Source organism: Pimelobacter simplex, assembly GCF_900114845.1.
GTDB classification, from domain to species: Bacteria; Actinomycetota; Actinomycetes; order Propionibacteriales; family Nocardioidaceae; genus Nocardioides; species Nocardioides simplex.
The window spans coordinates 57,672-166,317 of record NZ_FOUK01000004.1; the positions used below are offsets into that span (position 1 = coordinate 57,672).

Below are 108,646 nucleotides of genomic sequence, written 5' to 3' on the forward strand. Positions count from 1 at the left end.
CGCTCGCCCAGCGCGAAGTGCGTGCCCGGCCAGTTCCAGGGCTACCTCTACATCTACGAGAAGAAGAACGGGAAGTACCGGGTGGTGCACACGATGGTCACCCGGAACCTCGACGGCACGGCAGGGTGCCCGACCTCCGGCAGGACGCCGCTCAAGAAGGCCTGACGCCGGGCACCGGCCGGGCGGATCGACTCAGATCCGCTCGGCCAGCCTGCGCGCCGCGATCTGCAGCGCGTCCCACACGGTCGCGAACGGCGGCGCGTAGGCGAGGTCCATGCCGGCCAGGTCGTCGACGTCGAGGCCGCCCCACAGGGCGGCGGCCGCGGCGTCGATCCGCTTGCCGGCGCCGGGACCGCCGACGATCTGGATCCCCAGCAGGCGTCGGGTACGGCGGTCGGCGAGCACCTTGGTCGCGATCGGCTCGGCCTCGGGCATGTAGCCGCTGGCGGTGGTGCCCTCGGTGACGAGCGAGGTGACGTCGTACCCGGCGGCGGTGGCCTCGGCCGTGCTGAGCCCGGTCCGGGAGATCTCCAGGTGGACGTCGCCCGCGACGAAGCGGGTGATCGCGGTGCCGGTGGCGCCACCGAAGCGGCGGTCGCCGCCGAGGAGGTTGTCGCCGACGATCCGGCCGAGCTTGTTGGCGTGGGTGCCCAGGGGGAGGAAGGCGCGGGCGCCGGAGATCCGGTGCTCGACCTCGCAGCAGTCGCCGGCCGCCCAGAGGTGGGGGCCGATCCGGCCGCCCGGGTCGGGGAGGTAGCCGCCCGCCTCGCCGAGCGGGAGACCCGCGGCCGCACCGAGGGCGGTGGCGGGCTCGACGCCGAGGGCGAGCACGACGAGGGCCGCGTCGAGGCGTTCGCCCGAGTCGAGGACGACGCCGCGGACCCGGCCGTCGCCGCCGCCCTCCGTGACGAGCCGGTCGACCGTGTGCCTCGTGCGCAGCGTGACGCCGGCCGCCGTCATCGCCTTCTCGATCCGCTCGCCCTGGTCGGGGTCGAGCGAGCCCATCACCCCGCTCCGGGTGACCAGCGTCGTGCGGAACCCGCGTCGGACGAGGGCCTCGGCCATCTCGACGCCGATGTAGCCGCCGCCCACGACGACCGCGGGCCCGTCGGCCGCGACGAGCAGGTCGAGCCAGACCGCGCCGTCGTCGAGGTTCTTCACCGGGTGCACGCCGGGGACCAGACCGCCCTCCGGCGGCCGCGCCCAGACCGGCACGATGGGCATCGCGCCGGTGGCGAGCACCAGCTCGTCGTAGGGCACCTCGCCGGGGCCGGTCACCCCGTCGTACCGGACGACGCGGTCGTCGGTGTCGATCGCGACCGCTCGTGCGCCGAGGCGCAGGTCGAGGCCCGCGGCGCGGTGCTCGACGGCGGTCCGGGCGACGAGGTCGTCGCCGCTCGCGACGTCGCCGGCGATCCAGTACGGGATCCCGCACGCCGAGTACGACGTGTGCCCGGTCGCCTCCAGCACGGTGATCGTCACGTCCCGGCCGGCCGCCCGGGCCGCCCGCAGCGCCGTGTGGGCGGCGCTCATCCCCGCGGCGTCACCGCCGACGACCACGATCCGCATGATCAGGCCGTGGCCGGCTCGCGCTCGGTGCCGGTGTAGACCGGGAGCGCCTCGACGCCGTACACGGCGGAGAGCTTGCGGAAGTCGAGCGCGGAGATGTCGCTGGCCATGGCCAGGTCCGGGAAGCGCTCGGCGAGCATCCGGAGGGCGGTGCGCAGCTCCATCCGGGCCAGCTCGGCGCCGACGCAGCGGTGCATGCCCCAGCCGAACGCCAGGTGCCGCGTGGGCTCGCGCGAGGGGTCGAAGGTGTCGAGGCCGGGGGCCAGGCGCGGGTCGCGGTTGGCCGCGAGCAGCGAGACGCCGACCGCGTCGCCCTCCTTGATCTGCACGCCGCCGATCTCGACGTCCTGCTTGGCGAACCGCAGGAACGCCAGCTGGACGACGCACAGGTGGCGCAGCAGCTCCTCGACGACCTGGTTGACCTGCTCGCCGTCGTCGGAGCGCAGCATCTCGCCGGCCTTCGGGGTGGTGGCGATCAGGTAGGCGCCGAGCGCGAGCATGCTCGCCGACGTCTCGTAGCCACCGAGGAAGACGCCGTCGGCGATGCCGCCGAGCGTGACGTCGTCGAGCTCGTCGCCGTGCTCCTTGAGGAGCGCGCCGATCAGGCCGTCGCCGGGGTTCGCGCGCTGCTCGCGCACCGCGTTGATGAGGAACTCACGGGTGTGCGCGGCGGCACCGAAGGCACCCGCGCCGCCCTCGGTGAGGTCGAAGCGCGCGACGCCGAGCTCGAGGAACCGCGCCCGGTCGTCGACCGGCAGGCCGAGCAGGTCGCAGATGACGTCGAAGGGCACCGCGAACGCGAACTCCTCGACCATGTCGACGGGCTTGCCGTCGCGACCGGCCTCCGCCATCGCGTCGAGGCGCTGGCCGACGATCTGCTCGATGCCGGGCTGCAGCCGGGCCAGCCGGCGCATCGTGAACTCAGGGGTGAGGTAGCGGCGCAGTGCCGTGTGCAGCGGCGGGTCGGTCATGCCGAGGCCGCCGATCTGCTCCTCGTCGGAGCGGCCCTCCTGGGAGACGAACTGGCCCAGGTCGTTGGACCAGACCTCCGCACCCCCGGCGAGCACCTCGCGCGACTCGTCGTACCCGCTGACCAGCCAGACGCCCTTGCCGAAGAGGTCGGCCAGCTTCTTGACCGGCTCCTCGCCCTGGACCTTCATCATCGCGGGCAGCGGGTCGAGACCGTCGCGCTTGAGCGGCAGCGTCACGGACTCCGGAAGGAAGCGCAGCTTGCGGAGGTCGATGCCGTTGCGCATCGTCCGGTTGAGCAGCCAGACGCCGACGCGCTGCTTGACAGGGCCGAGCACCGGGCTGAGGAGGGGGAGCCGCATGGACGTTATTCCACCAGACGTGACGGCCCGATACATCGGGAGTGACCCGGATGAGTCCCTGGTGTGACCCGGATCGCCCCCCGACGCACCGCCGGTGTCAGCCGAGCAGGAGGCGGATGTCGCGCACCAGTGCGGCGCGGGCGTCCGTCGTCGCGGGGCGCGGGTCGTCGAGGGCGAGCAGGACGACGCGCCCGTCCCCGATGGTCAGGGCCGCGGGAAGGTCCTCGTGCTCCTGGAGCCGGGCGCGCACTGCGGGGAGCCAGTCCGGCTCCCGCGCACCCGCCTCCCGGGCCCAGGCCGGCGCCACGAGCATCGAGTCTGCCGACGTGCGGAGCGGGACCCAGGCGCGCGCCGTGCCCGTGGGCACGTCCGTGGCGACCACCTCGCGCCGACGGGGAGCGCGGCGCGAGCCACCCGCGGCCCGCAGCACCCAGGTCTCGGCCCGCACCGGCACGTCGTGGACGACGAGACGCAGCCGGCCGCACGCCTCCTCGACGCGCCACCCGCGCGGCAGTGCGAGCGCGACGTCCTGGGGGGACGCGGGCCCGTCCGGGTCGAGCACCGCGCCCGGGTGCGCGCGCACCCAGTCGGCCCGTGCCGCGCCGACCCGGACCTGTGCGGCCGCGGGTCCCCAGCGCCAGGTCAGCAGCAGGCCGGCCGCCACGCCGGCCACGAGCACGGCCAGCACGCCCGTCGGGCCCGCACCGACGGCCGCGGCGACGCTGCAGCCCGCGATCGTCGCCACACCGGCACCGGGCACGATGCCCGCCGCCCGTGTCCAGGTACGACGCGGCGGCGACGGGGTGGTGCCGGTTGTCATGTGCCCTAGCCTGAACCACGTGGCTCGGACGACAGTCGACTGGCAGGCCTGGGACGCGGTGCTCTTCGACCTCGACGGTGTGGTGACCCCCACAGCCGAGGTGCACATGCACGCCTGGGAGAAGATGTTCACGACGTACCTCACGGCGAGATCGACTGCCGACGGGGTCGCCTACGCGCCGTACACGGAGCAGGACTACTACTCCTACGTCGACGGCAAGCCCCGCTACGACGGGGTCCGGTCGCTCCTGGCCTCGCGCGGCATCGAGCTGCCCGAGGGGACGCCGGACGACCCGCCGACGGCCGAGACGATCTGCGGGCTGGGCAACCGCAAGAACGACGCGTTCAGCGAGATCCTCGCCGCCGAGGGGGTCACGGCGTACCCGGGCTCGAAGCGGCTCGTCGAGGAGCTGCACCGGCTCGGCATCCCGCTCGCCGTCGTGTCGTCGTCCCGCAACGCCCCGGCGGTGATCGAGGCCGCCGGGATGACCGACGACTTCGCGTTCGTCATGCACGGCGGCCTGGCCGCCGAGCTGCACCTGCCCGGGAAGCCGGCGCCGGACACCTTCGCTCACGCCGCCACCGTCCTCGGTACGACGAACGCGCGGGCCGTCGTCCTCGAGGACGCGATCAACGGCGTCGCGGCCGGGCACGCCGGCGACTTCGGACTGGTGATCGGCGTCGACCGCGGCGCCGGGGCCGACGCCCTCACCGAGGCCGGCGCCGACCTCGTCGTCACCGACCTGGCCCAGCTGCTCGGCGCCGACGGCGCACCCGAGGAGGACCGATGAACGCACCCGAGGGTCCCGGCCCGTCCCACGTCGCGCCGTCCGTCGCGGACCCGCTCGACCGCACCCGCTTCCCGGTCGACGAGTGGCGCCTGGTCGAGACCCGCTTCGACGGCTCGGACCTCGGCACAACCGAGTCGCTGTTCAGCGTCGGCAACGGCTACCTGGGCCTGCGGGGCAACTACTCCGAGAGCCGGGACGCCTACCAGGACGGCACGTTCATCAACGGCTTCCACGAGACCTGGCCGATCTCGCACGCCGAGGAGGCCTACGGCTTCGCGCGGATCGGGCAGACGATCGTCAACGTCCCCGACCCGAAGGTGATCCGGCTCTACGTCGACGACGAGCCGCTGCAGGTCTCGGTCGCCGACCTGATCGAGTACGAGCGCGCGCTCGACTTCCGCGACGGCGTCCTGTCGCGCGAGCTGCTGTGGCGCACGCCGGGGGGCAAGCGGGTCAGTGTGCGCAGCACCCGGATGGTGCCGCTGGAGCAGCGCCACCTCGCCGTCCTCACGTTCGAGGTGACCCTGCTCGACCAGCACGCCTCGCTCGCCATCTCGTCCCAGCTGGTCAACCGGCAGGACGAGGAGGTCGAGCAGCCCACCCCCGAGGCGGAGCTGGCCGGCGCGGCCGCGGGCGGGGGTGCCGACCCGCGCAAGGCCGAGGCGTTCGACCGGCGGGTGCTGCTGCCCCGGCTCCACGGCGCCGACCCCGAGACCGCGCGGATCAAGCTCGGCTACCGCACCGTGCAGAGCGGGATGACGGTCGGCGTCGTCGCGGACCACGCGCTCGAGACGACGTCGTCGTACTCGATGAGCGTGCACTCCGAGGACGACCTGGCCAAGGTGATCTACCGGATCGCCGCCGAGCCCGGCGTCCCCGTCCGGCTGACCAAGACCGTCGCCTTCCACACCGCGCAGACCGTGCCGCCGCGCGAGCTGATCGACCGCTGCGAGCGGACGCTCGACCGCACCCGCGAAGAGGGGATCGCCCGCCAGTACGCCGCGCAGCGCGCCTGGCTCGACGACTTCTGGAGCCGCGCCGACGTCGAGGTGCCCGGACAGCCCGCGCTGCAGCAGGCGATCCGGTGGAACCTCTTCGCCGTCCTGCAGGCCTCGGCGCGCGCCGAGGGCCAGGGCATCGCCGCCAAGGGGGTGAGCGGCTCGGGCTACGGCGGCCACTACTTCTGGGACACCGAGATCTACGTGATGCCGTTCCTCACCTACACGATGCCGTGGGCCGCCCGGAACGCCCTGCGCTTCCGGTACTCGCTGCTCGGCAACGCCCGGCACCGCGCCCGCGAGCTGTCCCAGAAGGGCGCGCTCTTCCCGTGGCGCACGATCAACGGGCACGAGGCATCGGCCTACTACGCGGCCGGCACTGCGCAGTACCACATCGACGCGGACATCGCCTACGCCCTCAGCCAGTACGTCGGCGCCACCGGCGACGAGGAGTTCCTGGCACGCGAGGCGGTCGACATCTTCGTCGAGACCGCCCGGCTGTGGGCCGATCTGGGGTTCTGGCGCGACGAGTCACGTCGTACGTTCCACATCCACGGCGTCACCGGGCCCGACGAGTACACGACCGTCGTCAACGACAACCTCTACACGAACGTCCTCGCCCGCTTCAACCTGCGCCGCGCGGCCCGCGCCGTGTGGGAATTGCAGCGCGACGACCCCGACGCCTACGAGGCCCTGGTGCGTCGTACGGGACTGTCGGTGGAGGAGCCCGACGAGTGGGCCGAGGCCGCCCAGGCGATGTCGATCCCGTTCGACGAGTTCCTCGGCATCCACCCCCAGGACGCCCACTTCCTCGAGCGCGAGATGTGGGACCTCGAGAACACGCCGCTCGAGAAGCGCCCCCTCCTCCTGCACTACCACCCGCTGGTGATCTACCGCTTCCAGGTGCTCAAGCAGGCGGACGTCGTCCTGGCGCTCTACCTGCAGGGCGAGGAGTTCACGGCCGAGCAGAAGAAGGCCGACTTCGACTACTACGACCCCATCACCACCGGCGACTCCACCCTCTCGGCCGTCATGCAGTCCGTGATGGCCGCCGAGGTCGGCTACCACGAGCTCGCCCTCCGCTACTTCATGTCGGCGCTCTTCGTCGACCTCGCCGACCGCCACAACAACACCGCCGACGGCGTCCACGTCGCGTCGACCGGCGGCGTCTGGAGCGCCCTCGTCTCCGGCTTCGGCGGCTTCCGCGACATCGGCTCGGCCGCCGGCGACCAGCAGTGGCAGATCGACCCCCGCCTCCCCGACGGCTGGGAGTCGCTGACCTACCGGGTCACCCTCCACGGCACCCGGGTCCGGGTCACCGTCCGGCCCACCGAGCTCGAGCTCGCCGTCGAGCACGGCACCGACCCGGTTCCGCTCTGCGTGCGCGGCGAGGTCGTCAAGCTCGCGCCGGGGGCACCGGTGGTGCTGCCGCTGGAGCACCAGGGGCCACGGCTCGAGGGCGAGCCGCCGTACCCGGCCGGCATCCAGCGGGCCGACGGCACGGTGATCTCGGCGATCATCCCCACCGGCGACTGAGCCGCCCCTGCCTGCCCCGCGAAGTGCGTGGGTTGCGGGCGCGAAGTGCGTGGGTTGCGGGTCCGAGATGCCGCGGACGTTGCCGCGTCAACCACCTCGCGCCCGCAACCGGCCTACTTCGGACCCGCAACCGGCGCACTTCGCGGGGAAGGATCACCCAGCAGCGGTGGGGGGTGGGGTGAACGGGGGGTCGCCGGCGGCGAGCTCGAGGCCGCGGCCGACCTCCAGGAGCAGTTGCTCGTGGCGGTAGGGGCCGACCAGCTGCATGCCGACCGGCAGGCCGCTGTCGGTGAAGCCGGCAGGGACCGACAGGGCGGGCAGGCCGATGGCGCTGACGTAGTACGACGACGCCATCCAGTCGAGGTAGGTCGGCTGGGCGACGCCCTCGATCACGGTGGGGTACTCGATGTCGGCGTCGAAGGGCAGCACCTGGCTGACCGGGAGCACGAGGACGTCGTACTCGTCGGCGAAGGCCGCGGCGAAGCGCTGGAAGAGCTCGCCCTGCATCTTCGACGCCCGGGCGACGTCGGCGGCGGTGACCTCGGCGCCCTCGCGGATGTTGGCCTCCAGGCTGGGCTTCAGCTGCCCCGGGTACGCCGCCAGCAGGTCCCCGAACGTCGCCTGGAACTGCCACGCACGCAAGGTGCGGAAGCAGCGGTCGGCGCCGGAGAAGTCGGGCTGGACCTCGATGACGTCGCAGCCGAGGTCCTCGAACAGGTGGAGCCGCTTCCGGATCACGTCGACCACCTCGCGCTCCACGGGCAGCGCCCCGCCGAGGTCGGGCGACCAGCCGATCCGCAGCCCGGTGAGGTCGCGCTCCAGCGAACCCCCGAACACCGCAGGGTCCTCGGTGATCGAGAGCGGCACCCGGTCGTCCGGGCCCGCGATGACGCCGAGCATGAGCGCGAGGTCGCCGACGTTGCGCGCCATCGGCCCCTGGACGGCGAGCGTCTGCCACGGCAGTGGGTTGGGGTGTATCGGCACCCGGCCCGGTGAGGGGCGCAGCCCGACCACGTTGCAGAAGGACGCCGGGTTGCGCAGCGATCCGCCCATGTCGGAGCCGTCGGCGAGCGGCTGCATGCCACTGGCCAGGCTGGCGGCGGCACCGCCGCTCGAGCCACCCGCCGACCGGGTCAGGTCGTAGGGGTTGCGGGTGGTGCCGAAGAGCCGGTTGAAGGTGTGCGAGCCCGACGCGAACTCGGGCACGTTCGTCTTCCCCAGCCGTACGACGCCCGCGGCGCGCAGCCGCGCGACCAGCAGCTCGCTCTCGGCGGGCCGGTTCTGCGCATGGATCGGCGACCCGTACGTCGTGGGGAACCCCGCGGCGTCGTGGGTGTCCTTGAACGCGACGGGCAGCCCGTGCAGCGGCCCGAGCAGCCGCCCCGAACGACGAGCGTCGTCCGCGGCCCGGGCGTCGGCGAGGGTGATCTCGGGGTCGAGCGAGACCACCGCGTTGACGGCCGGGTTCACCCGGTCCACCTGGTCGAGGTGGGCCTGGGCGACCTCGACCGCCGACACCTCGCCGGCCTCCATGAGGGCGACGAGCTCGCGGGCGGTGCGGAAGCAGAGCTCGCTCATCGCGACCGCGCCTCGCGGACGGCGTCGTGGAGCACGCTCGGGTTGAGCGGCACGTGCCACAGCGGGCCGATCCCCTCGGGCGCGAGCGCGTCCTGGATGCCGGAGGCGATGACGGCGGCGACCGGGATGGTGCCGGCCTCGCCGGCGCCCTTCGCGCCGATCGGGTTGAGCGGCGTGGGCGTCTCGAGGTGGTGCATCTCCATGTGCGGCACCTCGGTCGCGTACGGCATCAGGAACTCCATGAAGCTGGCGTTGCGCAGGTTGCCGTTGGCCTCGTACTCGAGCTTCTCGTAGAACGCGCCGCCCATCCCGGACGCGACGCCGCCGGCGATCTGGCCCTCGACGATCATCGGGTTGATCATCTTCCCGCAGTCGTGGACGATCACGTACCGCTTGACCTGCAGGTCGTAGCTGACCGGGTCGACCTCGACGATCGCCGCGTGGACGCCGTACGCCCAGGTGGCGTGGGGCGGGCTGTAGTACTCCTCGGTCTGGATGCCGGGGCGCGACTCCTCGGGCAGCGGCGGACCGTCGCCCTTGTTGGCCGGCGCGAACTGGGTGGCGATCTGCGCGGCGTCGTTGAAGGCGTAGCGCAGGGGGTTGGAGACCGTCGCGATCGCGGCGAGCGGGACCGACGTGCCGGTGCCGCGCACGGTGGCCGCGCCGTTCTCGAGCACGATGTCGGCCTGGTCGACCTCCAGCATGTTGGCGGCGATCTCGAGCACCCGCTCGCGCGCCTTGACGGCGGCCTTGTGGATCGCGCTGCCGCTGACCACCATCGCCCGGCTGGCGAACGTCGCGACGCCCCAGTCGAAGACCCCGGTGTCGCCCTCGACGACGATCACGTCGTCGACCGCGACACCGAGCTGGTCCGCCACGAGCTGGGCCATGGACGTCGCGTGGCCCTGGCCCTGCGTGGTCAGGCCGGTGTTGACGTAGACCTTGCCGGTGATCGGGTGGATGCGCACCCGGCCGCCCTCGTAGGGCCCGAGCCCGGTGCCCTCGACGTAGAACGACAGCCCGAGCCCGAGCCAGCGCCCCTCCGCCCGCGCCTGCTCCTGCTCGGCGCGGAACGCGGGGAGGTCGAGCTCCTCCTCCAGCAGGGCCAGCGCGGCGCCGTACTGACCGGAGTCGTAGGTGACCGGCAGCCCGTCGGCGAAGATCAGGCCCTCGCGCTTGTAGGGGAACTCGTCGTCGGCGATGAGGTTGCGCCGGCGGATCTCGAAGCGGTCGAGGCCGAGCTCCTCGGCGAGCTGGTCCATCGCCCGCTCCAGCGCGAAGTTGGCCTGGGGCCGCCCGCAGCCGCGGTACGGCGTCACCGGGACCGTCGGCGTGTAGACGCAGCGGAACTCCACCTCGATGTTCGGGATCCGGTAGGGCCCCGCGATCGCGGTCGAGGCGACCTGCGCGACGGCGATGCCGTAGGGGATGAACGCGCCCGTGTCGTGCAGGAAGACGTCGCGCAGGCCGATCACCTCGCCGTCCTTGGTGGCGGCGAGCTCGATCTCGTGGATCTGGGTGCGCTCGTGCGACATGTGCACGAAGTTCTCGGAGCGGTCCTCGATGTACTTGACCGGCCGGCCGAGCTCCATCGCCGCGAGCGGCACCAGCACCTCGTTGGCGTACGGGAAGTGGATCTTCGGGCCGAAGCCGCCGCCGACGTCGGGCGCGATCACCCGGACCTTGTCCTCGTCGAGCTCGAACAGCGACGCGAGCGCGCCGCGCAGCCCGATCGGCGCCTGCGTCCCGTCCCAGACGACGAGCTCGCCGGAGACCGGGTCCCAGCGGGCGGCCGTCGCCAGGCACTCCATCGGCGCACCGGTGCTGCGGTCGACCTGCACCCGGATCTTCGTGCGGTGCTCGGCCCGGGCGAACGCCGCGTCGGCGTCGCCGCAGTTCTGGACGAGCGCCGCGGCGATGTTGCCGGGGACGTCGGGGTGGACGAGCGGTGCGCCGTCGTCGACGGCCCGCTCCATGTCGACCTCGACCGGCAGCGGCTCGATGTCGACCGAGATCCGGCTGACGGCGTCCTCGGCGACGTAGCGGTCGACGGCGACGACGAACGCGATCGCCTGCCCGACGTAGTAGACGTCGTCGCGGGCCAGCGGTCGCTGGGTGCGGCCGTGGCTGATGCAGGGGTGCGGGATCAGCAGCGGCATCTCGCGGTCGAGCCCGCCGATGTTCTCGCAGGTGTAGACCGCGAGGACGCCGGGCAGCTGCTCGGCCTCGGTGGTGTCGAGCGCGACGATCCGGCCGCGGGCGACCGTGCTGCGCAGGAACGCACCGTGGACGCAGCCCTCCAGCGGGATGTCGTCGACGTAGCGGCCACGGCCGCGCAGCAGCCGCGGGTCCTCGTTGCGGCGCACCCGGGCGCCGGTGTGCACCATCGGCGGCGCGGACTGCTCAGGCTGTTCAGCCTTGGGTCGTGCCATCGGCCTGCTCCTTCGCGTCGCGGAGGGTCTCGGCGGCCTGCCGGGTCGCGGCGACGATCCCCTGGTAGCCCGTGCAGCGGCACAGGTTGCCGGCGATCCGCTCGCGGATCTCGGCGTCGGAGGCGTCGGCGACGTCGGGGTCCTCGTCGAGGAGCGCCGTCACCGACATCAGGAAGCCGGGCGTGCAGAAGCCGCACTGCAGGCCGTGGCAGTCGCGGAACGCGGCCTGCACGGGGCTCAGCGATCCGTCGGGACCCTCCAGGTCCTCGACGGTGCGCACCGTGGCGCCGTCGAGCTGGACGGCGAGGGTCAGGCAGCTGCGCGCGGCCCGGCCGTCGATGTGGACGGTGCACGCGCCGCACACGCCGTGCTCGCAGCCGACGTGGGTGCCGGTCAGCCCGAGGTGGTGGCGCAGGAAGTCGCTCAGCAGCAGGCGCGGGCTGACCGAGGCCTCGACCGGCCGGCCGTTGACGACCAGCGAGATGTCGAGGGTGGGGTCGTCGTTGACCGGCGACCGGTACGTCGAGGACGTCATGAGGTGACCTCTCGTGAGGTTCGTGCGGTGGCTCGTTCGGTGGCTCGTTGCCAGGAGGTGCGGAGCGCGCGCTCGACCAGGCCGACCAGCAGGTCGCGCCGGTAGGCGCTGGAGCAGGACTCGTCGTCGGGCACGGTGACGACGTCGGCCGCCAGGGCGGCGATCTCGCGGAACCGCGACGGATCGGCGGCGTCGTCGAGGAGCGCGTCCTCGACGGCGACCAGCCGGACCGGCGTCGTCGTGACGCCGCACGCGGCGAGCTGGCCCCACGCGATCGTGCCGTCGTCGGCCAGGGTGAGCGTGGCCGCGACCCCGGCGAGGGCGAAGTCCCCGTGCCGGCGGGCGAACTCGGTGAAGCACCAGCCGGTCCGCTCGGGCAGGACGGGGAACCGCACCTCGGTGAGGATCTCGTCGGGCTCCAGCGTCGTGGACAGGATGAACTCGAAGAGGTCCTGCGCGTCGATCGTCCGGGCCCCCGACGGACCGTGCGCGACGACCTCGCCGTCGAGGCACAGCAGCAGGCACGGCAGCTCGGCCGACGGGTCGGCGTGGGCGATGCTGCCGCCGACCGTGCCCCGGTTGCGGATCACCGGGTGGGCGACGTGGTGCAGGGTCTCCCGGATCAGCGGGTTGGCCGCGTGCACCGCGTCGTCCAGCTCGAGGTCGCGCTGCCGGGTCCGGCCGCCGACGTGGATCCACTCCCCCTCGACCCGGACGTCGTCCAGCCCCGGGACGAGCCGCAGGTCGATGACCGCCTCCGGGTTGGACAGCCGGAAGTTCAGCGTCGGGACCAGGCTCTGCCCGCCCGACAGCACCACCGTGTCCGCGTGCTCGACCCGGGCGGCGACCGCCTCCTCGATCGAGCGCGGCAGGACGTACTCGAACCGTGACGGCTTCATGCGCGCTCTCCTGCTCCGGCCGGACCGGCGCCGCGGCTCAGCCCCGCTGGACCACCTTGGCGTGCCGCAGCGGCTGCCAACCCAGTCCGAGCGAGAGCGTCTGCGCCACGCGCTGCACCAGCTCGACGATCTGCTCCTGCTTGTCGCCGGTCAGGCTGGACCGGCGCGAGACCGCGCAGATGCAGGCCTCGACCTGACCCTCGTCGTTGAAGACCGGCGCCGCCACCGAGCCCGTGAAGGACTGGACGTCGCCGACCGTCACGGCATAGCCCTGCTCGCGCACCTCGGCCAGCCGCTCGCGCAGCTCGTCGGGGTCGGTGACCGTCGCCGGGGTGAGCGAGATCAGCGGCTCGGAGAGGTAGCGGTCGATGAACTCCGGCTCGGCGTTGGCCAGGAAGACCCAGCCCTTCGAGCCGCAGTGGAGCGGGAAGTGGTGACCGTACGTCGTCCGGGTGATGACCTCCTTGGAGGCCGCCTCGCGCGAGAACAGCACCACCGTGGTGTCGCCGCTGCGCTCGACCAGCTGGAGCACCGAGGTGGGCACCAGGCTGGACTCGCGGGTCAGCAGCGGAACCGCGAGCTCCATCAGCCGGTGCCCCACCAGGTAGGTGCTGCCCAGCAGCCAGGTCTTGCGCCCGATGTGGAAGTTGCCCCGCTCGTCGCGGGAGATGAACTCGTCGGCCTCGAGCTGCGCCAGCGTCCGCTGCAGCGTCGCCCACGAGATACCCAGCTCCTCGGACAGCTCGGTCGTCCGCATCGGTCGCTGGGCGACCACGTCGAGCACCCGGAGCGCCCGGGAGACGCCCTGCAGCGTCGGCGAGGAGGCCTCGGCCGGCGCGGCCGCGCTGCTGCCGGTCCGGCCCTTCTTGTCGGCCACGACCACCCTCCCTTCGTAGCTCGTGAGGCAGATCCCACACTACCCAGGTCACGTCGTTCATCGGCACCTCCTCCGGCGCAGTCGGTCCCATGCTCCTCAGGACCGCCCGGCGAGGCAGTCGTCGGGGTCGCTCCAGCCGTCCGGCCAGCGCACACCGCCGTCGGCCTTGATCCGCTCGAAGTGCTCACCACGGTCGAACATCGCGACGTCGCCGCGCTCGGCGACGAGCTTGGCGCGCAGCTCCTCGGTGCCGGCCGCGTCGACGCTCAGGCCGGGGCCCTCGCCGACCAGCCGGACGCCGTAGTAGCCCTCGGCCGCCGCCAGCGAGACGTTGCCGCACAGGACGTCGTACCGGACCGACTCGACGTCGCGGCGCAGCGGGTCGCCCCAGCCGCCCCCGCCGGTCGTGCACAGCCGGACGACGTCGCCCTCGCGCACGGGGACGTTGTCGACCATGCCGTCGAGCACCTCCTCGGTGCCGTCGGCGCGGTGCAGCACGATCGAGTAGTTGCCACCGGCCTGGCCGCCGTTGACGCCGTAGGGGTTGAGGTCGGTGCGGTCGGCGTTCGACAGGAGCATGCAGTCCTTGAGCGCCCGGATCCGCTTGTCGTACCCGAGCCCGCCGCGGTGCTTGCCGGCGCCGCCGGAGTCCGGCCGCAGGGCGAGCTGCTCGACCAGCACCGGGTAGCGCTGCTCGGAGAACTCGGCCGGCAGGTTGCGGGAGTTCGGCACGATGTGGACGACGTCGCTGCCGTCGGCCCACGGCCGGCCGGGACCGCCGCCGCCGAGCACCTCGCGGAAGAGGCTGAGCTTCCCCTGCTGGTCGCGGCTGTGCATGCCCCAGATCCGGATCGTCTCGTGGTCGGCCGGCATCTGGCCGCCGGTCGCCTTCGCGAGCGCGCCGGCGAAGATGCCGAGCGAGCGGAGCAGGATGAAGAACCGCAGGCCGGTCGGGCGCCCGAAGTGCGGTGTCACCAGCGTGCCCTTCTCCGGGAACACGACGTCGATGACGTCGAGCGCGCCCTCGTTGATGTCGATCTCGGCGGCCCGCTCCGGCGAGCTCGCCAGGCAGCGCAGCACCGGCGCCATCCACTTGCGGACGAAGCGGCCCTCGCAGTAGTCGATCGCCCAGTTGATCGGGCCCTCGGCCTCCGGGTCGGTGCCGCTGAAGTCGAGCGTGATCTTGTCGGCGGTCTTGGTCATCGTGACCCGCATCGCGAAGAGCTGGCGGGTGAAGCCGTCGCACTCGATGTAGTCCTCGAACGTGTAGACGCCGTCCTCGATCTTCGGGAACAGCTCCTCGCGGATGGTCCGCGCGCAGTTCTCGATGATGCCGTCGAAGCCGGCCTCGAGGGTCTCGATGCCGTAGCGCTCGGCGAGCTCGACCAGGCGGCGCGAGCCCAGCTGGCAGGCGCCGATCTCGGAGTCGATGTCGCCACGCAGGTGCTCGGAGAGCCGGGAGTTGCGCTCGATGATCCGGAAGCCGGTCTCGTTGAGCACGCCCCGGTCGTACAGCTTGATCGGCGGGACGACGAGGCCCTCGCCCCACTGGTCGTGCACCTGCACGGGGAGGCTGCCGGGCACGCAGCCGCCGACGTCGTCGTGGTGGCCGAAGACCTGGCTGAACCCGATCAGCCGGTCGCCGACGAAGATCGGCACGGTCGTGCAGAGGTCGGGGACGTGACCGCAGGAGCCCGCGCTGTTGTAGGGGTCGTTCCAGAAGAAGACGTCGCCCGGGTTGATGTCGTCGCCGAAGAACTCGAAGACCGGCTCGATCAGGCTGCCGTAGGAGCGGCCGGTGAGCTTGCGCCCGCGGGCGTCGTACAGGCCGACGCGGTAGTCGTGCTGGTCGCGGATCATCGGCGAGCGCGCGGCGCGCTCGACGGCGGCCTCGATCTCGACCTCGGCCGAGCGGATCGTCCCGGTGATGACCTCGAGCTCGATCGGCCCCAGCTTCCTGGTGGTGTTCACGCGTCCTTCCTTTCACTGAGGATGTTGCCGAAGTGGTCGACGGTCGCGTCCCAGCCGACGGGGACGACGTAGGTGGAGCCGTACTCCTCGACGATCGCGGGGCCGGCGACCGCGTCGCCGTCGCCGAGCGTCGCCCGGTCGTACGTCGGGCAGTCGATCCAGCCGGTGGAGCGCCAGTAGACCGAGCGGGTGCCGGTCGGCTGGGGAGTGCCGCCGCCGCTGCGCGGCGCCGTCGCGAGCGACGGTCGGTGCAGCTCGCCGAGGGCCTGGACGCGCAGCGCGACCACCTCGACCTGCTGCTCACCGGCGTAGGAGAACCCGTAGACCCGGTTGTGCTCCTCGTGGAACGCGGCCTCGACGGCGCGGACGGCGTCGTCGCCGGTGAGGTCGTCGATCACGACGGAGACCTCGTAGCCCTCGCCGACGTAGCGCAGGTCGGCGCCGCGGACGAGCGAGACCTGCTCGGTCGGGACGCCCTCGGCGCGCAGCTCGCCGCGGCCGGCGGCCTCCAGCTCGAGCCACACCTTCTCGATCTCGTCGACGACGGTGGCGTCGTTGCCGGCGTCGAGGTCGCGGACCAGGGTGCGCACGTAGTCGCGCTTGACGTCGGAGACCTGCAGGCCGAACGCCGACAGGTTGCCCGGCGTCGGCGGCACCAGGACCCGGCGCATGCCGAGCGCCTCGGCGACCTCGTTGGCCAGCAGCGGGCCGGCGCCGCCGAAGGCGACCAGGGCGTAGGCGCTCGGGTCGCGGCCCTTGAGCGTGGAGACCTGGCGGATGCCGGCCACCTGGCCGATCACCGCCACCTCGAGCACGCCGGCCGCCGCCTCCTCGGCGCTGAGGCCGAACTGGGTGCCGAACTCCGCGAAGGCGCTGCGGGCGGCGTCCTTGGCCAGGTTCAGCTCGCCGCCGACGAGGGCGTCGGGGAGCCGGCCGAGGATGGCGGCCGCGTCGGTCACGGTCGGCGCGGTGCCGCCGCGCCCGTACGAGATCGGGCCGGGGTAGGCGCCCGCGCTCTTCGGGCCGACCTTGAGCGACTCGCCCGGCCCCTGCCAGGCGATCGAGCCGCCGCCGGTGCCGACGGTGGCGATGTCGATCATCGGCACCTTGACCGGGTAGTTCTCGATCACGGTCTCGCTGGTGAGCCGGATCCGGAGGTCCTCGATGAGGGCGACGTCGGTCGACGTCCCGCCGACGTCGAGGGTGATCAGGTCGCGCACGCCGGCGCTGCGGGCGGCCTCGATCGCGCCCAGGACGCCGCCGGCCGGGCCGGAGAGCAGCATGGTGACCGGCTTGTCGCCGGCCGTCTCGGCCGAGACGACGCCGCCGTTGGACTGCATGATCAGGAACGGCCGGCCGCCGGTGACCTCGTTGAGGTCGCGCTGGGCGGCACCGAGGTAGGTCTTGCAGTAGGGCTTGACCATCACGTCGATGAGGGTGGTCATCGCCCGCTCGTACTCGCGGTACTCGGGCAGCACCACCGACGAGAGCGACACGAAGAGGTCGGGGAACTCCTCGGCGAGCATCTGGCCGATCTCGCGCTCGTGCTTGTCGTTGGCGTACGCGTGCAGCAGGCACACGCCGAGCCGGTTGACGCCGGCCTCGACGAGCTCGGCGGCGGCGGCGCGCACGGCGTCGAGGTCGAGCGGCTCGAGCACCGAGCCGTCGTACGCGAGGCGCTCGGGGACCTCGCGCACCAGGTGCAGCGGGACGATCCGGGGCGGCTTCACCCAGAAGTACGAGTTGCCGTAGCCGTCGGGCACCGACTGGCGCGCGATCTCGACGAGGTGCCGGAAGCCGGTCGTGACCAGCAGCCCGATGCCGTCGAACTCGTGCTCCAGGACGGCGTTCGTCGCCGTCGTCGTGCCGTGGATGACGAGCTCGATCTCCTCCGGCGCCTTGCCCGCCGCCTCGAGCACCTTCGAGACGCCCTCCAGCAGCGCGCGACTCGGGTCCTCGCGGTTGCTCGGGGTCTTCACGGCGAACAGCTCCCCGGAGGAGGCGTCGACCCCGATCACGTCAGTGAAGGTCCCACCGGTGTCCACCGAGACCCTGAACGAACCTGCCATGTCTCCTGCTCCTATCCGCTGAGCGAATGTTGATTTCGCTGAATGAAGTAGAGCCCTCGGTTCCGAAGGCTGTCAAGGGGTCGAGCCTGCGGAGAATTCTTTTGCCTCGGGACTCTTGACAACCCGACCAGGGCAGGGACTTACTTGGCGAATATTCGTAGGCCGTATCCGGTGAACGGATACACATCCGAGGAGCCTCCATGGCACTGCTCAGTTGGTCCCTGCACGGGGACGGCAAGAAGGTCATCCCGGGACGCGTGGTCACGCCGGACGAGCGGCTGGCCTGGCCGCGCATGGCGGGACTCGGCGCCCAGCACGTCATCGCGATGTTCAGCGCGACGACGTTGGTCCCCGTCCTCACCGGCTTCCCGGTGAGCACCACCCTGTTCTTCAGCGGCGTCGGCACGCTGCTGTTCCTGGTGATCACCCGGAACAAGGTGCCGTCGTACACCGGCTCGGCGTTCGCGTTCATCGCGCCGGTGCTCGCGGCCCAGGCGCAGGGCGGCTACGCGGCCGCGCTGTGCGGCCTGGTCGCGACCGGCGTCGCCCTCATCATCACCGGCCTGATCATCAACCAGGTCGGCTACCAGATCATCGACCGCGTCGCGCCACCCGTGGTGACCGGCACGATCGTCACGATGGTCGGCCTCAACCTCGCCCCCGTGGCGTGGACCAACTACCAGGACGACGGCCTGCTCGCCTCGGTCACGCTCGCCGTCGTCGTCCTGGTCAGCGTGCTGCTGCGCGGGTTCATCAGCCGGCTCGCCGTCTTCATCGGCGTCGCGGTGGGCTACCTGCTCGCGGCCGGCCTCGGCCGGGTCGAGCTCGACCCGGTCCGCGACGCGTCCTGGCTGGGCTGGCCGGACTTCACGGCGCCGACGTTCAGCCTGCAGGCGATCCTGCTGATCGTCCCGGCGGTGCTGCTCGTGCTCGTCGTCGAGAACGCCGCTCACGTCAAGGCGGTCAGCGCCATGTGCGAGCGCAACCTCGACTCCAGCATCGGCAACGCGGTCATCGGCGACGGCGTCGCGACCACCGTCTCCGGCATGTTCGGCGGCTCGGGCCAGATCACGTACGCCGAGAACATCGGCGTCATGGCGCTGACCCGGATCTACTCCACCGCGGCCTACATGATCGCCGCCGGCATCGCCATCGCGCTCAGCATCTGCCCGAAGTTCGGCGCCCTGGTGGGCGCCGTACCGCTGGGGGTCCTGGGCGGCGTCTCCACCATCCTCTTCGGCATGATCGCCTGCATGGGCCTGCGGATGTACGTCGCGGCCGAGGTCGACTTCCGCGACCCGGTCAACCTGACGACGGCCGCCCTCGGCCTCATCGTCGGGGCCGCCAACTACACCCTCACGCTCGGCGACTACGTCTTCGCGGGCATCGCCCTCAGCGGCGTCGGGACGATCGTCGTCTACCACCTGCTGCGCTTCGCGGCCGACCGCGCCGAGCCCGGCGACCCGGGCCAGCACGCCGCCACCCCCGCTTCCCCCGCCCTCGACGTCCCCAAGGAGTTCTGAGATGCAGCTCGACCACACGTTCACCGTCCCGGTGACCACCGACCGGGCCTGGGAGGCCCTCCTGGACTTCGAGCGCGTGGCCCCCTGCCTGCCCGGTGCGACCCTGGCCGGGATGGACGGCGACGTCCTCGAGGGCGCGGTGAAGGTCAAGCTCGGCCCGGTGATGCTCAACTACCTCGGCACCGCCACCATCCTCGAGCGCGACGCCGGCCGCCGCGTGATGGTGATGGACGGCCGCGCCAAGGACGCCCGCGGCAACGGCACCGCCGCCGCCCGGATCACCGCCCGCCTCGAGGAGGTCGACCGCGACAGCACCGCCGTCCACGTGACGACCGAGCTGGACGTCACCGGACGGCCCGCGCAGTTCGGCCGCGGCCTGATGCAGGACGTGAGCAACAAGATCGTCGGCCAGTTCGCCACCCGGCTCGCCGACGAGCTGACCCAGCCGCGGGCCGCCGCGGTCGCGGCCCCCGCCACTCCCTCGGCTGCCGCGTCCACCGCCGCCCCGCTCCGCCCGGTCGCGCCCGCGGAGAACCCGCCCCTCGACCTGGGCAGCGTCCTCCCACAGCCGACCCCGCTCCAGGCCGCCGTCCTCGGGGCGATCGCGGCGCTGACCGGCCTCGCCGTCCTGCGCAAGCTGCTCGGCCGCTGACCCCGCACCCTCCCGGCGCCCGGGGGGTCGGCAACCGAGAGGCCGAAGGCGAACGCGAAACCGAGGTGGCGGCCGGCTAAGCGCGGCCGCCACCGCAACCGAGCTCACCCAGCGCCCAACCCTGCACCCTCGAGGGTCAAACCCTGCTACTTCGCGCCCGCAACCCACCCACTTCGCCGGGCCACCCACCCACCACCCCGATGCCGGGTTTCTCACACCCCCTCTTATGAGATGCGGCGGCCCCGGACCAGCCACCAGGCGTCTACTGGGTCCATGACGACGACCGCTCCGCGCCCGACCCCGGAGGCGGGGCCGGCGACGGTCTCGGCCGCGCGGCGGTGGGCGATGCTGGCGGCGGGCACCGGCGCTCAGGCGGCGACGTCCGCGATGATCACCGCACCGAGCTTCCTGATCCCCGAGCTGCACCGGCCGGTCGCCGAGGGTGGGTACGGCATGAGCCTCGCCGAGGCCGGGGTGGTCGCGGCGGCGTCGATGACCGGGATGATGTTCACCCTGGTGCTCTGGGGGCTGGTCGTCGACCGGCGCGGGGAGCGGTTCGCGCTGCTCGCCGGGCTGCTCGTGACCGCGGTCGGCGGGGGCGTGGCCGCCGTCCTCGCCTCGCCGTGGCCGATGGCCGCGGCCCTGTGCTTCGCCGGGATCGGCGCGGCCGCGACGAACTCCGCGTCGGGCCGGGTGGTGGTCGGCTGGTTCCCGCCCGAGCGGCGGGGGATCGCGATGGGGATCCGGCAGACGGGGCAGCCGCTCGGCGTCGGGCTCGCGGCCGGCACGGTCGCCGTCATCGCCCACCACCACGGCATCGGCCCGGCCCTGTGGGTGCCGACCGCCGCCGCCGTGCTGATGGCGGGACTCGTCGCGCTGGTCGTCCTCGACCCGCCCCGGCCGGCCACGGCCGCCGGGGTCCGCGCGGCCAACCCCTACCGGGCGGACGGCTACCTCACCCGGATCCACGCCGCGTCGGTGCTGCTCGTCGTCCCCCAGTTCCTGGTGTGGACCTTCGGCCTGACCTGGCTGGTCGACGACCTCGGCTGGTCGCCGGGCGTCGCCGGCCTGGTCGTCGCCGGCACCCAGGCCGCCGGCGCCGCCGCCCGGATCGGCGCCGGCTGGGCCTCCGACCTCGTCGGCAGCCGGATGCGGCCGATGCGCGCCGTCGCCTTCCTGGCCGCGGCCACCATGCTCCTGCTCGGCCTCGCCGCGACCGGCGCCGCCGGCTCGACCTCGATGACGGCGCTCGCCGTCGGGCTGCTCGTCGTCGCGTCCGCGGTCACCGTCGCCGACAACGGCCTCGCCTTCACCGCCGTCGCCGAGCGGGCGGGTCCGTTCTGGTCGGGACGCGCCCTCGGCCTGCAGAACACCGCCCAGCACCTCGCCGCCGTCGCCGTCCCGCCCGTCGCGGGACTGACCATCGCCGCCTGGGGGTACGGCGCGGCGTACGCCCTCGCGGCGGCGCTGCCGCTGCTGGCGGTCGCGGTCGTGCCCGTCGCCGGCGAGCGCCGGATCGACCGTTGAGGAGATTTGCGCCGAACCCTCGCCTCACCGACCGCGTCCCACTACTCTGACGCCGACCTCGGTGCGGCCGGCCGACCCGCCGTCCCGGACCGAGGACAGCACTGCTCCCTGCTGTCCGGAACCGCCTCTGCCGCGTGGCGAGCTCGTGCCGAACCGACCCTGTCGAGGCATCAGCGCATGCGGAGCGAGGAGCAGCGATGGCCAGCGTGGGAGCAGCACCGTCCGAGCGCCGGCGCACCCGGTTCCGGTGGCGGCGGACCGCCGTCGGCGCCGTCGTCGCGACCCTGGCGCTGGGCCTCCTGGTGGCACCGGCCCCCGGGGCCCCGGCGGCCGAGGCGCGCGCGGTCCCCGTGCTGAAGCGCCCCGCCTACCAAGGGACCTCGGTGACCTTCCGCGGACTCGCCCGGCCCCGGACCGCCGTCCGCCTGCAGGTGCGCAAGAGCGGTCGGTGGGACACGGTCGCCGTCCACCGGTCCTCGTCGTCCGGCCGGTTCTCGATCACGCTGCCGGCCCCCGGTCGTCCCCGCGTGTTCCGTGCCCACGCCGCTGGCCGGGCGAGCAAGTCGCGCCGCGTGCGTCCCGTCTCCGTCCCGGCCGCCTCGGCGCCTGCCGATGCCTGCGGTCCCCGCCCGAAGCGCGCCGACGGCACGTACTACTCCTGCAGCTTCCACGACGAGTTCGACGGCGCCGCGCTCGACCGCACCCGCTGGACGTCGCAGAACACCGCGCAGACGGGCGTGCTCACCGGGCAGGGTGGGTGCTACCGCGACAACGCCCGCACCATCGCCGTCGCGGGCGGGACCCTGCGCCTGACGGCGACCATCCACCCCCAGATGTTCCTGTGCCGCAGCCCCTTCACCCCGGTGACCACCCGCTCCGAGGTCGCGACCGTCACGACCACCTCCCGGTTCACGCAGACCTACGGGCGGTTCTCGGCCCGGCTCCGCTTCTCCGACGCCACCGGCGGCCATGCCGCGTTCTGGCTCTCTCCCGAGGACCACGCGTACGGCAAGTGGCCGCTCTCCGGCGAGATCGACGTCGCCGAGTGGTTCGGCAACGACCAGACCCACGTGTACCCGTCGGTCCACTACGTCGGCGAGGGCCGCCAGGAGAGCACCGGACGCGACTGCCCGGTGCCCACGGCGACCACCGGGTTCCACACCTACACCGTCGAGTGGTCGCCGACGGAGATGAGGTTCTTCTACGACGACCGGTTCTGCTGGTCCCACCGCTGGGTGCCGACCAACGTCCGCGCGCCCGCACCGTTCGACAAGCCGTTCAACCTGGTCCTCGCGCAGATCTGGGGCTCCGGCTGGGCCGCGCGACGGCTGTCGTCGCCGACCACCTCGACCCTCACCGTCGACTGGGTCCGCGTCTGGAAGTGACCGGAACCCCGGCACCCGATCTCTCGCCGACGGGCGGAGGCTCCCCAATCCTTGGGAAAAGACCGACCTGCCCGGATCGGCGGTTCCGCGCGGCCCTAACCTGAGATCACTCTCGGTGCCCGACCCCCCTCACCCTTCGATGCTCCCGAGGAGAGGGTCATGAACAGCATGGGGAAGCACTTCAGCGCGCGCCGGATCGCCGCCGTCGCAGCCCTGGCGGCGGCACTCGCCGCAAGCCTGCAGCTCGCGCCCGCGGCACCCGCCGCGCAGGCACAGGGCGGGACGAGCGCCGTCCGCCAGCTGGTCGACCCGGTCGACGCCTGCGGCACCCGACCGCAGCGCCCCGACGGGTCGTACTTCTCCTGCACCTTCCACGACGAGTTCGACGGCACGGCGCTGGACCGGACCCGCTGGATGGCTCAGGACACCGCACTGACCGGGGTGTTCACCGGGCAGGGCGGGTGCTACCGCGACAACAAGCGGACCATCAGCGTGGGTGACGGGACGCTGCGCCTGACCTCGTCCATCCTCGACCAGGTGTTCGTGTGCCAGAGCCCCTACGCACCGTTCCCGACCAGCTCGGAGGTGTCGACGGTCGCCACCATCTCCCGGTTCACCCAGGCCTACGGGCGCTTCTCCGCGCGGGTGCGCTTCTCGGCCGCCACCGGAGGTCACGCGGCGTTCTGGCTCTACCCCCAGGTGCAGACCTACGGCCGGTGGCCGCTCTCCGGTGAGGTCGACATCGCCGAGTGGATGGGCAACGACCCGAGCCACGTCTACCCGTCGGTCCACTACTTCGGCGAGGACAAGTCGAAGAGCACCGGCCACACCTGCCCCGGGCCCGCCGCGAGCACCGGCTTCCACACCTACACCCTCGACTGGACACCGACGGTCATGAGGTTCAGCTACGACGGCCGGCTGTGCTGGTCCCACTCCTGGACGCCGACGAACGTCCGCCCGCCGGCGCCGTTCGACAAGCCGTTCTACGTCGTCCTCACGCAGATCTGGGGCACCGGCTCGGCCGCCCGTACGTCGACCTCTCCCAAGACCGCGACCATGGACATCGACTGGGTCCGGGCCTGGAAGTAGCCGCTCAGCCGAACGCGTAGTCGACGACCACCGGCGCGTGGTCGCTGAGCCGGACGCCGGCGTGCTCGCGGTCGACCACCGCGGCCTGCGCCGTCCGGGCCAGGCCCGGCGTCGCCAGGTGGTAGTCGATGCGCCACCCGGCGTCCTTGGCGTAGGCCTGCCCGAGCCAGCTCCACCAGGAGTAGGGGCCGTCGACGTCCGGGTGCAGCCGGCGGACCACGTCGACCAGTGTGCGCGGGGTGAGCTGGGCGTCGAGCCACGCCCGCTCCTCGGGGAGGAAGCCCTCGACCTGGTTGCTGCGCCGCCAGTTCGCGACGTCCGCCTTCGTGTGCGCGACGTTGAGGTCGCCGGTCAGCAGGAACTCCCGGCCGCTCGCCGCGGCGGCCTTGCGGGAGGTCGCGAGGTGGCGCGCGAAGCCCGCCAGGAACGCCATCTTGCGCTCGTACTTCGCGCCGCCGTCGGGCGCCTCGCGCATCCGCTTCGGGTCCTGCAGGTGCGCCGGCAGGCCACCCTTGGGCAGGTAGAGGCTCGCCACGGTCAGCGGGACGTCGGCCAGGTCGACCTCGACGTAGCGCCCCTCGGTGGCGTGCTTGCGCAGCGCGCGGTGCAGCGGCCGGTCCGGGTCGGGCACCGACCAGGTGCGGACGGCGGCCGGCGGGGTCCGGGTGAGCACCGCGACCCCGTTGCGCCCGGCGATCTCGCCGGCGTCGTAGGCGACCTCGTAGTCGCCGAACGCGCCCTCGGGCAGCGCCTCGACCGGGCAGCGCACCTCCTGGAGGGTGACCACGTCGCAGTCGCGCGTCGCCAGCCAGTCGCCGAAGCCTCGTCGGTGGGCGGCGCGGATGCCGTTGATGTTGGCGGTGGCGATGCGGAACACCCGCTGGATGCTAGGGGGCGGCGCGCTAGAACCCCTGGCTGCCCCACCTGCTCAGCAGGTCGGCCTCGCGCTCGGCCGTGATCCCTCCGATCCGGGCGGCCGGGTCGGCGTCGAGCCAGGCCCGGGTGTCGCGGGTGGTCTCGGCGAGGGGGCGCGGGGTGAGCCCCGCTGCGAGGGCCGGCCCGGCGTCGTGGGCCAGCATGCCGTCGTAGGCGGGGCGCGGGAGCCAGAGGGGGATGCTGTCCGGCCCCGCCCAGGGCTGGACGCCGTCGGCCTCGAGGAACTCCTGGTCGACCCACACCAGGTTGGCGTCGGGCAGGCACTCGCCGAGCAGGTCGGCGATCGGCAGCGGGGCGCCGACCGCGTCGTACACGCCGCCGGTCCCGTCCTCGGCGAGGGTCACCAGCCAGGCGGCGAGGTCGCGGACGTCGATCACCTGCACCACGTCGCTCGGGCGCCCCGGCGCGAGCACGTCACCGGTCGCGGTGGACCGGCGCGCCCAGTACGCGAACCGCCCGCTCGGGTCGCCCGGGCCGACGACGAGGCCGGGCCGGACCACCGCCGCCCCCGGGAGCTCGTCGAGCACGAGCCGCTCGCACGCGACCTTCATGCCGCCATAGGCATCGACGCTCTCGGCGGCGTCGACGTCGTCGGTGATCGCGGGGCGCAGCGCGCCCTTGCCCGGGCCGGCCGGGTCGGCGTCGTCGGCGTAGACGGAGATGGTCGAGACGAACACCCAGTGCGCCTCCGGTACGGCGTCCAGCGCGCGCCGCACGTGCGACGGGTGCCGGGCGACGTCGACCACCGCGTCGTACGACGCACCGTCGGTCAGCTCCGCCGGCGCCTCCTCGGCGCGGTCCCAGCGCACCGTCCGGACCCCGGGCGGGACCGTGCCGGAGCGACCCCGGTTCGCGCACACGACGACGTGGCCGCGGCGGACCGCCTCGGCCGCCACCGCCCGGGACAGGAACTGGGTGCCACCCAGCAGGAGGAGCCTCATCGCCCCATCCCATCCCGCGGCACCGCGCACCGCAAGGGAATCCGCTGGCGGCGGAATCGCCGCGCAGGGGGTATCAGAGGAACTGAGCCGGGTCGAACTCGTCGATCGGGATGATCCGGACGCGCGGCAGCCGCTCGTTGAAGCAGTTCACGTCGTACTCGAGGTCGAAGAACTCGAGGCCGCGCGGCGCGAGCTGCAGGAACGCGCTGCTGCGGAACTCGGTGAAGCCCATGACGCCGACCCGGCGCCCGTCGAGGAGGGTGTCGACGTGGTCGACGAAGTCGCTGTCGTTGCTGACCAGGACGACGTCGGCCTCGCGCCGGGCGAGCTCCTCCATCGTCCGCTGGATGGCGATGTCGACGACCTTCTGGTTCGCCCCGCCCGACAGCGGGATCGGCCGGAAGCCGATTGCGAGCAGCGCCTGGACGAACGACATGGGCAGCTCGCCGTTGGCGGCGAGGAAGAACAGACCGCTCGCGTCCTGGCCCCACTGCCGCTCGACGAACTGGAGCAGCCGCTCCCAGCGCGGGCGCTCCTCGGACTTCGGCCGCCGGCCGAGGATGGACGTGCCCAGCGTGGCGTCGATGTTCTCGCCGTCGACGAGGACGTAGGTGGTGCGTGCGGTGTCGCCCATGGAAGGAGGCTAGGGCATGCCCGTGGTTGGCTGGTGCCGTGCGGACCCGGTGGAGCCTCGTGGCGGCGCTCGTCCTGCTGACGGCGTGCGGCGGGCCCGCGTCGTCCCCGCCGGCGCGCACCCCCACGTCGACGCCCACCCCGATGCCCACCCCGATGCCCACCGCGACGCCCACCGCGAACCCGACGCCCACGCCACGGCCGACGCCGCGCGAGGGCATCGACGCCTCCCACCACCAGGGCCCGATCGACTGGCGGAGGGTGGCCCGCGCCGGGATCACGTTCGCCTACCTCAAGGCCACCGAGGGCACCGGCTTCACCGATCCCCGCTTCGTCGCGCACCGGGCGGCGGCGACCCGGGCCGGGATCGACGTCGCGGGCTACCACTACTTCCAGCTCTGCTCCGACGGCGCCGCCCAGGCCGCGCACTTCCTCGACGTCGTCGGCCGGCGGCCGGGACCGCTCGCACCGGCGCTCGACCTCGAGCTCGTCGGCTCCTGCACGACGCCGCCCCCGCGCGCCGCGCTGCTCGCCGAGGTCCGCGCGTTCCTCCGCACGGTCGACGCCGCGCTGCGGACCCGCACGGTCGTCTACCTCTACCCGGACTTCGAGGAGCGCTACGGCCTCGCCGCCGACCTCGCCGACCACCCCCAGTGGGTCCGGCGGCTGGGCGAGCGGCCGCCGGCCCGCCCCTGGCACGTCTGGCAGTACGACGACCGGGGCACCGTGCCCGGCATCCGGGGCGGGGTCGACCGCAACCGGGAACAATCCGCGCCCGCGAACGTTGAGTAGACATGTCCACCATCGACCTCACCGCGGGCACCTTCGAGCAGACGGTGCTCGACAACGACATCGTCTTCGTCGACTTCTGGGCGTCCTGGTGCGGCCCGTGCCGCAACTTCGCGCCGATCTACCAGGCGGCGGCGGAGCAGCACGGCGACCTCGTGTTCGCCTCGGTCAACACCGAGGAGGAGCAGCAGCTCGCCGCGGCCGCCAAGATCACCTCGATCCCGACGCTGATGGCGTTCAAGAAGGGCGCGCTCGTCTTCTCCCAGGCCGGGGCACTGCCCGGGCCGGCGCTCGAGCAGGTCATCGCCGCCGTGCGCGACTTCGACGTCGACGCCGCGAAGGCCGCCGACGGTGAGTGAGACGCTCGACCTCCAGTTCGGCCTCGACACGTTCGGCGACGTCACGCTCGACCCCGCCACGAACGAGCCGCTGCCGCACGCGGCCGTCATCCGCAACATCGTCGAGCAGGCGGTGCTGGCCGACGAGGTCGGCGTCGACGTGTTCGGCATCGGCGAGCACCACCGCGACGACTTCGCGGTGACGAGTCCCGAGATGGTGCTGGCCGCGATCGCGGCGCGCACCGACCGCATCCGGCTCGGTACGGCGGTCACGGTGCTGAGCTCCGACGACCCGGTCCGCCTCTACGAGCGGTTCGCGACGCTCGACGCGCTGTCGGGCGGTCGCGCCGAGATCACCCTCGGCCGGGGCTCGTTCACCGAGTCCTTCCCCCTCTTCGGCTACGACCTGGCCGACTACGACCAGCTCTTCAGCGAGAAGCTCGACCTGTGGACCGCGCTCCAGGGCGAGCAGGCGGTCACCTGGGACCGCGGCCGGCTGCGGGCACCGCTGCGCGACGCGCGGATCTACCCGACCACCGAGCGCGGCTCGATCCCCACGTGGATCGGGGTCGGCGGCTCGCCGGAGTCGGTGGTGCGCGCCGCGCGCTACGGCTACCCGCTGGCAATCGCGATCATCGGCGGCGAGCCCGCGCGGTTCGCGCCGTTCACCGACCTCTACCGCCGCGCGCTCACCGAGTTCGAGCGCCCGGCGCTGCCGATCGCGGTCCACTCACCGGGCTTCGTCGCCGACACCGACGACGAGGCGCGCGAGTCGATGTACCCGCACTTCAAGGCGAGCCGCGACCGGATCGGCGCCGAGCGCGGCTGGGGTCCGGCCACCCGCTCCCAGTACGACGCCGAGGTCGACCACGGCGCCCTCTTCGTCGGCTCCCCCGAGACGGTCGCCCGCAAGATCGCGGCCGCCGTCCGCGACCTCGGCGTGCAGCGCTTCGACCTGAAGTACAGCAACGGAGCGATGCCGCACCCCCAGCTGCTGCGCAGCATCGAGCTGTTCGGCACCCAGGTGGCGCCGCGGGTCCGTGCGCTGCTGGCCGAGGAGCCGGTCAGCGCCTGAGGTTCGCGCCCAGGAACAGGTCGACCAGCACGTCGACCAGGTGCTCGCGCTCGACCCTCACGTCCCCCTGCAGGGCGGCGCTGAGGGCGTGCGCGACCCCGCCGATGAGGAAGCGCGCGGTGAGCAGCTCGTCGACGGGTACGTCGGCCGGCCCGCTCGGGTCGCCGGAGGACCGGGTCGCGGCGAGCATCCCCGCGAACCGCCGGCTCTCCTCGAGCACCCGCGGGCCGAGCACCGGCGAGGTGATCGACTCGACGAGCGCGATCCGTCCCTTGCGCGGGTCTTCGAGGAACAGGTCGGCCATCGCGGCGAGGACCGCCCGCGTCCGTGCGCGGACGTCGTCCGGCGCGGCGCCGAGCGCCGCCAGCGAGCGCTCGGCGGCCTCGGTGGCGATCTGGTCGAACACGGCGAGCTGGAGCTCCTCGATGCCGGCGAAGCTCTCGTAGAAGTACCGCGCGGCGATCCCGGACTGCTCGGCGACGCCGCGCACGGTCGTGCCGGCGACGCCGCGGGTGCCCATCAGCTCGAGCCCGGCGGCGAGGAGCCGGCCGCGGCGCTCGGCGACGCGCTCGGCGGCGGCGCGGCCGCCGTACACCCGGGCGTTCTCGGTCACCCGAGCATCTTGACACACGCGTTGACAGATGGGTTCATGGACCTGTCATGACCGAGACCACCGTCGCCCCCTGGCACCCGTCGCAGCCCCACCACGCGCTGGCGGACGACGTCCGCTGGTGGCTCGGGACGCCGGCGGCGTTCGCGCTCTTCGGCCGGCTCGCGCTCGACCAGGTCGCCTACCGCGAGGTCGCGGCGGCGGTCGACGCGTCGGGCCGGTTCGCGCAGAACTTCACCGACCGGGGCATCCGCAGCGGCCTGTGGGGGCCGCTGCTGCTGTTCGGCGACGACGCCGACCGGCGCGCCAGCGCGGAGCGGCTCAAGCGGCTGCACGGCGAGGTCCGCGGCACCGGCACCGGCCACTTCGCCGGCGAGCGCTACAGCGCGCTCAACCCGGCGCTGTGGAAGTGGGTCGGCACCACCAGCCTGCTCGTCTTCCACACCGGCTACGTCACGACCTACGGGCGCACGCTCGACGCGGAGCAGCGCGAGGTCGTCTACGCGACGATCCGGCACCTCGTCGACTTCGACCTGCCCAGCGAGCAGGCCCGGATGCCCGCCACGGCTGCCGAGGCCGAGGCCTACTACGACGAGGTGGCGGCCACCGAGCTCGCCGACAACGAGTTCCTCCAGTGGGCGAACCGCCGGTTCGACGCGCTGCCCGTGCCCACGCTCTTCGGTCCCCACTGGCTGCACCGGCTCGTGGCGCCCGCGTGGCGGCTCGCGACGCCCGTGCTCGGCCGGCCCGCCAAGGTCTGCGCCGAGGGGGCGGCGCACCCGCGGATGCGCGAGCTGCTCGGGACGCCCGACACCCGCCGGCGCCGGGCCGAGCTGCGGCTCTACCTGGCGCTCGTCCGGATCGCACGGCGCACGCTGCCCCGCCGGCTGCTGCTCGACCCGCTCGCCTACAACCGGTTCCGGTACGAGCGGCTGCGGGCGCTCTACGAGAAGCCGCAGCTCACCACGTTCGCGGCGCCCGGCTAGCCCGCGCGGCGCTCAGGCCTGCCGGTCCTCGGGACCGCGCGGCAGGAACTGCGCGGTGAAGGCCGGCCAGGCCTCGTCGATCAGCTCCTCCATGTCGAGGTGCGTGGCCCGCTGGACGTAGGGCTTGGCCAGCTCGGTGTCGAGCACCTTGAGCAGGAAGCGGCGCAGCTCGGCGTCCAGGCCCGCGACCTTGCGGAGCATCGCGCCGCGCCGGGTGTCGGTCTTGAGCTCGAGCCCGATCTGGTCCTCGGTGGGCGTCTTCAGCTCGAGCCGGAGCCTGAGCGGCGCCTCGGTGTGCACGACGAGCACGAGCGGGACGACGACCTCGGCGTTGAACGTCAGCCGGTCGAGCGGCAGGTCGAGGTCGAAGACCACGCTGATCGGCAGGTCGATCGCGTAGGCCAGCAGCTCGCCCGGGACGAGCTCGCCGGTCGTCGGCCGGTAGCGGCCCACGAAGCTCACGCTCGCGAACGCTCGCCCCGGACCGGCCCCGATCGGGCCGAGCGCGATCTGCTCGCCGAGCACCTGGTCGACGGTGTGCAGGATCCGGTCCTTGTGCAGCACCCGGCGGATCCAGCTGACGCCGAACTCCTCGTACGACGTCGCTCCCCCGGCGCCCGCGCCGTCCGGTGCCACGACCTCGACGACTCCCTCCACGACGTACCCCCCGTTGCTCGTGCTGTTCTCCCGCCCCCATCAACGTACGGTGCACGCGGACGTCATGGCACAATCGGCACTCGTCGATCCCCAGGAGCACGCATGACCGAGCTGGCCGCGGTCCGCTACCCGACCCCGACCCTCGTCCGCACCGCCGACGTCTCCGCGAAGGCCCTCCTGGTCCTGCTCCTGATGCTCGCCGTGATCGACCCCGACAGCGGCAACCTGCGCGACAAGGCCGCCGAGGCCCGGGCGATCGGATACCCCCTGGCGTCGTTCACCATCCCGGTGATCTGGCTGCTGGCGTGGAAGGAGCGGGCGTCGTTCCCCTGGCTGCCCGACCTGCTGGTGACCGTCACCTGCTTCACCGACATCCTCGGCAACCGGCTCGACCTCTACGACACGATCAGCTGGTTCGACGACCTCATGCACTTCGCGAACACGGGGCTCATCGCCGCCGCCGTCATCCTGCTGACGCTGCACCACAGCGCCACCCGCACCCGCGTCGTCGAGCGGGCGCTCGCGGTGGGGGCGACAGCCGCGATCGCCTGGGAGATCGCCGAATACTACGCGTTCATCAGCGGCCACTCCGAGCGCGCCTTCGCCTACGAGGACACGCTGAGCGACCTCGCCCTCGGCGTGATCGGCTCGGTCACCGCGGCGCTGGTGATCCACTTCGTCTGGAGGCGCGGCGGGCTGCGCTTCGTCGCCCCTCAGCTCGACGAGGCCGCGACGCGCTGAGCCTGTCGGAGCGATCGGCCATGATGAGCCCATGCCGAAGACTCCCCCCAGCACGCCGGCCGCGACGGCCCACCCGGCCGACGCCCACGAGCAGATCCGGGTGCAGGGCGCCCGCGAGAACAACCTCAAGGACGTCGACGTCGAGATCCCCAAGCGCCGGCTGAGCGTCTTCACCGGGGTCTCCGGCTCGGGCAAGAGCTCGCTCGTCTTCGGCACGATCGCCGCCGAGTCCCAGCGGATGATCAACGAGACGTACAGCACCTTCGTCCAGGGCTTCATGCCGACGCTGGCCCGCCCCGAGGTCGACGTCCTCGAGGGCATCACCACCGCGATCCTCGTCGACCAGGAGCGCATGGGCGCCAACGCCCGCTCCACCGTCGGCACCGCGACCGACGCCAACGCCATGCTGCGCGTGCTGTTCAGCCGGATCGGCGATCCGTTCATCGGCCCGCCCACGGCGTTCGCGTTCAACGTGCCGACCCGCAAGGCCAGCGGTGTCATGCAGACCGAGAAGTCCGGCGGCCGGGTCGAGAAGAACGTCGTGCGCCAGGCCGTCTACCTCGGCGGCATGTGCGCCGAGTGCGAGGGCCGGGGCACCGTCTCCGACCTCGACCTCACCCAGATCTTCGACGAGTCCAAGTCGCTGGTCGAGGGCGCGATCCTGGTGCCCGGCTACACGGCCGACGGCTGGATGGTCGCCGCGTTCAAGGCGGTGCTGCCGCCCGACAAGCCGATCGCGAAGTACACCAAGGCCGAGCGCGAGGACTTCCTCCACGCCGAGCCGCGCAAGGTCAAGGTCGACAAGATCAACGTCACCTACGAGGGCCTGATCCCCAAGATCCGCAAGTCGATGTTCAGCAAGGACCCCGACGCCCTGCAGCCGCACCTCAAGGCGTTCGTCGAGCGGGCCGCCGTCTTCGGCCGCTGCTCCGCCTGCGACGGCACCCGGCTCAACGAGGCCGCCCGCTCCGCGAAGATCAAGGGCAAGAGCATCGCCGACGTCTGCGCCCTGCAGATCACCGACGCCGCCGCCTGGGTGCGCGAGATCGACGACGCCTCCGTCGCGCCCCTGGTGCGCAACCTGCTGCACCTGTTCGACTCGTTCGTCGAGATCGGCCTCGGGTACCTCTCGCTCGACCGCCCCGCCGGCACCCTGTCGGGCGGCGAGGCCCAGCGCACCAAGATGATCCGGCACCTCGGCTCCGCGCTCACCGACGTCACCTACGTCTTCGACGAGCCCACCATCGGCCTGCACCCCCACGACATCCAGCGGATGAACAACCTCCTGCTCGAGCTGCGCGACAAGGGCAACACGGTCCTCGTCGTCGAGCACAAGCCCGAGACCATCGCGATCGCCGACCACGTCGTCGACCTCGGCCCGGGCGCCGGCACCAACGGCGGCACGGTCTGCTTCGAGGGCGACGTCGCGGGGCTGCGCGCCTCCGACACGCTCACCGGTCGGCACCTGTCCTACCGCGCCACGCTCAAGGACGAGGTGCGTGCGGCGACCGGCGTGATCGAGGTCCGCGGGGCGTCGTCCCACAACCTGCGCGACGTCGACGTCGACGTTCCGCTCGGCGTGCTGTGCGTCGTCACCGGCGTCGCCGGCTCGGGCAAGAGCTCGCTCATCCACGGCTCGATCGCCGGGCGCGACGACGTCGTCGTCATCGACCAGAGCGCGATCAAGGGCTCCCGGCGGAGCAACCCGGCGACGTACACGGGGCTGCTCGAGCCGATCCGCAAGGCGTTCGCCAAGGCCAACGGCGTCAAGCCCGCGCTGTTCAGCGCCAACTCCGAGGGCGCCTGCGAGAGCTGCAACGGCAACGGGATGATCTACACCGAGCTCGGCTTCATGGAGACCGTCGCGACCCTGTGCGACGAGTGCGGCGGCAAGCGCTTCCAGGCCTCCGTGCTCGAGCTGACCTTCGGCGGCCTCGACATCGCCGAGGTGCTCGACCTGCCGGTCGCCGAGGCGCACGCCTTCTTCGCGTCGGGCGACGCCAAGACCCCCGCCGCGGCGGCGATCCTGCAGCGCATGGAGGACGTCGGCCTCGGCTACCTCAAGCTCGGCCAGCCCCTCAACACGCTCTCCGGAGGCGAGCGGCAGCGGCTCAAGCTGGCGATGCGGATGGGCGACAAGGGCGGCGTCTACGTCCTCGACGAGCCCACCACCGGCCTCCACCTCGCCGACGTCGACAACCTGCTCCGGCTGCTCGACCGCCTGGTCGACGCCGGCAAGTCGGTGATCGTCATCGAGCACCACCAGGCCGTCATGGCCCACGCCGACTGGATCATCGACCTCGGCCCGGGCGCCGGCCACGACGGCGGCACCGTCGTCTTCGAGGGGACGCCGGCCGACCTGGTCGCCGGACGCTCGACCGTGACCGGCGAGCACCTGGCCGACTACGTGAGCAGCTAGCCCGCGGTCCTGCGTCGTACCGGACAATTCGGTCGTGAATTCGGCCAATTCACGACCAAATTGTCCGGTACGACGTGGGGGAACCGTCAGTCGCGCCCCTGCCAGGTGGCGACGTCGACCTCGTTGCCCTCGGGGTCGGCGAGCGTCCACCACGCGGGGGCGAACTCGTCGCGCACCACCCGGCCGCCGGCCGCGACGGCGGCGGCGACCCGGGCCTCGGCGACGTCGTGCGGGACGCCGAGGTCGATGTGGATCCGGTTGCGGCCCTCACGGGGGGCGTCCATCTGCTGCACGTAGACGGGCGGGTGGAGGCCGATCGGGTCGGCGATGTCGGTGTCGCCGGCCAGCTCGTAGCCGAGCACGGCCGCCCAGAACCGGCGGACGGCGTCGACGTCGACCGCGTCGAGGGCGAACTCCCAGGTGCGGATCGCGGCGGGGTCACCGGCGACGTCGAGCGCGCGGGCCGCCGCCGAGATGGCGCGGGCCAGGTCGAGATCGGTGGTCGTCAGCGACATCGTGTCGTGCGTGGAGAGCCGGACCTCGAGGACGCCGTAGCGGAAGTTGAGGTCCGGGTGGTGGTCGGCCTCCTCGGCGAGCCGCCCGATCTCGTTGACCAGGGCCAGGCCGGTCGCGAAGTTCTTGGTGCGGAACAGGGCGAACGCCTGCCACCACAGAACCCGCCAGTCGTCGACGCCCTCGGCGGCGCTGAACTCGGCGGCGGTGATCTTCTCGTAGGTGCGAGCCATGGTCCGACGCTAGGGCGCGACGCCGACATCCGGTAGGGGTGGGCGAACGAAAGACCGCCGCACGGGCTGGACCGCCGCACGACGACGCCGCAGGCCTGCGAGGATGCCGCTCGTGGGCACCGTCTTCGACTGCGAGATCCAGGCGCGACTGCGCGACGTCAACCTCGGCGGTCACGTCGACAACGTCGAGGCCCTGCGCGTCCTCGACGAGGCACGCCTGATGTTCTTCCGGCACGCGCCGTTGCCCGGCTCCGACCGGCCGGGCCTGCTCCGCGAGATGCCCGGCCACGTCACCGAGCTCGTCGGCTCGCAGCGGGTCGACTACCACACGGAGATGAGGTTCGCGCCCTTCCAGCCATTCCTCGTGCGGATCTGGGTGAGCCACGTCGGTCGCTCGTCGGCCGCCGTCTCGTACGAGCTGCGGATGGCGGCCGGCCACGCGCCGGCGGTGGTCGCGGAGAGCTCGGTCGTCTTCTGGGACACCGCCGCGGGCACGTCGTGGCCGATCGCGGACGACGTCCGCGCCACCCTGACGTCGTACGCCGGGGAGCCGGTGGCGCTCAGGGAGCGACCGGGTCGCTGACGTCGTCCGCGCCGGCCGGGGCCGGCGCGACCAGCCAGGCCACGGTGATGAGGGCCAGGCCCGCCGCGAGGGCGACGATGCCGGACACGGCCGTCCAGAACGCCACGATGTCGAGGCCGTGCTCGGTGTGCTCGAGCCCGCCGACGACACCGGCGACCCCGGCGAGGACGACGGCCGCGGGCAGGACCGTCGCCGGGAGCCGGCGCGGTCGTCGCGGCCCGGGCGGGAGGCGGCGCAGGTGCAGCAGCATCGCCGCGCCGACGACGAGCAGCCCGATCGCCGTCGAGCCGTACTGCGCCCAGGCGTCACCACGCAGCGGGCCGTGCACCTCGTGCAGCCACGCGACGTGCCGCACGCCCCAGCGTCCGGAGTGGGTGAACAGGTCCCACACGACATGGGTCGTCGAGCCGACCACGGCGGCCAGCGGCGCGAGGAGCCAGGCCCGGCCCCCGATCCGCGCCCGCCCCGGCAGGCGGTCCCGGACCGGCGACGGCGCGGTGTCGACGAGAGCGTCGCGACCGACGAGGTCCCAGAGAGCCAACAGCACGAGCGTCACCACCACGTCCAGCGTGAGGATCCCGACGAGGCTGTGGCTGAGCGCATAGCCCTCGTGCCAGCGCGCGAACACCGGAAGGTCGGGCGCCATCGAGCCGATCACCAGCCCGGCGAGGGGCAGGCCGAGGCCGCGGAGCGGGAGCACCACGGCCGGGTGAGCGAGGGTCAACGGCACCTCGTGAGGCTAGCCGCTACCCCCTAGGCGCCAGGTCGAGCGCCGCCTCGACGACCTGGCCGAGCTCGAGCCCCGCCTCACGTCGTACGGCGGCGCGGAGGGGCACCAGGTAGCGCCTGTCCTTGGGGAAGAGCGCGGTGCGGAAGTCGGTGCCGGCGATCCGCACGTCGACGGCGACCTGCCCCCAGTACTCCAGGCCGCGGGCGGCCTCCTTGATGTCCTCGCTCTGCTCGTCGGGCACCTCGACGAAGAAGTACGGCGCCGGCCCGCGCCACTCGACGACCGGACCCGAGAAGGTGAACTCCACGGGCCCGATCGTGCCACGCCTGGCTCAGGGCACCAGGACGGTGCGCAGCCCGGTCCCGGCGCGGAGGTCGTCGAAGGCGAGCGCGGCCTCGGCGAGCGGGCGCGTGGTGCCGATCAGGTCGTCGAGCGGGAGCCGCCCGGCGAGGTAGAGCCGGGCGAGCATGGGGATGTCGAGCTCGCCGACGCTGGAGCCGTAGTTGCAGCCGAGGATCCGCTTGCCCTGGTCGGCCAGCTCGAAGAGGTTGAACGAGCCGGTCGCGTCGATCGCGGCCATGCCGACGAGCACCGCGGCACCGCCCGAGGTCAGCATCCCCGGCAGCGTCTCGATGACGCGCGGACTGCCGATCGCCTCGAAGGCGTAGTCGACACCGCCCAGCTCGTCCTGGCACCAGGCCGCGACGTCGACCTCGCGGCCGTCGAGCACGTGGGTGGCACCGAAGGCACGCGCCGCGGCGAGCCGCTCGGCCGAGAGGTCCACCGCGACGATCGGGTCGGCGCCCGCGAGCCGCAGGCCCATGACGACGGAGAGGCCGACGCCACCGGTCCCGATGACGACAGCCGACTCACCGGGCCGGACGCCGGCCGTGTGGGTCACCGCGCCGACGCCGGTGGTCACCGAGCAGCCGAGCAGCGCGCCGACCGCGAAGGGCAGCTCGTCGGGCACCTTGACCGCCGCCGACTCCGGTACGACGACCCGGTCGGTGAACGCGCCGAGGCCGAGGTAGGGCCACCGCTCCTCGCCGTCGGGGCTCGTGAAGGGGGTGGTGCCGTCGGGCAGCGTGTTCTCGACGGCCTTGGTCCCGGTGCACAGCCAGGCCTGGCCGGCCGCGCAGCGCCGGCAGCGGCGGCACGGGGCGAACCACGACAGCACGACGTGGTCGCCGGGCCGGACCGACGTGACGCCGTCCCCGACCGCGCGGACGACGCCCGCCGCCTCGTGACCGAGCACCAGCGGACGGTCGGCCGGCCAGTCGCCGGACACGACGTGCAGGTCGGAGTGGCACACCCCCGCGGCGCGGACGTCGATCTCGACCTCGCCGGCCCGGGGCGCGCGGAGCTCGACCTCGCTCAGTCCGAGGCCGGCCTCCGGGTCGAGGACGACGGCAGGGGCACGGTGGGCGCTCATCGGGTGGGGGCCTTGTCAGCAGCAGGGGCGGGGACGGACGCGAGCTTGGTGTGGGGGCGGGCGAGCAGCACGTAGGCGAGCCCGACCAGGAAGAGCGCGGAGAACACGAGGATCACCGCCCAGACCTGGACCCAGCTGCCCCCCACCGGCGCGAGCTCGGTGCGCGGCCAGGCGATGTTGATCGCCTCGAAGAGCAGCCAGACGACGGCGAGGACGTTGACGACCAGGCCCAGCCGGCCGAGCCGGACCTGGCCCGAGTCCGGGTTCCAGCGGCCGGTGAGCCGGGCGACGAGCGCGGTCAGCGCGACGGCGAGGAAGACGAAGTAGAAGCCGCCCGAGCCGAACGAGATGAGCGTCGCGGCGGCATTGCCGTTGAGGCCGAGCAGCAGTCCGAGCGCGGCGAGGACAGCGGTCACGATCAGCGAGACGTAGGGGATCTGCCGCTCGCCGACGGTCGCCAGCACCGGCGAGAACGGGAGCTGGCGGTCGCGCGCGAACGCGAACACGGCCCGGCCGATGTAGGTCTGGATCGAGATGGCGCACGCGAAGAAGGCGATGAGCACGACCACGATGAACGGCTTCTCGGCCCAGGCGCCGATGCCGTCGGTGACCGCGGCGAACACGGGGTCGGCGATCGCGCCGCTCACGGCGTCCTCCGGCCGGCTCAGCGCGAGGGTGACCGCGAGGCCGGTGAGCAGCACGGTGAACGCGACGAAGAGGTACGCGCGGAGCAGCGCCCGGGGCACGTTGCGGCGCGGGTTCTCGGTCTCCTCGGCGACCTGCGTGGTGGCATCGAAGCCGAGGAAGGCCCAGCCGGCGACCGCGAGGCAGGCGAGGAAGCCGGCCGTGGCGGAGCCGCCGACGGCGGCCTCGGCGCCGAGGGTGTCGAACAGGATCCCGAAGCCGTTGTTGTGCACGAAGACGAGCAGCACGAGGCTCACCGCGATGGAGGCGACGCCCTCGGCGATGATGCCCGCGTTGAGGAAGTGCTTGACCGGCTCGACGCCGAGCAGGTTGATCGCGAGCGCGACGGCGACGAAGACGACGCCCAGAAGCACGTGCCCCCGCGCCGACAGCGCGCCGTCGCTGAACAGCAGGTGCAGCCAGGTCGCGCCGAGGTAGGCGACCGTCGTCAGCGAGGCGACGGCCGCGGACAGGTAGATCCAGCCGACCAGCCAGCCCAGGCGGGGACCGGCCAGGCGCCGGACCCACTGGTAGACGCCGCCGGTGACGGGGAACTGCGAGGCGAGCTCGGCGTAGACCACGGCGACGAGGAGCTGGCCGAGGAAGGCGACGACGGTCGCCCAGATCCAGACCGGCCCGGAGAACGCGAAGCCGAGCTGGATGACGGCGTAGATGCCGACCACCGGCGAGATGGTCGCGAAGCCGATGGCGAAGACCGCCCAGGCCGACAGCGTCCGCCGGAGCTCCTGCTCGTAGCCGTAGTCCGCCAGCTCGCGGGCATCGGTGCGCACGTCGTCCAACTTGCTCTCCTGACCGGGGGATCTCCTATTGGGCATGCGACCAATAAGTTGTTGGTCACGCATTCAATAACATGACCCGCATGACGTCAAGAGGAGCCGCGGCCAAGCGCGTGCGGAAGGCCCCGGCCGAGCGCCGGCAGGAGATCGTCGCGACCGCCGCGCAGGTCGGCCTCACCGAGGGCCTCGAGTGCGTCACGCTGCGGCGCGTCGCCGACGAGCTCGGCGTGCAGCCGGGACTGGTCGGGCACTACTTCCCCGCCGCCGACCACCTCGTCGCCGAGGCGTTCACGCACGCGACGATGGCCGAGCTCGACGGCCTGCTCCCGGAGGGCGACAACAGCGACAGCGGCACCAGTGGAGAGGGGGCGTTCCGGGCGTTCTTCGGCCTCATCGCGAGCCCCGAGTTCGACAACGTGAGCCGGCTCTGGCTCAACGCCCGCCACCTCTCGCGCTACCGGCCGGTGCTCCACGAGCACGTCGTGGCGCAGGAGCTGCTGTGGTGCCGGCGACTCGAGCAGGTCATCGCGGCGGGCCGCTTCGACTGCCCCGACCCGTGGGCCGCGGCGGTCCGGATCCTGGTCGCGATCGACGGCACGAGCGCCTACGTCAACACGAGCGTCGAGCACCGCCGTGCCCCGATGGCCGACATGGTCCGCACGGTCGCCGAGTCCGAGCTCGGACTGGCCCCGGGGGCGCTCGCCCCGGCCGGCTGAGCCCCTCAGCCGCGCAGCAGGGCCGCGATCTCGTCGTACCCGCGGCGCTCGGCGTGCTGCAGCGGCGTGACCCCGTCGCGGTCGGCGATGGTGCGGTCGGCGCCGTGAGCCAGGAGGATCCGGACGATCTCCTGGTGCGCCTCGCCGCCGTCGCCGAGGATGACCGCCTCGAGCAGCGCGGTCCAGCCGAGGTCGTTGACGTGGTCGAGGTCGACGCCGGTCTGCACGACCCGCCGCACGTAGTCGGCGTGCCCGCGCTCGCTGGCCGGGATCGGCGAGAGACCGCCGTACCGGTTGCGGATCGTGAGGTCGGGGTTCGCCGGGAGCAGCGCCTCGAGCATCCGGACGCTGCCGGTCACCCCGGTGACGAGCCAGGGCGTGTCGTGCCGGTCGTCGAGCGCGTCGGCGCTCGCCCCCATCGCGACCAGCACCTCGGCGACGGCGACCCGGTCGTACGTCGCCGCGAGCAGCAGCGCCGTGCGCTGGTGCTCGTCCCGGGTCTCGATGTCGGCGCCGGCGCGCAGGGCGACGGCGACCCCGTCGGCGTCACCGGTGCGGGCGGCGCGCAGCAGCGCGGCGTTCGCGGCGGCCCTGTCGGCCGGTCGGTCTGCGGTGGTCACGTGCTCCAGGATCCTCTCCAGTCCGGGGTACCCGCGCTCGCGGGCCATCTGCAGGGGGGTCAGGCCGGCGGAGGGCGAGACCCGGTCGAGCTCGACGCCGCCGGCGGCCAGCACCCGCACCGTCGTCGCGTACGACGCGGTGTCCTCGCCCAGCCAGATCGCCTCGTGGATCGCCTGGTAGCCGATCCGGTTGACGTGGTCGCGGTCGATCCCGGCCCGGAGCAGCTCGCCCACCACCAGGCCGTGGCCGCGCTCCGCCGCGCGGATCAGGCCGGTGCCGTTCCAGCTGTCCTTGTCGTCCACCTTCGCGCCGTGGCGCAGGGTGAGCCGGAGCAGGTCGAGGTGGCCCTCGCTCGTCGCCACCAGGTACGCCGACTGCTCGGTGTCGTCCTTGGCGTTGACGTCCGCACCCTGGCGGACCAGCCGGCGCGCCTGCGCCACGTCGTTCTTCCACGCGGCGTCGCGCAGCCGCCGGTCGAGCACCGCCTGGTCCGGCACCGGCACCGGCACCGGCTCCGCGGTCGCGGTGGCGGACGGCGTCCGCTCGACGGCGGCAGCGGTGTCGGGCGAGGCGTCCGGCGTCCCGGCCGGGTCGCCGGACCCGCACGCGCTCACCAGCAGCGCGAGCGGGAGCACGGCGGCGGCAGCGCGACGCACGCTCATCGGGTCGGGTCCGTGACGACCTGGTAGGGCCCCGACGCCACGGCCTCGTCGAACTTGCTGTCGACGTACAGCACCCGGCCGCGCAGCGTCTTCGCCGTGGTGAGCACGCGGTCGGCGGCGCTGGCCTCCTGCCCGAGCGTCACCAGGCGGCTGCCGTCGGCCGAGACCCGCAGCGTGGCGATCATCTTGCTGAAGTTGCGGACCACGGTGAGCCGGTTGCCCTGGCGCACGAGGCCGTCGGCGTTGACCAGGTCGGTGTCGGTCGCGATCGCGCTGACCGCGCCGGTCCGGGAGTCGAAGCGCCACATCCTGCCGACGTTGCCCTGGGCCACGACGAAGCCGCTGCCGTCCGCCGACAGCACGATGCCACCGAGGTTGAAGCCGGCCGCCCGGGTGATCGTGCCGGTCGCGTCGGCCCACAGCGAGGCCTGCCAGCCGTTCGTCCCCTTGGCCACGCGGAAGACCTGCGCGTCGTTGGAGTTCGTGAAGTACGCCGCGCCGTCGCGGCCGATCGCCACGTCGTTGAGGAAGGCGTCCGCGGTGCCGGGCACGCGCAGCGCGGCGAGGAGGTCGCCGTCCTTGCTGTAGACCCACAGGTCGGGCCGGCCGGTGCCGATGCCGTTGGGACCGCCCGCCACGTACACGTTGCCCGCGTCGTCGACCGTGATGCCGCGGGCCGTGTAGCGGCCGTCGGTGCCGTCGCCCTTCAGCCACTCGCGGGTCTGCGCCGTGCCCACCTGGCCACGGTGGATCTCGCCGCCGGTGACCTCGCTGACGTAGAACAGGCCGCGCCGCTCGTCGGCGCCGATGCCCTCGAACTTCGAGCCGACCGGGCTGTCGGCGTCCCCCTGCAGGACGTACGTCGACGGCCGGCCGTGGCCGTCCGCGGAGGCGGGAGCGGCGAGGGCGCCGAACGCCGTCACGGCGAGCAGGGTGCTGGAGATCAGGTGGGTTCGCTTCATGTCCTCCACCCTGCGCGCCGGACCGGGGTCCGGACGTCGGGCGCCCGGCTATCCCTCGGTAGCCAATCGGTTGATGCCGGAGACCGCCGTCCTCCCTAGGGTGGGCCCACCATGACCTTGCCGTCCCTGCCCGTCTCCGTCCGGCGTCCTGCCGGGGTGCACGGCATCCTCGCGCCTGCCGCCCGGCTCGACCGGTGGCTGCTGGCGGTGCTCGTGGTGCTGCTGGTCACCTCCGCCGCGCGGTACGTCGAGCGGCACGGCTTCCACGCGACGGGCGCCGCCGTGCTGGCGGGTGCGCTCGTGCTCGGCCTGGCCTACGCGACCCGCGGGCTGCTCGCCGGGCGCGCGTGGTGGCCGACGGTCTGGGTGACCGGGATGGTCGTGCTGTGGGGGGCGCTCACCGCCGTGGCGCCGTCGTTCGCGTGGTGCGCGGTGCCGGTGGCGTTCGCGGTGCTGCGGGTGCTGCCGTTCCCGTGGGCGGTGGGCACCGTCGTCCTCATGACGGTGCTGCTCACCGCGGCCTGGCAGCGGATCACCGACGGCTTCGACCCGGTCCAGGTGGCCGGCCCGATCGGCGTCGCCCTGGTCACCGTGCTCGCCTACCGCGCGCTCGACCTCGAGTCCCGCGCCCGGCAGGACCTGCTCGACCAGCTGGTCGAGGCGCAGGCCGAGCTGGCCGAGGAGCAGCACCGCACCGGCGCGCTCGCCGAGCGGACCCGGCTCTCCCGCGAGATCCACGACTCCGTCGGCCAGGGCCTGTCGAGCATCAACCTGCTCCTGCAGGCCGCCGAGCAGTCCTGGGACGCCCAGCCGGCGACCGCGCGCGAGCACGTCCGGACCGCCGCCGCCACCGCCCGCGACGGCCTCGACGAAGTACGCCGGGTGGTCCGCGACCTCGCACCCGCCGACCTCGCGGCCAGTGCCGCGGCGCTGCCGGACGCGCTGCGCCGCGCGGCCGAGCAGGCCGATCCCGGCGGGCTGCCGGCCGAGGTCCGCGTCGACGGCACGCCTGTCGTCGTCCCTGCTGACGTCGCCGCCGCCCTCGTCCGCACCGCCCGCGGCGCCCTCGCCAACGTGCGCGAGCACGCCGGGGCCGGCCGGGTCGCGCTGACCCTGACCTACCTCCTCGACGAGGTCGTGCTCGACGTGCGCGACGACGGCCGGGGCTTCGATCCCGCGCAGGTACGGGCCATCGGCACCCGCGGCCGGGGCCTGGCCGGCATCCGCGACCGGGCCGAGGCGCTCGGCGGGCAGGCCGACATCGAGAGCGCACCGGGCGAGGGGACCACCGTGTCGGTCCGCTTCCCCGTGCACCCCATCCCCCAGGAGGAGCGCCGGTGATCCGGATCGTGCTGGTCGACGACCACCCTGTCGTGCGGGCCGGGCTGCGCGCGCTGATCGACGGGCAGGACGACCTGTCCGTCGTCGGCGAGGCGGACGGGCTCGAGCGCGCGCTCGCCGTCGTGGGCGCGGACCGGCCGGACGTCGTCCTGATGGACCTCAGCCTGGGCGACGGGAAGGCCGGCGGCGCCGAGATCACCGCCGCGGTCCGGGCGCTCCCCGAGCCGCCCGAGGTGCTGGTGCTCACGACGTACGACACCGAGTCCGACATCCTGCGGGCCCTGGAGGCCGGCGCCCGCGGCTACCTCCTCAAGGACGCGCCGCCTGCCGAGCTGTTCGCCGGCATCCGCGCCACGGCACGGGGCGAGACCGTGCTCGCGCCGTCGGTGGCCGCGACGCTCGTCCGTCGTACGACGCCGGGCGCGACGACGATCACCGAGCGCGAGGTCGAGGTGCTCGAGCTGCTCTCGCGCGGGCTCGGCAACAAGGAGATGGCGCGCGAGCTGTTCGTCTCCGAGGCCACCGTGAAGTCCCACCTCTCCCACATCTACACCAAGCTCGGCGTCGACACCCGGGCCGGCGCCGTCGCGGCCGCGATCGAGCGCCGCATCATCCGAGCCTGAGGAGGCACCCGCCATGACCGTGTCCGCCGAGGACCTGCGCCACCTGGACCGCTGCGTCGAGCTCGCCGAGGCCGCCGTCGACGCCGGTGACGAGCCGTTCGGCTCCGTGCTCGTCGGCCCCGACGGGGCCGTGCTGATGGAGGACCACAACCGGGTCAGCGCCGGCGACGGCACCCGCCACCCCGAGCTCGCCATCGCCTTGTGGGCCGCGGCGAACGTGCCCCCGGCCGACCGCGCCGCGCTCACCGTGTACACCTCCGGCGAGCACTGCGCGATGTGCTCGGCCGCGCACGCCTGGGCCGGGCTGGGCCGGATCGTCTTCGCGACGTCGACCCCCCAGCTCGTCGCCTGGTACGCCGACCTCGGCCTCCCCGCCGCACCCGTGGCCGCGCTCCGGATCAGCGAGGTCGCGCCGGGCCTGCCGACCGACGGCCCGGTCGACGCGTACGCGGAGCGGGTGCGCGCGCTGCACGCGCGGCACCACACGCTCATGTAACTACGTGTTACATCGCCTTTCTGGGGCTTTGGATCGTTACAAAAGCGATGTAACACGTAGTTACATGAGTTCGGCGAGCGGCACCGACGGGTCGCGCACCGCGTCGGTCGCCGTCCCGCCGACCACCGCGCGGAGCGGGTCGATCGCGTCCCAGTCGTTGAGGTGCAGGCCGGCGAGGACGCGGTCGCCGCGCAGCCACAGGACGCTCGCGCTGCGGGCAGCCAGGTCGCCGCGGACCACCAGCTCGTCGTACCCCTGGCGGTCGACGTGGCCGACGTACTCCATGCCGAGGTCGTACTGGTCGGTGAAGAAGTAGGGCAGCCGCGTGTAGGGCTCGTCGCTCCCCAGCAGCACCCGCGCGGCGTGCTTACCGTGCTGGATGGCGGTGTCCCAGTGCTCGACGCGGATCCGGGTGCCCAGCACCGGGTGGTCGTGGTTGGCGACGTCGCCGATCGCCAGCACCCGCGGGTCGTCCGTGCGCAGCCGGGCGTCGACGAGGACGCCGTCGTCGGTGGCCAGGCCCGCGCTCGCCGCCAGGCCGTCGTTGGGCGTGACGCCGACCGCGACGAGCAGCAGGTCGGCGACCAGCGGCTCGGCCCCCGCCGTGCGGACGACGGCGCGGTCGCCGTCGTGCTCGATCCCGGTCACCTCGGCGCCGAGGCGCAGGTCGACGCCGTGCGCACGGTGCAGGTCGGCGAACACGGTCGCCAGCTCGTCGCCGAGCACGCGCTGCAAGGGCAGCGGCGCCGACTCGAGCACCGTGACCTCGGCGCCCGCCTGGCGCGCGGCGGAGGCCACCTCGAGCCCGATCCAGCCGGCCCCGATGATCGCGACGTGGCCGGTGAGCCGCTCGCGCAGCCGCAGCGCGTCGTCGAGCGTGCGGAGGTAGTGCACCGGGGCTCCCGACGTGTCGGCCATCGCGAGCCGCCGCGGGGCCGCCCCCGGCGCGAGCACCAGCTGGTCGTAGGCCACCTCGGTGGCGCCCAGCCGCACCCGCCGGCGGTCGAGGTCGAGCGCGGTGGCGGGCGTGCCGACCCGCAGGTCGACCCCGTGCTCGTCGTACCAGGCGCGGGGGTGGACGAACACCGAGTCCGGCTCGGCCGAGCCCAGCAGCAGGCCCTTGGACAGCGGCGGCCGCTCGTAGGGCGCGTGGGGCTCGTCGCCCACCAGCACGACGTCGCCGTCGTAGCCCTGGGCGCGGAGCTCGGTCACCACGTGGGCGGCGGCCAGGCCGGCGCCGATCACGGTCACGTTCATGGTCATCCTCTCGTCGGGTCGGGGGCGTCCTCGAAAACGCAGAGCTCGTTGCCCGCCGGGTCGGCCAGCACCGTCCACCCGATCTCGTCGTCGCGCGCCCGCAGGACCTGCGCGCCGTGCCGGACCACCGCGTCGACGTCCGGTGCCGTGAGGTCGAGGTGGACCCGGTTCTTCACCGTCTTCGGCTCCGGCACCGGGACGAACACCAGGTCGGCGAACGGCGCCCCGGGCACCTGCTCCACCCACGACCAGCGGCCCTGCTCGTCGTCGCGGTGGACGCCCCCGAGGAGCTCGGCCCACCACGCCGCCAGCACCGCCGGGTCGGCGCAGTCGACCACCACCTCGAGCAGCCGGTCACCCGATCCCGGGGCGTCCTCCCGCTCGAAGACGCACAGCTCACCGCCCTCGGGGTCGCGCAGCACCTTCCACGGGAACGCCTCGAGGTCGACCGGCGTCGCTCCGAGCGCCAGGACCTCCTCGACGTCCCGGGCGCGGATGTCGAGGTGCACCCGCTGCTTGACCAGCACCGGCTCCGGGACCGTGTTGACCCAGACCGTGTGCTGCGCCGTCGGCCCGGTCAGCCGGACGTCGCCGTCGTCGAGCGGCTCGACCTCGAGCCCCAGCGCCGCGCCCCAGAACTTCCCGAGGAGCGCCGCGTCGGTGGCGTCGAGGCACAGGTCCTTGTACGTCGCGAGGGCCATGGCCCCACGCTACGACGGCCTCCCGAGCCGGGGCGAGGGGTTGTGTCGGACCCTTGAGGAGACTGGTCCCATGACCGACGACGACCGCGACCTGCCCACCGAGCTCACCGATGCCGAGGTGGTCGCCGAGCGCTGGGACGGTGCCGACCTGTCCGGGCGCACGTTCCAGCGGGTGAGCTTCCTCGACGTCGACCTGACCGAGACCGCCGGCACCGGCGTCACGTTCGAGCACTGCACCTTCCGCGACTGCGACCTCAACGCGGTCCGGTTCACCGACTCGGCGTTCGTCAACTGCACCTTCATCCGCTCGTCGCTCTTCGGTGCCCGGCTCGAGGGCTGCAAGCTCGTCGGCACCCAGTTCGAGCGCTGCCGCTTCGGCGCCTTCGAGGCCGTCGGCGGCAGCTGGCGCTTCGTCCGGATGCCCGCCGCCGACCTCCGCAAGACCACCTTCCGCCGCGTCGACCTCCGCGAGGCCGACCTGTCCGGCGCCAAGCTCGGCGGCGCGACCCTGCACCACCTCGACCTGCTCGGCGCCGAGCTGCACCACACCGACTTCACCGGCGCCGACCTGCGCGGGTCCGACCTGTCGACGTTCGACCTGCGCACCACCACCGTGCGCAGGGCCATCGTCGACCTCGATCAGGCCGTCGCCCTGGTCCGCTCGCTCGGCATCGACGTCCGCGAGGAGGTGCCCCTGGATCCTGCCCTCTGACAACTCAACAGTGGACGCCGCGCGCGCCCCGCGCGCTCAGCCCGCCTGCACCGCCGCCAGCACGGCGTCGAGCTTCGCCTTGAGCTCGGGCACCTCGTCGAGCAGCACCAGCTTGTCGTTCAGGTCCCCGAGCAGGGTCTGCACCTGCCCGAGGACCTCACGGGTCTCGACGAGCGTCTGGTCGACGTTCACCATCCGCTGGTCGACGTTCGCGAGCTTCTCGTCGACGCCGGTCAGGGTGCCGTCGACCGAGCCGAGCGTGCGGTCGACGTTGGTCAGGGCGGTCTCGGCGCTCTTGAGCACCTTGTCGGCGCGCTTGAGGACGTCGGCGACGGGGTTGAGGCCCACAGGGTCTCCTTCGAGGACGGCGCACCGCGGCGGGCGCGGCACGGGAGCTGGTGGTGGTCAGCCTCGCAGACCGATGGCCTCGGGCGGCCCGAGCCGGCCGAGCACCGGCTCGGACTCGACCAGGCCCGCGTCGCTGGGCTCCTCGCCGCGGCCGAAGACCTTCTCGTGCTGCTTCGCGCGCCAGGCGAGGTGCGCCTCGGCGGGCTTGGCGTACCCGTAGCGCTCGCGGGCCTGCTCCGGCGTGAGCACCTCCGGGGTCACCGGTGGCACGCCGAGCAGGACCGGCGCGACCACCGGGACCGTGCTGGGCGAGAGCAGCCCGAGGATCCGCAGCTGCACCCGGGTGCTCAGCGCGACGGCGGCGAAGGTCGCGCGCAGCACCGGGCGGGCGACGACGTCCATGATCCGCGGCTGGCGCAGGTCGCCCATCTCGCGCATCCAGTGCGGGAGCGTGGCGATCACGCCGGCCCGGAAGAACCGGCCGACCACCCAGCGGGCCGGGCGCAGCACGGCGGGGACGTCGTCGACGAGCTGGCTGACGTCCATCAGGTGCGCCATCGCGCGGCGGGCGATCGGTGAGCCGGACATGACCGGGCGCATCCGCTCGTAGTAGGCATGCAGCTCGGCGCGCGAGCGCGGGACGTCGTCGGGCGAGCAGGTCTGCAGCTCGGCGGCGCGGGCGCACTCGGCCCAGTACTGCGCCTCGTCGGCCTCGGAGAGCCGGCCCGGGCCGTACCTCTCGTAGGCCTTGAGCACCGAGTGCCAGCCGGTGACGAGGATCCACAGCTGCGAGTCCGGGTCGTTGGCGTCGTACCGGCCGCCGCCGTAGGGCTCGGTGCCGATCGCCTTGCTGTGCACCTTGACCAGGACGTCGGCGGCGCGCGAGGTGGTCCGGCTGTCGCCGAACGCCACGAGAGCGAAGTAGTGGATGGTGCGGTCGTAGCGGGTCTTCGGGCGCCGGTAGATGTCCTGGGTGCGGTCGACCGAGGCCACCAGGTTCGGGTCGAGCTCCTCGACGACGACCGCCCGGCTGAAGCCGATGGTCAGCGACGTGGGATAGCCCCACACCTTCCAGGCCATCGAGCCCGGACCGAAGAAGCCATGGTCCTCGGCGGGCGTGATCGCGCGTCCGCGCTTGCTGGTCCCCATGGGAACCAGAATGCTACACCTGTGTAGTAAATGGAAGACCTTAGGCTGGCGCCATGCCCGAGCAGACCCGCAAGCGCCGGCCGTACGCGCCGCGCGTGCCGATGGCCGAGCGCCGGGAGCAGCTCCTCGACGCGGCGCTGACGATCATCGACCGCGACGGGTACGACGGGGTCTCGATCGACGCGATCGCCCGCGAGGCCGGCGTCACCCGGCCCGTCGTCTACGGCGCGTACGACGGCCTCGGCCCGCTGCTGACCGCTCTCCTCGACCGCCAGCAGGACCGGGCGCTGGGCCAGCTCTTCGCGGCGCTGCCGCTCGGTGCCGACGACGCCGACCCGCTGGCGGTGGTCGAGCGCGCCGTCCCGGCGCTTCACGCGATGGTGCTGGCCGACCCGGTCACCTGGCGGGCGATCCTGGCCTCCCCGGCCGACGTCCCCGACGTGGTGCGCGAGCGGATCGAGGGCGACCGGGAGCGGGTCCGCGGGGTGATCGAGCAGCTCGTCACCGTGGTCCTCGGCGCGCGTGCCGAGCAGCTCGACGCCGAGGTGGTGGCGCACGGGATCCTCGCGCTGCTCGACCACTTCGGAGGCCTGGTCCTCGCCGATCCCGGCCGGTTCACCGCGGAGCGGCTGTCGGCGGCCGCCCGCTCGCTCCTCGCGGCGTGGCTGCCGTGAGCGGCGGCGGCGACGTGCGGGTCCGGCTGGCCGGGCCGGCCGACGGGTACGTCGTGGGCGGGTTGCTGTTCGACTTCAACACCGAGTTCGAGGTGCCGACGCCGAGCGCGGCGGACTTCGGCGACCGGTTCACCGTGCTGCTGGCGCGCGAGGACGTCCTGGTCGTGCTCGCCGAGGACCCTGCCCCCGGCGCGGCCCCCGGCGCGGCCCCCGAGCCGACCGGCTTCGGCTACCTCACCCTGCGCCCCACGCCGTACGGCGACGGGCCGCTGGCGCAGCTCGAGGAGCTCTACGTACGCCCGGACCTGCGCGACCGCGGCATCGGCACCGCGCTGCTCACCCGCGCGGTCGCGGAGGTCGCCGCGCGCGGGGCGATCGAGATGCACATCAACGTCGACGAGGTCGACGTCGACACCCGGCGCTTCTACGAGCGGCACGGCTTCACCAACATCGAGCCCGGCCAGGAGTACCGGATGCTCTGCTACCTGCGGGAGCTGGCATGACGAACCACCCGACCCACCTGCGTGCCGCCGTCCCCGGCGAGGCCGGACTGCTCTCGGCGCTGGCGCTGCGGTCGAAGGGGCACTGGGGCTACGATGCCGACTTCCTCGCCGCCTGCCGCGACGAGCTGACCCTGCGCGACGACGAGCTGGCCGCGCGCCGCACGGTCGTCGCCGAGGTCGACGGGACGGTCGCGGGCTTCGGGACGCTCGAGGGCGACGCGCCCGTCGGCGAGCTCGGGATGCTTTTCGTCGACCCGGACGCGATCGGCCGCGGGGTCGGCCGGGCCCTGCTCGGCCACCTCGTCGAGGCGGCCCGGGCGCTCGGCTTCACGACGCTCACCATCGACGCCGACCCGAACGCGGAGGCGTTCTACGTGGCGGCGGGGGCGGTCCGGGTGCGGGCGGTGCCGTCGGAGTCGATCCCGGGACGGGTCCTGCCGCAGCTCGAGCTCAGCCTCGATCCGGCCCCGCCGGCTCCGCGCTGAACTCCCCCGGGGTCAGCCCGGTGACGGCGCGGAAGTCCCGGGTGAAGTGCGCCTGGTCGGCATACCCGAGGTCGGCCGCGACCCGGGCCAGGTCGACGCTGGCGCCGGCGCGGAGCAGGTCCGCGGCGTCGTGGAGGCGACGGCGCTGGATCAGCCACTTCGGCGAGAGCCCGATCCGGCGGCGCAGCAGGCGCTGCAGGGCGCGCTCGCCGAGGTCGAACTTCGCGCACACCTGCCCGACCCGCTGCACCTCGCGGTCGCCCTCGACGTACTCGACGACGGCGTTGACGAGCCGCCCCTCGTCGTCGGCCGGGAGGAGCGCGGCGAGCGCCTCGGCGACCAGGGCGCAGGCCTCCTGCTGCCGCTCGACGGCGGCCGGCTCGGCGCCGAGCGCGGCACCCACGGCAGCGACCAGGCCGGCTCCGTCGAGGGCGGCGATGTCGGCGAGGTCCCGCCGCTCGTTGGTCAGGGCGACGACGGGACCGCCGGCGAGCGCGAGCCCGGCGGCGGGCTGCATCATGGCGCCGACCACCCAGCCGCGGCCGGCGAGCTCCTGCGTGCTGAGCCCGCTGTGCGGCCCGACCAGCTGGCCGCCGTCCGGGCCGACGACGACCTGGCAGACGGGGTACTGCAGCACCCGCTGCACCGACACCTCGCCGTCGGGCAGCGACCACACCGGCACCCAGAACCGGCGGACGACGTCGGCGAGCGCGGCCGGGGGCGCGTACCGCCGCAGCGACGGGCTGAACCCGCGCGCGTCGCGCAGGTGGGCCGCCTCGGTGAGGTCGAGCGGGCCGTCGGGGGTCCAGCGGGTCATGTGTCGGATTCTTTCAAGACCGGTGTCGGTGGCCCAGGCCATCGTGGGATCCATGACCACCACGACCTCCCCGACCTCCACGCCCGTCACCGAGCTCGTCGCGTTCACCATCGACACCCCCGACGCCGGCGCGCTCGCCCGCTTCTACGCCGACCTCACCGGCGGCGAGGTGACCTTCGAGGACGCGACCTACGGCTACGCCCAGGCCGCGCTGCTCGGCGCGACCTTCAACTTCCAGACGGTCGCCGACTACTCCCGGCCGCAGTGGCCGGGCCAGGAGCACCCCCAGCAGTTCCACCTCGACTTCCGGGTCAGCGACCTCGACAGCGCCCGCGCCCACGCCGAGGGTCTCGGCGCGAGCCTGGCGCCGGGTCAGCCCGGCGAGGGCGGCTGGCTGGTCATGCTCGACCCCGACGGGCATCCGTTCTGCCTGTGCCCGCCGCCGGCCGACGCCGCGACCGACGCCGGCGCCGCGCAGGAAGGCTGACCCACCCCTGGGCTGCGGCCGACGGATTCGCCCGACCCGATGACAACGCGCCCGGCGCGGCGCATGATGGATCGATGCGGACGCGCCGGGTGCAGCCCCTCCCCCGCGCGGGCGGCGCCTACCTCGACGCCCGCGGCGACGGGCGCGCGCTCCGGGTCAGCTGGCACACGGAGGCCGAGGTGGTGGTGCTGTCGCTGTGGCGCGACAACGTGTGCACCGGGACCTTCCAGCTCGCGGTCGAGGACGTCCCCGGGCTGCTCGACGTGCTGAGCCAGGGGTGGCGGGCGGCGTACCCGACCGCGGGCTGAGGTCCGGTGGTCCCGGCGCGGGGATGATCAGCCGTTGATCCGGATCATCTTCTTGTTCACGAACTCCTCCATGCCGAAGCGGCCGAGCTCGCGGCCGAAGCCGGAGCGCTTGATGCCGCCGAAGGGCAGCTCGGCGCCCTCGAGGCCGACGCCGTTGACGAAGACCATGCCGGCGTCGATCCGGTCGGCGACCCGCTCGGCCTGGGCGGCGTCCGTGGTGAAGACGTAGGAGCCGAGGCCGTAGGGGGTGTCGTTGGCGATCCGGACGGCGTCGTCCTCGTCGCTGGCGCGGAACACCATGGCGACGGGACCGAACAGCTCCTGGCGGTACGCCGGGTTGCCGGTCTCGATGCCGGACAGCACGCCCGTCGGGAAGAAGGCGCCCTGCCGCTCGCCCGCGGTGGCGAGCGAGGCGCCGCCGGCGACGGCCTCGTCGACCTGGCGGGCCAGGTTGTCGGCAGCGGTCTGGGACGAGAGCGGCGAGCCCGGCGAGGCGGCGAGGAGCGCGTCGGTGAAGCGGGCGACGAAGTCGTCGTAGAGGTCGTCAACGACGACGAAGCGCTTGCCGGCGTTGCAGGCCTGGCCGGTGTTCTCGAGGCGGGCGGCGACGGCGGCCTCGACGGTGGCGTCGAGGTCGTCGCTGGAGAGCAGGATGAAGGGGTCGGAGCCGCCGAGCTCGAGGACGACCTTCTTGAGGTGGCGCCCGGCGATCTCGGCGACGGCGGCGCCGGCGCGCTCGGAGCCGGTGAGCGAGACGCCCTGGACGCGCGGGTCGGCGATCACGTCGGCGATCTGCTCGTTGGTGGCGTACACGTTGACGTACGCACCCTCGGGGAAGCCGGCGTCGCGGAAGATCTGCTCCTGGATCGCCGCCGACCGCGGGCACTGCGGGGCGTGCTTGAGCACGATGGTGTTGCCGAGGGTCAGGTTCGGGCCGGCGAAGCGGGCGATCTGGTAGACCGGGTAGTTCCACGGCATGATCCCGAGCAGCACGCCGACGGGCGAGCGCCGGATGACCGCGCTGCCGGCGCCGTCGAGCAGGTCGATCGGCTCGTCGGCGAGGAACTTCTCGGCGTTGTCGGCGTAGAAGTCGTAGATCGCGGCCGAGAAGTCGACCTCGCCCTCGGCGTCCGCCGGCGCCTTGCCCATCTCCTCGGTCATCGCCGCCGCCAGCTCGGCCCGGCGCTCCCGGTGCAGCTCGGCGACCCGGCGGATGAGCGCGGCACGCTCGGCCGCGGTCGAGGTCCGGCCCCAGCTGTCGTACGCCGCGCTGGCGGCGTCGACGGCGGCGCCGACCTCGGCGTCGGTGGCGGTCGGGAAGGTCTCCACCAGCTCACCGGTGGCGGGGTTGCGGACGGCGTACTCGGTCATGGGGTGCTCCTTCGGGAAAGGTCTGAGCGGGTGGTGCGGTCGTGCGTCAGCGCGCGGCCTCGACGTCCGAGGACAGCCGCTGGGCCAACCACACCGGGATGATGGAGAACACGATCAGGACCACGGCGACCACGTTGACCACGGGGGCCTGGTTGGGACGGAACATGTTGTTCAGGATCCAGATCGGAAGGGTGGTGGCGCCGTTGCCGGCGGTGAAGGTCGTCACGATGATCTCGTCGAAGCTGAGTGCGAAGGCAAGCATGCCACCCGCCAGCAACGCCGAGCGCAGCTGCGGCAGGGTGACGAGCCGGAAGGTGGTGAGCACCCCCGCGCCGAGGTCGGCCGAGGCCTCCTCGAGGCTGGTCCCCATCCGGCGCAGCCGGGCCTGCACGTTGTTGAACACGGTGACGATGCAGAAGGTCGCGTGCGCCACGACGATCGTCCACAGCGACAGGTCGATGCCGAGGATCCCCTTGAAGCCGTTGTTCAGCGCGATGCCGGTGACCACGCCCGGCAGCGCGATCGGCAGGATCACCAGCAGGTTCACCGAGTGCTTGCCGAAGAACGAGTAGCGCTGCAGGGCCAGCGCGAGCAGGGTCCCGAGGACCAGCGCCAGGGCGGTCGCGATGACGGCCACCTGGAGACTGGTCACCAGCGCGTCGCGGGCACCGGCGCTGTGCGCCGCCCGGCGCCACCACTCGAAGGTGACGCCGTCGGGCGGCCAGGTCATCGACTGGCTCGGGTTGACCGAGTTGACGACCACCACGAGCAGCGGCAGGTAGATCAGCGCCAGGACGCCGAAGGTGAGGCCGGCGAGCAGGCGCCGGGTGGTGCGGCTCAGGGTCATTACATGTTCTCCAGTGCACCGGTACGGCGGATCGCGGTCAGCAGCACGAGCATCACGACGATGGGGATCATCGCGATGGCCGCGGCGAGCGGCAGGTTGTTGGCCGCGCCGGCGTTGATGAAGATCAGGTTGCCGAGCATCTGGCTCGCGCCGCCGACGATGTTGACGGTGATGTAGTCGCCCATGGTCAGCGAGAAGCTGAAGATCGCGCCGGCCACGATGCCGGGCACGAGCAGCGGCAGGACGACGGTGCGCACCACCATCCGGCTCGGGGCGCCGAGGTCGCCGGCCGCCTCGAGCAGCGAGTCGGGGACCCGCTCCAGCGCGGCGAAGATGGGCAGGATGACGTACGGCAGCCAGATGTAGGACTGCGCGATGACCACGGCGGTGAGGCCGTAGCCGGGCGAGCCGAGGTGGCTCCACTCGGCCAGGCCGCCCTCGGAGAGGACGACGCGCCAGGCGAAGACCTTGACCAGGTAGCTCGCCCACAGCGGCGTGAGGACCGCGACGACGAGCATCCGGCGGACCCGCGGCGAGGCGACCTTGGCCATGTAGAAGGCGATCGGCAGCGCGATCGCGACGTCGATGACGGTGACCGCGGCGGCGACGCCCACGGTGCGCAGCGCGACCTTGCGGTAGACCTCGTTGTCGAGGAGCGTGCGGAAGTTGTCGAGCGTCCAGGTGCGGTCGATCTCGCTGCTGAGGCTGTCCACCGACCACAGCGAGGTGACCAGCAGCGCCGCGAGCGCGACGACGTACACGAGGAGCATCCAGGCGAGGGGCGCGGAGAGCAGGAGGCTCAGGCGCAGCCACACCCAGCGGTGCAGCAGCCGGGACCCCGGCCGGGCCACCGGCCCCCGCAGTGCGGGGGCCGGGGCCTGGTCGGGCCGGGCGTCGGCGACGTCGGTGGTGGCCATGATCAGCCCTTGATCTCCGTCCACGCCTGCGTCCACTGGGCGTAGTCCGTGCACTCGACGTCGGTACGGCCGTCGAGGCACTTCTTGATGGGCGTGCGCCAGAACCACAGCTGCTTGGCGTAGTCCTCGTCACCGGCGTGGAACGTCGCGCAGTGCTGCGGGTCGGTGGTCTTCTCGCACGCCTGCGGGCTGTTGGGCGCCTCGCCGAAGTACTCGGTCGCCTGCGCGTTGGCCTCGGGGCTGAGGATGTAGTCCATCCACTTGTAGGCACAGTTGGGGTTCTTCGCCTGCGACGACAGCATCCAGGTGTCGTTCCACGCGGTCGCGCCCTCGGTGGGCAGCGTGACGTCGACGTCCTTGTTCTCGATGCTGTTCTTGATCACCTGCCAGGTGGTGCCGACGACGGAGTTGCCGGTCTCGAAGGCCTGCACCTCCTTGAGGTAGTCCGACCAGTACTCGCCGACGTACTTGCGCTGCTCCTTGAGCAGGGCGGTCGCGGCCGCGAGCTGGTCGGCGTCGAGCGCGTAGGGGTTGGTGATCTTCAGGTCGGGCTGCGTCTTCATCAGGTAGAGCGCGGCGTCGGCGATGTAGATCGGCGAGTCGTACGCCGTCACCTTGCCCTTGTTCTTGGCGAGCTGGTCCTTCTCGAAGACCGCGCCCCACGAGGTCGGCGCCTCGGGGAAGTCCTTCTTGTTGAACATCAGCAGGTTGGCGCCGTAGCCGTGCGGGACGCCGTAGTTCTTGCCGTCCACCGAGTTCCACTCGGTGTCCTTGAGGAAGTCGTAGACGTTCTTGTAGTTGGGCACCAGGTCGGTGTTGATCTGCTGGGCCTCGTCGGAGGCGATCAGCCGCAGCGACAGGTCGCCGGAGGCGGCGATGACGTCGTACTCACCGGACTTGGCGAGGTTGAGCGCCTCGTCGGAGGTGCCGTAGACCTTGCTGGTCACCTGGCAGCCGGTCTCCTTCTCGAAGGCGGAGACCCAGTCGACCTTGGGGTCGTTGCTGCCGTCCTCGACGTAGCCGGGCCAGGCCAGGATCGAGACCTGGCCCTCGGTCTTGCCGAGCTTCTCGACGGCCTCGGTCTTCTTGTCGCTGTCGCTGCTGCCGCAGGCCGACAGCACGGAGACCGACAGCAGGGTCAGGCAGGCCGCGGCCACACGGCCGCGCCGGAGGGTGGATTTCATCGGGTTCTCCGCTTTCTCGTTGGGTTGCTGGAGGGGAGGGAGCTGGAAGCCGGGTCAGGACTCGGCGGCGGTGAGGCGGACGACGTCCGCCCGGGCGAACCGGACGGTCACCCGGTCGCCGCGGGCCTCCTGGCCGGCGGCGGCGCCGGTGGACTGCTCGAGCGCGACGAGCTCGGTGCCGTCGGCGGTGCGCAGGTGCACCCGGTTGCCCGTGCCGAGGTAGATCGTCTCGGTGACGGTCGCGTCGACCCGGACGTCGCCGGGCGCGGCCGGCGCGGTGTCGCGGGCGTCGGTGATGCGCAGCCGCTCCGGGCGGACGGCGTGCTCGTCGGCGACGCCGAGCAGGCGCTGGGAGGTCGCGGCGTCGAGCAGGTTCGTCGTCCCGACGAAGCCGGCGACGTACGCCGAGGCGGGGTTCTCGTAGATCTCGCGCGGGGAGCCGAGCTGCTGGATGCGGCCGGCGTCGAAGACGGCGATCCGGTCGCTGAGCGTGAGCGCCTCCTCCTGGTCGTGGGTGACGAACACGAAGGTGATGCCGAGGTCGCGCTGGAGCTGCTTGAGCTCGACCTGCATCTGCTCGCGGAGCTTGAGGTCGAGCGCGCCGAGCGGCTCGTCGAGCAGGAGCACCCGCGGCTCGAGGACGATCGCCCGGGCGAGCGCGACCCGCTGCCGCTGGCCGCCGGAGAGCTGGCTGGGGCGGCGGTCGCCCAGGTGACCGAGGCGGACCTTGTCGAGCGCCTGCTGGGCCCGCTCGCGGCGCTCCTTCTTGCCCAGCCCGCGCACCCGCAGGCCGTAGCCGACGTTGTCGAGCACGCTCATGTGCGGGAAGAGCGCGTAGTCCTGGAAGACCGTGTGCACGTCGCGCTCGAACGGCGCGCTGCGGGTGACGTCGGTGCCGTCGAGCCGGATGGTGCCGGCGGTGGGCGCCTCGAAGCCCGCGATCATCCGCAGCACCGTGGTCTTGCCCGAGCCCGACGGGCCCAGCATCGAGAAGAACTCGCCGTTGGCGATGTCGATGTCGACGTGGTCGACCGCGGTCACGCTGCCGAACGTCTTGCGCAGGCCGCGGATCGAGATCGCGGGGACCTCGACGGCCTCGGTGGCCGCGACGGGAGCGCTGGTCGAGAGTGACATCACGATGTGCCTTTCGTCTCATCCGGGGTGGATGGTGCGATAACATATGACTTCACAGTTCAAAGCACAAGAGGGTCGGGCAAGATGGACCCCGACCAGCTCGACCTGGGGGACACGACAGGAGGGGAAACGGTGGCCGTGCCGTTCTACGGACGCGCGTCGGCGGCGGTGTTCTCGCCGCTGGAGTCGCTCAGTCGCTCGGAGCTCGTCGTCCGGCGGCTCACCGACGCGATCGCGCTCGGCCTGCTCCCCGACGCCGAGCAGCTGCCCGGCGAGCTCGACCTCGCCGGGATCTTCGGCGTCTCCACGGTCACCGTGCGCGAGGCGCTGTCGGTGCTGCGCTCCGAGGGCCTGATCGAGACCCGCCGCGGGCGCGGCGGCGGCAGCTTCGTGCGCACCCCCGAGGACGGCATCAGCCACCTCGCCCGGCGCCGGCTCGACGGGTTCAGCCTCGGCGAGCTGCGCGACCTCGGCGACGTCTACGCCGCCATCTGCGGCGCCAGCGCGGCCCTCGCCGCCCGCCGCTCCAGCCCCGAGGACGTCGACCGGCTGCGCCGCGTCGCCGACGCCCTCGCCGACGCCGAGAAGCCCGACGCCCGGCGCCGGGCCGACGCGCAGTTCCACATCGAGGTGGCCGCCGCCGCCCAGTCCCCCCGGCTCTACCACGAGGAGGTCAGCCTCCAGGCGGAGTTCGGCACCCTCCTCTGGCTGGCCTTCGGGGACGACGACAGCCACGCCCAGATGGTCCGCAGCTGCCGGGCCGTCGTCGCCGCGATCGCCGACCGGGATCCCCATGCCGCCCGCGAGGCGGCCGAGCAGCGGGTGGCCGACTCCACCGCCCGCCTCATCGACTACCAGCTGAGCGAGGCTGCCTCATGACCGCACCGACCCTGACCGACGTCGCCCGCGCGCGCGACGCCGTCACCGAGCTCGCCGCGCACGCCCTCGGGCTCGCCGACCGGATCGCCGACGCCGTCGGCCGCTCCCTCGCCACCCGGCCGGCCCCGCGCCGGGCCGACCTCGAGGCGGTCGAGCCGCTCGTCGTCCCGGTCCTCGCCGACGCCGCCCAGCCCGTCCAGGGCGCCGGCTTCGTCGCCGCCCCGGCCCTGCTCCGCGACGCCGAGTGGTGGCTCGAGTGGTTCGCCCGCGACCCCGACGGCCGCCCGCAGCGGCTCGTCACCCACTCGGAGCCGCAGGCGATCGGGTTCTACGACTACGAGCACCTGCCCTGGTACGTCGTCCCCCGCGACACGGGCGCGCGCCACGTCACCGGCCCGTACGTCGACTACCTCTGCACCGAGGAGTACACGCTGACCTTCACCACGCCGGTGCTGGTCGCCGGTCGCTTCTGCGGCGTCGCCGGCGCGGACATCGCGGTCAAGAACGCCGAGCAGGCGCTGCTCCCCGCGCTGCGCGCCTCCGCGGCCCGGATCGCGGTGGTCAACAGCTTCGGCCGGATCCTGTCGAGCAACAGCGGCCGGCACCTGTGCGGCGACCTGCTCGAGGGCGTCGACCTCGCCGCGCTGCCCGCCGACCAGCGGATCGGCGACCTGCCGCTCGCCGTGGTGGCGCTCGACGACCGAGGCCGCTACGCCGAGGCGCGGCGGTAGGTCACGTGGGTGACGTGCGGCGTGCCACGCACCGCGACCGGCACCAGCGGGGTCGCGGGGACGCCGGCGAACAGGCGTGAGCCGGCGTCGAGGCCGGAGACGAAGGGCGCGACGTGCACCCGCAGCTCGTCGACCTGCCCGGCGGCCAGGTAGGCGTTGAGGGTGCCGGCGCCACCCGCGATGGAGACGTTGCGCTCCCCGGCGGCCGCCCGGGCGCGCTCGAGCGCCGCCTCCGGACCGTCGGTGACGAAGTGGAAGGTGGTGCCGCCGTCCATCTCGAGCGGCGGGCGCTCGTGGTGGGTGAGCACGAACACCGGCGCCCGGTACGGCGGCTCCTCGCCCCACCAGCCCCGCCAGTCGAGGTCCCAGGGCCCGCGGCCGGGGCTGAACATGTTGCGCCCCATGACGAACGCGCCGGCGTCGAGGATCGCGGCGACCTCGGCGGCGTTGTCGTCGCCGTGGTCGAACATCCAGGCGTGCAGCCGGTCCTGGTCGATCGAGCCGAACGGGTGGGCGAGGGACTGGTCCGCGGCGGCGCCGAAGCCGTCGGCGGAGACGCTGATGTCCGCGGTGACGATGCTCATGCGGGGATCGACCGGCGCCCGCCCCCGAACTCATCGCAAACGAGTGGGAGCGCGGGGCACCCCCGTGGGAGGATCGTCCCCGTGCTGGGCATCACCGACCTCTCGACGTACCTCGTCGGCCTGATCCTCATCATCCTGCTGCCCGGACCGAACTCGATCTACGTGCTCTCGGTGGCCGCGCGGCGGGGGGTCCGCGACGGCTACGCCGCCGCGGCCGGGGTGTGGACGGGCGACGCGGTGCTGATGACGCTGTCCGCGGCGGGCGTCGCCTCGCTGCTCCAGGCCAACGACCTGGCCTTCTCGATAGTGAAGTTCGCGGGCGCGACCTACCTCGGCTGGCTGGCCTTCACGATGCTGCGCGGTGCCCTCGCGACCTGGCGCTCCCGGCGCACGGTCGCCGAGGTCGCGGCCGACGCCGCCGACGCGGCGGCCCCGGCGACGCCGGGCGAGCGGCCCTACCGCCGGGCCCTGGTGATCAGCCTGCTCAACCCGAAGGCGATCTTGTTCTTCGTCGCCTTCTTCGTGCAGTTCGTCGACCCGTCCTACGCCCACCCGGCGCTGTCGTTCGTCGTCCTCGGCACGCTGGCCCAGGTCGCGAGCGTCGCCTACCTGAGCGCGCTGATCTTCTTCGGGACCCGCCTCGCCGCCGCGTTCCGGCGGCGCAAGGCGCTCTCGGCGGGCGCGACGTCCGCCGTGGGTGCGGTGTTCCTGGGGTTCGCGGTCAAGCTCTCCCTCGCCCACGGCTGAGGTCCCACCGGTCGTACGGTCGGGATCACCAGGTGACGGCGTCGCACGCGGCCGAGCGGTGCCCCTCGATCTGCAGCGTGGCGTGCTCGATCTGGAAGCGCTCGCGCAGCAGCACCTGCCCCTCGCGCAGCACCCCCGCGCCGTCGACGCCGTCGAGCAGGACCAGGTGGGCGGTGGCGACGTTCATGCCGGAGGTCAGCGTCCAGGCGTGCAGGTCGTGGACGTCGCGGACCCCGTCGAGGCCGCCGAGCGCGCCGGTCACCTCGTCGATGTCGAGGCCGGCCGGGACGTGCTGGCCGAGGACGGCGAGCACCTCGCGGCCGAGCATGACCGCCCGCACCGCGACGAAGGCGCCGATGGCGAAGGCGACCACGGTGTCCCAGATGCTGCTGCCGGTGGCGAGGATCAGCCCGCCGGCCACCATGACGCCGACGCTGCCGGCGGTGTCGGCGATGACCTCGAAGTAGGCGCCCTTGACGTTGAGGGAGTCCTGCGCGCCGCTGCGCAGCAGCAGGAGCGCGATGACGTTGACGACCAGGCCGAGGAAGCCGACGACGAGCATCGGGCCGGTCGCGACGTCGGGCTCGGCACCGATCCGGCCGATCGCCTCGACCACGACGTAGGCGGCGACGCCGAGCATCATCAGCACGGCGAGGCCGGAGGCGAAGACCTCGGCCCGGTAGGAGCCGTAGGTACGGCGTCCGCTGCTGTCGGCCCGGGTCGCGATCTTGGTCGCGACGAGCGCCGCGCCGAGCGCGACGACGTCGGCGGCCATGTGCCCGGCGTCCGAGATGAGCGCCAGCGAGCCGCTGATGATGCCGACGACGAGCTCGACGACGAAGAACGTCGCGATCAGGCCGAAGGAGACCCCCAGCCGCCAGCGGTGCCGCGCCCCCGCGTGGCCGCTCGCGGCGGCGGGCTGGTGGCCGTGCCCGTGTCCGACACCCATGATCAGGCCGCCCCGCAGGGACCGCTGGTGACGTCGAGCAGCCGGACGGTCGCGGCCAGGACGGCGTGGGTCAGCTCGGGCTGGGCCAGCGAGATCATCGAGGCGCGGCCGCTCGGCCGGGAGACGACCAGGCCGCAGTCGCGCAGGCACGCGAGGTGCTTGGAGACGGTGGACTGCGCGAGGCCGAGGTGCGCGGTCAGGTCGACGACGCGGTGCTCGCCGAGCGCGAGGTGCTCGAGGATGGCCAGCCGGTTGGGGTCGCTGAGCGCGTGGAGCAGGCCCGCCACCGCGGAGAGCGCGTCGACCTCGGTGGGGACGCCGGTCACCTCCGCGACGTCCGGGGCGGTGCCGCCCTGCTGATTCATCGCCATATGACGATGTAATCACCGAACGGCGAACGGTGTCAACCGCGCCTCGGCCGCGGTCCTATGCTCGGGCACGTGATGATGCGACCGGCCGAGCTCGAGGGTGTCCGTGCGGGAACGGTCGATCTCGCCTTCCGCCGCTGGGACCGGCCGCGGGTCAAGGTCGGCAGCCGGCTGCGCACCGCCGTCGGCGTGATCGAGGTGGTCAGCGTCGAGGAGGTCGCCCTCTCCCGGCTCCGCGCGGACGACGCCCGCCGGGCCGGCGCCGCCTCGCTCGCCGCGCTCAAGGCGGCACTCTCCGCGCAGCCCGACCGGGCGGACCGTCCGGTCTTCCGCGTCGGCCTCACGTACGGCGGCGCCGACCCGCGCGAGGCACTGCGCGCGACGGTCCCCGACGCCGCCGAGATCCGCACGATCCTGACGGGGCTCGACCGGCTCGACACGGCGTCCCCGATCGGTCCGTGGACCCGGACCACGCTGCGGATCATCGACCGCAACCCCGAGGTCCGCGCCCCCGACCTCGCCGCCGAGCTCGGCCGCGAGACGCCGGACTTCAAGAAGGACGTGCGCAAGCTCAAGGAGCGCGGGCTCACCGAGTCCCTCGCCATCGGCTACCGCCTCTCGCCGCGCGGCGAGGCCGTCCTCGACAGCGAGGACGGTCCGCGCGAGCGCGCCCCCCGCCGTACCGGGACGCCGCTGCCGCGGACCATCGGCGCGCCCGCCACTCGGGCACTGCGAGCGGTCGACGTCCACACGCTCGAGGCGGTCAGCGGCTGGCGCCGCGCCGACCTCGCCGCGCTCCACGGCGTCGGCCCGATCGCGCTCGACCGGCTCGAGGCGGCGATGGCCGCGATCGGCCTGGGCTATGCGCCGTGACCTGACCCTGGCCCGGCGGGTGCTCGTCACGCTCGCGGCGCTGGCCGGCCTCTTCGCGATGCACGGCATGGCCGACCACGGGGTCGCCTCCGTAGCCGTAGCCGTGCCCGTGCCCGCACCCCTGGCGGCGACCGGCGCCCACCACGACACACCCACCGGCGAGCACGGCGGCCAGCACGGCGACGGGCACGGCGGGGGCGGGACGAGCGGTCACGGCATGGCCGAGCTCTGCCTGGCGCTGCTCGTCCTCGCCGCGGCCGGGCTCGCCGCCGGCCTGCTCGCCCGCGGCCGCCCGCTGCTCCGGCTGCTGCTCCGCCGGCTCCCTCCGCGCGGGCAGGTCGTCGTCGCCCGGGCCGCCCGCTTCCGCGATCCACCCGATCTCCTCCGGCTGTCGGTGCAGCGCTGCTGAGAGGGGCCCCGCCCCACCAGCAACGCACCACCCACCGACACCAGGAGAAGCAATGCACCGCACCACCCTCCGCCGGCTGGCCTCCGCCACCGGCGCGATCACCCTCGCCCTCAGCCTCGCCGCCTGCGGCGACGACGGCGGCGACGGCGACGCGAAGCAGCGGCCCACCGCCGTCGAGACCGCCCGCAACGGCGACGTCTTCAACCAGGCCGACGTCGACTTCGCGACGGCGATGATCCCGCACCACGCGCAGGCGCTGCAGATGGCGCTGCTCGCGCAGGACCGCCCCCTCCCGCCGGAGGTCCGCACGCTCGTCGACCAGGTCCAGGCCGCGCAGACCCCCGAGGTCGAGACCATGACGACCTGGCTGACCGACTGGGACCAGGACATCCCCGCCACGTCGATGGACCACGCCAACGCGGGCCACGACATGGGCGACACGGGCGAGATGGAGGGGATGGAGGGGATGATGTCCGGCACCGCGATGGCCGAGCTCGAGGACGCCTCCGACGAGGCGTTCCCGAAGCTCTGGATGACGATGATGATCGAGCACCACGAGGGCGCGATCACCATGGCGCGCACCGAGCAGGAGGACGGCCGGTTCCCCGACGCCGTCGCGCTCGCCCGCGCCATCGTCGACGGCCAGGCCGCTGAGATCGCCACGATGAAGGCCCTGCTGGGGCAGCAGTAGCCGGACCCCGGTCGGGCCCGGTCGTCCTGGCGGCGGCCGGCCCGACCGGCAGACGGGGCCGAGGACTCCTCGAGACGCGCACCTCCCCACGGCGTGGGCTAGTGACGTCAGGGCGGACGAAGACCAAGGAGACCGACGTGGAGTCTTCTGCAGTCACAGACTCATTGACTTCTCGGCCGGGAGAATGTTAAGAAGATCTGGCTTCTCGGGACGGACCTTCTTGCTTCGTCGACCGACATCGGCCTCGGGGTCGAGCGGGGATGCCGCGAGTGGCGCGCCTCTGGCGAGACGATCGTTGGTCACGACGCTCAGAGATAGTCGAGCGCCTCATTCATGTCGCTTCACCGTCCTTTCTCATTGCGGAGAGGAGGTAGAACCATGCCGAAGGCCACTACGCAGGCCGAGGACGTTGCCAAGCTCGGGCTGAAGGAGATCGAGAGCTACGGCCTCGCCGATCTTCAGTGCGACATCAGCATGCCCGTCTTCGACGAAGTCGGCGCCGGTGACGGAATTCAGGCTCAGTGCTGAATCCTGCGTGGGAGCCGGGCGTCATGCCCGGTTCCCACGCGTGGCCCGCTCCGCGGCTAGGAGGAACCATGCGGAATCCGCAGATGTCCGGCGCCAGCGTCCAGCTCGCTCCGAACCACGTGCTCGCCATGACAGCCGATCCATCCGGCCGCTTCCGTGTGCGCCGCACGACTGAGCGATGGGATGCATTGCTCTCGAACGAACAAGCGGCGCTGGCCGCACTCGCCGTGAAGCCTTCGACGATCGGCGACCTCGTCCATGAAGCGGAGCGGGAGCTCGGCCTGCCAGCGAGCGTCACCACTCCTCTGGTCATGGAGCTGCTCAAGGCCGGGATCCTCATCTCCAGAGCAGACGACGTCGTCCGCTTCGGTTGGCGACATGCCTCCCGCTACCACAGCATCACCTTCGACTATCCCTTTCACTACTACGGCACCCCGAGCGGCGGGTACCGCGAGGACGTCCGCCGCATGAACGCCAAGGCAGCGGTCGAGCCTGACGACGACCGGGAGAAGCTGACCGTAGGTCCGATCACTCGGCTCCCCGCCCCCCGGCAGGCAGCAGCTCTGCTCCAAGAGCGTCCGCTGACGGAGAACTTCGGAGATCGGCTGTCAGCCGCACTCAGCCTGGCCTTCGGCGCGGTCGGATGGGCTCAGCCCGCGTGGACAGGGGCACCGACGATGAGACGCACCAGTCCTTCGGGTGGCGCTCGCCACCCGTCCGAGTGCTATCTCCTGGCCCGGTCCGTCGACGGACTGTCGCCGGGATGGCACCACCTGCATCCGCGTACTCCAGCGCTGTGTCAGCTGAACTCCACGGCCGACGACGAAGAGCAGCTGGCCGTCGACTACCCGGGCAGCTTCGGAAGAGCAGATTTCGAGGTGGCCGCTCTCGTCGTCATCACCACCGTGTTCCGCCGCAACATGTACCGCTATCGCGAACCTCGGACCTTCCGGACAGTTCACATGGACGTCGGGCACCTTGCCGCCACCTTCATGGCCCTCTGCTCGGTTGCCCGGATCGAAACCTGCGCTCACGACGCCACCTCACCCGCTGCCACCGAGAGCGCCTTGGGGCTCGATTGGCTCGACGAGGGCGCCCAGTACGTCATCGCCGTGGGCGAGAGAGGCGACCGATGATCACCGCGGCAGCCCACCAGCAGTCGGATCTCGGTCTCGCCGAGTTGCAGGCGGGCGACAGCAGCGCTGCCGAGATCGACACCCTGTTCCCCCCGCGCCAGCTCACCATCGACCGGATCGAGGCCGCGAGGTCATTCCTCGACCCCACCACCCGATCGGTGATCCGACGTGGACTCGAGCAGATCGGCACATCCCCCGACGTTCCCGCCCGCGCCGCGAGCTGGATCGAGAACGGATGGGAGGAGTCACTTCGCTACTACGCGTGGAGTCGGTGCGTGACCTACGCCGACGGGGCAGACCCGACCGGGGAGAAGCGGCGGCGCACAGTGGCGCAGTATCGTGAAACATCGGAGCCGCCTGATGTACCAGCGCTTCCAAGTGAACATGCCTACCGACTGCCGAGCCCGATCGAACCGGCCGCGGCAGAGATCGTCGAGGGTCTTCTCACCCGTCGATCCATCCGGCATTTCAAGGGCACGATCTCGACCGAGCACCTGAGCACCATCTTGACCGGTGGGTGGAGAAGCGCGGGTTTCGCCGCCGGCCCTGAGGTCGCGTCGAGTCTCGACTACTTCCGAGGCGCCCCCGGCGTCTACTCCGTGGCTCTGTGGATCTGGGGCATTGATGACGTCGAGCCGGGCGTCTACCTGTGGACGCGCGGCTCGAGCGGCGGCGACCACCTCACCCGGATACGCCGAGGCGCGTCCGGCACCGAGGTCTCCGAGATCCTCCAGGGCCTTCAGGCACCACGCAGTGCCTCGGCGACGGCATTCCTGCTGGGCGATCTGGAGCGCTACAGCTGGATCTATCGCCACGAGCACGCGCTTCGCAGCATGTACATCGCGAGCGGCCGCTGGGCGCAGGGAGCCACGATGGCGGCGGCTGCGCTGCGACTCGGCAGCGTCGTCACCCCCGCAACCACGGACTCCGTTGTGTTGGACGAGCTCCACCTCGGGCGCCAACGATTCGCCCCGCTCCACACCATCACCTTCGGGCGCCCGTCGTCCTCGGTCGGACGTGCCTGATGCGGGCCACGACGCGCATGGTTCGTGCGTGGTGGTGGCGGGCGTCGAACGGAGCAATGGTGCTGCACCAGCCATCAACGGGACGGCAGCTGAGGATGGACGGCCTCGACGTCGAGCAAGCGGCTCGACTCCTCGACGTTCTCCATGCGGGGGTGCCCGCTCAGACGTCGCCGCTTCAGGTGGCCGCGCTCGCCCAGATCGACGCAGATGCGGCCAGCGTGATGATCGAGCAACTCGCTGACCAAGGCATCGTCGCCACCTTCCGCGAGGAAGACTCACGCGCTCCCGCGGACAGACAAGAGGCGTTCCTGGGACTGTGGGAAAGGCCTGACCTCTCCGCACGAGAGGCGGACCAGCGACTCAGATCGGCGACGGTGACGCTCGTGGGAGCCGGCGGATACGGCTCGTGGGTCAGTGCGATCCTCGGGCGAATCGGCGTCCGCAAGCTCGTTCTCTTCGACGGAGATATCGTCTCGCCCGCCAATCTGTCGCGGCAGATTCTCTACACCGCGGATGACATCGGGTCGATGAAGACCGAGGTCGCCAAGGATGTCATCGAGCGCGTCGGCCGGGGCACGTCCGTCCAGGCGATGAGCCAGTGGGCCGACGAATCGCCGGAGCTCCACGATGCCATCGAGGAGTCGGACCTCGTCCTGAGTGAGTGGACCTGGGGTTCGACCTGGAGCAGGCCGGACAGCGACTTCGCGATCGGAGAACACCTGCTGCGCACATGCGCCCGCACCCGAACCCCCCTGCTGTCCTACGTCGGCAACGTCATCGGACCGCTGACGATTCCGGGGAAGACCGCGTGCCCGTTCTGCCTGCGCCACGCCGATGGCGATGGCGATGGCGATGTCTTCGGCATCACTCATTCTGCGATGTCGATGCGACGCAACGGCGCACCATCCATGGCCCCGCGGTTGGCCCTGACCGCAGGGGCAGTCACCTGGGAAGCAGCCAGATACCTGTCCGGGCACGACTCCGTCACCGAGCGTTCGGTCATCCACCTCTCGCCCTTCGATTGGAGCGCACATCTGGTCCCCGCGGCGCGAGATGATCGATGCACCTACTGCCAACCCACCATCGAGCGGTGACCCCGTGGACGCCGAAGCGGAGGCACCGTCATCCCCCAGCCCCGTCGCCGCGGCGGGGGCGGCGGGACTCCTGGGAGGATCGGTCTTCTTCGGCTGCACTGGTGCACTGGCAGCGATCTCGGTACCGACCTACGTGATGCACCTGCGCGACACCCTCGGGGTGAGCGTCACGATCGGAATGACCAGAATGGCCGAGCGGTTCATTCCAGCCACCACCATGCGCACAGTCGCGCAACGGGTGATCACCAATGACGGCGAGTGTGACGGGCGACTGTGGAGTCCTGGCGAGATCGCGTCCGACGTCGACGCGGTGGTCATTCTCCCGGCCAGCGCGGACTTCGTCGCGCAGATGGCCAACGGCTTCTGCCCGTCGATCGTCGCTGGGGTGGCCCTCCACTTCGAACCTCCATGTCTCGTGGTGCCCTCGATCCCGGGGACGTTGGAGGCTCGTTCCCCGTATCGTCGCAATCTCGCCCAGATCGAAGCGGATGGTCACGTCATCCCGCCGACTCGTCCCGGCCCCGTGCTCCGGCTGAGCGACGACTCGGTCACCAAACAGGCCTCGATCCTGCCGCCAGCGGGTGTGACCCATCACGTTCGACAACTCATCATCGAGCGCCGCAACCGCGCGGTGGACGACCATCATGTCTAGCTCCCGCCCGGTCACGCACTCGGAGACCCGATACACCCGCCTCCTGCGGGACCGCAGTATCGGACCTGTCTGGGTGGGGCAGTCGATCTCAGAATTCGGCACCGCAGTCGGGCAGGTCATCCTTGCCTGGACGGTGCTCGACACGACCGGGAGCGCCGCCGCGGTCGGGGCGGTACTCGCGTGCAATGTCGCAGCCGTCGTGCTCTGCTCGCCGCTCGCGGGCCACGTCGTCGACCACCTCGCGCGGTGGAAGGTCGTCGCCGCTGCGGACGCTGCCTCGTGCGGGGCATCCGGACTTCTCGCGGTGTCGACCGCGCTCGGCTCTCGCAACCTCGTCGTCTACCTGCTCGCCTCGTTCATCCTTGGTGGGGCGTCGTCGTTCTTCAAGACCGGCTTCTTCGCCTGGCGGGCAGAACTGGCCGGAGAGGAGCGACTGACCTCCGTCAACGGGCTCTTCACGGCGGGTTCGAGCCTCGGGCGGTTGCTCGGCCCGGCTTCGGCTGGAGTCGTCGCGGCTCTCGGCGGCGCCCCCGCAGGATTCTCGCTGAACGCCCTCTCCTTCGGGGTCGCCCTCACCGCGACGCTCCTCACGCCTCGCTCGCACCTCGTGGTTTCGAGAACCGCACCGAGACGGACCGTGGGGCAGGACTTCAAGTCCGGTCTTCGATACGTGCTGCGTAGTCGATGGCTGGTCTGGATCTTCGTGACGTACCTGGTGGCGAACGTCGCCGTTCTTGCGGCCGCGCGCATCTTCTTCCCGCTGGTCGCGGGGTCGGGAACGGAGGGAGCTGCTCGCTTGGGATGGATCGTCAGCGCGCAGGTGCTCGCCGAGCTCGTGGGCGCGCTCGTCATGGGCGCCCCCCGGCTCGCCGACGTGCCGGGGTCGGCGACGATCCCGCTTCTCGCGGGGTTGCTGGCTTGCGGTGCGGCCGTCCCGGCGGTCCTCCATGGAAGTGCCGGCGCCCTCCTCTGCGCCGTGTTGATCGGCGCCGGCACGTCGCTGGGCGTCGTGGGCGACTCGATGATCCAGTCCAGAGTCCCCCGGGATCACCTTGGGCGAGTGCGCTCCGTCGAGCAGATCGTGTCCTTCGCACCGATGCCCATCGGATACATCGCGCTCGGCCTGGTGAGCTCAGCCGACAACGTGCCGGCGATCGCGACGAGCTGCGCCATCGCCATGGCGATAGCCGGCCTCACTCTCTGGGCCGTCCTGCGCCACGACGCCGACGGCTCGCCGACGCCGGATCCGCGACGGCCCGTCGCTCGACGTCCGCATGACGACGCGATTCCGCAGCCTGAGGAGACGCCATGACGCTGGAAGCGCCGCTTCGTCCGCCGATCGCTGCCAAGAAGGCCCATTCCCACCCGGGCCTCCGGGGGCCCCGGCCAGACCCTTGGGCATGGATGGAGTCGGAGGAGGCGGAGCTGGCGGATTACCTCCAGCAGGAGAACGCCTTCGCCTCCGAGCTGATCGCCACCCTTCCCGAGACACCCGAGCGCTTTGCGGCCGAGCTCCAGTCAGCCGTTCCGCCCATCACGACTTCTCCGCCGTCGCGGGAGGGAAGGTGGGTCTACTACTCACGAACCGACGTGCCGACCGGACGAACGGTGCACTGCCGCCAGCCCTGGCGCGGTCGCTTGCCGACGGCTGAACAGATCGATGCCGGGCGCGACGAGGGCACGGAGCAGGAGGTCCTGGACACCGGAGCCCTGCCTCCCGCTCCAGGTGGACGCCTCGGCGGGTGGCAGGTCGATCCGACCGGTCGGTTGGTTGCCTATCTGGTGGACCCCGACGGGGGCGAGAGCTATGCGCTCTTCGTCCGAGATCTCGACGGTTCGGTCGGCTCGGATGCTCGGCCAGTGGCGTACGACTGCATGCCTGGGCTGGTGTGGCACACCGATGCCGAGCACCTCGTCTTCGTCAGTCGGCACCGCCAAGGCAAGCAGCTGACGTCGTGGAGCCGGCTCTCGGCCACAGTCGAAACCGTTGCCACCACGTCGGCACATGCGGACCGCTTGTCGGTCCGACGCTCCAACGACAGGCTCCAGATCATCGTCACGCACCAGACGTCATCGGGGACGACCGTCAGCAGCCTCGCCCGGCGCCATGGACGGCTACTCCTGCGACCTGTCGGAGGCTGGCCCCCTGACATCGCGGTCGAGGTCGAGCACCATGCCACCGATGGAGGCGGCGGGGACTGGATCGTCGCGTCCGGCCCACGAGGTGGGCACCTCGAACTGATCGAACGCACGGATCTGCCGGACCAGCACCGGACTACTCCGATGTTCCGATGCCGGGCCGACGAGTCCATTGACGGATTCCGAGTGTTCCGCGACTTCCTGGCGGTCTCCGTGACGGGCGCCGGCTGCCGCCGCATCCTGTCCGTCCCGTTCGGTCCTGGAGCAGAGGCCGGCACCCACGTCGTCGACCAATCGAGCTTGACCAGCTGGATCTTCGGCGGCAGCAGCGTCGAGTACGCGCGGCCACTCCTCACCTATGGGCGGTGCTCACTTGCCGAACCCCCTCGATCGGTTCAGATCGATCTTCACACCCGAGATCGCCGTACCGTCGACGGGTTCGCCTCACTTCCCGGGTATCTGCAGGACGACTACCTGGAGGCAAGCCTCGAAGCACGGGCGGACGACGGCGAGTCGGTCCCCATCACCCTCGTGTGCCGCAGGAGCGTCCGTGATCGAGGCGACCCGGCACCCTGCCTGCTCAACGTCTACGGCTCCTACGGTGCCAGCATCGGTGGTGCCTTCTCGCCTTCCCGCCTGCCGCTGCTCGATCGCGGCTGGATCTGGGCATACGCCCACGTCCGCGGAGGCGGTGAACGCGGGCCTGCCTGGCACCACGCGGGTCGTGGCCATGCAAAGCCACGCTCGATCAGTGATCTGGCAGCTGTCATCGGAAAGCTGGTCTCCGAAGGCATCACGTCCAGTGACCTGCTCGCGCTCAGAGGACGGAGCGCAGGCGCGACGCTGGTGGCCGCCACGCTGAATGATTCCCCCGGACGATGCGGTGCGGCAGTCCTCGAGTTCCCCTATCTGGACTGCCTCTCGTCTCTGGAGCGGCCAGATCCTAGATATGCCGTCGCCGATTGGCGGGAGTTCGGCAACCCGAACGCCGGGCTGCAAAGCCACGACCGCATCGCAAGCTGGTCGCCATACGACAACATCGCCCGCCACCGATATCCGGCGATCTACATCTGCGCTGCCCTGAACGACGAGCGAACACCCCCGTGGCACGCCGCCAAGTGGGTGGCCCGACTCAGAGATCAGGTCGCTACTCACCAGTCTCCGGTCCTGAGAGTCGTCGGATCCGCAGGACATCTCGGACCAGTAGTGCCGGCCGACAGCGTCCGGCTGGAGGCTGAGATCCAGGCCTTCTTGGCCGGTCATATCCGAAGAGGAACGGAGTAGCCCATGTACGACGGTTTTGCGCAGTACTACGACGCCGTGATGGGCGCCCCGACGGCGCGGCTCGAGCGTCTCGCCGAGTTCGTGGCCGACTACGGGCCGACCGGCGGGAGGGCACTGGAGCTCGGTTGCGGGACCGGACTCCTGCTCGAGCATCTGCAACCGGACTTCGAGTGCTCCGGGCTCGACAGCTCGCCATCCATGCTGGAGATCGCAGGGCGACGCTGTCCGGCCGCGAGCCTCTATCTCGCGGACATGACGAACTTTCGGATCGGCGAAGCATTCGACGTCATCTACTCCCTCTTCGACACCCTCAACCACGTCTCTCCCGTCGAGAGGTGGGGCGACGTGTTCCGGCTTGCAGCCGAGCATCTTCGGGTCGGTGGTCTGCTGGTCTTCGACGTCAACACCCGCACTCGGCTCGCGGATCTCTCACGGGCTGAGCCGTGGAGTCTGGAGGTCGACGGAGCCCGGGTCGTCCTGGACGTCACCCAGGCGGACAGCTCCACGGACATCTTCGAGTTCCACATCGAAGTGAGCCCACCGGGCGAGCGCGAGCCCTTCTCGGAGGTCGTGCCCGAGCTGGCGGTCGGTCTCGAGGAGATCGAGGCTCGTCTTCACCCGTGGTTCTCCGTCCTGGCCCGAGTGGACGAGGCCGGCCGGCCAGCTGGAGAGATCTCAGGACACGTCTACTACGCGTGTCGGCGACGTTGAGCCGTCGACATGATGAAGAGGTCTGAGGAATGGACGAGCGCCTCCGCGCTGCGACGGGTGCCTCGTCCGTTCGAGACATGGACCGAGCGCGTTCTCACGGGCCTCGGCCCACAACCTGACCATACCGTCGCGGACCTCGGCGTCGGCCGCGGTCGAACGCTTGCCTCGCTGTTCGAAATCTCGGGCGCCGCCCACGTGGTCGCAGTCGATCGAAGCCGGTTGAATCTTGAGGCAGTCGGGGCGCAGTACCCGCCCACGAGGGTGACGACCGTGCTCGATGACGCTTCCCGGGTCGGCTGTGACCTGAGCGGTGGCCATGGCCACGTCGACGCCCTGATGAGCATCGCAACTCTTCACCACATCAGCGATCACCAGGCAGTCGTGTCGAACATCGGTCGAGCACTTCGACCAGGCGGAGTGCTGTCCCTCGAGGCGGCCGCCGTCGGCAACGTCGCGGCCGTGAGAGCGTCCGCCTCGGCGGTCGGTCTATCGGTGGGAGCCCAGCACCCCGTGGACCCGAACGGCCTTCACGAGGCACTGAAGGGTGCTGGCTTTCAATCAGTGACGGTTCGGACCTACCGGGACCCCGTCACGATCAACGACCGGCAGGTGCTCAAGGCCCACCTGTTCGCCATGTTCTCGGGACTGCTTGGTCACGTCTCCCGAGATGACCTGAGCCAGGCCATCGACCGGATGATGCAGGAGCTCCCGGCACCGGTGATCGACTACAGCAGGGTCCAGGTCCGAGCCATCCGCTGACCCCTCATGCGCAGAACTGTCACACCGGGCGCGCGGCCGGTGTCTTCATGTCCGACCACCCACCAAGGAGGACGACATGACCACCACCCCCCGGATCCCCGCCGCCCCGATCACCGGCATCTACGGCGCCCTCGTCAAGAAGTTCGCCGGCCGGATGTTCGGCAGCGTGCCCGAGTCGCTCGGCGTGATGTGGCACCACCTGCCGGCGCTCAAGGCGAGCATGGCCTACGGCCAGAAGCTGCAGAAGTGGGACACCTGCGACGAGACCCTCAAGACCTACGCGCACATGGCCGTCGCCTCGCTCGTCGGCTGCTCGTGGTGCCTCGACTTCAACTACTTCATGGCCAAGGACAAGGGGCTCGACCTCGACAAGGCGCGCGAGGTGCCGCGCTGGCGCGACTCCGACGTGTTCTCGCCGCTCGAGCGCCAGGTCCTGGAGTACGCCGAGGCCGCGAGCCTGACGCCGCCGACGGTGACCGACGAGATGGTCGCGCCGCTGCTCGAGGCGCTCGGGCCGGCGGGCCTGCTCGAGCTGACGAGCGTGATCGGCTTCGCGAACCTGACCACCCGCTCGAACACGGCTCTGGGCATCGAGTCCGAGGGCTTCGCCTCGGCCTGCGGCATGAAGCCGCTCGCGCAGCCCGGGCCGTCGGCCGCCGCCGTAGGCTCGCGCGCATGACCTCCCGGGACGGCGATCCCTTCGTCCGCCACCGCAACCTGCTCTTCACCGTCGCCTACGAGATGCTCGGCTCCGCGGCCGACGCGGAGGACGTCGTCCAGGAGACCTGGCTGCGGTGGGCGGACGTCGACCGGGCCGAGGTGCGCGACGCCCGCGCGTACCTCGTCCGGATCGTCACCCGGCAGTCGCTCAACCGGCTCCGGACGCTGGCCCGGCGCCGCGAGGACTACGTCGGCGAGTGGCTGCCGGAGCCGCTGCTCACCGCGCCCGACGTCGCCGACGACATCGAGCTCGCCGAGAGCGTGTCGATGGCGATGCTGACCGTCCTCGAGACGCTCGGCCCGGCCGAGCGGGCGGTGTTCGTGCTGCGCGAGGTCTTCGACATGCCGTACGACGAGATCGCCGAGGCCGTCGGGAAGACCAGCGCCGCGGTCCGCCAGATCGCGCTGCGGGCGCGCAACCACGTGGCGGCCCGGCGTCCCCGCCAGGACGTCGGGCGGGCCGAGCAGCAGGCGGTCGTCGACCGCTTCCTCGGCGCGGTGCGCACCGGCGACATCCAGGCGCTCCTCGACGCGCTCGCGCCCGACGTGGTCATGCTGGCCGACGGCGGCGGGGTCGCCCAGGCGATCCGCAAGCCGCTGACCGGCGCCGAGCCGGTGGCCCGGCTGCTGGCGAACTTCGCCCTGCTGGCACCGACCGCGACCATCACGCCGGCCTGGCTCAACGGTGCGCCGGCCGCACTGATCGACGCCGACGGCGACCTGACCGCCGTCAGCCTGGTGATCGACGGGGGCCGGATCACCCGGATCCTCGCCGTCCGCAACCCGGCCAAGCTCACCGCGCTCGGCAAGGAGGCGACGCTCAGCCGCGAGGGCTGAGCGTCGCCGCCGGGTCATCCGGTCTTGCGCGCGAACACCATCGTCCGCTGGGAGTAGTCGCCGGGCTTGCAGGCGATGAGCACCACCCGCGGTGCCCCGTCGACGCGGAACAGCCCCTTGACCGAGCGGGTCGCCGGCCAGTGCGCGACCTTGGTCACCCGGAAGGAGCAGCCGCCGACCCGGAACCGGTCGCCGGGGCGCAGCGAGCCCCAGCGGTCGGCCACCCCGGCGCCCGCCCGCCAGGCGTGCCCGGCGTAGACGGTGGTGCCGAGCGGGTCGCAGGGCGGGTCACCCTGGTTCCAGGTGTAGACCGTGCCGGTGAGCTCGCGACCGACCGCGAGCTGGCCCCTGCGGACGGGCACCGTGACCACCTTGGCGTCGGTCCCGGTGCGGGGGATGACCAGCCGGGAGCTCGCCGTCCGGGCGGCCGGACGGGCGCCGGTGGCCGGCGACGTGACCGGGGGCGCGGCGCACGAGCGGGTGTACGGGAAGCGCACCTTGATGACCTTCTTGCCCACCACCCGGTAGGCCGGGCTCGCCGCGAGCACGCGGACCTTGACCACCTTGGTGCGCGCCTTGACCCACACGCCCTGCGGCACCGTCGAGCGGCCGACGACATAGCGGATGCCGGTGACCTTGGCTGCCCGGTAGAAGTCGTTGCGGCCGCACTTGTCGAGCTTGGCGACCGCACCGCGCACCGCCACGGGCACCGCCGGACGCGGCGGGCACTGCTGGTCGGTGGCCGGGACGGTCTGCTCGGAGCCGGGCGTCCTCGTCCACGGCGTCCAGGCGCCGGGAAGGTAGCGGTTCTCGGCCGCGCTCCACTCGTAGCCGCGCGAGCGCTCCTCGGACCACGACGTCACCGTGCGGGTGACGCAGTCGGGCGCCCCGGGGACCGTGCGGCTCTCGACCTCGGCGGCGGGTGCGGGACCCGCGCACTCCTGGCCCGAGCGGCGATCGGCCAGCGACCCGGTGAACGTCCGCGTCCGGGCGCCGTCGGCGAAGACGTGGCCGTCGGTGGCCGTCGCGACGACCGAGTACGCACCCGGACCCGTCGTCCGGGTCGGCGTCCCCCACGTCGCATTGGCCGTGCGACCCAGCACCAGCGTCTCGGCCGTGTCGCAGGTGGGCGGCGTCGTCGAGACGGCGGCCGTCGCGTCGGGGATGGCCGCCGGCGGGCACTGCTCGTCGGTGGCCGGAGCCGTGCGCTCGGAGCCGGCGACCTTGGTCCACGTCGACCACGCACCCGGGACGTAGCGGCCCTCGGCCTCGCTCCACGCGTAGGAGCGGCTGCGCTCCTCGGTCCACGAGGTCACCGTCCGCGGCCCGCAGTCGGGCGTGCCTGCGACCGGGCGGGTCTGCCGCTCGTCGGCGGGTGCCGGACCGGCGCACTCCTGGCCCGAGCGGCGATCGGCCAGCGACCCGGTGAACGTCCGCGTCCGGGCGCCGTCGGCGAAGACGTGGCCGTCGGTGGCCGTCGCGACGACCGAGTACGCACCCGGACCCGTCGTCCGGGTCGGCGTCCCCCACGTCGCATTGGCCGTGCGACCCAGCACCAGCGTCTCGGCCGTGTCGCAGGTGGGCGGCGTCGTCGAGACGGCGGCCGTCGCGTCGCGGGCGGGGGCCGGTGGGGCGCAGCGGTTCCAGTCGACGCCCTCGACGCGGGTGTCGTTGTAGCGGTTGCCGGTGTAGCCGTCGGTCCACGGGGCGTAGACGTACTCCCACGGCCCGTTGCCGCCGCTGAACTGCGCGCGGCGCAGGGTGACCGTCCAGCTGACGCTGCCCGAGGCGGTGCTGACGGTGGTCAGCGGGGCGCCGCCGCGGCCGCTCCAGCTGCCCTCGAACGCGGTGGTGCCGGTCTTGCGCACCACCCGCGTCCCGTACGACGCGCGCGGCACGTTGCTCCAGGACCACCGGTAGGTGGCCTGGATGGTGTCGGCGTCGACGCACACCGCGCCGGTGACGCGGATCGAGCCTTGGTGGGCCTCGGCCGCCACGGTGGTGACGGCCAGCAGCCCGGTCGCCGCGATCGCGGTGACGACGAGCGCGCCCAGGGCCTGTCTGGCCCGGGTAAGGGTTCTCACTCTGGTTCTCCTCAGGGTTGTCCCCACCTCGTGGCAGGGCGCGATGACGTGAGCCGGTCACCACGGCATGTGGTCAGGCAGCGCCCGCCGGGGAAGGTGCAGGCGAGCAGCGGCCGGCCACCCGGCCGGCCGGGGCGACCGACGGGAAGCGTGGGGATCGACGACACCTGCCGACCCCTCGTGCGGACGTCGCCCGACCCGAGATGCGGGCGACGCCTTCGCAAGACTGACGAGGGCGGCGGGCCGGGGTGATGCCGAAGGGCCAGGGTGTTCGCGAATCGGCGATCGCGGTGCCGCAGGGCGAGATCGCCGTCCCGCGGAAGCCGCCTAGGGTGGCGCCATGGCGGCAACACCTCAGGCCCGGGTCGAGCAGTTCGTCACCGACTACTTCGCACGGTGGGAGGCGGTCGCGCCGCACTTCGAGACCGCCGGCGGCGACGGCTTCGCGCACTGGCTGCCGGCCCTGGCCGGGCTGGAGGAGCGTCATCTCGCGCCCGGCACCGGCTTCCGGATCGAGACCTCGTTCGGCCGCCCCGCGCCCTTCCGGCCCGGCGGCGAGACCGTCACCGCGGTCACCACCGACGGCGACACGAGCACGGTGCGGGTCGCGGTCGACGACGTCTTCGAGAGCATCCGCGAGTACGTCCTGCGGCGGACCCCGGACGGCTGGCTCATCGACCACTACGTGACCTACGACGACGACCCCGACCTGCCCTACGTCACCGCCGGCGAGGCCGCCGCGCTCGTGGCCGCCTGCTCCCCCACGGCGCCGCTGGCCCCGCTCGGCCCCGAGGACGACGAGCGGGACCCGCGCGCGCCCTTCCGCCCCGGCCCGGCGAGGCTCGACGACCTCGAGGGCACCGTCGAGGTGCGCCCCGCCGGCACCTTGACCACCACGTCGGGCGTGCTCACGGTGGTCGACCTGGGCTACGAGAACGACGACGCGCGGCCGCTCGCGCGCACCGTCCCACCGGGCACCTACCCGGTCGAGGTGAGCACCGTGTTCGGACGCAATGCCGGGCTACGGCTGCTGCTCGGGCCCGGCGAGCCGGTCGCCTGGCGCCGCGCGGAGGTCGCCGGCGGCGGGCACGTCTTCGGCGTCGACGCCGGCAACCTGTGCCTGGCCGACTACCCGTCGTACGCCGTGGTCGTGCGCCGCGACAAGGAGCACGCGCTCGACCTGCTGGCCCGCGAGACCGCGCGTCCCGCCGTGCGCGGGCACGCCTTCGGGGACGACGACCGGGTCACCGCGGTGGTCGCCGGCTCCGGCTGGGGCGACGGCGCCTACCCGGCGTACTGGGGCCTCGACGCGGCCGGGACGCCCGTCCAGCTGGTCGTCGACTTCGTGGTCGTGCCGTAGGAGCGACTCAGGGCGCGAGCAGCACCGGCATCAGCCGGTGCACCTGCGCGCGCAGGTCGTCGAGGACGCCCTCGAGGTCGCAGAGGTAGCCGAGCAGCGCCTGCTGGAAGAGGCCGTCGAGCAGGCCGTAGGCGACGTGCGGCGTCATCGCCGGCTCGCGGCCGGCGAGCTCGGCGTAGGTGCCGACGACCCTCCAGATCATGTCCTCGAGCGTCTGGTCGATCTGCAGGACCGCCTCGCGCAGGCTCTCCTCGAACATGCTCTGGGAGCGCAGGTCGTACCAGAGGCGGTGCATCGGCGCCTCGTCGACGATGGTCTCGACCAGCTTGTCGGCGAACGCCGCGACCAGGCCCTCGGGTGTGGTCGCGTCGGCGACGACGCCGTCGTAGCGGTGCACGCACGTCGCCTTGTACTGGCGCACGCAGTAGACGATCAGGTCGAGCTTGTCGTGGAAGTAGTAGTGGACGACGCCGTGGGAGAACTCCGAGTTGTTCGCGATCTCGCGCAGGCTGGCCCGGGCGTAGCCGAGCTCGCCGAGGGTCCGCAGGGCGGAGTCGGCGAGGGCACGCCGCCGCTCGTCGTGCTTGTCGGCAGGCGTGCGACGCGCGGTCGCTGTCGTCATGAGGCCCGACCCTACCGCCTCCGGGCCGGTTTTCTGGACGGTCGTCCGAAGTTTTCTGGACAATCGTCAAGAGAAGTCTTGACAGTCGTCAAGAAAACGGAGTTGTGTGGCTCACGTCACCCACCGCAGCACCGACGAAGGAGTCGCACACCATGACCGAAGCCGAACTGTCCGGGCGCACGGCGCTCGTCACCGGCGGCGCCCAGGGGCTGGGCAAGAAGTTCGCCGAGCACCTCGCCGCGGCCGGGGCCACGGTCGTGGTCGGCGACCTGCAGGACGCCAAGGGCCAGGAGGTCGCCGCGGCGGTCGGCGGGCACTACGTCCACCTCGACGTCACCGACGACGCCTCGTGGGCGGCCGGCGTCGCTGCCGCCGTCGAGCAGGCGGGCGGACTCGACATCGTCGTCAACAACGCGGGCATCGAGATCGCCGGGCTGTTCGTCGACCTCGACCCGGACGTCGTCCGCCGGATCTTCGACGTCAACGTCGTGGGCACCTCGCTCGGCGTCAAGCACGCCTTCCGGACCATGGGCCCGGGCGGCCCCGCGGGCAAGGGCGGCGTGGTCATCAACATCGCCTCGGTCGCCGCGACCATCGCGTTCCCCGCGCTGTCGGCGTACTCGGCCTCGAAGTCGGCCGTCGACCGGATCACCCGGATCGCCGCGATGGAGAGCGGCAAGCTCGGCCTCGGCGTGCGGGTCAACTGCATCTACCCCGGTCTGGTCCCCAACGAGATGGGCGCCGGGCTGGCCAACGAGATGACCACGCTCGGGCTGTTCCCCTCTGCCGAGGAGGCGGTCGCCGGCGTGGTCGGCCTGACCCCGTCGGGCCGGCTGGCGACCGAGGACGAGATCGCGGACGCCGTGGTCTTCCTCGCCTCCGACCGCGCGAAGTTCGTCAACGGCGCCGGCCTCCCGGTCGACGGCGGCATGGGAATGTGAGGAGAGGGACCATGAGCGAGACCACCAAGCCCGTCATCGTCTACGGCGCGTCCGGCTACACCGGCCGGCTGATCTGCGAGTACCTGCGCGAGTTCGGCGTCCCGTTCGTCGCCGCCGGCCGCTCCGCCGACAAGCTCAAGGCCTCGATGGAGGCCAACGTGCCCGGCATCGAGACCGCCGACTACGACATCGTCGAGGTCGGCCACGACGTCGACGCGCTCACCGAGCTGTTCCGCGGCGCCTCGGTCGTCTGCAACACCGTCGGCCCGTTCAGCAAGTACGGCCCCGAGGTCGTCGAGGCGTGCCTCGCCGCCGGCACCCACTACCTCGACACCACCGGCGAGCAGGACTGGCTCATCACCTGCGACGAGAAGTGGGGCGCCGACTTCGCCGCGGCCGGCCTGCTGCTCTCGCCGGGCATCGCGCAGATGTACACGACCGGTGAGATCGCCGCCGAGCTCTGCCTCGAGAAGCCGGGCCTCGACAGCCTCGACATCGCCGTGTTCTGGGGCGGTTCGCCGACGATCGCGTCCACGCAGACGATCCTCGTCAACGCGGCGACGTCGCGCGCGCACTTCCTGCAGCAGAACCAGTACGTCGAGTTCGACCCCACGCAGGGGCTGGTCCCGCTCGTCGTCCCGGGTCAGCACGAGCTCGCGCTCTCGCTGCCGTGGGGCGGCACCTCGCACCCGGTCTGGTACCGCAAGGACCCACGGGTCGCGAACTGCAAGGCGCAGGGCGGCGTCTTCAACGCGGCCCTCATGCACGGCGTCCCGCAGATCGTCGCGGGCGCGCTCGAGGCGACCAAGGACATGTCCGAGGCCGAGCGCGACGAGGCGCTCACCGCGACCGCGGCCCAGGTGATGAACCAGATGCCGCCGCGCGAGAACCCGCGGCTCAACAAGTCGCTCGACTCGGTGCACGCCTCCGGTCCGCTCGGCCGCGCGCACTGCGTCATCCACGGCAACCAGAACTACAAGCAGACCGGGCTCCTGCAGGCCTACGCGGCCTACTCGCTCCTGCAGCAGCCGCCGCTGCGCGTGGGCTTCGCGTCGGGCTGCAAGGCGTTCGGGCACCGCGAGCTGCTCGGCCAGCTGCGCGCGTTCGGGCTCGTCGCCGAGCCGGTCCTGACGGTCGAGGGCTGAGGAGGAGACGCCGGTGCGACTGGTCGACTACCTGGACAAGGGAGCGTCGCTGGGGGGCGACGCGCCCTGCCTGGTCTGCGACGGGCGGACGTGGACCTACGACGAGGTCCGCGACCTCGCCGGACAGGTCGCGTCCGCCCTCGTGGGACGCGGGGTCGCGCCCGGTGAGAAGGTCGCGATCCTCGCGTCCAACGACCCGGTCGCGTTCACCTGCGTCTTCGGGATCAGCCGCGCCGGCGCGGTCTGGTGCCCCATCAACCCGCGCAACGAGGCCGCCGAGAACCGCGACCTGCTGGCGCTCTTCGAGTGCACGACGCTGGTCTTCCAGTCGTCGTACGCCGGGCTGGTGGACCAGATCCGCGGCGACCTCCCCGGGGTGCGCACCTACGTGTGCCTCGACGGGTCGTTCCCCTGGGCGCTCGGGTGGGACGACTTCCTCGCGTTCGGGGGCGAGGAGGTCGACCACCCGGCGGACGACGACCTGGCGATGATCGTCGGCACCGGCGGCACCACCGGGCGGCCCAAGGGCGTGATGCTCACCGGCACCAACATCGAGACGATGACGGCGCTCACGCTGATGAGCTACCCGTGGCCGGAGCGGCCCGCGCGGCCGACGTACCTCGCGCTGGCGCCGCTGACCCACGCGGCCGGCGTGCTGTGCTTCCCGGTGCTCGCGTCGGGCGGCTCGGTGGTCATCATGCGGACGCCCGACGTCGGCGCCTTCCTCGAGCTGGTCGCGGCCGAGCGGGTGACCCACACGTTCCTGCCGCCGACGCTGATCTACATGGTGCTCGACCACCCGGCGCTGGAGACGACGGACCTCTCGTCCCTGCAGTGCTTCTGGTACGGCGCCGCTCCCATGTCGTCGCGCCGCCTCGAGGAGGCGCTCACCCGGATCGGCCCGGTGATGGCGCAGCTCTTCGGCCAGACCGAGGCGCCGATGATGATCTCGACCATGTCCCCGCGCGACCACTTCCGCCCCGACGGATCGGTCGCCCACGAACGGCTGTCATCAGCGGGGCGGCCCGCACCGCTGGTGACGGTCTCCATCATGGATGACGACGGGCGGCTGCTGCCCGACGGCGAGCGCGGCGAGATCGTGGTCCGCAGCTCGCTCGTGATGCGCGGCTACTACAAGAACCCGGAGGCGACGGCCGAGGCGTCGGCGCACGGCTGGCACCACACCGGCGACATCGGGTACCTCAGTGCCGAGCCGGGCGACGAGGGCTTCCTGCACATCGTCGACCGGGCCAAGGACATGGTGATCACCGGCGGCTTCAACGTCTACTCGACCGAGGTCGAGCAGGCCCTGATGGCGCACCCCGCGGTCGCCGACTGCGCCGTGATCGGGCTGCCCGACGAGAAGTGGGGCGAGCGGCTGACCGCCGTCCTGCAGCTGCGCCCGGGGCAGTCGGTGACGCCCGAGGAGGTGCAGGCGTTCGTCAAGGAGCGGATCGGCAGCGTCAAGACGCCCAAGCAGGTCGAGGTCTGGGACGACCTGCCGCGCTCGAAGGTCGGGAAGGTGCTGAAGACCGAGATCAAGCAGGTGCTGGGCGCGAGCTGACCGGCAGCCCCAGGCGCAGGTGCTCGCCGTGGTAGATCGCCTGGTCGAGCAGCGCCGAGACGTGGTCGTCGTAGAGCTCGTAGACGATGCTGCGCCCCTCGCGGTTGCCGGTGACGAGCCCGAGGTTGCGCAGCACCCGCAGCTGCTGGGAGACCGCGGGCTGCTCCATGCCGATCGCCTCGACGAGCTCGGAGACCGTGGCCGGGCCGCGCCGGAGCCGGTCGAGGATGAGCAGCCGGCTCGGCGTGGCCAGCGCCTGGAGGGTCGCGGCGAGCGACTTCGCGGCGGCGGCGTCGAGCGGACGCGGCTCGCTGCGGTCCTCGGCATGTCCCACGGGGGCATCGTAGTCGGCCCGCCGGGACCGGGGCGTCCTGCTCGCATATTTGCATGCACATATGTGCATGTCTCTATATTGGGGTCCATGAAGGCGCGGTGGGGTCACGGGCACGGCCATGGGCACGGTCACGGGCACGGTCACGGGCACGGGCATGCGGGGCTGGCCGACGCGGCGGAGAGCAGCAGCGTCGGCATCCGGGCGGCCTGGATCGGCCTGGCCGGGATGATGGCGACCGCGGCGGCGCAGGTGGTGATCGTCGCGATCTCCGGGTCGGCGGCGCTGCTGGCCGACACCGTGCACAACCTCGGGCACGCGGCGACCACGATCCCGCTGATCATCGCGTTCCGGATCGGCCGGCGGCCGAGCAGCCGGCGCTACCCCTACGGACTGCGCCGCGCGGAGGACCTGGTCGGCCTGCTCATCGGGCTCATCGTCGCGCTGTCGGCGGTGTGGATCATCGTCGACTCGTTCGACGCCCTGCTGCACCCGCGTCGCATCGAGCACCTGGGCTGGGTGTTCGCGGCCGGCGTGGTGGGCTTCCTCGGCAACGAGCTGGTCGCGGTGCACCGCATCCGGGCCGGGCGCCGGATCGGCTCGGCGGCGCTGGTCGCCGAGGGCCAGCACGCCCGCGCCGACGGGCTCAGCTCGATCGCCGTCGTGGCCGGCGTCGTCGGCGTCTGGTGCGGGATCGCCCGCGCCGACGCGGTCGTCGGGCTGCTGGTGGGCCTGATGATCCTCACCGTCCTGGTCACCACCATGCGCTCCGTCGTCCGGCGCCTCATGGACGGCGTCGAGGACGACGTCCTCACCCGGCTGACCACGGCCGCCGGCACCGTCGCCGGGGTCGCGGGCGTGGACCGGGTCCGCGCCCGCTGGACCGGGCACCGGATCGAGGGCGACGTCGTCGTCCGGGTGGCGCCGGACCTGACGGTGGCCGCCGCCCACGACCTCACCGAGGAGGTAGAGCGGGCGCTGGTGCGGGCGATCCCGAACCTGGAGACGACCGTGGTCCACGTGCGTCCGCTCGCGACGCCCTGACCCGCGGCGCCATCGGCTGCAGCTCGACGAGCTGTCGACGGACCTGCGCCGCGACCCGGATCGTCCAGTGGGTCGCCCGGGCCTGGGGAGGCACCACCTCGGCGATCGCCGCGTGGACCCGCAGCAGCGAGCCGATCCGCGCGGGTCCCAGCCGCGGGCTCTCGACCGCGAGCAGCGTGCTCGGCTGCGCGAGCCCGAGCGCCACCGCGAGGGTCACGTCGTCGAGCAGCCGCGCGCTCTCGCCCAGCCGCCACATCTGCAGCCGCGGCGGCAGCGGGCCGAGGAGCTCCGCCGTGCGCCGCGCCTCCTCGCGCAGCTGGTGCCCGGTTCGCATCGCCGCCCCCTCCGGTCAGCCCTGCTGGTCGTGGTGGTCGCGGACGAGACGCACGCGCGCGACCCCCAGGTCGAGCAGCACGGTGACGAGCAGGACGCCGAGAGCGGTGACGAGAATCGGAAACACGCCAGGTGGACACCGAGGGCCGGCGGGTGCTTACGCGGGTCCGTCCGCACCGGGCAGCACCATCAGGACGACGGGCACGTCGGGCGGCGCCCACGGTGCGCTCACCCGCGCCGCCTCGGTCCAGCCGACGGCGCGGTAGAGCCCGTGCGCGGCCGCGTGCAACGGCAGCACCTCGAGGCACGGCCGCCGACCGGCCCGCCGCACGTCGGCGACGACGGTGTCGAGCAGCATCCGGCCGACCCCGTGGCCGCGCGCGGCCGCGCCGACGAACAGCGTGCTCACCCAGCCCAGGTCGGCGACGGAGCAGCCGTGCGCCTCGGCGCAGTGCCGGTCCCGCTCGCCGGCGTCGTCCGGTGCGGTCCAGCAGACATGACCCACCGGACGGCCGCCGAGCTCGGCCGTCCACGCCGCGCGGGCGTCGTCCGCGTGGAGGAACTGCTCGACCGGGACCGGCAGCGGGTTCCGGTACGGGTAGCGGGTCTCGGGCTGCTGGGCAAAGAGGACGTCGGCGAGCGCCGGCAGGTCAGCAGCACGGCGGGGGCGGATCCGGGGCGAGCCGAGGTCCTGCATGGGCCGATGCTCCCACGAGGCGGGTGGCGAGCGCCGCGGCGGCGCACCGCACGGCGCAGGCCGCCGCTCCCCGCACGACGTCGCGCGGGCTCATGCGCCGGCCCCCTTGCCGCGCAGCAGCACGCCCGTGGCGAGCGCGCCGACGCCGGCCACGACGGCCGCGCCGACGAACGCCGCCGAGTAGCCGTCGGTGAGAGCCACCGGGTCGCCGAGCCGGCCGGCTCCGTGGGCGGCGGCGAGCGCTGTCATCACGGCGAGGCCGAGGGCCGAGCCGATCTGGTAGCTGGTGTTGACGATGCCGGAGGCGAGGCCGCCCTCCTCGGGCGGCGCGGCCGAGATCGCGGTGCCGAGCGTGGGGATGAAGGCGAGCGACATGCCGAGCGCGGCGACCAGCGAGGCCGGGAGCACGTCGGCGGCATAGCTGCCGTCGGGCCGGATGAGCGCGAGCCAGCCCATGCCCACCGCGAGGAGCGCGAGACCGGTGACGGTCGCGGCCCGCACGCCGACGACGGCGAGCACCCGGGGGGCGAGCACGACCATGCCGACCATGATCAGCAGCGTCATCGGCAGCAGCGCGGCGCCGCTGGGGAAGGCGCTGAGCCCGAGCACCTGCTGGAGGTAGAGGTTCAGGAAGAACCACATCGGGATCCACGCGGCACCGAGCAGCAGCTGGCCGAGGTTGGCGGCGGCGAGGTCGGGCGCGCGGAAGATGCCGAGGCGCAGCAGCGGCTCGCGGCCACGGGCCTGCTGGGCGACGAAGCCGGCGAGCAGGACGACGCCCGCGCCGAGGACCCACCAGGTGCGGGCCGCGCCCCAGCCCACCTCGGGCGCCTGGACGACGGCGTACACGAGTGCGGCGAGGCCGGCGGTCACGGTGACGGCGCCGACGAGGTCGACGCGGCGCGAGCCCGGGAAGCGGCCGGCCGGCATCGAGGCCGGCACCAGGGCCAGGATCAGCACGGCGATGGGCAGGTTGATGGCGAAGACCCACGGCCAGCTGAGGTACTCGGTGATGACACCGCCGAGGAAGACGCCGGCAGTGCCGCCGGCGGGCGCGGCCGCGCCGTACAGCGCGAGTGCCTTGGTGAGCTCGCGCGGGCTGTTGCCGAACAGCATCATCAGCAGGGTCAGCGCGGCAGGCGCGATGAGCGCCGCACCCGCGCCCTGGATCGCGCGGCCCGCGAGCTCGACCTCGGCGTTGCCGGCGACCGCCGCGACGAGCGAGCCGGCGGCGAGGACGACCCAGCCGGCGGCGAAGACGGTGCGGGCCCCGAGGACGTCGGAGATCTTGCCGCCGAGCAGCAGCAGACCGCCGAAGGCGACGACGTACGCGTTGAACACCCACGACAGGTTCTCGGGCGTGAAGCCGAGATCGCGCTGCATCTCCGGCAGCGCGACGCCGATGATCGAGGTGTCCATGATGACCATGAACTGGGCCGCGGCGATGACCGCGAGCCCGAGCCAGCGACGGTCCGTCGCCGGCGCGGTGATGACTGACATCCGAGTTCTCCTTCTCGATGACTTGACTTCATACCCTAGGGGGGTATGGTTCCTTTCAAGATCGGGACGTTAGCACGGAATACCGCAGGGGGGTATCCTCGACGTGAGAGGTCGAACCACCCCAGCAACGAAGGGCACAGGCATGGCACACAGCGACGCCGGCACGGAGAACCAGCACAGCTACATCGCGAACCGGACCAAGGACGACTACCTCAAGCGGCTGCGCCGCATCGAGGGCCAGGCGCGCGGTCTGCAGCGGATGGTCGAGGAGGAGAAGTACTGCATCGACATCCTCACGCAGGTCTCCGCCATGACGAAGGCACTCCAGTCCGTCGCGCTGGGTCTGCTCGACGAGCACATGGCCCACTGCGTGGTCAACGCCGCCAAGGAAGGCGGTGAGGAGGCCGACATCAAGCTCAAGGAGGCCTCCGACGCCATCGCCCGCCTGGTCCGCTCCTGACCTGACCCACCGATCGCCCCACCCACCCCTACCGAGAGGACCTCTCCGATGAGCACCACCCAGACCTTCACCGTCACCGGCATGACCTGCGGCCACTGCGTCTCGTCCGTCACCGAGGAGGTGCAGGAGATCGCCGGCGTCGAGAACGTCGCCGTCGACCTGCCCACCGGTGCGGTCACCATCGTCAGCGCGGCCCCCCTCGACGAGTCCGCCGTGAAGGCCGCCGTCGAGGAGGCCGGCTACCAGCTCGCATGAGCACCCCGACCCGACTCGCCGGCTTCGCCGCGATCGCCGCGGCCGTGTTCGGCATCGCCCTCCTCGCCGGCCGGGCCATCGGCCCGGTCGACGCGGAGCCGGCGGGCCACGACACCCACGCCGCCGACACGACCGCGGGTCCCTCGGAGCAGCAGGCCACCGGGACGGCAGAAGAGATCCCAGGAGGACTCATGACGTCGCAGAACGGCTACACCCTCACCCTCGCCGACGACCGCGCGCCCGCCGGGCGCGACGTCCCGGTGCGGTTCACCATCACCGGTCCCGACGGCGCCCCCGTGACGTCGTACGACGAGCAGCACGAGAAGCAGCTGCACCTGATCGCCGTCCGGCGTGACTTCAGCGGCTTCCAGCACGTGCACCCGACGCTCGCCGACGGCGTCTGGAGCACCGACCTCGACCTGACCCCCGGCAGCTGGCGGGTGTTCGCCGACTTCAAGGCCACCGGGGCCGACGCGCTTACCCTCGGCGGCGACCTCAGCGTCGCCGGCGACTACGCACCCGTCGCGCCGGCCGGGGACAACCGCACCGCCACGGTCGACGGCTACCAGGTGACCCTCGACGGCGACCTGTCCGCCGGCGCGGACGCGAAGCTCACGCTGAGCGTCGCCAAGGACGGCGCGCCGGTCACCGACCTGCAGCCGTACCTCGGCGCCTACGGCCACCTGGTCGCGCTGCGCAGCGGCGACCTCGCCTACCTCCACGTCCACCCGGACGGCGAGCCCGGCGACGGCACGACGGAGCCCGGCCCCGACGTGGTCTTCCACACCCCGGTCCCGAGCGCCGGGACCTACCACCTCTACCTCGACTTCCAGCACGACGGCGTCGTCCGCACCGCGGCCTTCACCGTCACCGCCGGCGGCACGAGCACGAGCCAGCCCCAGGAGCACGGAGAGAGCAGTGGACACGCACACTGACCCCACCCAGCAGCAGGTCGAGCTCGCCCTCACCGGGATGACCTGCGCCTCGTGCGCCAACCGGATCGAGCGCAAGCTCAACAAGCTCGACGGCGTCACCGCGACGGTCAACTACGCGACCGAGAAGGCGAAGGTCTCCTACGCCGAGGGCGTCACCGCCGACGCGCTGGTCGCGGCGGTCGAGGCGGCCGGCTACGGTGCCGCGCTGCCGAAGCCGCCGGCCTCCGAGGGCGGTGCCGAGGGCGCGGGCGGCGACGACGCCGACCCGATCGCGCCGCTGCGCAACCGCCTGCTGATCTCGGCAGTGCTCTCGGTGCCGGTGATCGCGATGGCGATGGTGCCGGCGCTCCAGTTCGACAACTGGCAGTGGCTCTCGCTGACGCTGGCCGCGCCGGTCGTCGTGTGGGGGGCCTGGCCGTTCCACAAGGCGGCCTGGACCAACCTGCGCCACGGCACCTCGACCATGGACACGCTGATCTCGCTCGGCACGCTCGCCGCGCTGGGCTGGTCGCTCTACGCGCTGTTCTGGGGCACCGCCGGCACCACCGGGATGAAGCACCCGTTCGAGCTCACCATCGAGCGCAGCGACGGCAGCGGCAACATCTACCTCGAGGCCGCGGCGGGCGTCACGACGTTCATCCTGGCCGGGCGCTACTTCGAGCAGCGCTCGAAGCGGCGGGCGGGGGCGGCGCTCAAGGCGCTGCTCGAGCTGGGCGCCAAGGAGGTCGCGGTGCTCGGGCCCGACGGCGTCACCGAGACCAGGATCCCGGTGGCGGACCTGGAGGTCGACGACCTGTTCGTCGTCCGGCCGGGCGAGAAGATCGCGACCGACGGCGTGGTCGAGCGCGGCACCTCGGCGGTCGACGCCTCGATGCTCACCGGCGAGTCCGTGCCGGTCGAGGTCGGCGCGGGCGACGCCGTCGTCGGCGCGACCGTCAACGCGGGCGGCCGGCTCGTCGTCCGGGCCACCCGGGTCGGCGGCGACACCCAGCTCGCCCAGATGGCGCGGCTGGTCGAGGACGCCCAGAACGGCAAGGCCCAGGTCCAGCGCCTGGCCGACCGGATCTCCGGCATCTTCGTGCCGATCGTCATCGTGCTCGCGACCGGCACCCTCGGCTTCTGGCTCGGGACGGGCAACGGCCTGGCGGCGGCGTTCACGGCCGCGGTCGCCGTCCTCATCATCGCCTGCCCCTGCGCGCTGGGCCTGGCCACGCCGACCGCCCTCATGGTCGGCACCGGCCGCGGCGCCCAGCTCGGCATCCTGATCAAGGGGCCCGAGGTGCTGGAGTCGACCCGCGCGGTCGACACCGTCGTCCTCGACAAGACCGGCACGGTCACCACCGGCCGGATGACGCTGCGCGACGTGATCGCCGGCGAGGGCGAGTCGGCCGACGACGTGCTGCGCTACGCCGGCGCGCTCGAGGACGCCTCCGAGCACCCCATCGCCCGCGCCATCGCCGACGCGGCGCGCGAGGCCGGGCCGCTGCCCGCGGTCGAGGACTTCGCCAACGTCGAGGGACTCGGTGTCCAGGGCGTCCTGGTCGAGGGCGACGTGTCGCACGCCGTCCTCGTGGGCCGGCCCCGGCTGCTCGAGGAGTGGTCGCAGCACCTCTCCCCCGCGCTCACCGAGGCCCTCGAGGAGGCCCAGCGCACCGGCGGCACCGCCGTCGCGGTGGGCTGGGACGGCCAGGCCCGTGGCGTCGTCGTGGTCGCCGACGCCATCAAGCCGACCTCGGCCACCGCCATCGCCCAGCTGCGCGAGCTCGGCCTGCGCCCGGTCCTGCTCACCGGCGACAACGCCGTCGTGGCCCGGACCGTCGCGGCCGAGGTCGGCATCGCCGAGGACGACGTCATCGCCGACGTCCTGCCGGCCGACAAGGTCGACGTGGTCAAGCGGCTCCAGGGCGAGGGCAAGGTCGTCGCGATGGTCGGGGACGGCGTCAACGACGCCGCCGCGCTCGCCCAGGCCGACCTCGGCCTGGCCATGGGCACCGGCACCGACGTGGCGATCGAGGCGAGCGACCTGACGCTCGTCCGGGGCGACCTGCAGGTCGCGGTCGACGCGATCCGGCTCTCCCGCCGGACGCTCGCCACCATCAAGGGCAACCTGTTCTGGGCCTTCGCCTACAACGTGGCGGCCCTGCCCCTGGCCGCCGCCGGCCTGCTCAACCCGATGCTGGCGGGCGCCGCGATGGCGTTCTCGTCGGTGTTCGTGGTGTCGAACAGCCTGCGGCTGCGGAGGTTCCGGGCCACCGCCGGCTGAGCGGCCGCTGCTCCCGCCGCCCCCGCTGCATCCGCGGCGGGGGCGGCGGAGGCGTCAGGCGCGGATGCCGGCGAGGTAGAGCGCGATGCACTCCTCCTCGAGCCGCTCGAGCGGGTAGACCTCCGAGGGCTCGTACCAGCGCACGGTCAGCCACAGCCCGTCCCGGATCAGCCGGAAGGCGACCCGCACGTCGAGCCCCGCGCGCACCGAGCCGTCGGCCATCCCGTCGCGCAGGCTGGCCAGCCAGGACTCCTGCAGGCCGTTGGTGATCTCGCGCAGCCGCGGCGGCGTCCCGGCCTCGCGCAGGAGGGCCGCGTCGCGCTCGTAGATCTGGGTCGCGTGCGGGTGGCGGTGCATCACGCGCAGCGAGGCGCGGATCAGGCCGACCACGCGGTCGGCCCCGGTCGCGGCGGCGGCCACCTCGACGTCGTACGCCGTCGCGAGCTCGTCGACGTAGGCCGCCACGATCTCGCCGGCGATCTCCTCCTTGGCCGCGAACTGGTGGTAGAGGCTGCCGGACTTGAGGTCCGCGGCGCTCGCGATGTCGCGCACCGAGGTCGCGGCGACGCCGTGCTCGGCGAACAGCGGGGCGGCCGCGTCGAGGATCTGGCGGCGCCGCGCGGAGACCGGGCGCGCGCTCATGGGTGCAGCGTAGCGATCGCACCGCTCCTCGGCGGAAGCCCGGTCCCGGCGTTGATCGAGACCGTAGCGATCGCTACGGTAGAGGAATGAGACCGCACCCCCTGGCCCTGGTCACCGGTGCCGCCGGTGACGTCGGCGCGGCGACCGCCGCCCGGCTGCACGCCGACGGCTGGCGGGTCCTGCTGGCGGACGTCGACCTGGCGGCCGCCCGGCAGCGGGCCGACGAGCTGGGTGAGCACGCCGAGGCCGTGCACGTCGACCTGGCCGACGACGACTCCGTGCGCGCGCTGGCCGCGCACACCGCCGCACAGAGCCCGGCCGCGCTCGTCTCGTGCGCGGGGGTGGCTGCGGTCGGGCGGTTCGTCGACAGCACGCCGGCCACCTGGGAGCTGCTGCACCGGGTCAACCTGCACGGGCCGATGCTGCTGACCCAGGCGCTGCTGCCGGCGCTCGCGGGCGCCGCGCACCCGCGGATCGTCTACGTCGCCTCGGACAGCGCCCGGGCGGGCGCCGCCCACGAGGCGGCGTACGCCGCGAGCAAGGCGGGGCTGCTCGGGCTCGCCAAGTCGCTGGCCCGGGAGCACGCGCGCGACGGCATCACCGTCAACGTGGTGTGCCCCGGACCCGTCCACGGCCGGATGGTCGACGAGCTGATGGCGGACAAGCAGGCCATGCTGGACAAGCTCGTCGCCGCGATCCCGAGCCGCCGCCTCGCCGAGCCCGACGACGTCGCCGCGGCGATCGCCTGGCTCAGCAGCCCCGACGCCGCCTACGTGACCGGCCAGACGCTCAGCGTCAGCGGCGGCCTGACGATGCACTGACCCCCCGAGAAGCAGCCCGAGGAGCCCCCATGAGCACCAGCCCCACGATCGTCGACGCCCACGCCCACCTGTGGGACCCCGCGGCCAACGACTGGTACCCGGGCCTGCGCGCCTTCGCCGAGCACGCGGCCAGCCCGTGGCTCCTCGACCGGCACCGGTACGCCGACTACGCCGCGCACCACCCGGGCGTCACGCTCGCCGGGCTGGTGCACGTCTCGGCGGCGACCGCACCGCACGCCTACCTCGACGAGGCGCGCTGGCTCGAGGACGAGCTGTCGGCCGCGAACGTCCCGGCGGTCACCATCGGCACCGTCGACCCGCAGCTGCCGGCCGCCGAGCTGGTGGCGCACCTCGACCAGCAGGCGGCGCACGAGCGCTTCCGCGGGGCCCGCGTCTACGGGGCGCTGGAGCCGGACTCCCCCGCCACCCCGGTGCTCCTCGACTGGCTCGACGAGCGCGGACTGGTCTTCGACCTGGTCGCCTCACCGGGCTCGCTGCCCGCCTGGGTCGACGTGCTGGCGCAGCGGCCCGGGCTGTCCGTCGTCCTGGAGCACCTCGGCACGCCCCACGACGTCACCCCCGAGGGCGTCGCCGCGTGGGCCGCCTCGATGCGCGAGGTCGCCGGGAGCACCGACTGGGTCTGCAAGTTCTCCGGCCTGGGCATGGTGCTGCCGAGCGTCACCACCGACACCGTCCGGCCCTGGCTCGACGGCGCGGTCGCCTCCTGGGGCTGGGACCGGCTGCTGTTCGGCTCGAACATGCCCATCGACTCGCTCCACGTCGCGCACGCCGACCTGCTGCGCGCGATCGTGCCGCTGGTGCAGTCGGTCGCGAGCCCCGACGAGAGCGCGCGCTTCTTCGCCGACAACACCCGGGCGGCGTACCGGCTGCCGGCCTCGGCCTAGGAGACCCGGCCGCTGACCCGGTCAGCCACCCGCGCGATCACCGACGTGCGCCGCGCCCCCCGCGCCTCGATCCGGTCGGCGAGCCCGTACGCCCGGTAGAGCCCGTGGATCCCCAGCCAGCGCAGGGGCTCCGGCTCCCACCGGCGGGCGCGCTGGTCGACCCAGGGCAGCGTGGTGCGGTCGGTGCGCTCGCCGGCCACGAGGTCGGCGAGGGTCCGGCCGGCCAGGTGGGCCGCCGTGACGCCCGTGCCGACGTAGCCGCCGGCCCAGCCGAGACCGCTCGCGACGTCGTACCCCACGGTGGCGCGCCAGTTGCGGGGGACGCCGAGCACGCCGCTCCACCCGTGCGCGACCGGTACGTCGGCCAGCGCAGGGAACCACGACACGAGGATCGCCCGCAGGTGGGCGACCGTGCGCGGATCGATGTCGCCGTCGCTGTCGGTCTGCGAGCCGTAGCGGTAGGGGTGGCCGCGGCCGCCGATCGCGATCCGGCCGTCGGCGGTGCGCTGCGCGTAGGAGTAGACGTGCGCGAGGTCCTCGAGCGTGTCGAAGTGCTCCCACCCGATCGCCGCCCAGGCGTCGGCGGGCAGCGGCTCGGTGACGATCATCGAGGAGTTCATCGGCACCCAGGTGCGGCGCTCGCCCGCCAGGTTCGCGGTGAAGCCCTCGGTCGCGCGGATGACGTGCCGCGCGCGCACGACCCCGCGGTCGGTGTCGACCCGGCCGGGCGCGATCGCACGGACCGTCGTCCCCTCGTGGATCCGCACGCCCCGCTCGCGCACCACGCGAGCCAGGCCGGCGGCCAGCCGGGCCGGGTGGATGCGGGCGCAGTGCGGCTCCCAGACGGCCGCGCGCGTGCCGGCGACCCGGACCCGGCGATCGGCGGCGTCCGCCGCGAGCAGCTCGACGCCGACCTCGGGCCAGCGCTCACCGAAGGCCGCGAACGCCTGCGCCCGCTCGGCCTGGGCCGGGTTGCGGGCGACGAGCAGGGTGCCGCCCTTGCGGACCTCGGCGTCGATGGCGTGCCGCTCGGTGACGGCGATGACCTCGTCGACCGCGTCGTTCATCGCGAGCTGGAAGCGGGCGACGTCGGCCCGCGGGTGGGTGCGCGCGTAGCCGTCGAGCCCTCCGGTCACCGAGGCCGACAGCCAGCCGCCGTTGCGGCCGGACGCGCCGTACCCGGCGAACCGCTGCTCGACCACCCGGATGTCGAGGTCGGGCCGCAGCCCGCTCAGGTAGTACGCCGTCCACAGCCCGGTGTAGCCCGCCCCCACCACCACGACGTCGGCAGTCACGTCGCCGTCGAGGACGTCGTCCGGCTCCGGCCGGCCCCGGTCGGCCCACCAGAAGGACACCTCACCCGTGCGCACCGGGCCAGCCTGCCGGAACGGTCAGGAATCGAGAAGCACCGCGGCCGTCCCCGGACCTAGCGTCGGGGACATGAGCTTCATCGACACCCTGATCATCGAGGCGGCCGACCCGGCCGCCGCCCGTGCCTTCTACGACCAGGCCTTCGGGCCCGGCCTGCCCGTCGACGTCCGCGCCGGCGCGACCCCCACCTCCGGCTTCCGCGGCTTCCACGTCTCCCTCACCCTGGCCCAGCCGGCCGACGTCGACGCGCTCGGGGAGTCCGCTATCGCCGCCGGCGCCGAGGTGATCAAGCCGGTGACGAAGTCCTTCTGGGGCTACGGTGGCGTGCTCCGCGCCCCCGACGGCGCCATCTGGAAGGTGGTCAGCTCGTCGAAGAAGAACACCGGCCCGGTCAGCCGCGCCTACGAGAGCGTGGTGCTGCTCATCGGCGCCGACGACGTGCTCGCGACCAAGCGCTACTACACCGAGCGCGGCTTCGGCGTGGCGAAGAGCTTCGGCCGCAAGTACGTCGAGTTCGAACCCGGCGCGGGCGCGGTCACCCTCGGCCTGCTCAGCCGCAAGGCGCTCGCCAAGGACGCCGGTGTGCCGATCGACGGCACCGGGTCGCACCGCCTCGTCCTGCGCGGCGGGACGACGGCCGGCACCGACCCCGACGGCTTCGCCTGGGAGCCCGCGCACGCTGCCGCCGACCACGAGGCCTAGGAGCGCCCCGTGTGCACGCCGGCCCAGCTGTACGCCGCGTGGCTGGGCCGGGAGTCAGCCGCGCAGGGCGGCGTCGACGGCGGCGAGGTCGTCAGCGGTGAGCGTCCACCCGAGGGCGGCGGCGTTGGCGACCACCTGGCCGGGCGTGCTGGCGCCGGCGATCACCGAGGTGACGCCGTCCTGGGCGAGCAGCCAGCCGAACGCGAGCGTGACCAGGTCGTGGCCACGGCTCTCGGCCAGCGCGGCGAGCCGGGCGACGGCGGCGAAGTTGTCGTCGGTCGCGACCTCGGCGAAGAAGGGGATCACCGCGAAGCGGGAGCCGTCGGGGTAGGGCTGCCCGGCGGCGTACTTGCCGGTGAGCAGGCCCGAGGCGAGCGGGAAGTAGGGCACCACGCCCAGCCCCTCGGCCCGGGCGGCCGGCACCACCTCGGCCTCGACGGCGCGGGAGAGCAGGTTCCACTCGATCTGGACGCCGGTGAAGGTCGCGAGCCCGCGCTCGCGCGCCGCCGCGGCCTGGCCGGCGATCCGCTCCGCGCTCACGTTGGACGTCGCGAGATGGCGCACCTTGCCCGCGCGGACCAGCTCGTCGAGGGTCGTGACGACCTCGTCGTCGGGCGCCTCGGTGTCGGGGTAGTGCTGGTAGTAGACGTCGATCCGGTCGGTGCCCAGCCGGCGCAGGCTGCCCTCGACGCCCTCGCGGATGCGGCGGGCCAGCGCGCCCGGCGCGTACACCTCGTCCTGCGGGCGCGGGAGGTACTTGCTCGCGATGACGACGTCGTCGCGGCGGCTGCCGAGCGCGGCGCCGAGGAACTCCTCGGAGCGGCCCCCGCCGTACATCTCGGCGGTGTCGAAGTGGGTGATCCCCGCGTCGAGCGCCGCGGCGACGACCTCGCGGGTCTGGGCGGCGTCGAGCTTCATGCCGAAGTTGTTGCAGCCCAGGCCGAGCACCGACAGCTCCGGGCCGCCGGTGCCCAGGGTGCGCTTGTCCATCAGGAGCTCCTCGTCGTCGCGGGATGACTAGCCGATCGGCTAGTTATCGTAGTCGGCGTCCGGAGGGCCGCGCTCAGCGCAGTGCGTCGGCGCCCGCGCCGCTCAGGTCGGCGGCCGCCGCCGTGCGCCCGGACGCGGCGAGCAGCAGCGCCACCACCGGCCCCCGGACGAGCGTGCCGCCCGGCTCGCCCAGCGCGAGGTCGGCGTCGGTCGCCTCGAGGCGCAGACCGGCGATGCGCTGCTTCGCGCCGCCCATGCCGACCGACGTGCGGGCCTGGTAGCGCAGGGCGCGCTCGACCGCGGTGGGCGCGTAGGCGTGCGCGATGCCGAGCGGACGACGGATGTCCTCGCCGTGCACGACCTCCTCGACCAGCCGGCTGTCGAGCGGCGCCGGCGGGGTCGTCGTCCGGGTGACGACGTCGCGCAGCCGGTCGAGCGTCTCGGCAGGCGTCGCGCACCGCTCGCGGCGGACGCCGTCGGCGTTCTGCCGGTCGAAGTCGAAGCGCGCCCGCACCATCGCGCGGACGATGCCCAGCCGCGTCGTCCGGGCGTTGTCGACCAGGTGGGCCACGACGTCGTGGACGCTCCACCCGGGGCACAGCGACGGCGTCTCCCACTGCTCGGCACTCACCGCGGCGAGATCGGCGACCAGTGCGGCCCGCTCGGCACGGACCCAGGTCCAGACGTCCTTCATGCGGCTCACCCTGGCACGGGCCTCCGACACCGGTGCCGGAGAGCGGGAGAACGCCGGCACCGGCCCGTCCCCGCTTCCTACGGTCGGCCGCACCCGAACCGTGCACAGGAAGGACAGCCGTCATGACGACCGCTCCCGACATCCCCCGCCAGATCGAGGCGGACCCGATCGCGCAGCGCTACGCCCGGGGCTGGCACTGCCTCGGGCTCTCCCAGGACTTCCGCGACGGCCAGCCGCACCAGGTGCTGGCCTTCGGCACCAAGCTCGTCGTGTGGGAGGACTCCGACGGCGAGCTCCGCGTGCTCGACGCGTTCTGCCGGCACATGGGCGGCGACCTCTCCCAGGGCACGGTGAAGGACGGCAACATCGCGTGCCCCTTCCACGACTGGCGCTGGGGCGGCGACGGTCGCTGCAAGCAGATCCCCTACTCGCGCCGGGTGCCGCTGCGCGCGCGGACGTCGGCGTGGCCCACGCTCGACCAGGACGGCATGCTCTTCGTCTGGAACGACCCGCAGGGCAACCCGCCGATCGCCGAGCAGGCGATCCCCAAGATCCCCGGCGCGAGCAGCGACGAGTGGACCGACTGGCACTGGTACTCCATCAAGATCGACGGCTCCAACTGCCGCGAGATCGTCGACAACGTCGTCGACATGGCGCACTTCTTCTACGTGCACTACTCGATGCCGACGTACTTCAAGAACATCTTCGAGGGTCACGTCGCCACCCAGGTCATGAACGGCACCGACCGCGGCGACGTCGCCGTCCCGAGCGACGACGGCTCCACCCTGCTCGCCGTGAAGTCGACGGCGTCGTACTTCGGGCCGTCGTTCATGATCGACGACCTCGTCTACGAGTACGACACGGGCAACTTCGAGTCGATCCTGATCAACTGCCACTACCCGGTCGACACCGACTCGTTCGTCCTGCAGTACGGCATCATCGTGAAGAAGCCGCAGGGCGTCTCCGACGAGTACGCGAGCGCCTCGGCCGCGACCATGGGCGACTTCATCAAGACCGGCTTCGAGCAGGACGTCGCGATCTGGCAGAACAAGGCCCGCATCGACAACCCCCTGCTGTGCGAGGAGGACGGCCCGGTCTACCAGCTGCGCCGCTGGTACCAGCAGTTCTACACCGACGTCGACGCCGTCCTGCCCGAGATGACCGAGCGCTTCGAGTTCGAGCTCGACATGACCCGCCCCGCCGAGGCCTGGTCGCAGGAGGTCGCCGAGAACATCGCCCGGGCCGCCGAGAACGAGTCGGTCTGATGGGCGCGCCGATCGCTCCCGTGACGGTCCGTCCCGACGTCCGGCTCGAGACCGCGCCGATGTCGCCGGTCTCGTGCGACACGTGCGGGGCGGCGGTCGAGGCGCGCAAGAGCAGCTGGGAGCAGACGAGCATCCAGTGGCACGCCGCCGACGTGGAGCGCTGCCTGGAGCGGCGCGCCGCGATGCCGCCGCGCATCGAGGGGACGCTGTTCGCCGGGTGCGTCTCGCTGCGCCAGGCCCTGGCCAAGGCCGTCGAGCGCGGTGACCTCCCGGTGCTCGCCGACGACTGACGCACGGACAGCAAGGAGCCCCGGCCGCGAGCGCGGGCGGGGCTCCTTCGCGTCGCGGGCGGGTCAGCCGTCGTACGAGACCCGGACCCGGTCGCTGACCGGCCGCGCCTGGCAGCCCAGCACGAGCCCGTCGGCGAGGTCGGCGTCGTCGAGGACCTGGTTGACCTCCATCGCCACCTCCCCCTCGGTGACCACGCAGGCGCAGGCGCTGCACGCCCCCTCCCGGCACGAGTACGGCGCCGGCAGCCCCGCCGCCAGCAGGACGTCGGTCAGCGGGCGCGAGCGCACCCACGGCAGGGTGCGGGTCTCGCCGTCGAGGGTGACCTCGAGCTCGGCGGCACCCTCGTCCTCGTCGGCGCCGGCCGCCAGCGGCTCGGGCGCCGCGAACGGGTCGCCGGTGAGCGAGACGAACTCCTCGACGTGGACGAGCGCCGGGTCGGCGCCGGCGGCGGCGAGGGCCTTCTCGACCGCCCGCATGAACAGCGCGGGGCCGCAGACGAAGGCCTCGCGGGCGGCGTACGGCGTGAGCCGGGCCGCCAGCCGCTCGTCGTCCGGCAGGCCGTGCAGGCTCTCCAGCCAGTGCAGGACGACGAGCCGGCCCGGGTGCGCCTGCTCCAGCGCGGCGAGCTCGGCGGCGAAGATCACCGAGCGCTCGTCGCGGTTGGCGTAGAGCACGGTGACGTGCCCGGTGCCGGCCGCCAGCGCGGAGCGCAGGATCGACAGGACCGGCGTGATCCCGCTGCCGGCGGCGACCAGGAGCAGGTCGCGGTCGAGGTCGCGCGGGGTGAACGTGCCGGCCGGGCGGAGCGCATCGACGACGTCGCCCTCGGCCAGCTCGTCGCACATCCAGGCCGAGCCGCGCCCGCCGGGGATCCGCTTCACCGTCACCACGAGCCGCTCCGGCTCGTGGTGCGGCGAGCTGCTCAGCGAGTAGCAGCGGGCGAGCGCCCCCTCGGCGACCGGCACCCGGAAGGTGAGGAACTGCCCGGGCCGGTAGCCCACCGGGGCGCCGTCCTCGGCCGCGAGCACCACCGAGCGGGCGTCGTCCGTCTCGGCGACGGTGGCGACGACCCGCAGCCGCAGAGGGGCGGTGCTCATGCGCCGTCGGGTCGGGTGAGGAACGCCTCGACGACGCTCTCCCACGCGTGCTTGGCCTCGATCATCGCCCAGTGGCCGCAGTTGGGCAGCACGTGGAGCTCGACGTCGGGGATGGTCCGCATCGGGATGAGCGCCATGTCCATCGGGCTGACCCGGTCGTCGCGGCCCCAGGTGATGAGGGTCTTGGCCTTGATCTTGTGCAGCATCGCCCAGTACGGCACGTGGTCCGCGGCGGCCGCGGCGGCGGCGTTGCGGGCGAAGGCCTCGCTGCCGTAGAGCGTGCGCGCGCTGGCGAGCGTCTCGGGGTCGGTGGCTTGCTTCCAGCGGTCCTCGATCATCTCCTCGGTGATCATCGCCGGGTTGTAGACCATCGAGTGCAGCCAGGCGACCAGCTTGTCGCGGGTCGGGTTGTCGGTGAAGTCGACGAGCAGCTTGATGCCCTCGCCGGGCGCCGGGGAGAAGACGTTCCGGCCCAGGCCGCCGACGGTGACCAGACGACGTACCCGGTCGGGCTGCTCCATCGCGACGAGCGCGCCGGCGATGCCGCCGAGGGAGTTGCCGATGATGTCGACCTGGTCGAGCCCGAGCGCGTCCACGAAGCGGATCGTCGCCGCGGCCGCGCCGGGGAGCAGGCCCTCGCCGGTCGCGTCGCTGATCCCGAAGCCGGGCAGCTCCAGCACCAGGCAGCGGAAGTGCTGCGAGAACCGGGCGAGGTTGCCCGCGAAGTTCTTCATCCCGGTGACCCCGGGACCCGAGCCGTGCAGCATCACGAGCGGCGGGCCGTCGCCGGCCTCGTGGTAGCGCAGCACGCCGCGGTCGGTGGCGACCTCGCGGAGGGTCGCGCCGGCGTCGAGAGTCGAGGTCTGGTTCATGGACGGCGACGCTAGGTCGGCTCCGCCCGGTCGCGCCCGGCTCGTTCCGTTCTCCGGGAGAAGAGGCCGGCGCGGGTGGACCGCCCGCCTACCGTCACCCGGTCGGACCAGCGACGTGGAGGAGTACCGATGACCCAGACCACCCTCGCCGTGCACGAGCCCAGCCCCGAGCGGATGCGCCGCGCCCTGAGCAGCTTCGCCAGCGGCGTCACCGTGGTCGCCGGCCTCGACGCCGACGGCCCCGCGGGCTTCGCCTGCCAGTCCTTCGCCTCGGTCTCGCTGACCCCGCCGCTCGTCCTCTTCTGCGCCGACCACGGCGGCCGCACCTGGCCCCGGATCCGCGCCACCGGCCGGTTCAGCGTCAACGTCCTCGCCGAGGACCAGACCGACCTGTGCGGCCGCTTCGGCTCCAGCCGCGGCCGCAAGTTCGACGACCTCGGCTGGACGACGTCCGCCTGGGGGACGCCGTCCCTGCCGGACGTGCTGTGCCGGGTGCACGCCGAGGTCGCCTCGGTGCACGTCGAGGGCGACCACGACGTGGTGATCGGCCGGGTGCTGGCCCTGGAGACCCCCCGCACCGGCCGCCCGCTCGTGTTCTACCGCGGCCGGTTCGGCGTCGACGGCGACGGCGCCGTCGTCCCGCCGGACCTCTTCGGCTGGAACGAGCACTGGCGCTGAGTTCATGTAACTACGTGTTCAGACCACTACCAGGGGTGTCGACCACCCTGGTAGTGGTCTGAACACTGAGTTACAAGCGCGCGCAGGCCCCGCTCCCGGGGGAGCGGGGCCTGGGCGGCGGGGTTCAGGCGGACGGCGGGACGAACGCGGCGAGCGGCTCGGCGCCGGACCAGTCGTGGCCCCAGTAGGAGTCGGCGGTGATCTCCTCGGCCGTGTACGACGTCTCGTCGACCCGGCTGCCGTCGGTGCCGTACTCGACGTCCCAGCCACCGGGGGCGCGGACGTAGAAGGACACCATCTTGTCGTTGGTGTGCCGGCCGAGCGTGGACGAGATCGAGAAGCCGCGCTGGTTGACCTGGTCGAGCGCACGGCCGACGGCGTCGAGGTCGTCGACCTCGACCATGAAGTGCACCAGGCCGGGCGCCTCGCCGTGAGGGGCGCCGATGAGCGCGAGGCTGTGGTGGCGCTGGTTGACGCCGAGGAAGCGGACGCGCGGCTGGTAGCCGTCGATCGGCGGGCCGGCCTTCATCGCGCCGCGCGGCAGGAAGCCGAGCACCTCGGTGTAGAAGGCGAAGGTCTCCTCCGGCGCGGTCGTCGGGACGACGACGTGGCCGAGGCCCTGGTCGCCGGTGACGAACTTCTGCGCGAAGCCGGTGCGGACCGGGCTGTGGTCGAGCTCGGGGGCGAAGAAGATCTCGGTCGGGTTGCCGCCCGGGTCGGTGAACCCGATGGCGCCCTCGACCCGGCGGTCGGCGAGCTCGTCGTCGGTGAGCGGCTTGACGGCGATGCCGGCGGCCTCGAGGTCACGGGTGACGGCGGCGAGCGCCAGGTGGTCGCGGACCTCCCAGCCGATGCTGAGCACCCGGTCCGGACCCCCCGGGACGACGACGAGGCGCGCCGGGCGCTCGTCCATCCGCAGGTAGAGGGCGTCGGGGTTCGCGCCGGCGACCTCCTGGAAGCCGAGGGTGTCGATCGCGAGCTCGCGCCAGCGGGCGATGTCCTGGCTCTGCATCCGGATGTAGCCGAGCGAGCGGATGTGACGGACGTTCTGGGTCATGCGTCTGTTCCTTCCTGGGTCAGATCATCGAGTGCAGCGGGCCGGGCGGCGGGACGATGTCCATCTCGCCGAGGGCCGAGGCGTGCAGGACGGGTCCGGGGACGTTGATGGCGTGCGCCAGGCCCATGTGGCCGTCGCGCCAGAAGCGCTGCATCGGGTGGTCCATCCGCAGGCCGTTGCCGCCCGAGCGGGCGACGATCTCGTCCATCGCGCGCACCGCGCGCCACGACGCGGTGACCTGGGTCTGCCGGTTCTTGGACCGCTCGGCGAAGGTCAGCTCGTGACCCGCGGCGGCGCGGTCGTAGCTCCAGCGCAGGCTGTCGAGCAGCGCGATCTTGGAGGCGTGGATCTCGGCCGCCGCGGCGCCGATGGCGGAGAGGACGTAGGGGTCCTCGCGCACCGCGGTGCCGCTGATCTGCAGCCGGTTGGTCTGGTAGGCGAGGTGGTGCGCGAGCGCACCCTCGCAGATGCCGAGGACGGCGGAGGTGATGCCGCTCGGGAAGACGGTCGTGAACGGCATCAGGTACGTCGGGTCGTCGAGCCCGGCGTCGCGCGGAGCGGAGCCGTCGGTGAGCCGCTCGTAGGCGAGCACCCGGTAGTCGGGGATGAACGCGCCGTCGACGACGACGTCCTTGCTGCCGGTGCCGCGCAGGCCCACGACGTCCCAGGAGTCCTCGACGATCGTGTAGTCCGCACGCGGCAGGACGACGTGCCACATGCCCGCCGCGAAGTCGGGGTTGCCGTCGGCGTCGGCCTTGGTGGCGCCCAGGAAGATCCAGTCGCAGTGGTCGGTGCCCGACGAGAACTGCCAGCGCCCGGAGAGGTGGAAGCCGCCGTCGGCCGGGGTCAGCATGCCCATCGGCGCGTAGGGGGAGGCGATCCAGACGTCGGGGTCGCTGCCCCAGACCTCCTCCTGCAGGCGGGAGTCCATCATCGCCATCTCCCACGGGTGCAGGCCCACGATGCCGGCGACCCAGCCGGTGGCGCCGTCGCAGGCGGCCACCTTCATGACGGCCTCGGCGAACTCCGCCGGGGTGGACTGCCGGCCGCCGTACTTGGCCGGCTGCAGCATCCGCATCACGCCGGTCTCGCGCAGCAGGGCGACCGCCTGGTCGTCCAGCCGGCCGAGCTTCTCGTTGGCCGCACCGGTCGCGGCGATCTGCTCGGCGCGCTCCTCGATCGCGGACAGGACATCGTTGCCCATGGTTCTCCTCCTCCAGGACTGCTCGGGCAGTCGGAGCCCCACGGTCGCAACCCGTCCGGACCGGCGCGGGCGTTCTCCCACCAGGCGGGAATTGCGGGCCGACCGGTCGCCGACCGGCTCGCTCCTCTCCCGCTGTCCGGCAGCGGGAGGCGGCGCGGGAGAATCGGGCGCGAGCCTGACGACGCCGACCGGAGGGAGCCCGTGGTGACGACCGAGCCGAGCGAGGCGACGCCCCCGCTCGAGGCCACGACGCTGGCGCTGCTCAACGTCTTCGCCCGCATCGCCGAGAGCCGCGAGCACTCGCGGATCTTCGAGGAGATGGGCGGCGTCTCGCTGCCGGCCGCCGACCTCCGCCTGCTGGAGTACCTCAACGGCCGCCCGCCGGTCCCGACCAGCACGGTGGCCGCCGCCCTGGTCACCGACCTGTCCCGGACCAGCCGCCAGGCCCGCCGGCTCGAGGAGCTGGGGTACGTCGCCCGGGTGCCCGACCCGGCCGACGGACGACGCACGCTGCTCCAGGTCGCGCCCGGCGCCCAGCCGGTGATGAACCGGTCGCTGACCAGCTGGGCCGGGGCGTCGCTGACCGCGACCGCCGACTGGACCGACGACGAGGTCGCCGCACTGGCCGCCTGGCTGCGCCTCGTGCACGACCGGCTCAGTGCCTGGCTGACCGACCGACCCGACTCCGCGGCACCCGAGCTGTGGCGCCGGCTCGTCGCCGCCGACGGCGGCCACCGCTCGGAGGCGCGGCTCGCGCTCGGCGAGACGGCGGTCCGGCTGTTCGCGTGGCTGCCGCAGGCGCGCTGGTTCGAGCAGCTGCTGCGCGACCACGCCACCGACCTGAGCCCGCAGACCTACCTGACGCTCGTCGTCATCGGGCGGCACGGACCGCTGGCCGTCTCCGACCTCGCCGAGCGGACCTGGGTCGACCACACCCAGGCGAGCAAGCGGGTCACCCGGCTGCAGGAGCTCGGCCTGGTCGAGCGGGCCGCGGACACCTTCGACCGGCGCACCACGCTGGTCCGCTGCTCGCGCCGCGGCGTCGCCCAGGTACGCCGGCTCGCGGCCGCCCAGCGCGCCGACCTAGCCGCCGCGCTCGGTCCGGTCGACCCGGCCGACCGGGACCGCTGGACGGTGCTCGTGGAGCGCTACGTGCGGGCTCTCGAGGCCCGCGGGCTCATCTCCGAGCTGTGACTCGCCGGTAAGTTCAGAGAACATTATGTGCAAACGGTCCAGTAAAACTAGCCGTTCGGCAAGTAGATTGGTGACCCATCGCATTCTGTGTTTCCGCAGGTCAGAGGCACAGTTTCGGAGGTGACCGCAGTCCCGGTGACCGGGAGTGCCGATTCACGGCGGAAACCTCACCGAAAAATATGTGCGTTCGATCCACTTGATTTGCCCTGTGTCAGTGCTCACACTCGACGGGAGGCCGCACTCCCGAGGAGCACCCGCATGACCGTCACCGCACTGCCCACGACCACGCCCGCCGGCTCCGGCGCACCCGCCCTGGACCCCGACGACCGCCGCACGCCCCTGGGCGTCGTGGGCCGGGTGACCCGGATCCTCAACGCCTTCAGCGAGTCCCCCGACCGCCTCATGCTCGAGGACGTGATGGCGCTGACCGGCCTGCCCCGGTCGACCGCCTTCCGGATCCTCGGCCAGCTCATCGACGAGGGGTGGGTCGAGCACGACACCCGCGGCTACCGGCTCGGGCCGCACGCGCCCACGCTCACCGGCCGGCCCGGCGAGCACCAGGAGGTGCGGGTCGCCGCGTCGCCGTACCTCAACGAGCTGCACGCCCTCACCGGCGCGGTCGCCCACCTCTCGGTGCTCGAGGGCGACCGGGTCCACTACCTCGACAAGATCGGCGGCTCCGCGGCTCGCGCCGTCCCCTCGCGGGTCGGCGCCCGGCTGCTCGCCTCCGACACCGTCAGCGGCCGCGCGCTGCTCGCCTGCCGCTCCCCCGAGTACGTCGACGACGTCCTCGGCCCGCGGCTGCCCGCGCCCCGGCTCGCCCTGCTCCACCGCGACCTCGCCGCCGCCCGCCAGCGCCGCGGCGTCGTGCACGCCCCGGCCGACCCGACCACCGGCATCGCCTCGATCGCCGCACCCGTCCTCGGCCCGCACGGAGCCGTCGCCGCGATCTCGCTGGCCCTGCCCGGCGAGCTGCCGCCCGCCCGGCTCGCACCCCTGCTGCTCAACCAGGCCCACCGGATCGCCGGCGTCCTGTTCCCCCAGCGCCGCCTGCACGGACGATCCTGGCTGCGCTGATCCCGCCCCCGCCCGGAGACTCCCGCAGGACGGGAGAACCCACCGGGGCACCCGGGGCCGCTGCCTAGCGTCGCCGCCACGACGCCGGAGGTCGGCGTCGGTCAACCCGGCGAGAGGATCACGATGGACTGGGCAGAGGAGTACGACGTACTGGTGGCGGGCTCCGGCGCCGGCGGCATGGCCGGGACCTACACCGCGGCCCGCGAGGGGCTCAGCGTGTGCCTGGTCGAGGCCGGGGACAAGTTCGGCGGGACGACCGCCTACTCCGGCGGCGGTGGGGCCTGGTTCCCCGCGAACCCGGTGCTGCTGCGGGCGGGCACCGACGACACGATCGAGGACGCTCTCGAGTACTACCGAGCGGTCGTCGGCGACCGCACCCCCGCGGACCTGCAGGAGACCTACGTCCGCGGCGGCGCCGGCCTGGTCGCCTACCTCGAGGAGGACGACCACTTCTCCTTCGAGTCCTACCCGTGGCCGGACTACTTCGGCGACGCCCCCAAGGCCCGTCGCGACGGCCAGCGGCACATCATCCCGACGCCGCTGCCGGTGCCCTCCGCACCCGAGCTGCGCGAGGTGGTCCGCGGGCCGCTCGACAACGACCGGCTCGGCACGCCGCAGCCCGACGACCTGTTCATCGGCGGACGGGCGCTCGTCGCCCGCTTCCTGACCGCGCTCGCGACCTACCCCCACGCCACGCTCGTGCGCGAGACCGCACTGGCCGAGCTCGTCGTCGAGGACGGCGTCGTGGTCGGCGCGATCGTCGAGACCGACGGCGTCCGCCGCGCGATCCGGGCCCGCCGCGGCGTCCTCCTGGCCGCGGGCGGCTTCGAGGCCAATGACGAGCTCCGCCAGAAGTACGGCGTCCCCGGCGTCGCGCGCGACACGATGGGCCCGCCGACCAACGTCGGCGCCGCGCACCAGGCCGCGATCGCGGTCGGCGCCGACACCGACCTGATGGGCGAGGCCTGGTGGTCCCCCGGGCTGACCCACCCCGACGGACGATCGGCGTTCGCGCTCTGGTTCACCGGCGGCATCTTCGTCGACGGCGCCGGCCGGCGCTTCGTCAACGAGTCGGCGCCGTACGACCGGCTCGGCCGCGCCGTCATCGACCACCTCACCGAGGGCGGCGTCACCCCGCGGTACTGGATGGTCTACGACCACAAGGAGGGCTCGATCCCCCCGGTGCGCGCCACCAACGTCTCGATGGTCGACGAGGAGCAGTACGTCGCCGCGGGCCTGTGGCACACCGCCGACACGCTGCCCGAGCTGGCCGCGCTGATCGGCGTCCCCGCCGACGCGCTGGTCGCCACGGTCGCGCGCTTCAACGAGCTCGTCGCCGACGGGTACGACGCGGACTTCGGCCGCGGCGGCGAGGCCTACGACCGGTTCTTCTCCGGCGGCGAGCCGCCGCTGGTGAGCATCGACGAGGGGCCGTTCCACGCGGCCGCCTTCGGCATCTCCGACCTCGGCACCAAGGGCGGGCTGCGCACCGACACGTCCGCGCGCGTGCTGACCGCGGACGGCACGCCGATCGGGGGCCTCTACGCAGCCGGCAATACGATGGCGGCGCCGAGCGGCACCACCTACCCGGGCGGTGGCAACCCGATCGGGACAAGCATGCTCTTCAGCCACCTCGCCGTGCGGCACATGGGCACCGAGGACGCGCGATGAGCGCCGAGGTGAAGGCCGCCGTGGCGCGCTACCTCGATGCTGTCGCCGGCGGCTCGCCGGCCGCGATCGCCGCGCTCTACGCCCCCGACGCCACGCTCGAGGACCCCGTCGGCGCCGACCTCGTCCGCGGCCGCGCGGCGATCGAAGAGTTCTACGGCGCCCTCGCCGGCGCGAAGGTCAGCACCGAGCTGCTCGCCGTCCGCGCCGTCGCGGGCCACGCCGCGTTCTCGTTCCGGGTCACCACCGACGCCGGCGACCAGCAGTACGTCGTCGAGCCGATCGACGTGATGACGTTCGACGCGGACGGCCAGATCACGTCCATGCGGGCGTTCTGGGCGCCCGGGGACATGGTCGTCACGCCGGCCTGACGGTCCCGCTGTAACACGCTGTCCACCGCGCTTCCCGGCGGTTGTCGACGCGCTCTCGGCGTGTCGCACGGCGTGTCGCGCCGTGGACAGCGTGTTACAGCGGCGGGGGCCGTCAGGCGGTGGCCGCGTGGGTGGCGACGATGTGGCCGAAGACCAGACCCTGGCCGATGGTCGCGCCGGCCCCCGGGTAGCTGCGCCCGAAGACGTTGCCCGCGGTGTTGCCGATCGCGTAGAGCCCCTCGATCGGGCTGCCGTCGGCGCGCAGCGGACGGCCGAGCTCGTCGGCGCTGAGGCCGCCGCAGGTGCCGAGGTCGCTCAGCACCACCTTGACGGCGTACAGGTCGCCGCGGTCGAGGGGGCGCAGGTTCGGGTTCGGCGTCACGGTCGGGTCGCCGTAGTAGCGGTCGTAGGCGCTGTTGCCCCGGTGGAAGTCGTCGTCGATGCCGGCGGCCGCCATCGTGTTGAACCGGCGCAGGGTCGCGGTGAACGCGTCCTCGGGCAGGCCGGCGGCGCGGGCCAGCTCGGCGGCGGTGCCGGCGCGGTGCGCGATCCCCGCGTCGTACCACTCCTGGGGGAGGGCCATCCGCGGGAAGAGCGAGCCGGCGAGCACGTAGCTGTTGCGGTACGACTGGTCGAAGACCAGCCACATCGAGCCGACCGGGTCGCCGGCCCGGTCGCGGCCGAGCACGGTCTGCCCGAAGGTCATGTAGTCGGTCGACTCGTTGATGAACCGGCGGCCGTGGCCGTCGACCATGATCGAGCCGGGCAGCGAGCGCTCGGCCAGCAGCACCTGCGGCGTCCCGCCGGGCAGCGGGGCGACGGCGGGGAACCACCAGGTCTGGTCCATCAGCGTCAGCTCGGCGCCCACCTCGGCGGCGAGCTTGATCGCGTCGCCGGTGTTGCCCTCGTTGCCCAGGCTCCAGTTGTCGAGGAACTCGGCCTGGTAGCGGTGCCGCATGTCCATGTCGTGGTCGAACCCGCCGGCCGCGAGGACGACGCCCCGGCGCGCGGTCACGGTGACCCGGCCGCCGTCGCGCTCGAGCACCGCGCCGACCACCCGGTCGCCCTCGGTGACCAGCTCGACCAGCGTGGTCTCGCGCCAGATCGGGATGCCGGCGCGCAGCGCGCCGTCGAACAGCCCGGCCGCGAGCGCCTGCCCGCCGGCCAGGTAGTCGCGGCCGATCACCATGCCGCCGATGCCCTGAGCGGCGCGGCGCAGGACGCGCGGCAGGCCCTTGCCGGGCTTGCGCGCGACCAGGTTCATCCACTTGTAGTCCGCACCGGTGACCGGCATCGGGACCGGTGCCTCGACGACGCCCGGCCGCAGCAGCGCCCGGGACTCGCCCAGCACCGACGCGTCGAACGGCTTGCTCTCGATGCTGCGCCCCGCGGCGTCGCCGCCCGGCAGCTCCGGGTGGTAGTCGGAGTAGCCGCGCGCCCACATCAGCTGGAGCGACGTCGTCCGCCGCAGCATCCGGATGGTCTCGGGGCCGTGCCGCAGGAACGCCTGCCAGCGGGCCTTCGGGGCGTCGTCACCCACCACCGCCTCGAGGTAGGTCTCGCCGCGCTCGAGCGTGTCGCGCGAGCCGGCCTCGGTGAGCGCCGGGTTGGCCGGGATCCAGAAGGCGCCGCCCGAGCGGGCGGTCGAGCCTCCGACGTACTCGGTCTTCTCGACGACGAGGACGTCGAGCCCCTGCTCGCGCGCGCTGAGGGCAGCGGCGAGCCCGGTGCCCGAGCCGATGACGAGCAGGTCCACGGTGGTGTCGGACATGACGGGGTCCTTTCGCAGGTCGCGGCCTAACTAGCCGTTCGGCTAGTTATTCTAGACCGCATGACAGGGAAAGCCCAGGATCCGCGGGCGACCGACCATGGGCGATGATGCGGTCATGAGCAGCACCGCCGAACGCATCCGCCCGGGCCGCAGCGGCATCCTCGCCGCCGCGACCCGGCTCTTCGCCACGCACGGCGTCTCCGGCACCTCGCTGCAGCAGATCGCGGACGCCACCGGGATCACCAAGGCCGCCGTCTACCACCACTTCCCCACCAAGGAGGAGGTCGTCGTCGCCGTCCTGGCGCCCGCGCTCGAGGCGATCCAGGGCATCGT

At 72.7% G+C, this 108,646-nt stretch carries 112 protein-coding genes (2 of these 112 only partly in view); 62 read left to right on the forward strand and 50 right to left on the reverse strand.

Features of this window, described 5'->3' with window-relative positions:
- A protein-coding gene (locus BM223_RS17040) for a hypothetical protein (RefSeq protein WP_038682656.1) crosses the window boundary here: on the forward strand, positions 1-165 show its end. It extends 291 nt beyond the left edge of the window; only the last 165 of its 456 coding nucleotides appear in the window; its start codon lies beyond the left edge, outside the window; it ends in the stop codon at positions 163-165.
- A 27-nt stretch (positions 166-192) separates the two neighbouring features.
- Here BM223_RS17040 and BM223_RS17045 read toward each other — a convergent pair whose 3' ends face one another.
- The 3 genes from BM223_RS17045 to BM223_RS17055 form a co-directional block, all read right to left on the reverse strand.
- Entirely contained in the window at positions 193-1,569 is a 1,377-nt protein-coding gene (locus tag BM223_RS17045; protein WP_038682658.1) for an FAD-dependent oxidoreductase, read from the reverse strand.
- 2 nt (positions 1,570-1,571) lie between these two features.
- Positions 1,572-2,900 carry a cytochrome P450 gene (locus tag BM223_RS17050; protein ID WP_082003856.1) on the reverse strand — a complete coding sequence of 443 codons (1,329 nt, stop codon included), beginning with the start codon at positions 2,898-2,900 and terminating at the stop codon, positions 1,572-1,574.
- Positions 2,901-2,997: 97 nt separating this feature from the next.
- A complete protein-coding gene (locus tag BM223_RS17055; RefSeq protein WP_141267535.1) occupies positions 2,998-3,720 on the reverse strand; it encodes a hypothetical protein in 723 nt (240 codons plus the stop codon).
- Here BM223_RS17055 and BM223_RS17060 point away from each other — a divergent pair.
- Together BM223_RS17060 and BM223_RS17065 are read left to right on the forward strand one after the other, a co-directional pair.
- Complete coding sequence (locus tag BM223_RS17060; RefSeq protein WP_052139155.1) at positions 3,719-4,510, forward strand: HAD family hydrolase; 792 nt, start codon at positions 3,719-3,721, stop codon at positions 4,508-4,510. The genes BM223_RS17055 and BM223_RS17060 overlap by 2 nt on opposite strands.
- The gene (locus BM223_RS17065) at positions 4,507-7,044 is read left to right on the forward strand and encodes a glycoside hydrolase family 65 protein (RefSeq protein WP_052139156.1); all 2,538 of its coding nucleotides are present in this window, start codon (positions 4,507-4,509) and stop codon (positions 7,042-7,044) included. Before BM223_RS17060 ends, BM223_RS17065 begins: the two co-directional genes overlap by 4 nt.
- A 153-nt stretch (positions 7,045-7,197) precedes the next feature.
- Here the strand turns inward: BM223_RS17065 and BM223_RS17070 are convergent, their stop codons facing one another.
- The 7 genes from BM223_RS17070 to BM223_RS17100 all read right to left on the reverse strand — a co-directional run bounded on the left by BM223_RS17070 (position 7,198) and on the right by BM223_RS17100 (position 17,405).
- Positions 7,198-8,622, reverse strand: a complete 1,425-nt coding sequence (locus tag BM223_RS17070) for an amidase (protein ID WP_052139157.1) — start codon at positions 8,620-8,622, stop codon at positions 7,198-7,200.
- Positions 8,619-11,054 carry an aerobic carbon-monoxide dehydrogenase large subunit gene (gene cutA, locus BM223_RS17075; RefSeq protein WP_235319081.1) on the reverse strand — a complete coding sequence of 812 codons (2,436 nt, stop codon included), beginning with the start codon at positions 11,052-11,054 and terminating at the stop codon, positions 8,619-8,621. The genes BM223_RS17070 and cutA overlap by 4 nt, the downstream gene beginning before the upstream one ends.
- A complete protein-coding gene (locus tag BM223_RS17080; protein WP_082003857.1) occupies positions 11,035-11,589 on the reverse strand; it encodes a (2Fe-2S)-binding protein in 555 nt (184 codons plus the stop codon). Before BM223_RS17080 ends, cutA begins: the two co-directional genes overlap by 20 nt.
- Positions 11,586-12,488, reverse strand: coding sequence for an FAD binding domain-containing protein (locus BM223_RS17085; protein WP_038682665.1), 903 nt, complete (start codon positions 12,486-12,488; stop codon positions 11,586-11,588). Before BM223_RS17085 ends, BM223_RS17080 begins: the two co-directional genes overlap by 4 nt.
- 37 nt (positions 12,489-12,525) lie before the next feature.
- The gene (locus BM223_RS17090; RefSeq protein WP_141267532.1) at positions 12,526-13,365 is read right to left on the reverse strand and encodes an IclR family transcriptional regulator; all 840 of its coding nucleotides are present in this window, start codon (positions 13,363-13,365) and stop codon (positions 12,526-12,528) included.
- 96 nt (positions 13,366-13,461) lie between these two features.
- Positions 13,462-15,336: a hydantoinase B/oxoprolinase family protein gene (locus tag BM223_RS17095; protein ID WP_038682669.1), complete on the reverse strand. Its 1,875-nt coding sequence runs from the start codon at positions 15,334-15,336 to the stop codon at positions 13,462-13,464.
- Positions 15,333-17,405: a hydantoinase/oxoprolinase family protein gene (locus BM223_RS17100; protein ID WP_038682671.1), complete on the reverse strand. Its 2,073-nt coding sequence runs from the start codon at positions 17,403-17,405 to the stop codon at positions 15,333-15,335. Before BM223_RS17100 ends, BM223_RS17095 begins: the two co-directional genes overlap by 4 nt.
- Positions 17,406-17,605: 200 nt before the next feature.
- Between BM223_RS17100 and BM223_RS17105 the strand changes: the two genes are divergently transcribed.
- The 5 genes from BM223_RS17105 (at position 17,606) to BM223_RS17125 (ending at position 23,581) form a co-directional block, all read left to right on the forward strand.
- Positions 17,606-18,928 carry a uracil-xanthine permease family protein gene (locus tag BM223_RS17105; protein WP_038682673.1) on the forward strand — a complete coding sequence of 441 codons (1,323 nt, stop codon included), beginning with the start codon at positions 17,606-17,608 and terminating at the stop codon, positions 18,926-18,928.
- Position 18,929: 1 nt separating this feature from the next.
- Complete coding sequence (locus BM223_RS17110) at positions 18,930-19,580, forward strand: SRPBCC family protein (RefSeq protein WP_038682675.1); 651 nt, start codon at positions 18,930-18,932, stop codon at positions 19,578-19,580.
- Positions 19,581-19,853: 273 nt separating this feature from the next.
- Entirely contained in the window at positions 19,854-21,107 is a 1,254-nt protein-coding gene (locus BM223_RS17115; protein ID WP_038682677.1) for an MFS transporter, read from the forward strand.
- Between the two features lie 197 nt (positions 21,108-21,304).
- The gene (locus BM223_RS17120) at positions 21,305-22,492 is read left to right on the forward strand and encodes a glycoside hydrolase family 16 protein (protein ID WP_052139159.1); all 1,188 of its coding nucleotides are present in this window, start codon (positions 21,305-21,307) and stop codon (positions 22,490-22,492) included.
- Between the two features lie 159 nt (positions 22,493-22,651).
- Positions 22,652-23,581 (forward strand): glycoside hydrolase family 16 protein, encoded by a 930-nt coding sequence (locus tag BM223_RS17125; RefSeq protein ID WP_038682679.1) that lies wholly within the window; start codon positions 22,652-22,654, stop codon positions 23,579-23,581.
- A 4-nt stretch (positions 23,582-23,585) separates the two neighbouring features.
- Here BM223_RS17125 and BM223_RS17130 read toward each other — a convergent pair whose 3' ends face one another.
- The 3 genes from BM223_RS17130 to BM223_RS17140 form a co-directional block, all read right to left on the reverse strand.
- Positions 23,586-24,458 carry an exodeoxyribonuclease III gene (locus BM223_RS17130; protein ID WP_038682681.1) on the reverse strand — a complete coding sequence of 291 codons (873 nt, stop codon included), beginning with the start codon at positions 24,456-24,458 and terminating at the stop codon, positions 23,586-23,588.
- 25 nt (positions 24,459-24,483) lie between these two features.
- Positions 24,484-25,458 carry an NAD-dependent epimerase/dehydratase family protein gene (locus tag BM223_RS17135; RefSeq protein ID WP_038682682.1) on the reverse strand — a complete coding sequence of 325 codons (975 nt, stop codon included), beginning with the start codon at positions 25,456-25,458 and terminating at the stop codon, positions 24,484-24,486.
- Positions 25,459-25,531: 73 nt separating this feature from the next.
- Complete coding sequence (locus BM223_RS17140) at positions 25,532-26,092, reverse strand: NYN domain-containing protein (RefSeq protein WP_038682684.1); 561 nt, start codon at positions 26,090-26,092, stop codon at positions 25,532-25,534.
- A 38-nt stretch (positions 26,093-26,130) separates the two neighbouring features.
- Here BM223_RS17140 and BM223_RS17145 point away from each other — a divergent pair, with 38 nt between their 5' ends.
- From BM223_RS17145 to BM223_RS17155, 3 genes are read left to right on the forward strand one after another with little or no spacing between them, the layout of a single operon-like run.
- Entirely contained in the window at positions 26,131-26,883 is a 753-nt protein-coding gene (locus BM223_RS17145; RefSeq protein ID WP_052139160.1) for a glycoside hydrolase family 25 protein, read from the forward strand.
- A gap of 2 nt (positions 26,884-26,885) precedes the next feature.
- On the forward strand, positions 26,886-27,239 hold the full coding sequence (gene trxA, locus BM223_RS17150) for a thioredoxin (protein ID WP_038682686.1): 354 nt from the start codon (positions 26,886-26,888) through the stop codon (positions 27,237-27,239).
- Positions 27,232-28,293, forward strand: coding sequence for an LLM class flavin-dependent oxidoreductase (locus BM223_RS17155; protein WP_038682688.1), 1,062 nt, complete (start codon positions 27,232-27,234; stop codon positions 28,291-28,293). Before trxA ends, BM223_RS17155 begins: the two co-directional genes overlap by 8 nt.
- On the opposite strand, the gene BM223_RS17160 is transcribed toward BM223_RS17155, so the two are convergent.
- Complete coding sequence (locus BM223_RS17160) at positions 28,283-28,906, reverse strand: TetR/AcrR family transcriptional regulator (protein WP_038682689.1); 624 nt, start codon at positions 28,904-28,906, stop codon at positions 28,283-28,285. The two genes, BM223_RS17155 and BM223_RS17160, sit on opposite strands and share 11 nt — an antisense overlap.
- 47 nt (positions 28,907-28,953) lie before the next feature.
- Here BM223_RS17160 and BM223_RS17165 point away from each other — a divergent pair, with 47 nt between their 5' ends.
- Positions 28,954-29,889: an oxygenase MpaB family protein gene (locus tag BM223_RS17165; RefSeq protein ID WP_052139161.1), complete on the forward strand. Its 936-nt coding sequence runs from the start codon at positions 28,954-28,956 to the stop codon at positions 29,887-29,889.
- 12 nt (positions 29,890-29,901) lie between these two features.
- Here the strand turns inward: BM223_RS17165 and BM223_RS17170 are convergent, their stop codons facing one another.
- A complete protein-coding gene (locus tag BM223_RS17170; protein WP_038682691.1) occupies positions 29,902-30,546 on the reverse strand; it encodes a hypothetical protein in 645 nt (214 codons plus the stop codon).
- A 102-nt stretch (positions 30,547-30,648) separates the two neighbouring features.
- On the opposite strand from BM223_RS17170, the gene BM223_RS17175 reads away from it, so the two are divergent.
- Both BM223_RS17175 and BM223_RS17180 read left to right on the forward strand, forming a co-directional pair.
- Entirely contained in the window at positions 30,649-31,287 is a 639-nt protein-coding gene (locus BM223_RS17175) for a DUF2238 domain-containing protein (RefSeq protein ID WP_052139162.1), read from the forward strand.
- Between the two features lie 31 nt (positions 31,288-31,318).
- A complete protein-coding gene (locus tag BM223_RS17180; RefSeq protein WP_038682693.1) occupies positions 31,319-33,706 on the forward strand; it encodes an ATP-binding cassette domain-containing protein in 2,388 nt (795 codons plus the stop codon).
- A gap of 86 nt (positions 33,707-33,792) precedes the next feature.
- On the opposite strand, the gene BM223_RS17185 is transcribed toward BM223_RS17180, so the two are convergent.
- On the reverse strand, positions 33,793-34,452 hold the full coding sequence (locus tag BM223_RS17185) for a VOC family protein (RefSeq protein ID WP_038682695.1): 660 nt from the start codon (positions 34,450-34,452) through the stop codon (positions 33,793-33,795).
- Between the two features lie 112 nt (positions 34,453-34,564).
- Between BM223_RS17185 and BM223_RS17190 the strand changes: the two genes are divergently transcribed.
- On the forward strand, positions 34,565-35,035 hold the full coding sequence (locus tag BM223_RS17190; protein ID WP_038682696.1) for an acyl-CoA thioesterase: 471 nt from the start codon (positions 34,565-34,567) through the stop codon (positions 35,033-35,035).
- On the opposite strand, the gene BM223_RS17195 is transcribed toward BM223_RS17190, so the two are convergent.
- The 4 genes from BM223_RS17195 to BM223_RS17210 are packed head-to-tail and all read right to left on the reverse strand — an operon-like array spanning position 35,013 to position 38,672.
- Positions 35,013-35,765 carry a DUF4184 family protein gene (locus BM223_RS17195; protein WP_052139163.1) on the reverse strand — a complete coding sequence of 251 codons (753 nt, stop codon included), beginning with the start codon at positions 35,763-35,765 and terminating at the stop codon, positions 35,013-35,015. The genes BM223_RS17190 and BM223_RS17195 overlap by 23 nt on opposite strands.
- A gap of 16 nt (positions 35,766-35,781) precedes the next feature.
- Positions 35,782-36,072, reverse strand: coding sequence for a DUF1905 domain-containing protein (locus BM223_RS17200; RefSeq protein WP_038682698.1), 291 nt, complete (start codon positions 36,070-36,072; stop codon positions 35,782-35,784).
- A gap of 24 nt (positions 36,073-36,096) precedes the next feature.
- Positions 36,097-37,197 carry an alcohol dehydrogenase catalytic domain-containing protein gene (locus BM223_RS17205; RefSeq protein ID WP_038682700.1) on the reverse strand — a complete coding sequence of 367 codons (1,101 nt, stop codon included), beginning with the start codon at positions 37,195-37,197 and terminating at the stop codon, positions 36,097-36,099.
- The gene (locus tag BM223_RS17210; protein ID WP_235319301.1) at positions 37,194-38,672 is read right to left on the reverse strand and encodes an APC family permease; all 1,479 of its coding nucleotides are present in this window, start codon (positions 38,670-38,672) and stop codon (positions 37,194-37,196) included. Before BM223_RS17210 ends, BM223_RS17205 begins: the two co-directional genes overlap by 4 nt.
- 89 nt (positions 38,673-38,761) lie before the next feature.
- Here BM223_RS17210 and BM223_RS17215 point away from each other — a divergent pair, with 89 nt between their 5' ends.
- Positions 38,762-39,394 carry a TetR/AcrR family transcriptional regulator gene (locus BM223_RS17215; protein ID WP_038682704.1) on the forward strand — a complete coding sequence of 211 codons (633 nt, stop codon included), beginning with the start codon at positions 38,762-38,764 and terminating at the stop codon, positions 39,392-39,394.
- Positions 39,395-39,399: 5 nt separating this feature from the next.
- Here the strand turns inward: BM223_RS17215 and BM223_RS28490 are convergent, their stop codons facing one another.
- On the reverse strand, positions 39,400-40,677 hold the full coding sequence (locus tag BM223_RS28490) for an ankyrin repeat domain-containing protein (protein ID WP_038682706.1): 1,278 nt from the start codon (positions 40,675-40,677) through the stop codon (positions 39,400-39,402).
- Positions 40,674-41,639: an SMP-30/gluconolactonase/LRE family protein gene (locus BM223_RS17225; RefSeq protein ID WP_038682708.1), complete on the reverse strand. Its 966-nt coding sequence runs from the start codon at positions 41,637-41,639 to the stop codon at positions 40,674-40,676. The genes BM223_RS28490 and BM223_RS17225 overlap by 4 nt, the downstream gene beginning before the upstream one ends.
- A gap of 111 nt (positions 41,640-41,750) precedes the next feature.
- Here BM223_RS17225 and BM223_RS17230 point away from each other — a divergent pair, with 111 nt between their 5' ends.
- From BM223_RS17230 to BM223_RS17240, 3 genes are read left to right on the forward strand one after another with little or no spacing between them, the layout of a single operon-like run.
- Positions 41,751-42,980 (forward strand): sensor histidine kinase, encoded by a 1,230-nt coding sequence (locus BM223_RS17230; RefSeq protein ID WP_082003858.1) that lies wholly within the window; start codon positions 41,751-41,753, stop codon positions 42,978-42,980.
- Positions 42,977-43,603 carry a response regulator gene (locus BM223_RS17235; protein WP_038682710.1) on the forward strand — a complete coding sequence of 209 codons (627 nt, stop codon included), beginning with the start codon at positions 42,977-42,979 and terminating at the stop codon, positions 43,601-43,603. The genes BM223_RS17230 and BM223_RS17235 overlap by 4 nt, the downstream gene beginning before the upstream one ends.
- A 13-nt stretch (positions 43,604-43,616) precedes the next feature.
- Positions 43,617-44,099: a nucleoside deaminase gene (locus tag BM223_RS17240; RefSeq protein ID WP_038682712.1), complete on the forward strand. Its 483-nt coding sequence runs from the start codon at positions 43,617-43,619 to the stop codon at positions 44,097-44,099.
- A 60-nt stretch (positions 44,100-44,159) separates the two neighbouring features.
- Here the strand turns inward: BM223_RS17240 and BM223_RS17245 are convergent, their stop codons facing one another.
- The gene (locus BM223_RS17245) at positions 44,160-45,356 is read right to left on the reverse strand and encodes an NAD(P)/FAD-dependent oxidoreductase (RefSeq protein ID WP_082003859.1); all 1,197 of its coding nucleotides are present in this window, start codon (positions 45,354-45,356) and stop codon (positions 44,160-44,162) included.
- A 2-nt stretch (positions 45,357-45,358) separates the two neighbouring features.
- The gene (locus tag BM223_RS17250) at positions 45,359-46,057 is read right to left on the reverse strand and encodes a VOC family protein (RefSeq protein ID WP_038682716.1); all 699 of its coding nucleotides are present in this window, start codon (positions 46,055-46,057) and stop codon (positions 45,359-45,361) included.
- Positions 46,058-46,127: 70 nt separating this feature from the next.
- Between BM223_RS17250 and BM223_RS17255 the strand changes: the two genes are divergently transcribed.
- Positions 46,128-46,769: a pentapeptide repeat-containing protein gene (locus tag BM223_RS17255; protein ID WP_052139164.1), complete on the forward strand. Its 642-nt coding sequence runs from the start codon at positions 46,128-46,130 to the stop codon at positions 46,767-46,769.
- Positions 46,770-46,805: 36 nt separating this feature from the next.
- Here BM223_RS17255 and BM223_RS17260 read toward each other — a convergent pair whose 3' ends face one another.
- A complete protein-coding gene (locus BM223_RS17260; RefSeq protein ID WP_038682718.1) occupies positions 46,806-47,117 on the reverse strand; it encodes a hypothetical protein in 312 nt (103 codons plus the stop codon).
- 57 nt (positions 47,118-47,174) lie between these two features.
- Positions 47,175-48,266, reverse strand: coding sequence for an oxygenase MpaB family protein (locus tag BM223_RS17265; protein WP_038682720.1), 1,092 nt, complete (start codon positions 48,264-48,266; stop codon positions 47,175-47,177).
- Between the two features lie 53 nt (positions 48,267-48,319).
- Between BM223_RS17265 and BM223_RS17270 the strand changes: the two genes are divergently transcribed.
- From BM223_RS17270 to BM223_RS17280, 3 genes are read left to right on the forward strand one after another with little or no spacing between them, the layout of a single operon-like run.
- Entirely contained in the window at positions 48,320-48,940 is a 621-nt protein-coding gene (locus BM223_RS17270; protein WP_038682722.1) for a TetR/AcrR family transcriptional regulator, read from the forward strand.
- Between the two features lie 14 nt (positions 48,941-48,954).
- Positions 48,955-49,443, forward strand: a complete 489-nt coding sequence (locus tag BM223_RS17275; protein WP_371861525.1) for a GNAT family N-acetyltransferase — start codon at positions 48,955-48,957, stop codon at positions 49,441-49,443.
- Positions 49,440-49,928, forward strand: a complete 489-nt coding sequence (locus tag BM223_RS17280) for a GNAT family N-acetyltransferase (RefSeq protein WP_038682725.1) — start codon at positions 49,440-49,442, stop codon at positions 49,926-49,928. The genes BM223_RS17275 and BM223_RS17280 overlap by 4 nt, the downstream gene beginning before the upstream one ends.
- Here the strand turns inward: BM223_RS17280 and BM223_RS17285 are convergent.
- Entirely contained in the window at positions 49,894-50,745 is an 852-nt protein-coding gene (locus tag BM223_RS17285; RefSeq protein WP_038682728.1) for a helix-turn-helix domain-containing protein, read from the reverse strand. The two genes, BM223_RS17280 and BM223_RS17285, sit on opposite strands and share 35 nt — an antisense overlap.
- A gap of 52 nt (positions 50,746-50,797) precedes the next feature.
- Between BM223_RS17285 and BM223_RS17290 the strand changes: the two genes are divergently transcribed.
- Both BM223_RS17290 and BM223_RS17295 read left to right on the forward strand, forming a co-directional pair.
- A complete protein-coding gene (locus BM223_RS17290; protein ID WP_052139481.1) occupies positions 50,798-51,232 on the forward strand; it encodes a VOC family protein in 435 nt (144 codons plus the stop codon).
- A gap of 74 nt (positions 51,233-51,306) precedes the next feature.
- A complete protein-coding gene (locus BM223_RS17295) occupies positions 51,307-51,540 on the forward strand; it encodes a hypothetical protein (RefSeq protein WP_052139165.1) in 234 nt (77 codons plus the stop codon).
- A gap of 27 nt (positions 51,541-51,567) precedes the next feature.
- Here the strand turns inward: BM223_RS17295 and BM223_RS17300 are convergent, their stop codons facing one another.
- From BM223_RS17300 to BM223_RS17320, 5 genes are read right to left on the reverse strand one after another with little or no spacing between them, the layout of a single operon-like run.
- Positions 51,568-52,911, reverse strand: coding sequence for an NAD-dependent succinate-semialdehyde dehydrogenase (locus tag BM223_RS17300; protein ID WP_038682730.1), 1,344 nt, complete (start codon positions 52,909-52,911; stop codon positions 51,568-51,570).
- 46 nt (positions 52,912-52,957) lie between these two features.
- The gene (locus tag BM223_RS17305) at positions 52,958-53,758 is read right to left on the reverse strand and encodes an ABC transporter permease (protein ID WP_038682732.1); all 801 of its coding nucleotides are present in this window, start codon (positions 53,756-53,758) and stop codon (positions 52,958-52,960) included.
- The gene (locus tag BM223_RS17310; RefSeq protein WP_082003860.1) at positions 53,758-54,675 is read right to left on the reverse strand and encodes an ABC transporter permease; all 918 of its coding nucleotides are present in this window, start codon (positions 54,673-54,675) and stop codon (positions 53,758-53,760) included. The genes BM223_RS17305 and BM223_RS17310 overlap by 1 nt, the downstream gene beginning before the upstream one ends.
- 2 nt (positions 54,676-54,677) lie before the next feature.
- Positions 54,678-55,859 carry an extracellular solute-binding protein gene (locus tag BM223_RS17315; protein WP_038682734.1) on the reverse strand — a complete coding sequence of 394 codons (1,182 nt, stop codon included), beginning with the start codon at positions 55,857-55,859 and terminating at the stop codon, positions 54,678-54,680.
- A gap of 54 nt (positions 55,860-55,913) precedes the next feature.
- The gene (locus BM223_RS17320; RefSeq protein ID WP_052139166.1) at positions 55,914-56,993 is read right to left on the reverse strand and encodes an ABC transporter ATP-binding protein; all 1,080 of its coding nucleotides are present in this window, start codon (positions 56,991-56,993) and stop codon (positions 55,914-55,916) included.
- A gap of 84 nt (positions 56,994-57,077) precedes the next feature.
- On the opposite strand from BM223_RS17320, the gene BM223_RS17325 reads away from it, so the two are divergent.
- Positions 57,078-57,872 carry a FadR/GntR family transcriptional regulator gene (locus BM223_RS17325; RefSeq protein WP_082003861.1) on the forward strand — a complete coding sequence of 265 codons (795 nt, stop codon included), beginning with the start codon at positions 57,078-57,080 and terminating at the stop codon, positions 57,870-57,872.
- Complete coding sequence (locus BM223_RS17330) at positions 57,869-58,603, forward strand: cache domain-containing protein (RefSeq protein WP_052139167.1); 735 nt, start codon at positions 57,869-57,871, stop codon at positions 58,601-58,603. The genes BM223_RS17325 and BM223_RS17330 overlap by 4 nt, the downstream gene beginning before the upstream one ends.
- Here the strand turns inward: BM223_RS17330 and BM223_RS17335 are convergent.
- On the reverse strand, positions 58,582-59,187 hold the full coding sequence (locus BM223_RS17335) for a dihydrofolate reductase family protein (protein WP_038682735.1): 606 nt from the start codon (positions 59,185-59,187) through the stop codon (positions 58,582-58,584). The genes BM223_RS17330 and BM223_RS17335 overlap by 22 nt on opposite strands.
- 81 nt (positions 59,188-59,268) lie before the next feature.
- On the opposite strand from BM223_RS17335, the gene leuE reads away from it, so the two are divergent.
- Complete coding sequence (gene leuE, locus BM223_RS17340; RefSeq protein WP_038682737.1) at positions 59,269-59,934, forward strand: leucine efflux protein LeuE; 666 nt, start codon at positions 59,269-59,271, stop codon at positions 59,932-59,934.
- Between the two features lie 25 nt (positions 59,935-59,959).
- Here the strand turns inward: leuE and BM223_RS17345 are convergent, their stop codons facing one another.
- A complete protein-coding gene (locus tag BM223_RS17345) occupies positions 59,960-60,883 on the reverse strand; it encodes a cation diffusion facilitator family transporter (RefSeq protein WP_038682740.1) in 924 nt (307 codons plus the stop codon).
- A 2-nt stretch (positions 60,884-60,885) separates the two neighbouring features.
- The gene (locus BM223_RS17350) at positions 60,886-61,254 is read right to left on the reverse strand and encodes an ArsR/SmtB family transcription factor (protein ID WP_082003862.1); all 369 of its coding nucleotides are present in this window, start codon (positions 61,252-61,254) and stop codon (positions 60,886-60,888) included.
- Positions 61,255-61,323: 69 nt separating this feature from the next.
- Between BM223_RS17350 and BM223_RS17355 the strand changes: the two genes are divergently transcribed.
- The 14 genes from BM223_RS17355 to BM223_RS17415 all read left to right on the forward strand — a co-directional run bounded on the left by BM223_RS17355 (position 61,324) and on the right by BM223_RS17415 (position 74,109).
- Entirely contained in the window at positions 61,324-62,124 is an 801-nt protein-coding gene (locus BM223_RS17355) for a helix-hairpin-helix domain-containing protein (RefSeq protein ID WP_038685635.1), read from the forward strand.
- On the forward strand, positions 62,114-62,533 hold the full coding sequence (locus BM223_RS17360) for a DUF6153 family protein (RefSeq protein ID WP_038682742.1): 420 nt from the start codon (positions 62,114-62,116) through the stop codon (positions 62,531-62,533). The genes BM223_RS17355 and BM223_RS17360 overlap by 11 nt, the downstream gene beginning before the upstream one ends.
- Before the next feature lie 52 nt (positions 62,534-62,585).
- Positions 62,586-63,224 carry a DUF305 domain-containing protein gene (locus BM223_RS17365; RefSeq protein WP_038682744.1) on the forward strand — a complete coding sequence of 213 codons (639 nt, stop codon included), beginning with the start codon at positions 62,586-62,588 and terminating at the stop codon, positions 63,222-63,224.
- A 378-nt stretch (positions 63,225-63,602) separates the two neighbouring features.
- Positions 63,603-63,752, forward strand: a complete 150-nt coding sequence (locus BM223_RS29100; RefSeq protein WP_158510241.1) for a hypothetical protein — start codon at positions 63,603-63,605, stop codon at positions 63,750-63,752.
- Between the two features lie 68 nt (positions 63,753-63,820).
- Positions 63,821-64,888, forward strand: coding sequence for a SagB/ThcOx family dehydrogenase (locus BM223_RS17370; protein ID WP_158510242.1), 1,068 nt, complete (start codon positions 63,821-63,823; stop codon positions 64,886-64,888).
- Positions 64,885-65,913: a nitroreductase family protein gene (locus BM223_RS17375; RefSeq protein WP_038682746.1), complete on the forward strand. Its 1,029-nt coding sequence runs from the start codon at positions 64,885-64,887 to the stop codon at positions 65,911-65,913. Before BM223_RS17370 ends, BM223_RS17375 begins: the two co-directional genes overlap by 4 nt.
- A gap of 95 nt (positions 65,914-66,008) precedes the next feature.
- A complete protein-coding gene (locus BM223_RS17380; RefSeq protein WP_158510243.1) occupies positions 66,009-67,007 on the forward strand; it encodes a HesA/MoeB/ThiF family protein in 999 nt (332 codons plus the stop codon).
- Between the two features lie 4 nt (positions 67,008-67,011).
- Positions 67,012-67,659 carry a flavoprotein gene (locus BM223_RS17385; RefSeq protein WP_075018661.1) on the forward strand — a complete coding sequence of 216 codons (648 nt, stop codon included), beginning with the start codon at positions 67,012-67,014 and terminating at the stop codon, positions 67,657-67,659.
- A gap of 73 nt (positions 67,660-67,732) precedes the next feature.
- Positions 67,733-68,971 (forward strand): MFS transporter, encoded by a 1,239-nt coding sequence (locus BM223_RS17390; RefSeq protein WP_158510244.1) that lies wholly within the window; start codon positions 67,733-67,735, stop codon positions 68,969-68,971.
- Positions 68,968-71,082, forward strand: coding sequence for a prolyl oligopeptidase family serine peptidase (locus tag BM223_RS17395; RefSeq protein ID WP_038682753.1), 2,115 nt, complete (start codon positions 68,968-68,970; stop codon positions 71,080-71,082). Before BM223_RS17390 ends, BM223_RS17395 begins: the two co-directional genes overlap by 4 nt.
- A 3-nt stretch (positions 71,083-71,085) precedes the next feature.
- The gene (locus BM223_RS17400) at positions 71,086-71,793 is read left to right on the forward strand and encodes a class I SAM-dependent DNA methyltransferase (RefSeq protein ID WP_052139169.1); all 708 of its coding nucleotides are present in this window, start codon (positions 71,086-71,088) and stop codon (positions 71,791-71,793) included.
- Positions 71,794-71,802: 9 nt separating this feature from the next.
- Positions 71,803-72,552, forward strand: a complete 750-nt coding sequence (locus BM223_RS17405) for a class I SAM-dependent methyltransferase (RefSeq protein WP_038682756.1) — start codon at positions 71,803-71,805, stop codon at positions 72,550-72,552.
- A 76-nt stretch (positions 72,553-72,628) separates the two neighbouring features.
- Entirely contained in the window at positions 72,629-73,231 is a 603-nt protein-coding gene (locus BM223_RS17410; RefSeq protein WP_038682758.1) for a carboxymuconolactone decarboxylase family protein, read from the forward strand.
- The gene (locus BM223_RS17415; RefSeq protein ID WP_038682760.1) at positions 73,228-74,109 is read left to right on the forward strand and encodes an RNA polymerase sigma-70 factor; all 882 of its coding nucleotides are present in this window, start codon (positions 73,228-73,230) and stop codon (positions 74,107-74,109) included. The genes BM223_RS17410 and BM223_RS17415 overlap by 4 nt, the downstream gene beginning before the upstream one ends.
- Before the next feature lie 14 nt (positions 74,110-74,123).
- Here the strand turns inward: BM223_RS17415 and BM223_RS17420 are convergent, their stop codons facing one another.
- Positions 74,124-76,193 (reverse strand): class F sortase, encoded by a 2,070-nt coding sequence (locus BM223_RS17420; RefSeq protein ID WP_038682762.1) that lies wholly within the window; start codon positions 76,191-76,193, stop codon positions 74,124-74,126.
- A 340-nt stretch (positions 76,194-76,533) separates the two neighbouring features.
- On the opposite strand from BM223_RS17420, the gene BM223_RS17425 reads away from it, so the two are divergent.
- Complete coding sequence (locus BM223_RS17425) at positions 76,534-77,553, forward strand: DUF4241 domain-containing protein (RefSeq protein ID WP_052139170.1); 1,020 nt, start codon at positions 76,534-76,536, stop codon at positions 77,551-77,553.
- Positions 77,554-77,560: 7 nt separating this feature from the next.
- Here the strand turns inward: BM223_RS17425 and BM223_RS17430 are convergent, their stop codons facing one another.
- Positions 77,561-78,175 (reverse strand): TetR/AcrR family transcriptional regulator, encoded by a 615-nt coding sequence (locus tag BM223_RS17430; RefSeq protein WP_038682765.1) that lies wholly within the window; start codon positions 78,173-78,175, stop codon positions 77,561-77,563.
- Positions 78,176-78,327: 152 nt separating this feature from the next.
- Between BM223_RS17430 and BM223_RS17435 the strand changes: the two genes are divergently transcribed.
- The 3 genes from BM223_RS17435 to BM223_RS17445 are packed head-to-tail and all read left to right on the forward strand — an operon-like array spanning position 78,328 to position 81,825.
- The gene (locus tag BM223_RS17435; RefSeq protein WP_038682767.1) at positions 78,328-79,116 is read left to right on the forward strand and encodes an SDR family NAD(P)-dependent oxidoreductase; all 789 of its coding nucleotides are present in this window, start codon (positions 78,328-78,330) and stop codon (positions 79,114-79,116) included.
- An 11-nt stretch (positions 79,117-79,127) separates the two neighbouring features.
- Entirely contained in the window at positions 79,128-80,261 is a 1,134-nt protein-coding gene (locus BM223_RS17440; RefSeq protein ID WP_038682769.1) for a DUF5938 domain-containing protein, read from the forward strand.
- 13 nt (positions 80,262-80,274) lie between these two features.
- A complete protein-coding gene (locus tag BM223_RS17445; RefSeq protein ID WP_038682771.1) occupies positions 80,275-81,825 on the forward strand; it encodes an acyl-CoA synthetase in 1,551 nt (516 codons plus the stop codon).
- Here the strand turns inward: BM223_RS17445 and BM223_RS17450 are convergent.
- Positions 81,800-82,159: an ArsR/SmtB family transcription factor gene (locus BM223_RS17450; RefSeq protein ID WP_038682773.1), complete on the reverse strand. Its 360-nt coding sequence runs from the start codon at positions 82,157-82,159 to the stop codon at positions 81,800-81,802. The two genes, BM223_RS17445 and BM223_RS17450, sit on opposite strands and share 26 nt — an antisense overlap.
- A gap of 87 nt (positions 82,160-82,246) precedes the next feature.
- On the opposite strand from BM223_RS17450, the gene BM223_RS17455 reads away from it, so the two are divergent.
- A complete protein-coding gene (locus tag BM223_RS17455) occupies positions 82,247-83,200 on the forward strand; it encodes a cation diffusion facilitator family transporter (protein ID WP_038682775.1) in 954 nt (317 codons plus the stop codon).
- On the opposite strand, the gene BM223_RS28495 is transcribed toward BM223_RS17455, so the two are convergent.
- From BM223_RS28495 to BM223_RS17465, 3 genes are all read right to left on the reverse strand, one after another.
- Positions 83,112-83,534, reverse strand: a complete 423-nt coding sequence (locus BM223_RS28495; RefSeq protein ID WP_141267438.1) for a hypothetical protein — start codon at positions 83,532-83,534, stop codon at positions 83,112-83,114. The genes BM223_RS17455 and BM223_RS28495 overlap by 89 nt on opposite strands.
- A gap of 156 nt (positions 83,535-83,690) precedes the next feature.
- Entirely contained in the window at positions 83,691-84,230 is a 540-nt protein-coding gene (locus BM223_RS17460; RefSeq protein WP_052139171.1) for a GNAT family N-acetyltransferase, read from the reverse strand.
- A 90-nt stretch (positions 84,231-84,320) separates the two neighbouring features.
- On the reverse strand, positions 84,321-85,730 hold the full coding sequence (locus BM223_RS17465) for an MFS transporter (protein ID WP_038682777.1): 1,410 nt from the start codon (positions 85,728-85,730) through the stop codon (positions 84,321-84,323).
- Positions 85,731-85,872: 142 nt separating this feature from the next.
- On the opposite strand from BM223_RS17465, the gene BM223_RS17470 reads away from it, so the two are divergent.
- Genes BM223_RS17470 through BM223_RS17485 form a run of 4 tightly spaced genes read left to right on the forward strand, consistent with a single transcriptional unit; the run spans position 85,873 to position 89,643 of the window.
- A complete protein-coding gene (locus BM223_RS17470) occupies positions 85,873-86,190 on the forward strand; it encodes a metal-sensitive transcriptional regulator (protein WP_038682779.1) in 318 nt (105 codons plus the stop codon).
- 48 nt (positions 86,191-86,238) lie between these two features.
- The gene (locus tag BM223_RS17475) at positions 86,239-86,445 is read left to right on the forward strand and encodes a heavy-metal-associated domain-containing protein (protein ID WP_038682780.1); all 207 of its coding nucleotides are present in this window, start codon (positions 86,239-86,241) and stop codon (positions 86,443-86,445) included.
- The gene (locus BM223_RS17480) at positions 86,442-87,380 is read left to right on the forward strand and encodes a hypothetical protein (RefSeq protein WP_038682783.1); all 939 of its coding nucleotides are present in this window, start codon (positions 86,442-86,444) and stop codon (positions 87,378-87,380) included. The genes BM223_RS17475 and BM223_RS17480 overlap by 4 nt, the downstream gene beginning before the upstream one ends.
- Positions 87,381-87,417: 37 nt before the next feature.
- Positions 87,418-89,643, forward strand: coding sequence for a heavy metal translocating P-type ATPase (locus tag BM223_RS17485; RefSeq protein WP_141267446.1), 2,226 nt, complete (start codon positions 87,418-87,420; stop codon positions 89,641-89,643).
- A 54-nt stretch (positions 89,644-89,697) separates the two neighbouring features.
- Here the strand turns inward: BM223_RS17485 and BM223_RS17490 are convergent, their stop codons facing one another.
- Complete coding sequence (locus BM223_RS17490; protein WP_038682787.1) at positions 89,698-90,285, reverse strand: TetR/AcrR family transcriptional regulator; 588 nt, start codon at positions 90,283-90,285, stop codon at positions 89,698-89,700.
- A gap of 86 nt (positions 90,286-90,371) precedes the next feature.
- On the opposite strand from BM223_RS17490, the gene BM223_RS17495 reads away from it, so the two are divergent.
- Positions 90,372-91,106, forward strand: coding sequence for an SDR family NAD(P)-dependent oxidoreductase (locus BM223_RS17495; RefSeq protein WP_038682789.1), 735 nt, complete (start codon positions 90,372-90,374; stop codon positions 91,104-91,106).
- 29 nt (positions 91,107-91,135) lie between these two features.
- On the forward strand, positions 91,136-92,011 hold the full coding sequence (locus BM223_RS17500) for an amidohydrolase family protein (RefSeq protein WP_038682791.1): 876 nt from the start codon (positions 91,136-91,138) through the stop codon (positions 92,009-92,011).
- On the opposite strand, the gene BM223_RS17505 is transcribed toward BM223_RS17500, so the two are convergent.
- The gene (locus tag BM223_RS17505; protein WP_038682794.1) at positions 92,008-93,381 is read right to left on the reverse strand and encodes an NAD(P)/FAD-dependent oxidoreductase; all 1,374 of its coding nucleotides are present in this window, start codon (positions 93,379-93,381) and stop codon (positions 92,008-92,010) included. The two genes, BM223_RS17500 and BM223_RS17505, sit on opposite strands and share 4 nt — an antisense overlap.
- 70 nt (positions 93,382-93,451) lie before the next feature.
- On the opposite strand from BM223_RS17505, the gene BM223_RS17510 reads away from it, so the two are divergent.
- Complete coding sequence (locus tag BM223_RS17510) at positions 93,452-94,084, forward strand: VOC family protein (protein ID WP_038682796.1); 633 nt, start codon at positions 93,452-93,454, stop codon at positions 94,082-94,084.
- Positions 94,085-94,138: 54 nt separating this feature from the next.
- Here BM223_RS17510 and BM223_RS17515 read toward each other — a convergent pair whose 3' ends face one another.
- Together BM223_RS17515 and BM223_RS17520 are read right to left on the reverse strand one after the other, a co-directional pair.
- Positions 94,139-95,074 (reverse strand): aldo/keto reductase, encoded by a 936-nt coding sequence (locus tag BM223_RS17515; RefSeq protein WP_038682798.1) that lies wholly within the window; start codon positions 95,072-95,074, stop codon positions 94,139-94,141.
- A 73-nt stretch (positions 95,075-95,147) separates the two neighbouring features.
- Entirely contained in the window at positions 95,148-95,768 is a 621-nt protein-coding gene (locus tag BM223_RS17520) for a maleylpyruvate isomerase family mycothiol-dependent enzyme (RefSeq protein ID WP_038682800.1), read from the reverse strand.
- A 122-nt stretch (positions 95,769-95,890) separates the two neighbouring features.
- Here BM223_RS17520 and BM223_RS17525 point away from each other — a divergent pair, with 122 nt between their 5' ends.
- A complete protein-coding gene (locus tag BM223_RS17525; RefSeq protein WP_038682802.1) occupies positions 95,891-97,033 on the forward strand; it encodes a 3-ketosteroid-9-alpha-monooxygenase, oxygenase component in 1,143 nt (380 codons plus the stop codon).
- On the forward strand, positions 97,033-97,323 hold the full coding sequence (locus BM223_RS17530) for a hypothetical protein (RefSeq protein ID WP_200887033.1): 291 nt from the start codon (positions 97,033-97,035) through the stop codon (positions 97,321-97,323). Before BM223_RS17525 ends, BM223_RS17530 begins: the two co-directional genes overlap by 1 nt.
- Positions 97,324-97,386: 63 nt before the next feature.
- On the opposite strand, the gene BM223_RS17535 is transcribed toward BM223_RS17530, so the two are convergent.
- Positions 97,387-98,421: a ferredoxin--NADP reductase gene (locus BM223_RS17535; protein WP_038682805.1), complete on the reverse strand. Its 1,035-nt coding sequence runs from the start codon at positions 98,419-98,421 to the stop codon at positions 97,387-97,389.
- The gene (locus tag BM223_RS17540) at positions 98,418-99,293 is read right to left on the reverse strand and encodes an alpha/beta fold hydrolase (protein WP_038682806.1); all 876 of its coding nucleotides are present in this window, start codon (positions 99,291-99,293) and stop codon (positions 98,418-98,420) included. Before BM223_RS17540 ends, BM223_RS17535 begins: the two co-directional genes overlap by 4 nt.
- Positions 99,294-99,422: 129 nt before the next feature.
- On the opposite strand from BM223_RS17540, the gene BM223_RS17545 reads away from it, so the two are divergent.
- Positions 99,423-99,971 carry a flavin reductase family protein gene (locus BM223_RS17545; protein WP_038682808.1) on the forward strand — a complete coding sequence of 183 codons (549 nt, stop codon included), beginning with the start codon at positions 99,423-99,425 and terminating at the stop codon, positions 99,969-99,971.
- Between the two features lie 124 nt (positions 99,972-100,095).
- Here the strand turns inward: BM223_RS17545 and BM223_RS17550 are convergent, their stop codons facing one another.
- Positions 100,096-101,028 (reverse strand): VOC family protein, encoded by a 933-nt coding sequence (locus tag BM223_RS17550; RefSeq protein ID WP_038682810.1) that lies wholly within the window; start codon positions 101,026-101,028, stop codon positions 100,096-100,098.
- 19 nt (positions 101,029-101,047) lie between these two features.
- Positions 101,048-102,232 carry an acyl-CoA dehydrogenase family protein gene (locus BM223_RS17555; RefSeq protein WP_038682812.1) on the reverse strand — a complete coding sequence of 395 codons (1,185 nt, stop codon included), beginning with the start codon at positions 102,230-102,232 and terminating at the stop codon, positions 101,048-101,050.
- 204 nt (positions 102,233-102,436) lie between these two features.
- Here BM223_RS17555 and BM223_RS17560 point away from each other — a divergent pair, with 204 nt between their 5' ends.
- The 4 genes from BM223_RS17560 to BM223_RS17575 all read left to right on the forward strand — a co-directional run bounded on the left by BM223_RS17560 (position 102,437) and on the right by BM223_RS17575 (position 106,542).
- The gene (locus BM223_RS17560; protein WP_038685648.1) at positions 102,437-103,426 is read left to right on the forward strand and encodes a MarR family winged helix-turn-helix transcriptional regulator; all 990 of its coding nucleotides are present in this window, start codon (positions 102,437-102,439) and stop codon (positions 103,424-103,426) included.
- A gap of 258 nt (positions 103,427-103,684) precedes the next feature.
- A complete protein-coding gene (locus BM223_RS17565) occupies positions 103,685-104,503 on the forward strand; it encodes an IclR family transcriptional regulator (RefSeq protein ID WP_200887034.1) in 819 nt (272 codons plus the stop codon).
- A gap of 123 nt (positions 104,504-104,626) precedes the next feature.
- On the forward strand, positions 104,627-106,174 hold the full coding sequence (locus BM223_RS17570; protein ID WP_038682818.1) for an FAD-binding protein: 1,548 nt from the start codon (positions 104,627-104,629) through the stop codon (positions 106,172-106,174).
- Positions 106,171-106,542: a steroid Delta-isomerase gene (locus BM223_RS17575; RefSeq protein WP_038682822.1), complete on the forward strand. Its 372-nt coding sequence runs from the start codon at positions 106,171-106,173 to the stop codon at positions 106,540-106,542. Before BM223_RS17570 ends, BM223_RS17575 begins: the two co-directional genes overlap by 4 nt.
- Before the next feature lie 112 nt (positions 106,543-106,654).
- Here BM223_RS17575 and BM223_RS17580 read toward each other — a convergent pair whose 3' ends face one another.
- Positions 106,655-108,313 carry a 3-ketosteroid-delta-1-dehydrogenase gene (locus BM223_RS17580; RefSeq protein ID WP_038682825.1) on the reverse strand — a complete coding sequence of 553 codons (1,659 nt, stop codon included), beginning with the start codon at positions 108,311-108,313 and terminating at the stop codon, positions 106,655-106,657.
- Between the two features lie 115 nt (positions 108,314-108,428).
- Here BM223_RS17580 and BM223_RS17585 point away from each other — a divergent pair, with 115 nt between their 5' ends.
- Positions 108,429-108,646: the beginning of a TetR/AcrR family transcriptional regulator gene (locus BM223_RS17585; protein WP_052139173.1), read on the forward strand. It continues 352 nt past the right edge of the window; only the first 218 of its 570 coding nucleotides appear in the window; its start codon is at positions 108,429-108,431; its stop codon lies off the right edge, out of view.

What these genes read in the sequence shown, in the direction of transcription:
- BM223_RS17045 (WP_038682658.1), bottom strand. Translation starts at nt 1,569, where the DNA reads ATGCGGATCGTGGTCGTCGGCGGTGACGCCGCGGGGATGAGCGCCGCC.
- BM223_RS17050 (WP_082003856.1), bottom strand. Translation starts at nt 2,900, where the DNA reads ATGCGGCTCCCCCTCCTCAGCCCGGTGCTCGGCCCTGTCAAGCAGCGC.
- BM223_RS17060 (WP_052139155.1), top strand. Translation starts at nt 3,719, where the DNA reads ATGTGCCCTAGCCTGAACCACGTGGCTCGGACGACAGTCGACTGGCAG.
- BM223_RS17055 (WP_141267535.1), bottom strand. Translation starts at nt 3,720, where the DNA reads ATGACAACCGGCACCACCCCGTCGCCGCCGCGTCGTACCTGGACACGG.
- BM223_RS17065 (WP_052139156.1), top strand. Translation starts at nt 4,507, where the DNA reads ATGAACGCACCCGAGGGTCCCGGCCCGTCCCACGTCGCGCCGTCCGTC.
- BM223_RS17070 (WP_052139157.1), bottom strand. Translation starts at nt 8,622, where the DNA reads ATGAGCGAGCTCTGCTTCCGCACCGCCCGCGAGCTCGTCGCCCTCATG.
- cutA (WP_235319081.1), bottom strand. Translation starts at nt 11,054, where the DNA reads ATGGCACGACCCAAGGCTGAACAGCCTGAGCAGTCCGCGCCGCCGATG.
- BM223_RS17080 (WP_082003857.1), bottom strand. Translation starts at nt 11,589, where the DNA reads ATGACGTCCTCGACGTACCGGTCGCCGGTCAACGACGACCCCACCCTC.
- BM223_RS17085 (WP_038682665.1), bottom strand. Translation starts at nt 12,488, where the DNA reads ATGAAGCCGTCACGGTTCGAGTACGTCCTGCCGCGCTCGATCGAGGAG.
- BM223_RS17100 (WP_038682671.1), bottom strand. Translation starts at nt 17,405, where the DNA reads ATGGCAGGTTCGTTCAGGGTCTCGGTGGACACCGGTGGGACCTTCACT.
- BM223_RS17105 (WP_038682673.1), top strand. Translation starts at nt 17,606, where the DNA reads ATGGCACTGCTCAGTTGGTCCCTGCACGGGGACGGCAAGAAGGTCATC.
- BM223_RS17110 (WP_038682675.1), top strand. Translation starts at nt 18,930, where the DNA reads ATGCAGCTCGACCACACGTTCACCGTCCCGGTGACCACCGACCGGGCC.
- BM223_RS17115 (WP_038682677.1), top strand. Translation starts at nt 19,854, where the DNA reads ATGACGACGACCGCTCCGCGCCCGACCCCGGAGGCGGGGCCGGCGACG.
- BM223_RS17120 (WP_052139159.1), top strand. Translation starts at nt 21,305, where the DNA reads ATGGCCAGCGTGGGAGCAGCACCGTCCGAGCGCCGGCGCACCCGGTTC.
- BM223_RS17125 (WP_038682679.1), top strand. Translation starts at nt 22,652, where the DNA reads ATGAACAGCATGGGGAAGCACTTCAGCGCGCGCCGGATCGCCGCCGTC.
- BM223_RS17135 (WP_038682682.1), bottom strand. Translation starts at nt 25,458, where the DNA reads ATGAGGCTCCTCCTGCTGGGTGGCACCCAGTTCCTGTCCCGGGCGGTG.
- BM223_RS17140 (WP_038682684.1), bottom strand. Translation starts at nt 26,092, where the DNA reads ATGGGCGACACCGCACGCACCACCTACGTCCTCGTCGACGGCGAGAAC.
- trxA (WP_038682686.1), top strand. Translation starts at nt 26,886, where the DNA reads ATGTCCACCATCGACCTCACCGCGGGCACCTTCGAGCAGACGGTGCTC.
- BM223_RS17165 (WP_052139161.1), top strand. Translation starts at nt 28,954, where the DNA reads ATGACCGAGACCACCGTCGCCCCCTGGCACCCGTCGCAGCCCCACCAC.
- BM223_RS17175 (WP_052139162.1), top strand. Translation starts at nt 30,649, where the DNA reads ATGACCGAGCTGGCCGCGGTCCGCTACCCGACCCCGACCCTCGTCCGC.
- BM223_RS17180 (WP_038682693.1), top strand. Translation starts at nt 31,319, where the DNA reads ATGCCGAAGACTCCCCCCAGCACGCCGGCCGCGACGGCCCACCCGGCC.
- BM223_RS17185 (WP_038682695.1), bottom strand. Translation starts at nt 34,452, where the DNA reads ATGGCTCGCACCTACGAGAAGATCACCGCCGCCGAGTTCAGCGCCGCC.
- BM223_RS17205 (WP_038682700.1), bottom strand. Translation starts at nt 37,197, where the DNA reads ATGAGCGCCCACCGTGCCCCTGCCGTCGTCCTCGACCCGGAGGCCGGC.
- BM223_RS17215 (WP_038682704.1), top strand. Translation starts at nt 38,762, where the DNA reads ATGACGTCAAGAGGAGCCGCGGCCAAGCGCGTGCGGAAGGCCCCGGCC.
- BM223_RS28490 (WP_038682706.1), bottom strand. Translation starts at nt 40,677, where the DNA reads ATGAGCGTGCGTCGCGCTGCCGCCGCCGTGCTCCCGCTCGCGCTGCTG.
- BM223_RS17225 (WP_038682708.1), bottom strand. Translation starts at nt 41,639, where the DNA reads ATGAAGCGAACCCACCTGATCTCCAGCACCCTGCTCGCCGTGACGGCG.
- BM223_RS17230 (WP_082003858.1), top strand. Translation starts at nt 41,751, where the DNA reads ATGACCTTGCCGTCCCTGCCCGTCTCCGTCCGGCGTCCTGCCGGGGTG.
- BM223_RS17240 (WP_038682712.1), top strand. Translation starts at nt 43,617, where the DNA reads ATGACCGTGTCCGCCGAGGACCTGCGCCACCTGGACCGCTGCGTCGAG.
- BM223_RS17245 (WP_082003859.1), bottom strand. Translation starts at nt 45,356, where the DNA reads ATGAACGTGACCGTGATCGGCGCCGGCCTGGCCGCCGCCCACGTGGTG.
- BM223_RS17250 (WP_038682716.1), bottom strand. Translation starts at nt 46,057, where the DNA reads ATGGCCCTCGCGACGTACAAGGACCTGTGCCTCGACGCCACCGACGCG.
- BM223_RS17255 (WP_052139164.1), top strand. Translation starts at nt 46,128, where the DNA reads ATGACCGACGACGACCGCGACCTGCCCACCGAGCTCACCGATGCCGAG.
- BM223_RS17265 (WP_038682720.1), bottom strand. Translation starts at nt 48,266, where the DNA reads ATGGGGACCAGCAAGCGCGGACGCGCGATCACGCCCGCCGAGGACCAT.
- BM223_RS17270 (WP_038682722.1), top strand. Translation starts at nt 48,320, where the DNA reads ATGCCCGAGCAGACCCGCAAGCGCCGGCCGTACGCGCCGCGCGTGCCG.
- BM223_RS17280 (WP_038682725.1), top strand. Translation starts at nt 49,440, where the DNA reads ATGACGAACCACCCGACCCACCTGCGTGCCGCCGTCCCCGGCGAGGCC.
- BM223_RS17285 (WP_038682728.1), bottom strand. Translation starts at nt 50,745, where the DNA reads ATGACCCGCTGGACCCCCGACGGCCCGCTCGACCTCACCGAGGCGGCC.
- BM223_RS17290 (WP_052139481.1), top strand. Translation starts at nt 50,798, where the DNA reads ATGACCACCACGACCTCCCCGACCTCCACGCCCGTCACCGAGCTCGTC.
- BM223_RS17295 (WP_052139165.1), top strand. Translation starts at nt 51,307, where the DNA reads ATGCGGACGCGCCGGGTGCAGCCCCTCCCCCGCGCGGGCGGCGCCTAC.
- BM223_RS17300 (WP_038682730.1), bottom strand. Translation starts at nt 52,911, where the DNA reads ATGACCGAGTACGCCGTCCGCAACCCCGCCACCGGTGAGCTGGTGGAG.
- BM223_RS17305 (WP_038682732.1), bottom strand. Translation starts at nt 53,758, where the DNA reads ATGACCCTGAGCCGCACCACCCGGCGCCTGCTCGCCGGCCTCACCTTC.
- BM223_RS17310 (WP_082003860.1), bottom strand. Translation starts at nt 54,675, where the DNA reads ATGGCCACCACCGACGTCGCCGACGCCCGGCCCGACCAGGCCCCGGCC.
- BM223_RS17315 (WP_038682734.1), bottom strand. Translation starts at nt 55,859, where the DNA reads ATGAAATCCACCCTCCGGCGCGGCCGTGTGGCCGCGGCCTGCCTGACC.
- BM223_RS17320 (WP_052139166.1), bottom strand. Translation starts at nt 56,993, where the DNA reads ATGTCACTCTCGACCAGCGCTCCCGTCGCGGCCACCGAGGCCGTCGAG.
- BM223_RS17325 (WP_082003861.1), top strand. Translation starts at nt 57,078, where the DNA reads ATGGACCCCGACCAGCTCGACCTGGGGGACACGACAGGAGGGGAAACG.
- BM223_RS17330 (WP_052139167.1), top strand. Translation starts at nt 57,869, where the DNA reads ATGACCGCACCGACCCTGACCGACGTCGCCCGCGCGCGCGACGCCGTC.
- BM223_RS17335 (WP_038682735.1), bottom strand. Translation starts at nt 59,187, where the DNA reads ATGAGCATCGTCACCGCGGACATCAGCGTCTCCGCCGACGGCTTCGGC.
- BM223_RS17345 (WP_038682740.1), bottom strand. Translation starts at nt 60,883, where the DNA reads ATGGGTGTCGGACACGGGCACGGCCACCAGCCCGCCGCCGCGAGCGGC.
- BM223_RS17350 (WP_082003862.1), bottom strand. Translation starts at nt 61,254, where the DNA reads ATGGCGATGAATCAGCAGGGCGGCACCGCCCCGGACGTCGCGGAGGTG.
- BM223_RS17360 (WP_038682742.1), top strand. Translation starts at nt 62,114, where the DNA reads ATGCGCCGTGACCTGACCCTGGCCCGGCGGGTGCTCGTCACGCTCGCG.
- BM223_RS17365 (WP_038682744.1), top strand. Translation starts at nt 62,586, where the DNA reads ATGCACCGCACCACCCTCCGCCGGCTGGCCTCCGCCACCGGCGCGATC.
- BM223_RS29100 (WP_158510241.1), top strand. Translation starts at nt 63,603, where the DNA reads ATGCCGAAGGCCACTACGCAGGCCGAGGACGTTGCCAAGCTCGGGCTG.
- BM223_RS17370 (WP_158510242.1), top strand. Translation starts at nt 63,821, where the DNA reads ATGCGGAATCCGCAGATGTCCGGCGCCAGCGTCCAGCTCGCTCCGAAC.
- BM223_RS17375 (WP_038682746.1), top strand. Translation starts at nt 64,885, where the DNA reads ATGATCACCGCGGCAGCCCACCAGCAGTCGGATCTCGGTCTCGCCGAG.
- BM223_RS17380 (WP_158510243.1), top strand. Translation starts at nt 66,009, where the DNA reads ATGGACGGCCTCGACGTCGAGCAAGCGGCTCGACTCCTCGACGTTCTC.
- BM223_RS17395 (WP_038682753.1), top strand. Translation starts at nt 68,968, where the DNA reads ATGACGCTGGAAGCGCCGCTTCGTCCGCCGATCGCTGCCAAGAAGGCC.
- BM223_RS17400 (WP_052139169.1), top strand. Translation starts at nt 71,086, where the DNA reads ATGTACGACGGTTTTGCGCAGTACTACGACGCCGTGATGGGCGCCCCG.
- BM223_RS17405 (WP_038682756.1), top strand. Translation starts at nt 71,803, where the DNA reads ATGATGAAGAGGTCTGAGGAATGGACGAGCGCCTCCGCGCTGCGACGG.
- BM223_RS17410 (WP_038682758.1), top strand. Translation starts at nt 72,629, where the DNA reads ATGACCACCACCCCCCGGATCCCCGCCGCCCCGATCACCGGCATCTAC.
- BM223_RS17415 (WP_038682760.1), top strand. Translation starts at nt 73,228, where the DNA reads ATGACCTCCCGGGACGGCGATCCCTTCGTCCGCCACCGCAACCTGCTC.
- BM223_RS17425 (WP_052139170.1), top strand. Translation starts at nt 76,534, where the DNA reads ATGGCGGCAACACCTCAGGCCCGGGTCGAGCAGTTCGTCACCGACTAC.
- BM223_RS17430 (WP_038682765.1), bottom strand. Translation starts at nt 78,175, where the DNA reads ATGACGACAGCGACCGCGCGTCGCACGCCTGCCGACAAGCACGACGAG.
- BM223_RS17435 (WP_038682767.1), top strand. Translation starts at nt 78,328, where the DNA reads ATGACCGAAGCCGAACTGTCCGGGCGCACGGCGCTCGTCACCGGCGGC.
- BM223_RS17440 (WP_038682769.1), top strand. Translation starts at nt 79,128, where the DNA reads ATGAGCGAGACCACCAAGCCCGTCATCGTCTACGGCGCGTCCGGCTAC.
- BM223_RS17455 (WP_038682775.1), top strand. Translation starts at nt 82,247, where the DNA reads ATGAAGGCGCGGTGGGGTCACGGGCACGGCCATGGGCACGGTCACGGG.
- BM223_RS28495 (WP_141267438.1), bottom strand. Translation starts at nt 83,534, where the DNA reads ATGCGAACCGGGCACCAGCTGCGCGAGGAGGCGCGGCGCACGGCGGAG.
- BM223_RS17460 (WP_052139171.1), bottom strand. Translation starts at nt 84,230, where the DNA reads ATGCAGGACCTCGGCTCGCCCCGGATCCGCCCCCGCCGTGCTGCTGAC.
- BM223_RS17465 (WP_038682777.1), bottom strand. Translation starts at nt 85,730, where the DNA reads ATGTCAGTCATCACCGCGCCGGCGACGGACCGTCGCTGGCTCGGGCTC.
- BM223_RS17470 (WP_038682779.1), top strand. Translation starts at nt 85,873, where the DNA reads ATGGCACACAGCGACGCCGGCACGGAGAACCAGCACAGCTACATCGCG.
- BM223_RS17475 (WP_038682780.1), top strand. Translation starts at nt 86,239, where the DNA reads ATGAGCACCACCCAGACCTTCACCGTCACCGGCATGACCTGCGGCCAC.
- BM223_RS17480 (WP_038682783.1), top strand. Translation starts at nt 86,442, where the DNA reads ATGAGCACCCCGACCCGACTCGCCGGCTTCGCCGCGATCGCCGCGGCC.
- BM223_RS17485 (WP_141267446.1), top strand. Translation starts at nt 87,418, where the DNA reads ATGACCTGCGCCTCGTGCGCCAACCGGATCGAGCGCAAGCTCAACAAG.
- BM223_RS17490 (WP_038682787.1), bottom strand. Translation starts at nt 90,285, where the DNA reads ATGAGCGCGCGCCCGGTCTCCGCGCGGCGCCGCCAGATCCTCGACGCG.
- BM223_RS17495 (WP_038682789.1), top strand. Translation starts at nt 90,372, where the DNA reads ATGAGACCGCACCCCCTGGCCCTGGTCACCGGTGCCGCCGGTGACGTC.
- BM223_RS17500 (WP_038682791.1), top strand. Translation starts at nt 91,136, where the DNA reads ATGAGCACCAGCCCCACGATCGTCGACGCCCACGCCCACCTGTGGGAC.
- BM223_RS17510 (WP_038682796.1), top strand. Translation starts at nt 93,452, where the DNA reads ATGAGCTTCATCGACACCCTGATCATCGAGGCGGCCGACCCGGCCGCC.
- BM223_RS17515 (WP_038682798.1), bottom strand. Translation starts at nt 95,074, where the DNA reads ATGGACAAGCGCACCCTGGGCACCGGCGGCCCGGAGCTGTCGGTGCTC.
- BM223_RS17520 (WP_038682800.1), bottom strand. Translation starts at nt 95,768, where the DNA reads ATGAAGGACGTCTGGACCTGGGTCCGTGCCGAGCGGGCCGCACTGGTC.
- BM223_RS17525 (WP_038682802.1), top strand. Translation starts at nt 95,891, where the DNA reads ATGACGACCGCTCCCGACATCCCCCGCCAGATCGAGGCGGACCCGATC.
- BM223_RS17530 (WP_200887033.1), top strand. Translation starts at nt 97,033, where the DNA reads ATGGGCGCGCCGATCGCTCCCGTGACGGTCCGTCCCGACGTCCGGCTC.
- BM223_RS17535 (WP_038682805.1), bottom strand. Translation starts at nt 98,421, where the DNA reads ATGAGCACCGCCCCTCTGCGGCTGCGGGTCGTCGCCACCGTCGCCGAG.
- BM223_RS17540 (WP_038682806.1), bottom strand. Translation starts at nt 99,293, where the DNA reads ATGAACCAGACCTCGACTCTCGACGCCGGCGCGACCCTCCGCGAGGTC.
- BM223_RS17545 (WP_038682808.1), top strand. Translation starts at nt 99,423, where the DNA reads ATGACCCAGACCACCCTCGCCGTGCACGAGCCCAGCCCCGAGCGGATG.
- BM223_RS17550 (WP_038682810.1), bottom strand. Translation starts at nt 101,028, where the DNA reads ATGACCCAGAACGTCCGTCACATCCGCTCGCTCGGCTACATCCGGATG.
- BM223_RS17555 (WP_038682812.1), bottom strand. Translation starts at nt 102,232, where the DNA reads ATGGGCAACGATGTCCTGTCCGCGATCGAGGAGCGCGCCGAGCAGATC.
- BM223_RS17565 (WP_200887034.1), top strand. Translation starts at nt 103,685, where the DNA reads ATGACCGTCACCGCACTGCCCACGACCACGCCCGCCGGCTCCGGCGCA.
- BM223_RS17570 (WP_038682818.1), top strand. Translation starts at nt 104,627, where the DNA reads ATGGACTGGGCAGAGGAGTACGACGTACTGGTGGCGGGCTCCGGCGCC.
- BM223_RS17575 (WP_038682822.1), top strand. Translation starts at nt 106,171, where the DNA reads ATGAGCGCCGAGGTGAAGGCCGCCGTGGCGCGCTACCTCGATGCTGTC.
- BM223_RS17580 (WP_038682825.1), bottom strand. Translation starts at nt 108,313, where the DNA reads ATGTCCGACACCACCGTGGACCTGCTCGTCATCGGCTCGGGCACCGGG.